The organism is Nocardioides zeae, from assembly GCF_010686755.1.
Taxonomy (GTDB): Bacteria; Actinomycetota; Actinomycetes; order Propionibacteriales; family Nocardioidaceae; genus Nocardioides; species Nocardioides zeae.
In genome coordinates, this window is sequence record NZ_JAAGXA010000012.1 from 46,485 (window position 1) to 159,388 (window position 112,904).

The 112,904-nt window shown below is 74.3% G+C and carries 108 protein-coding genes (1 of these 108 only partly in view); 47 read left to right on the plus strand and 61 right to left on the minus strand.

Annotated elements, in window-relative coordinates:
- Positions 1-100 precede the first annotated feature (100 nt).
- From G3T38_RS16195 to G3T38_RS16265, 15 genes are all read right to left on the minus strand, one after another.
- Positions 101-1,597: a VWA domain-containing protein gene (locus tag G3T38_RS16195; protein ID WP_163773362.1), complete on the minus strand. Its 1,497-nt coding sequence runs from the start codon at positions 1,595-1,597 to the stop codon at positions 101-103.
- 3 nt (positions 1,598-1,600) lie between these two features.
- On the minus strand, positions 1,601-2,476 hold the full coding sequence (locus G3T38_RS16200) for an AAA family ATPase (protein ID WP_163773363.1): 876 nt from the start codon (positions 2,474-2,476) through the stop codon (positions 1,601-1,603).
- 69 nt (positions 2,477-2,545) lie between these two features.
- Complete coding sequence (locus tag G3T38_RS16205; RefSeq protein ID WP_163773364.1) at positions 2,546-2,806, minus strand: GlsB/YeaQ/YmgE family stress response membrane protein; 261 nt, start codon at positions 2,804-2,806, stop codon at positions 2,546-2,548.
- Positions 2,807-2,846: 40 nt separating this feature from the next.
- Positions 2,847-3,770 carry a cation diffusion facilitator family transporter gene (locus G3T38_RS16210; RefSeq protein WP_163773365.1) on the minus strand — a complete coding sequence of 308 codons (924 nt, stop codon included), beginning with the start codon at positions 3,768-3,770 and terminating at the stop codon, positions 2,847-2,849.
- Positions 3,771-3,861: 91 nt separating this feature from the next.
- Positions 3,862-4,878, minus strand: a complete 1,017-nt coding sequence (locus tag G3T38_RS16215) for a glutathione S-transferase family protein (RefSeq protein WP_163773366.1) — start codon at positions 4,876-4,878, stop codon at positions 3,862-3,864.
- Positions 4,879-4,992: 114 nt separating this feature from the next.
- Positions 4,993-5,511, minus strand: coding sequence for a hypothetical protein (locus tag G3T38_RS16220; RefSeq protein ID WP_163773367.1), 519 nt, complete (start codon positions 5,509-5,511; stop codon positions 4,993-4,995).
- Between the two features lie 141 nt (positions 5,512-5,652).
- Positions 5,653-6,540 (minus strand): hypothetical protein, encoded by an 888-nt coding sequence (locus tag G3T38_RS16225; protein ID WP_163773368.1) that lies wholly within the window; start codon positions 6,538-6,540, stop codon positions 5,653-5,655.
- Positions 6,537-7,517: a zinc-binding metallopeptidase family protein gene (locus G3T38_RS16230; protein WP_338037709.1), complete on the minus strand. Its 981-nt coding sequence runs from the start codon at positions 7,515-7,517 to the stop codon at positions 6,537-6,539. The genes G3T38_RS16225 and G3T38_RS16230 overlap by 4 nt, the downstream gene beginning before the upstream one ends.
- 60 nt (positions 7,518-7,577) lie before the next feature.
- Positions 7,578-8,513: a DUF2510 domain-containing protein gene (locus G3T38_RS16235; protein WP_163773370.1), complete on the minus strand. Its 936-nt coding sequence runs from the start codon at positions 8,511-8,513 to the stop codon at positions 7,578-7,580.
- Between the two features lie 38 nt (positions 8,514-8,551).
- A complete protein-coding gene (locus tag G3T38_RS21070) occupies positions 8,552-9,814 on the minus strand; it encodes a DUF2510 domain-containing protein (protein WP_194247585.1) in 1,263 nt (420 codons plus the stop codon).
- Positions 9,815-9,932: 118 nt separating this feature from the next.
- Entirely contained in the window at positions 9,933-10,835 is a 903-nt protein-coding gene (locus G3T38_RS22780; RefSeq protein WP_163773371.1) for a transglutaminase N-terminal domain-containing protein, read from the minus strand.
- The gene (locus tag G3T38_RS16250; protein WP_163773372.1) at positions 10,832-13,423 is read right to left on the minus strand and encodes a circularly permuted type 2 ATP-grasp protein; all 2,592 of its coding nucleotides are present in this window, start codon (positions 13,421-13,423) and stop codon (positions 10,832-10,834) included. Before G3T38_RS16250 ends, G3T38_RS22780 begins: the two co-directional genes overlap by 4 nt.
- A 37-nt stretch (positions 13,424-13,460) precedes the next feature.
- Positions 13,461-13,967 carry a hypothetical protein gene (locus tag G3T38_RS16255; protein WP_163773373.1) on the minus strand — a complete coding sequence of 169 codons (507 nt, stop codon included), beginning with the start codon at positions 13,965-13,967 and terminating at the stop codon, positions 13,461-13,463.
- A gap of 83 nt (positions 13,968-14,050) precedes the next feature.
- Positions 14,051-14,635, minus strand: coding sequence for a hypothetical protein (locus G3T38_RS16260; RefSeq protein WP_163773374.1), 585 nt, complete (start codon positions 14,633-14,635; stop codon positions 14,051-14,053).
- 429 nt (positions 14,636-15,064) lie between these two features.
- Positions 15,065-16,801: a PEP-utilizing enzyme gene (locus G3T38_RS16265; protein ID WP_163773375.1), complete on the minus strand. Its 1,737-nt coding sequence runs from the start codon at positions 16,799-16,801 to the stop codon at positions 15,065-15,067.
- A gap of 208 nt (positions 16,802-17,009) precedes the next feature.
- Between G3T38_RS16265 and surE the strand changes: the two genes are divergently transcribed.
- The gene (surE, locus tag G3T38_RS16270) at positions 17,010-17,816 is read left to right on the plus strand and encodes a 5'/3'-nucleotidase SurE (RefSeq protein WP_163773376.1); all 807 of its coding nucleotides are present in this window, start codon (positions 17,010-17,012) and stop codon (positions 17,814-17,816) included.
- A 114-nt stretch (positions 17,817-17,930) separates the two neighbouring features.
- Here surE and G3T38_RS16275 read toward each other — a convergent pair whose 3' ends face one another.
- From G3T38_RS16275 to G3T38_RS16300, 6 genes are read right to left on the minus strand one after another with little or no spacing between them, the layout of a single operon-like run.
- A complete protein-coding gene (locus tag G3T38_RS16275; RefSeq protein ID WP_163773377.1) occupies positions 17,931-18,977 on the minus strand; it encodes a ferredoxin--NADP reductase in 1,047 nt (348 codons plus the stop codon).
- On the minus strand, positions 18,974-19,678 hold the full coding sequence (locus G3T38_RS16280) for a TetR family transcriptional regulator (protein ID WP_206675901.1): 705 nt from the start codon (positions 19,676-19,678) through the stop codon (positions 18,974-18,976). The genes G3T38_RS16275 and G3T38_RS16280 overlap by 4 nt, the downstream gene beginning before the upstream one ends.
- The gene (locus G3T38_RS16285; RefSeq protein WP_206675902.1) at positions 19,675-21,141 is read right to left on the minus strand and encodes a pyruvate, phosphate dikinase; all 1,467 of its coding nucleotides are present in this window, start codon (positions 21,139-21,141) and stop codon (positions 19,675-19,677) included. The genes G3T38_RS16280 and G3T38_RS16285 overlap by 4 nt, the downstream gene beginning before the upstream one ends.
- Entirely contained in the window at positions 21,138-21,974 is an 837-nt protein-coding gene (locus G3T38_RS16290) for an SDR family oxidoreductase (RefSeq protein ID WP_163773378.1), read from the minus strand. Before G3T38_RS16290 ends, G3T38_RS16285 begins: the two co-directional genes overlap by 4 nt.
- Positions 21,971-23,425, minus strand: coding sequence for an aldehyde dehydrogenase family protein (locus G3T38_RS16295; protein WP_206675903.1), 1,455 nt, complete (start codon positions 23,423-23,425; stop codon positions 21,971-21,973). Before G3T38_RS16295 ends, G3T38_RS16290 begins: the two co-directional genes overlap by 4 nt.
- Positions 23,422-24,618, minus strand: coding sequence for a cytochrome P450 (locus G3T38_RS16300; RefSeq protein ID WP_163773379.1), 1,197 nt, complete (start codon positions 24,616-24,618; stop codon positions 23,422-23,424). Before G3T38_RS16300 ends, G3T38_RS16295 begins: the two co-directional genes overlap by 4 nt.
- A gap of 158 nt (positions 24,619-24,776) precedes the next feature.
- Here G3T38_RS16300 and G3T38_RS16305 point away from each other — a divergent pair, with 158 nt between their 5' ends.
- The 3 genes from G3T38_RS16305 to G3T38_RS16315 are packed head-to-tail and all read left to right on the plus strand — an operon-like array spanning position 24,777 to position 27,639.
- A complete protein-coding gene (locus G3T38_RS16305) occupies positions 24,777-26,306 on the plus strand; it encodes an AMP-binding protein (protein WP_163773380.1) in 1,530 nt (509 codons plus the stop codon).
- Complete coding sequence (locus G3T38_RS16310) at positions 26,303-26,929, plus strand: MarR family transcriptional regulator (protein WP_163773381.1); 627 nt, start codon at positions 26,303-26,305, stop codon at positions 26,927-26,929. The genes G3T38_RS16305 and G3T38_RS16310 overlap by 4 nt, the downstream gene beginning before the upstream one ends.
- Entirely contained in the window at positions 26,926-27,639 is a 714-nt protein-coding gene (locus G3T38_RS16315; protein WP_163773382.1) for a tyrosine-protein phosphatase, read from the plus strand. The genes G3T38_RS16310 and G3T38_RS16315 overlap by 4 nt, the downstream gene beginning before the upstream one ends.
- Before the next feature lie 80 nt (positions 27,640-27,719).
- Here the strand turns inward: G3T38_RS16315 and G3T38_RS16320 are convergent, their stop codons facing one another.
- The 6 genes from G3T38_RS16320 to G3T38_RS16345 form a co-directional block, all read right to left on the minus strand.
- Positions 27,720-28,838 (minus strand): phosphotransferase, encoded by a 1,119-nt coding sequence (locus G3T38_RS16320; RefSeq protein ID WP_206675904.1) that lies wholly within the window; start codon positions 28,836-28,838, stop codon positions 27,720-27,722.
- Positions 28,835-29,197 carry a nuclear transport factor 2 family protein gene (locus tag G3T38_RS16325; protein WP_163773384.1) on the minus strand — a complete coding sequence of 121 codons (363 nt, stop codon included), beginning with the start codon at positions 29,195-29,197 and terminating at the stop codon, positions 28,835-28,837. Before G3T38_RS16325 ends, G3T38_RS16320 begins: the two co-directional genes overlap by 4 nt.
- Positions 29,194-30,267: a TIGR03857 family LLM class F420-dependent oxidoreductase gene (locus tag G3T38_RS16330; protein WP_163773385.1), complete on the minus strand. Its 1,074-nt coding sequence runs from the start codon at positions 30,265-30,267 to the stop codon at positions 29,194-29,196. The genes G3T38_RS16325 and G3T38_RS16330 overlap by 4 nt, the downstream gene beginning before the upstream one ends.
- Positions 30,268-30,521: 254 nt before the next feature.
- Entirely contained in the window at positions 30,522-31,616 is a 1,095-nt protein-coding gene (locus G3T38_RS16335) for a histidinol-phosphate transaminase (RefSeq protein ID WP_163773386.1), read from the minus strand.
- Between the two features lie 10 nt (positions 31,617-31,626).
- A complete protein-coding gene (locus G3T38_RS16340) occupies positions 31,627-32,187 on the minus strand; it encodes a VanZ family protein (RefSeq protein WP_163773387.1) in 561 nt (186 codons plus the stop codon).
- 21 nt (positions 32,188-32,208) lie between these two features.
- Positions 32,209-33,159, minus strand: a complete 951-nt coding sequence (locus G3T38_RS16345; protein WP_241728981.1) for a dimethylarginine dimethylaminohydrolase family protein — start codon at positions 33,157-33,159, stop codon at positions 32,209-32,211.
- A gap of 80 nt (positions 33,160-33,239) precedes the next feature.
- Between G3T38_RS16345 and G3T38_RS16350 the strand changes: the two genes are divergently transcribed.
- From G3T38_RS16350 to G3T38_RS16385, 8 genes are all read left to right on the plus strand, one after another.
- Entirely contained in the window at positions 33,240-33,911 is a 672-nt protein-coding gene (locus G3T38_RS16350; RefSeq protein ID WP_163773388.1) for a GntR family transcriptional regulator, read from the plus strand.
- 54 nt (positions 33,912-33,965) lie between these two features.
- The gene (locus G3T38_RS16355) at positions 33,966-34,361 is read left to right on the plus strand and encodes a phage holin family protein (RefSeq protein WP_338037710.1); all 396 of its coding nucleotides are present in this window, start codon (positions 33,966-33,968) and stop codon (positions 34,359-34,361) included.
- Entirely contained in the window at positions 34,358-34,879 is a 522-nt protein-coding gene (locus G3T38_RS16360; RefSeq protein WP_338037711.1) for a low molecular weight protein-tyrosine-phosphatase, read from the plus strand. Before G3T38_RS16355 ends, G3T38_RS16360 begins: the two co-directional genes overlap by 4 nt.
- Positions 34,876-35,754 (plus strand): fructosamine kinase family protein, encoded by an 879-nt coding sequence (locus G3T38_RS16365; protein WP_163773389.1) that lies wholly within the window; start codon positions 34,876-34,878, stop codon positions 35,752-35,754. Before G3T38_RS16360 ends, G3T38_RS16365 begins: the two co-directional genes overlap by 4 nt.
- Before the next feature lie 165 nt (positions 35,755-35,919).
- Positions 35,920-36,615, plus strand: coding sequence for a response regulator transcription factor (locus G3T38_RS16370; RefSeq protein WP_338037712.1), 696 nt, complete (start codon positions 35,920-35,922; stop codon positions 36,613-36,615).
- Positions 36,612-38,180 carry a sensor histidine kinase gene (locus tag G3T38_RS16375; protein ID WP_163773390.1) on the plus strand — a complete coding sequence of 523 codons (1,569 nt, stop codon included), beginning with the start codon at positions 36,612-36,614 and terminating at the stop codon, positions 38,178-38,180. The genes G3T38_RS16370 and G3T38_RS16375 overlap by 4 nt, the downstream gene beginning before the upstream one ends.
- A 10-nt stretch (positions 38,181-38,190) precedes the next feature.
- The gene (locus G3T38_RS16380) at positions 38,191-39,555 is read left to right on the plus strand and encodes a S1C family serine protease (RefSeq protein WP_163773391.1); all 1,365 of its coding nucleotides are present in this window, start codon (positions 38,191-38,193) and stop codon (positions 39,553-39,555) included.
- Positions 39,548-40,138, plus strand: coding sequence for a DUF3558 family protein (locus G3T38_RS16385; protein ID WP_163773392.1), 591 nt, complete (start codon positions 39,548-39,550; stop codon positions 40,136-40,138). Before G3T38_RS16380 ends, G3T38_RS16385 begins: the two co-directional genes overlap by 8 nt.
- Here the strand turns inward: G3T38_RS16385 and G3T38_RS16390 are convergent.
- Genes G3T38_RS16390 through G3T38_RS22785 form a run of 4 tightly spaced genes read right to left on the minus strand, consistent with a single transcriptional unit; the run spans position 40,089 to position 45,033 of the window.
- Positions 40,089-41,498 carry an anthranilate synthase component I family protein gene (locus tag G3T38_RS16390; RefSeq protein WP_338037713.1) on the minus strand — a complete coding sequence of 470 codons (1,410 nt, stop codon included), beginning with the start codon at positions 41,496-41,498 and terminating at the stop codon, positions 40,089-40,091. The two genes, G3T38_RS16385 and G3T38_RS16390, sit on opposite strands and share 50 nt — an antisense overlap.
- Positions 41,495-42,076, minus strand: a complete 582-nt coding sequence (locus tag G3T38_RS16395) for an anthranilate synthase component II (protein WP_163773393.1) — start codon at positions 42,074-42,076, stop codon at positions 41,495-41,497. The genes G3T38_RS16390 and G3T38_RS16395 overlap by 4 nt, the downstream gene beginning before the upstream one ends.
- Positions 42,076-44,019 carry an anthranilate synthase family protein gene (locus G3T38_RS16400; protein ID WP_163773394.1) on the minus strand — a complete coding sequence of 648 codons (1,944 nt, stop codon included), beginning with the start codon at positions 44,017-44,019 and terminating at the stop codon, positions 42,076-42,078. The genes G3T38_RS16395 and G3T38_RS16400 overlap by 1 nt, the downstream gene beginning before the upstream one ends.
- 39 nt (positions 44,020-44,058) lie before the next feature.
- Positions 44,059-45,033 (minus strand): GNAT family N-acetyltransferase, encoded by a 975-nt coding sequence (locus tag G3T38_RS22785; protein WP_163773395.1) that lies wholly within the window; start codon positions 45,031-45,033, stop codon positions 44,059-44,061.
- 107 nt (positions 45,034-45,140) lie between these two features.
- Here G3T38_RS22785 and G3T38_RS16410 point away from each other — a divergent pair, with 107 nt between their 5' ends.
- Positions 45,141-45,401, plus strand: a complete 261-nt coding sequence (locus G3T38_RS16410; protein WP_163773396.1) for a hypothetical protein — start codon at positions 45,141-45,143, stop codon at positions 45,399-45,401.
- Between the two features lie 115 nt (positions 45,402-45,516).
- Here the strand turns inward: G3T38_RS16410 and G3T38_RS16415 are convergent, their stop codons facing one another.
- Both G3T38_RS16415 and G3T38_RS16420 read right to left on the minus strand, forming a co-directional pair.
- Entirely contained in the window at positions 45,517-46,650 is a 1,134-nt protein-coding gene (locus G3T38_RS16415; RefSeq protein WP_163773397.1) for a glycosyltransferase family protein, read from the minus strand.
- 3 nt (positions 46,651-46,653) lie between these two features.
- Positions 46,654-48,915 (minus strand): HelD family protein, encoded by a 2,262-nt coding sequence (locus G3T38_RS16420; protein ID WP_338037714.1) that lies wholly within the window; start codon positions 48,913-48,915, stop codon positions 46,654-46,656.
- A gap of 184 nt (positions 48,916-49,099) precedes the next feature.
- On the opposite strand from G3T38_RS16420, the gene G3T38_RS16425 reads away from it, so the two are divergent.
- Positions 49,100-49,921, plus strand: a complete 822-nt coding sequence (locus tag G3T38_RS16425; protein ID WP_163773399.1) for a transglutaminase domain-containing protein — start codon at positions 49,100-49,102, stop codon at positions 49,919-49,921.
- Positions 49,922-49,954: 33 nt separating this feature from the next.
- Here G3T38_RS16425 and G3T38_RS16430 read toward each other — a convergent pair whose 3' ends face one another.
- Entirely contained in the window at positions 49,955-50,716 is a 762-nt protein-coding gene (locus G3T38_RS16430) for an enoyl-CoA hydratase-related protein (protein ID WP_163773400.1), read from the minus strand.
- A gap of 176 nt (positions 50,717-50,892) precedes the next feature.
- Here G3T38_RS16430 and G3T38_RS16435 point away from each other — a divergent pair, with 176 nt between their 5' ends.
- Genes G3T38_RS16435 through G3T38_RS16445 form a run of 3 tightly spaced genes read left to right on the plus strand, consistent with a single transcriptional unit; the run spans position 50,893 to position 54,393 of the window.
- Positions 50,893-53,076, plus strand: coding sequence for a molybdopterin-containing oxidoreductase family protein (locus G3T38_RS16435; RefSeq protein WP_163773401.1), 2,184 nt, complete (start codon positions 50,893-50,895; stop codon positions 53,074-53,076).
- 1 nt (position 53,077) lies between these two features.
- Complete coding sequence (fdxA, locus tag G3T38_RS16440; RefSeq protein ID WP_163773402.1) at positions 53,078-53,404, plus strand: ferredoxin; 327 nt, start codon at positions 53,078-53,080, stop codon at positions 53,402-53,404.
- Complete coding sequence (locus G3T38_RS16445) at positions 53,401-54,393, plus strand: NAD(P)/FAD-dependent oxidoreductase (RefSeq protein WP_338037715.1); 993 nt, start codon at positions 53,401-53,403, stop codon at positions 54,391-54,393. The genes fdxA and G3T38_RS16445 overlap by 4 nt, the downstream gene beginning before the upstream one ends.
- Before the next feature lie 93 nt (positions 54,394-54,486).
- Here the strand turns inward: G3T38_RS16445 and G3T38_RS16450 are convergent, their stop codons facing one another.
- Entirely contained in the window at positions 54,487-55,479 is a 993-nt protein-coding gene (locus tag G3T38_RS16450) for an AraC-like ligand-binding domain-containing protein (RefSeq protein WP_163773403.1), read from the minus strand.
- Between the two features lie 216 nt (positions 55,480-55,695).
- Between G3T38_RS16450 and G3T38_RS16455 the strand changes: the two genes are divergently transcribed.
- The 4 genes from G3T38_RS16455 (at position 55,696) to G3T38_RS16470 (ending at position 58,895) form a co-directional block, all read left to right on the plus strand.
- Complete coding sequence (locus G3T38_RS16455; protein ID WP_163773404.1) at positions 55,696-56,259, plus strand: molybdenum cofactor biosynthesis protein MoaE; 564 nt, start codon at positions 55,696-55,698, stop codon at positions 56,257-56,259.
- Entirely contained in the window at positions 56,256-57,326 is a 1,071-nt protein-coding gene (gene moaA, locus G3T38_RS16460) for a GTP 3',8-cyclase MoaA (protein WP_206675905.1), read from the plus strand. Before G3T38_RS16455 ends, moaA begins: the two co-directional genes overlap by 4 nt.
- A gap of 65 nt (positions 57,327-57,391) precedes the next feature.
- Positions 57,392-57,631 (plus strand): MoaD/ThiS family protein, encoded by a 240-nt coding sequence (locus G3T38_RS16465; RefSeq protein ID WP_163773405.1) that lies wholly within the window; start codon positions 57,392-57,394, stop codon positions 57,629-57,631.
- Positions 57,624-58,895, plus strand: a complete 1,272-nt coding sequence (locus G3T38_RS16470; RefSeq protein ID WP_163773406.1) for a molybdopterin-binding protein — start codon at positions 57,624-57,626, stop codon at positions 58,893-58,895. Before G3T38_RS16465 ends, G3T38_RS16470 begins: the two co-directional genes overlap by 8 nt.
- On the opposite strand, the gene G3T38_RS16475 is transcribed toward G3T38_RS16470, so the two are convergent.
- On the minus strand, positions 58,892-60,244 hold the full coding sequence (locus G3T38_RS16475) for an aspartate aminotransferase family protein (RefSeq protein WP_338037716.1): 1,353 nt from the start codon (positions 60,242-60,244) through the stop codon (positions 58,892-58,894). The two genes, G3T38_RS16470 and G3T38_RS16475, sit on opposite strands and share 4 nt — an antisense overlap.
- 163 nt (positions 60,245-60,407) lie before the next feature.
- Here G3T38_RS16475 and G3T38_RS16480 point away from each other — a divergent pair, with 163 nt between their 5' ends.
- From G3T38_RS16480 to mobA, 4 genes are read left to right on the plus strand one after another with little or no spacing between them, the layout of a single operon-like run.
- The gene (locus tag G3T38_RS16480) at positions 60,408-61,418 is read left to right on the plus strand and encodes a phosphotransferase enzyme family protein (RefSeq protein WP_163773408.1); all 1,011 of its coding nucleotides are present in this window, start codon (positions 60,408-60,410) and stop codon (positions 61,416-61,418) included.
- A gap of 4 nt (positions 61,419-61,422) precedes the next feature.
- The gene (fabG, locus tag G3T38_RS16485; RefSeq protein WP_163773409.1) at positions 61,423-62,196 is read left to right on the plus strand and encodes a 3-oxoacyl-ACP reductase FabG; all 774 of its coding nucleotides are present in this window, start codon (positions 61,423-61,425) and stop codon (positions 62,194-62,196) included.
- A 56-nt stretch (positions 62,197-62,252) separates the two neighbouring features.
- On the plus strand, positions 62,253-63,044 hold the full coding sequence (locus G3T38_RS16490) for a UTRA domain-containing protein (protein ID WP_163773410.1): 792 nt from the start codon (positions 62,253-62,255) through the stop codon (positions 63,042-63,044).
- Entirely contained in the window at positions 63,041-63,676 is a 636-nt protein-coding gene (mobA, locus tag G3T38_RS16495; protein WP_163773411.1) for an NTP transferase domain-containing protein, read from the plus strand. Before G3T38_RS16490 ends, mobA begins: the two co-directional genes overlap by 4 nt.
- Positions 63,677-63,701: 25 nt before the next feature.
- On the opposite strand, the gene G3T38_RS16500 is transcribed toward mobA, so the two are convergent.
- From G3T38_RS16500 to G3T38_RS16510, 3 genes are read right to left on the minus strand one after another with little or no spacing between them, the layout of a single operon-like run.
- Complete coding sequence (locus G3T38_RS16500; protein WP_163773412.1) at positions 63,702-64,337, minus strand: 3-oxoacid CoA-transferase subunit B; 636 nt, start codon at positions 64,335-64,337, stop codon at positions 63,702-63,704.
- The gene (locus G3T38_RS16505; RefSeq protein ID WP_163773413.1) at positions 64,334-64,990 is read right to left on the minus strand and encodes a 3-oxoacid CoA-transferase subunit A; all 657 of its coding nucleotides are present in this window, start codon (positions 64,988-64,990) and stop codon (positions 64,334-64,336) included. Before G3T38_RS16505 ends, G3T38_RS16500 begins: the two co-directional genes overlap by 4 nt.
- Positions 64,987-66,168 carry an acetyl-CoA C-acyltransferase gene (locus G3T38_RS16510; protein ID WP_163773414.1) on the minus strand — a complete coding sequence of 394 codons (1,182 nt, stop codon included), beginning with the start codon at positions 66,166-66,168 and terminating at the stop codon, positions 64,987-64,989. The genes G3T38_RS16505 and G3T38_RS16510 overlap by 4 nt, the downstream gene beginning before the upstream one ends.
- A gap of 70 nt (positions 66,169-66,238) precedes the next feature.
- Here G3T38_RS16510 and G3T38_RS16515 point away from each other — a divergent pair, with 70 nt between their 5' ends.
- On the plus strand, positions 66,239-67,129 hold the full coding sequence (locus G3T38_RS16515) for a LysR family transcriptional regulator (protein ID WP_163773415.1): 891 nt from the start codon (positions 66,239-66,241) through the stop codon (positions 67,127-67,129).
- Here G3T38_RS16515 and pcaC read toward each other — a convergent pair.
- Genes pcaC through pcaH form a run of 4 tightly spaced genes read right to left on the minus strand, consistent with a single transcriptional unit; the run spans position 67,099 to position 69,642 of the window.
- Positions 67,099-67,470, minus strand: a complete 372-nt coding sequence (gene pcaC, locus G3T38_RS16520) for a 4-carboxymuconolactone decarboxylase (protein ID WP_163773416.1) — start codon at positions 67,468-67,470, stop codon at positions 67,099-67,101. The two genes, G3T38_RS16515 and pcaC, sit on opposite strands and share 31 nt — an antisense overlap.
- A complete protein-coding gene (locus G3T38_RS16525; protein ID WP_163773417.1) occupies positions 67,467-68,372 on the minus strand; it encodes a lyase family protein in 906 nt (301 codons plus the stop codon). The genes pcaC and G3T38_RS16525 overlap by 4 nt, the downstream gene beginning before the upstream one ends.
- Positions 68,369-68,887: a protocatechuate 3,4-dioxygenase subunit alpha gene (gene pcaG / locus G3T38_RS16530; protein WP_163773418.1), complete on the minus strand. Its 519-nt coding sequence runs from the start codon at positions 68,885-68,887 to the stop codon at positions 68,369-68,371. The genes G3T38_RS16525 and pcaG overlap by 4 nt, the downstream gene beginning before the upstream one ends.
- Entirely contained in the window at positions 68,884-69,642 is a 759-nt protein-coding gene (gene pcaH, locus G3T38_RS16535; protein ID WP_163773419.1) for a protocatechuate 3,4-dioxygenase subunit beta, read from the minus strand. The genes pcaG and pcaH overlap by 4 nt, the downstream gene beginning before the upstream one ends.
- A 68-nt stretch (positions 69,643-69,710) precedes the next feature.
- Here pcaH and G3T38_RS22790 point away from each other — a divergent pair, with 68 nt between their 5' ends.
- Positions 69,711-70,439 (plus strand): IclR family transcriptional regulator, encoded by a 729-nt coding sequence (locus G3T38_RS22790; RefSeq protein WP_338037717.1) that lies wholly within the window; start codon positions 69,711-69,713, stop codon positions 70,437-70,439.
- 21 nt (positions 70,440-70,460) lie between these two features.
- Here G3T38_RS22790 and G3T38_RS16545 read toward each other — a convergent pair whose 3' ends face one another.
- Genes G3T38_RS16545 through G3T38_RS16555 form a run of 3 tightly spaced genes read right to left on the minus strand, consistent with a single transcriptional unit; the run spans position 70,461 to position 74,403 of the window.
- Positions 70,461-72,194, minus strand: coding sequence for a sugar phosphate isomerase/epimerase and 4-hydroxyphenylpyruvate domain-containing protein (locus G3T38_RS16545; protein ID WP_163773421.1), 1,734 nt, complete (start codon positions 72,192-72,194; stop codon positions 70,461-70,463).
- Complete coding sequence (locus tag G3T38_RS16550) at positions 72,194-73,048, minus strand: shikimate dehydrogenase (protein ID WP_163773422.1); 855 nt, start codon at positions 73,046-73,048, stop codon at positions 72,194-72,196. Before G3T38_RS16550 ends, G3T38_RS16545 begins: the two co-directional genes overlap by 1 nt.
- Positions 73,045-74,403: an MFS transporter gene (locus tag G3T38_RS16555; RefSeq protein WP_163773423.1), complete on the minus strand. Its 1,359-nt coding sequence runs from the start codon at positions 74,401-74,403 to the stop codon at positions 73,045-73,047. Before G3T38_RS16555 ends, G3T38_RS16550 begins: the two co-directional genes overlap by 4 nt.
- Before the next feature lie 110 nt (positions 74,404-74,513).
- Between G3T38_RS16555 and G3T38_RS16560 the strand changes: the two genes are divergently transcribed.
- Positions 74,514-75,518 carry a LacI family DNA-binding transcriptional regulator gene (locus G3T38_RS16560; RefSeq protein ID WP_338037718.1) on the plus strand — a complete coding sequence of 335 codons (1,005 nt, stop codon included), beginning with the start codon at positions 74,514-74,516 and terminating at the stop codon, positions 75,516-75,518.
- A gap of 34 nt (positions 75,519-75,552) precedes the next feature.
- On the opposite strand, the gene G3T38_RS16565 is transcribed toward G3T38_RS16560, so the two are convergent.
- The gene (locus G3T38_RS16565) at positions 75,553-76,473 is read right to left on the minus strand and encodes an AEC family transporter (protein WP_338037719.1); all 921 of its coding nucleotides are present in this window, start codon (positions 76,471-76,473) and stop codon (positions 75,553-75,555) included.
- A 61-nt stretch (positions 76,474-76,534) separates the two neighbouring features.
- On the opposite strand from G3T38_RS16565, the gene G3T38_RS16570 reads away from it, so the two are divergent.
- The 10 genes from G3T38_RS16570 to G3T38_RS16615 all read left to right on the plus strand — a co-directional run bounded on the left by G3T38_RS16570 (position 76,535) and on the right by G3T38_RS16615 (position 89,195).
- A complete protein-coding gene (locus G3T38_RS16570) occupies positions 76,535-78,112 on the plus strand; it encodes a molybdopterin-dependent oxidoreductase (protein ID WP_163773426.1) in 1,578 nt (525 codons plus the stop codon).
- A gap of 507 nt (positions 78,113-78,619) precedes the next feature.
- On the plus strand, positions 78,620-79,324 hold the full coding sequence (locus G3T38_RS16575) for a fasciclin domain-containing protein (protein WP_163773427.1): 705 nt from the start codon (positions 78,620-78,622) through the stop codon (positions 79,322-79,324).
- Positions 79,325-79,359: 35 nt separating this feature from the next.
- Complete coding sequence (gene sigK / locus G3T38_RS16580) at positions 79,360-79,992, plus strand: ECF RNA polymerase sigma factor SigK (RefSeq protein ID WP_163773428.1); 633 nt, start codon at positions 79,360-79,362, stop codon at positions 79,990-79,992.
- Complete coding sequence (locus G3T38_RS16585; protein WP_163773429.1) at positions 79,989-80,786, plus strand: anti-sigma factor; 798 nt, start codon at positions 79,989-79,991, stop codon at positions 80,784-80,786. Before sigK ends, G3T38_RS16585 begins: the two co-directional genes overlap by 4 nt.
- Positions 80,783-82,906, plus strand: coding sequence for an FAD-dependent oxidoreductase (locus tag G3T38_RS16590; RefSeq protein WP_163773430.1), 2,124 nt, complete (start codon positions 80,783-80,785; stop codon positions 82,904-82,906). Before G3T38_RS16585 ends, G3T38_RS16590 begins: the two co-directional genes overlap by 4 nt.
- Positions 82,903-84,318, plus strand: a complete 1,416-nt coding sequence (locus G3T38_RS16595) for an SAM-dependent methyltransferase (RefSeq protein ID WP_163773431.1) — start codon at positions 82,903-82,905, stop codon at positions 84,316-84,318. Before G3T38_RS16590 ends, G3T38_RS16595 begins: the two co-directional genes overlap by 4 nt.
- The gene (locus G3T38_RS16600) at positions 84,315-85,682 is read left to right on the plus strand and encodes an SAM-dependent methyltransferase (RefSeq protein WP_163773432.1); all 1,368 of its coding nucleotides are present in this window, start codon (positions 84,315-84,317) and stop codon (positions 85,680-85,682) included. The genes G3T38_RS16595 and G3T38_RS16600 overlap by 4 nt, the downstream gene beginning before the upstream one ends.
- Complete coding sequence (locus G3T38_RS16605) at positions 85,679-86,518, plus strand: DUF1295 domain-containing protein (RefSeq protein WP_338037720.1); 840 nt, start codon at positions 85,679-85,681, stop codon at positions 86,516-86,518. The genes G3T38_RS16600 and G3T38_RS16605 overlap by 4 nt, the downstream gene beginning before the upstream one ends.
- Positions 86,519-86,546: 28 nt before the next feature.
- Positions 86,547-87,395 carry an NYN domain-containing protein gene (locus tag G3T38_RS16610; protein ID WP_163773433.1) on the plus strand — a complete coding sequence of 283 codons (849 nt, stop codon included), beginning with the start codon at positions 86,547-86,549 and terminating at the stop codon, positions 87,393-87,395.
- Between the two features lie 180 nt (positions 87,396-87,575).
- The gene (locus G3T38_RS16615) at positions 87,576-89,195 is read left to right on the plus strand and encodes an HNH endonuclease signature motif containing protein (RefSeq protein WP_163773434.1); all 1,620 of its coding nucleotides are present in this window, start codon (positions 87,576-87,578) and stop codon (positions 89,193-89,195) included.
- A gap of 33 nt (positions 89,196-89,228) precedes the next feature.
- On the opposite strand, the gene G3T38_RS16620 is transcribed toward G3T38_RS16615, so the two are convergent.
- Complete coding sequence (locus G3T38_RS16620) at positions 89,229-89,630, minus strand: hypothetical protein (RefSeq protein ID WP_163773435.1); 402 nt, start codon at positions 89,628-89,630, stop codon at positions 89,229-89,231.
- Positions 89,631-89,952: 322 nt separating this feature from the next.
- Here G3T38_RS16620 and G3T38_RS16625 point away from each other — a divergent pair, with 322 nt between their 5' ends.
- From G3T38_RS16625 to G3T38_RS16640, 4 genes are read left to right on the plus strand one after another with little or no spacing between them, the layout of a single operon-like run.
- Positions 89,953-92,232, plus strand: a complete 2,280-nt coding sequence (locus tag G3T38_RS16625) for an acyltransferase family protein (RefSeq protein WP_163773436.1) — start codon at positions 89,953-89,955, stop codon at positions 92,230-92,232.
- Positions 92,233-92,264: 32 nt separating this feature from the next.
- Entirely contained in the window at positions 92,265-93,563 is a 1,299-nt protein-coding gene (locus G3T38_RS16630; protein ID WP_163773437.1) for an NADH:flavin oxidoreductase/NADH oxidase family protein, read from the plus strand.
- Entirely contained in the window at positions 93,564-94,394 is an 831-nt protein-coding gene (locus G3T38_RS22795; protein ID WP_163773438.1) for a DNA-formamidopyrimidine glycosylase family protein, read from the plus strand.
- 41 nt (positions 94,395-94,435) lie between these two features.
- Positions 94,436-94,669 (plus strand): hypothetical protein, encoded by a 234-nt coding sequence (locus G3T38_RS16640; RefSeq protein ID WP_163773439.1) that lies wholly within the window; start codon positions 94,436-94,438, stop codon positions 94,667-94,669.
- A gap of 32 nt (positions 94,670-94,701) precedes the next feature.
- On the opposite strand, the gene G3T38_RS16645 is transcribed toward G3T38_RS16640, so the two are convergent.
- Together G3T38_RS16645 and G3T38_RS16650 are read right to left on the minus strand one after the other, a co-directional pair.
- Positions 94,702-95,121 carry an SRPBCC family protein gene (locus G3T38_RS16645; RefSeq protein ID WP_163773440.1) on the minus strand — a complete coding sequence of 140 codons (420 nt, stop codon included), beginning with the start codon at positions 95,119-95,121 and terminating at the stop codon, positions 94,702-94,704.
- Positions 95,122-95,165: 44 nt separating this feature from the next.
- Positions 95,166-96,125, minus strand: coding sequence for an ABC transporter substrate-binding protein (locus tag G3T38_RS16650; protein ID WP_163773441.1), 960 nt, complete (start codon positions 96,123-96,125; stop codon positions 95,166-95,168).
- 80 nt (positions 96,126-96,205) lie between these two features.
- On the opposite strand from G3T38_RS16650, the gene G3T38_RS16655 reads away from it, so the two are divergent.
- Positions 96,206-97,708 (plus strand): AraC family transcriptional regulator, encoded by a 1,503-nt coding sequence (locus G3T38_RS16655; protein WP_163773442.1) that lies wholly within the window; start codon positions 96,206-96,208, stop codon positions 97,706-97,708.
- Here G3T38_RS16655 and G3T38_RS16660 read toward each other — a convergent pair.
- Together G3T38_RS16660 and G3T38_RS16665 are read right to left on the minus strand one after the other, a co-directional pair.
- Positions 97,666-98,319, minus strand: a complete 654-nt coding sequence (locus G3T38_RS16660) for a hypothetical protein (RefSeq protein WP_163773443.1) — start codon at positions 98,317-98,319, stop codon at positions 97,666-97,668. The genes G3T38_RS16655 and G3T38_RS16660 overlap by 43 nt on opposite strands.
- On the minus strand, positions 98,316-99,812 hold the full coding sequence (locus G3T38_RS16665) for a cryptochrome/photolyase family protein (RefSeq protein ID WP_163773444.1): 1,497 nt from the start codon (positions 99,810-99,812) through the stop codon (positions 98,316-98,318). The genes G3T38_RS16660 and G3T38_RS16665 overlap by 4 nt, the downstream gene beginning before the upstream one ends.
- Positions 99,813-100,123: 311 nt before the next feature.
- Between G3T38_RS16665 and G3T38_RS16670 the strand changes: the two genes are divergently transcribed.
- Both G3T38_RS16670 and G3T38_RS16675 read left to right on the plus strand, forming a co-directional pair.
- Positions 100,124-100,909, plus strand: coding sequence for an SDR family oxidoreductase (locus G3T38_RS16670; RefSeq protein WP_163773445.1), 786 nt, complete (start codon positions 100,124-100,126; stop codon positions 100,907-100,909).
- A gap of 84 nt (positions 100,910-100,993) precedes the next feature.
- A complete protein-coding gene (locus G3T38_RS16675) occupies positions 100,994-101,215 on the plus strand; it encodes a GNAT family N-acetyltransferase (RefSeq protein ID WP_206675907.1) in 222 nt (73 codons plus the stop codon).
- A 12-nt stretch (positions 101,216-101,227) separates the two neighbouring features.
- On the opposite strand, the gene G3T38_RS16680 is transcribed toward G3T38_RS16675, so the two are convergent.
- The gene (locus G3T38_RS16680) at positions 101,228-101,983 is read right to left on the minus strand and encodes an SDR family oxidoreductase (RefSeq protein WP_163773446.1); all 756 of its coding nucleotides are present in this window, start codon (positions 101,981-101,983) and stop codon (positions 101,228-101,230) included.
- A gap of 107 nt (positions 101,984-102,090) precedes the next feature.
- Between G3T38_RS16680 and G3T38_RS16685 the strand changes: the two genes are divergently transcribed.
- Positions 102,091-102,423, plus strand: coding sequence for a DUF3140 domain-containing protein (locus G3T38_RS16685; protein WP_163773447.1), 333 nt, complete (start codon positions 102,091-102,093; stop codon positions 102,421-102,423).
- Between the two features lie 162 nt (positions 102,424-102,585).
- On the opposite strand, the gene G3T38_RS16690 is transcribed toward G3T38_RS16685, so the two are convergent.
- The 8 genes from G3T38_RS16690 to G3T38_RS16725 are packed head-to-tail and all read right to left on the minus strand — an operon-like array spanning position 102,586 to position 112,519.
- Entirely contained in the window at positions 102,586-103,761 is a 1,176-nt protein-coding gene (locus G3T38_RS16690) for an acyl-CoA dehydrogenase family protein (RefSeq protein ID WP_163773448.1), read from the minus strand.
- Positions 103,758-105,740 carry an ATP-binding protein gene (locus G3T38_RS16695; protein WP_163773449.1) on the minus strand — a complete coding sequence of 661 codons (1,983 nt, stop codon included), beginning with the start codon at positions 105,738-105,740 and terminating at the stop codon, positions 103,758-103,760. The genes G3T38_RS16690 and G3T38_RS16695 overlap by 4 nt, the downstream gene beginning before the upstream one ends.
- Before the next feature lie 7 nt (positions 105,741-105,747).
- Entirely contained in the window at positions 105,748-107,316 is a 1,569-nt protein-coding gene (locus tag G3T38_RS16700) for an acyl-CoA carboxylase subunit beta (RefSeq protein WP_163773466.1), read from the minus strand.
- Between the two features lie 50 nt (positions 107,317-107,366).
- Positions 107,367-107,852, minus strand: a complete 486-nt coding sequence (locus G3T38_RS16705; RefSeq protein WP_338037721.1) for an SRPBCC family protein — start codon at positions 107,850-107,852, stop codon at positions 107,367-107,369.
- Complete coding sequence (locus G3T38_RS16710; RefSeq protein WP_338037722.1) at positions 107,849-109,063, minus strand: acyl-CoA dehydrogenase family protein; 1,215 nt, start codon at positions 109,061-109,063, stop codon at positions 107,849-107,851. Before G3T38_RS16710 ends, G3T38_RS16705 begins: the two co-directional genes overlap by 4 nt.
- A complete protein-coding gene (locus tag G3T38_RS16715; RefSeq protein WP_338037723.1) occupies positions 109,060-110,904 on the minus strand; it encodes an acyclic terpene utilization AtuA family protein in 1,845 nt (614 codons plus the stop codon). The genes G3T38_RS16710 and G3T38_RS16715 overlap by 4 nt, the downstream gene beginning before the upstream one ends.
- On the minus strand, positions 110,901-111,767 hold the full coding sequence (locus G3T38_RS16720; RefSeq protein ID WP_163773450.1) for a TIGR03084 family metal-binding protein: 867 nt from the start codon (positions 111,765-111,767) through the stop codon (positions 110,901-110,903). The genes G3T38_RS16715 and G3T38_RS16720 overlap by 4 nt, the downstream gene beginning before the upstream one ends.
- Positions 111,764-112,519, minus strand: a complete 756-nt coding sequence (locus G3T38_RS16725; RefSeq protein ID WP_241728982.1) for a TetR/AcrR family transcriptional regulator — start codon at positions 112,517-112,519, stop codon at positions 111,764-111,766. Before G3T38_RS16725 ends, G3T38_RS16720 begins: the two co-directional genes overlap by 4 nt.
- 292 nt (positions 112,520-112,811) lie before the next feature.
- On the opposite strand from G3T38_RS16725, the gene G3T38_RS16730 reads away from it, so the two are divergent.
- Positions 112,812-112,904, plus strand: partial view of a hypothetical protein gene (locus G3T38_RS16730; RefSeq protein WP_163773451.1) — the 5' end (the start) only. 387 nt of this gene lie beyond the right edge of the window; only the first 93 of its 480 coding nucleotides appear in the window; its start codon is at positions 112,812-112,814; its stop codon lies off the right edge, out of view.

Genomic DNA, 112,904 nt, shown 5'->3' on the forward strand with positions numbered 1-112,904 from the left:
GTTGCTGCTGGGGGGTGGGGTGGTGGTGGCCGGGTTGTGTCCCTGGCGGCGCCCCCCCCCACGACCGGCACGACCGAGGGGCTCGGAGCACTCAGAGCGCTCAGAGCACCTTCTGCACGAACTCCGCCAGCTGCGCCAGGTTGCGGCACTCCACCATCGGCACGACCGCGCCGTACCGGGAGGCCGCCGAGTCGCCCGTGTCCCAGTTGCGCGGGTGCTCGGGGTTGAGCCACCACGCAGCGCGGATCCCGTGCGCCATGGCGCGCAGGTCGTCGAGCGCGAGGTCGGAGTAGTTGCTGCGCGCATCGCCCAGCACGAGCAGGGAGGACGCCGGGCCGAGGGCATCGCCGTACTCCTGGCGGAAGGTCCGCAGCGCCGAGCCGTAGCTCGTGCGCCCGACCAGCGCCGCGTGCTGGATGCTCGCCGCCAGCTCCTGCATCACCTCGACGGGGTCGCGGCCGGGCCGCAGCACGCTCGTGACCTCGGTCGTGCGGTCGACGAAGGTGAAGGCGCGCATGCGACCGAAGTGCTCGCGCAGCGCGTAGGTGAGCAGCAGCGTGAACTGCGCGAAGTGCGCCACCGAGCCGCTGACGTCGCACAGCACGACGAGGTCGGTGCGGTGGGGGCGCTTCGGGCGGTGGCGCGTCGTGATCGGCACCCCGCCCGTCGACATCGACGCTCGCACCGTGCGGCGGAAGTCGAGCGGACCCCGGCCCTGGGCGCTGCGCTGCTTGGCGAGGCGGGTCGCGAGCCGGCGGGCCAGCGGGCCGATCTGGCGCCGCATCTCCTCGAGGTCGTCGCGGCGGGCCGCCGTGAACGCGACCCGGTCGATGCTGGGGCGCACGGCCACCTCGGCGACGTACTCCGGTGACTTGCGCTCGGCGATCCGACGCCGGGCGTCGTCCTCGACCATCCGCGTGAAGCGTCCGATGCCGCGGGCCGCCCGTCGCTCGGCGACGAGCCGGGCCGCGGGATCCATGGCCGCGGAGTCCGCAGCGCCGAGCAGGCCCGCCGCCAGGCGGTCGGCGAGCTCACCGGGGGCGAGGCGGCGGAGGGTCTGGTAGGCGGAGTACGCCGTCTGGCCCGGCTGCCGTCCCGGCATCGCGCCGAACCGACCGACGGCCTCCGCCGCGAGGCGCTCCAGGGCGGCGGTCCCCGGCTCCCCCGGATCCCCTGGCTCACCCGGCTCGCCCGACGGCGACGCGCCGTCGGTCCGCAGCTCCGCCTCGAGGCTCGCGGCGAGCCGGTCGCGGAACGCGGCGATCGCCGCGGCGTTGTCGCGGGCGGCGTTCGTCGCCCGCCCGGCGGCCGGGTCCTCGGCGTCGGGGTCGAGGCTGGGGAGCCCCTCGCCGACGAGGTGCGGGAAGTAGAGGTCGAACAGCGTGTCGAACGTCGGGCGCTGGGCGGGCCTCTTGAGGAGGGTCGCGGCGTACCCCGCCCGGATGGCCGAGCGGTCCGCCCAGTCGAGGGCGCGCCACGCCTCGACCGCGTCGAGGCCCTCCGACAGCGACACGGGCAGCCCGGCGCCCCGCAACGCCTCGACGAAGGCGATGTGGCGGTCGACGAGACCGCTGGTGGGTGCGACGCCCTCGGCCACCGCTCAGCCCCTCAGCTTGAGCTCGCGCACCGCCCGGTCGTGGTCGGTCGCGTGCTTGAGCACCGCGCCGAGGGTCGCCGTGATCGCCGCCTGGTCGAGCTCACGCACCTCGAGCGCCACGAGGGTGCGCGCCCAGTCGATGGACTCCGCGATCGACGGGGCCTTCTTCAGCTCCAGCTCGCGGAGCCGCACCACGGTCTCCACGAGGCGGCGTGCCACCGCGTCGTCGAGCTCGGGCACCTGCGCGGTGACGATCTCCCGCTCCCGGTCGGCATCGGGGTAGTCGAGGTGGAGGTAGAGGCAGCGGCGCTTGAGGGCCTCGGACAGCTCCCGCGCCGCGTTGGAGGTGAGCACGACGAAGGGACGACGGGTCGCCGCGACCGTGCCCAGCTCGGGGATCGTCACCTGGAAGTCGCTGAGCACCTCGAGCAGCAGGCCCTCCACCTCGACGTCGGTCTTGTCGACCTCGTCGATGAGCAGCACCGTCGGCTCCTCGCGGCGGATGGCCGTGAGGAGCGGCCGCGTCAGCAGGAACTCCTCGGTGAAGATGTCGTCGTGGGTGGCGTCCCACCCCTGGGTGGGGCCGTTCTCGCCGCGGGCGGCCTGGATGCGGAGCAGCTGCTTGGAGTAGTTCCACTCGTAGAGCGCCCGGGTCTCGTCGAGGCCCTCGTAGCACTGCAGGCGCACGAGGTCGGCGCCCGTCGAGCGCGCCACCGCCTTGGCCAGCTCGGTCTTGCCCACGCCCGCCGGGCCCTCGATGAGCAGCGGCTTCTCGAGCCGCCCGGCCAGGAACGCGGTCGTCGCCGTCGCGACGTCCGCCAGGTAGCCCGCGCCGGCGAGCCGGTCCGTCACGTCGTCGGGCGAGAAGAACCAGGTCATGCGCCCATAGTGGCACCGACCCTGACAGCGGGGCTGTCAGGGTCGGTGTGGGGGAAGGGTGGAGCAGGGTCAGGCGACGCGCTTCCGGCCGGTGACCATGTTGAACACGATGAGCGCGATGATCGCGCCGATGATCGAGCCGATCAGGCCGGAGGCGCTGAAGTTCATGGGGCCGTCACCGATGAGCGACGCCAGCGTGCCTCCCACGAAGGAACCGATGAGTCCCAGGACGAGCGTTCCGATGATGCCCATGCTGTCGTCGCCGGGGACGACAGCGCGTGCGATGAACCCGGCGACGAGGCCGATGACGAGGAAGATGATGAGACCCATAAATTCAACGTAGCGCGGTGGTCCAGTCCACCCAAATGTGTTAGTGCGCCTCGCCGAGGTCCTCGTGCTCGCGGTGCGACTCGGGCTCGATCTGGAAGGTCGCGTGCCGCACGTCGAAGTGCTCCGCGATGCAGCTGCTGACCCGGTCGAGCATGCCGCCGACACCGTGCTCCGCCAGCGCCTCCTCCGTCACCGTCACGTGCGCGGACATCGACGGCAACCCCGACGTGATCGTCCAGGCGTGCAGGTCGTGGACGTCGACCACGCCCTCCATCCGCCGGAGGTGCGTGGTCACCTCCGTGAGGTCGAGGCCGTCGGGCGCGACCTCGAACAACACCCGGAGCGCGTCGCGGGCGAGCGTGAACGCCCGCGGCAGGATCATCACCGCGATGAGCAGCGAGGCGATCGGGTCGGCCCGCTGGAACCCGGTCAGCAGGATCACGAGCCCGGCGACGATCGCGAAGACCGAGCCCAGGAGGTCGGCCATGACCTCCATGAGCGCGCCGCGCAGGTTGAGCGACCCGGTGTCCGAGCGGCTCAGCACTGCCATCGAGACACCGTTGGCGACGAGGCCGGTGAGGGCGAACAGCACCATCGGCCCCGCGTCCACCTCCCCGGGGTCCGCGAGGCGCGAGACGCCGGCGACCAGGAGCACCGCGCCCAGCACGAGCAGCACCACGGCGTTCGCCAGCGCGGCGAGCACCTCCGCGCGGTGGTAGCCGAACGTGGTGCGCTCCCCCGCGGGCCGCGCCGCGACGTACGACGCTCCCAGCGCCAGCAGCACGCCTCCGGCGTCCATGGCCATGTGGGCGGAGTCGGCGAGCAGCGCGAGCGAGCCCGTGACGATGCCGCCCACCGCCTGGAGCACGAGGATCGACCCGGTGACACCGAGGACGATCTTCAGCCGCCGACGATCGGCCGCCCTGCCGGCTCCGTGGCCGCCGTGACCGTGACCGTGTCCCATCACTGCTCCTGAGGTCGGGTGCGGATCAGGACGCGACCATACCCCCCAGGGGTATCTTGCGGCTGGTTCTCATTCGCCCGTCGGCGCGGGATCAGCGCGCGAAGGCCGGGGTGGGGCCCAGCGCCTCGCGGCCGTGCGGCTCGAACCAGGCGCCCAGGTCGGGGCCCTTCGGCACGACCTGCGTGGGGTTGATGTCGCTGTGCACCACGTAGTAGTGCTGCTTGATCTGCTCGAAGTCGGTGTTCTCGCCGAAGCCCGGCATCGCGAAGAGGTCCCGCGCGTAGGCCCAGAGCGCCGGCATCTCGCTCAGCTTCTGGCGGTTGCACTTGAAGTGGCCGTGGTAGACGGGGTCGAAGCGCGACAACGTCGTGAACAGCCGCACGTCGGCCTCGGTGAGCCGGTCGCCCATGAGGAAGCGGCGGTCGGTCAGCCGCTCCTCGAGCCAGTCGAGCGCGGTCCAGAGGCGGTCGTACGCCGCGTCGTACGTCTCCTGCGAGCCCGCGAAGCCACAGCGGTAGACGCCGTTGTTGACCTCGGTGAAGACCCGCTTGTTGACCTCGTCCATCTCTGCACGGAGGTCGTCGGGCCACAGGTCGGGAGCGTCCTCGCGGTGGTGGTCGCGCCACTCGAAGAAGAAGTCGTGGGTGATCCAGGGGAAGTCGTTGGTGACGACCTTGCCCGTCTCCACCTCGACGACGGCGGGAACGGTGATGCCGCGCGGGTAGTCGGGGATGCGGGCGAAGTACGCCTCCTGCAGCCGCTCGATGCCCAGCACCGGGTCGCGACCGCCCTCGTCGAGGTCGAAGGTCCACGAGCGCTGGTCGTGGGTGGGCCCGGGCGTGCCCAGCGAGATGACGTCCTCGAGACCGAGCAGCTGGCGCACGACGATCGCGCGGGTCGCCCACGGGCAGGCCTTCGCCGCCACCAGGCGGTAGCGGCCCGGCTCCGCCGGCCACAGCGGCACGTCCGTCGGGCCGTGCTCCGGCTGGCGCGGCTCCCCCGTGGCGGGGTCGGCGGCGGTGATGCGGTCCGGGATGTAGTTCATGTCCCGGTCGAAGCCCTTGCCCTTGGCCACGTAGCCGGGCTTCTCATCGGTCTCGGCGCTCATGCCTCCAGCCTAGAGAGGGCGCCCAGGGAGGGTCCCCTGGACCAGGAGGACAGGTCGAGCGGGTCGTCGTGGTGGACGTGGTGCTGAGCACGATCCGGAGGCTCCCGCCGGGCGTCAACCCAGCATCGTCGGCGGACCCGCCGTGACGAGCGGCGTGCCGTCCGCGCCGAAGAGCGTCGCGGTCACACCCCGCAGGCCTCCGTCCACGCCCCACCCGCCCGACCGACCGACGATGAAGTCGAGGCTTCCAGCCTCCGACGGGACCGAGGCGGTGTAAGCGAAGTGGAACGTCTCGTCGGTCGGCCATCCACCGACCCACCCGATCGGGGCGGTGACCCCTGACAACCTCCACCGCGCGCCGGTCGCGAGGTCCCTGACGACCAGGGAGGCGCCCGCGTCGAGCGGCGTCGGGAGAACGAGGGTGACGTAGATCGACCAGCTCTCGTCGCGCCGGAACGTCATCAGCAGCTGTGGCGAGGGCGCGACCGGCACGCTCGCCGCGTACGCCGGCACAGCGGCCACCACCGTCACGGCCGGCACCGCCCAGGCGCCCGCACGCAGCACGGCGCGGCGGCGTAGGCCCCCGGCCACCTCGTCACCCGGCGCACGCGCGGGTCCCTCTCGTCGACTCATGGCGGCAGACTACGGGTCGATACCCCCCTGGGGTGATCAATACGGTGACATCCGTGTCGAATCTTGAGGTCGACCGGTCCGCACGCCGCGCGGACACCTGCAGAGAAGCGGATCACCTCACCGGTGATCGGATCGGTCCACCTAGACGGCGGGCGGCGGCAGCTGCTGCGGCCGGCGACGCGCGGCGCGGCCCGTCACGACGAGCCCGACGATCGAGCCCACGAAGGCGAGCAGCGCCACGACGATGACGATCCAGGCCCGTCCCTCCAGGCTGTCGAGCAACGCGTCGATGACGGCGGTCGCGAGCGCGCGGTCCTGGCTGCGCACCTGGAGCCCGGCGATCTCGGAGCCCGCCGCGACGGCCACGAGCAGCAGACCGGTGGTGATGACGGTGCCGAGGGCACCGACGAGGAGCGCCGTGAGGCGGGAGCGGCCGGCCGGGATCGCGATCGCACCGACCAGCAGCACGAGGGCCAGCACCGGCAGCCACGTGCCCGCGGCGACGAGCCCCTGGTAGGCCCCCTGCGCGTCCTCGAGCCGCTGGGGCGGCGCGGTGCGGAACGTGAGCGAGCCCTCGGGCCGGTCGGCGACGGGCAGCCCCTCCGCGCGCATGCGCTCCGCGGCCAGGTTGTAGAGGTCGGCGAGGGAGATCTCGACGTCGCCGTCCGCAGCGGTGGCGTCGCCACGCAGGATCGCGACGACCTGCTGGTGGGCGACGCGGTTCGCCTCCTCCCACACGGTGGGGAAGTCGTCGCTGTCGAGGACCTCGTCGACGACCGCGCCGATCACGTCGGACGCGCCCGGCACGTCGCTCACCTGCAGCTGGGTCGTCAGGACCCGGGTGAGCTGGGCGCCGACCTCGCGACGCACGACGGGGTCGTCGGCCAGCTCGCTGACGCTCGCGACGTACGCATCCGTGTCGTCCACCTGCGTCTTCGCCCAGGAGGCGGCGACCGCCAGCGGCGCGGTCACGGCGAACGCGAGCGCCAGCAGCACCCCGATCGCGGTCCGGAACCCTCGCACCGTCACACCCCGCTTCCTGCGCCCTGCGTGGCCAGGGAGGCCACGAAGTCCAGCTTGTCGAGCACCGGTTCCGGGATGACGAACGGGTAGAGGTCGTCCTTGCCCATGGACCGGTTGATCTGGTTGAGCGCCACGCTCAGCGGCACCCACACCCCCAGCACGAGGTCCCGGAACGACGAGAACGCGGAGGGGTCGATGGTGACCAGCCCCTGCGCCGCCGCCGTGTCGACGGTGTCGGAGATGTGCAGGTAGTGCGCGAAGGTCTCGGCGAAGTCCTCGAACGGGTGCATGGTGGCGTACGTCGTGATGTAGCGGTCCTCCCAGTCCTCCGGGGGCCCCTCGCTGTAGTGCCGGTCGATCTCCGCCTGGTAGTCGGCGGTCTCGTCGCCGAAGAGCTCCCGGCAGCGCTCGAGGCGCTCGCCCTCGGTGACCAGCCGGTACTGCAGGTAGTGGCCCACCTCGTGCCGCAGGTGGCCCAGCATCGTGCGGTAGGGCTCGCCCAGCTCGACGCGCACCCGCTCGCGGCGGGCGTCGTCGCTCTCGGCGAGGTCGATCGTGATGACCCCGTCGGCGTGGCCGATGACGACGTTCTCCTCGACGCTGCTCAACATGTCGAAGCACAGGCCGCCGACCGGGTCCTCGTCACGTCCGACCACCGGCAGGCCGAGGGAGTCGAGCTCCACCACGAGGTGGCGCTTCGCCGACTCGGCCGCCGGCAGCTGGGCCATGCCCACGCCGTCGCCGTCGGCCGGACGGGTGCGGGTCAACGCGCACGCCTCGCAGGTGCCGCCCTGGGTGGTCGTCACCCAGGTGCACCCCGAGAGGCGGACGTTCGCGCACACCCACCACCGCCCACCGTGGTGGTCGACGTAGCGCCCGTCGTCGTCGACGGGCACGATCGCCCGCTCCGCCCGCGAGAAGCCCAGACGGGTGCCGCACGCGACGCAACGCGAGTTGCCGAAGAAGAGCTCGTTCTCACACACACGGCAACGGAAGGACCTCACGACGAGAGATCCTCACACGGTGGACCCAACCGGCGACGCTCAGGAGCCCCGCAGCGGGATGACGTCGGAGTCGACGCGCCACTCGCCGTCCTCGTCCACGAGGTCCCACGTCGTCGAGGAGTCACCGAACTCGCCCGTGTAGTCGACGTCCGCCGTGCCCGAGTCGCCGGACACGTCGACGTTCGTGACCGTCACGCCGTCCCAGCCCTTGGAGGCGGTCGCGGCCGTGCCCAGCTCGGCGCAGCCGGCCACGTCGTAGTAGTTGAAGTTGAGCTCCTGCACGTCCGCGGAGTTCAGGTCGCAGACCGTCTCCCAGTCGTCCGTGTCGACGGCGGCGGCGAAGGACTCGGCCACGGACTCCGCGTCGGACGTGTCGGCGTCGCCGCCGGTCGACCCGCTCTCGTCGTCGGTGGGGTCGTCGGTGCCCTGCGACTCGTCGTCGGTCGGGTCGTCCGAGCCCTGCGACCCGTCGTCGGTCGGGTCGTCGGACTGCGAGCTCCCGTCCGCGGTGTCGCGGTCGTTGTCGTTGTCGTTGTCGTCGTCACCGGTGAACACGAAGACCAGCACCAGCGCCGCGATCACCACCACCACCGCGGCGACACCGCCGATGATCGCGAAGAGCTTCCCCTTCCCGCCACCGCCGCCACCCCCGGGCGTGCCGGAGTCCCAGCCGCCCTGCTGGCCGAAACCCTGCTGGTACGGCGCGGTGCCGCCGTAGCCCGGCTGCTGGCCGAAGCCACCCGGCTGCGCGCCGTACCCGCCCTGCTGGCCGTAGCCCTGCTGGCCGTACCCACCCTGCTGGCCGTAGCCCTGCTGCGGGTCGGACCCGGGGGCGCCCTGGCCGAACGGCATGCCGACGGCCGTGGCGCCGTCGTCCGGCAGCGTCTGCTCCGTCCACCGCTGGCCGTCCCACCACCGCATCGTGCCCGAACCGTCGTCGTACCAGCCGGGCTCCGTCACACCGTCGTCGGTCATGCGCTCATCCTCTCTCCTGCAGGGCGTTCTGTCGCGGATCAGCTGGGGATCAGGTCCGTGTCCAGGCGCCACTCGCCGGACTCGACGACGAGGGTGACGTCCTGCTGCCCCGGCGCGCCGGCGCTCGAGGTGTGCGCGAGCGTCGCGGTCGCGGTGTCACCCTCGCCGGCCCCCTCCGGGACGTCGACCGAGCGCACCTCGACCTCCGCCCAGTTGCGGTCGCCCGCCGCGGCCGCGACACCGGCGCAGTCCTCGACGTCGAAGAACGAGAAGTTGTAGATCTGGATGCCCTGCGAGCTGTTGTCGCAGACGGTCTCCCAGTCGTTGCCCTGCGCCGCGACCGCGATCTCCTGCAGCAGCGCCGAGGCCGCCTCCTCCGTCGCCGCAGGCGCGCCGGCGGCGTCGGGGGTCGCGGCGGTCGGCTGCTCGCTCGGCTCGGCGACGCCCTCGTCGGAGCTGCCGCCGGAGTCGCTCGACCCGTCGGTGCTGTCGTCGCTCGACCCGCCGTCGCTGTCGTAGGTCAGGTCGACGCCCTCGACCAGCCACTCGTCGTCTTCGCGGACCATGTCGAGCACGATCTCGTCGTCGTTCTCGGCGTCGATGTCGGGGTTGTCGCCGTCGTACTCGTAGGTGCCCGGCACCCGCACCTTGACCTCGTCGTCGGCCTCGGGGTCACCCTCGACCACCTCGACGTCGCCCGGCACGAACCGCCCGTTGTCGCTGAGGTCGGCGCGCAGCTCGTCGATGTCGGCGTAGTCGCCGAACACGTCGCTCTCGCCGTCGCCGAGCAGCTCGTCGTAGGCGCTCGAGGCGGCGTCGTCGAACTCGTCGCAGTCGGCCGCGTCGGCGGCGTCGAAGTCGCTGTAGAGGTCGTCGCGCCCGTCGGTCGACGTCAGCTCGCACATGGTGCGGAAGTCGAGGGTCGCGTACGCCTCGGTGTACGCGATCGCCGCGTCCTCCGGGCCGCCCACGGCCGACGTCTCGTCGTCACGCCTCGGGTCGTCGTCGGTGTCGCGGAAGAAGGCGAAGTACGACGCGACACCGCCCCCGACGAGCACGAGCACCACCAGCACCGCCACCAGCGCGATGAGCCCGCCGCGCTTCTTCTTCGGCGCCTGGCCGGGCTGACCGTACTCGCCGTACCGGCCCGGCTGGCCGTACTGACCGGGCGTCCCGAACTGGCCCGGCTGGCCCGGCGGCGCCTGCGGCGGGCGCGACTGGTCCGTCCACTGCTGGCCGTCCCACCAGCGCTCGCCGCCCGCACCGTCGGGGTACCACCCCGGTCCCGCCTGCCCGCTCATCAGGTCCCTTCCCGGTCACGGAACCCCCCGTGACGCCCGGGCAGGTCTTCCACGCTGAGCGGCGTCCGAAACGGTCGTGGCCCCAGCGCCACGGAAAACGCCCCGCGGGGGCCACGACTCAGGGGATCGGCGCCACGTCCACCGCGACCGTCAACCGCGACGACGACGCCTCCGTGTAGATGACGCCCTTGAGCGGGGTGACGTCCGCGTAGTCCCGTCCCCACGCCACGGTCACGTAGCGGTCGTCCGCCCACGTGTCGTTGGTCGGGTCCACGGCCAACCACGTGCCCGGGCCGCGACCGCCCGCGCCGTCGGGCAGGCCCGGCACCCAGACGGCGCTCCACGCGTGGCTGGCGTCCGCGCCCACGAGCCGGTCCCGGCCCGGCGGCGGCGTGGTCGCCAGGTAGCCCGACACGTAGCGCACCGCCAGCCCGTGGGAGCGCAGGCCGGCGAGCGTCAGGTGCGCGAAGTCCTGGCAGACCCCGGCGCGCTCCGTCATCAGGTCCGCCACCGTGCTGCTCACCGTCGTCGCGCCCTGGTCGTAGGCGAAGTCGGCGTGGATGCGCCGCACGAGGTCGGTGACCGCCTCCCCCACCGGGCGGCCGGGCGTGAGCGAGGCCGCGACGTACTCCCGCACCTCCGGCCCCTGGTCGGCCATCGGGGAGGGCAGCGCGTGCTCCCACGCCTCCCACGCGTCGGGGCTGTCGGGTCGGGCCTCCGGCCGCGCGTCCTCCCAGGGCTGCGCGAGGACGGCCTCGTCGTAGGTCGGCGTGGCGACGTCGACGACGCTCTCGGCGTACACCTCCAGCTCGCGGTGCCGCGTGACGACCTGGAAGTACGACGCCGTGTTGCCGTGCACGTCGACGTCGTCGCGCACCTCGGTCGCGGGCGTCACCCGCAGCGAGCGCTCGCGCACCTGCTGGAAGGGCAGCTCCCGCGGCGTCAGGTACGCGATGCCGAGGCTGTTGGTGACGTCGTCGTCGTAGGTGTAGGTGGTGCGGTGCCAGACGCGGTACCTCACGGGGCGTCCTCCCCGAGCGAGCGCTGGTGGCGCGGGAGCCGCTCGACCAGCTGCCCGAACGACCGGGGGCCGGGACCGGCGGCGAGGTGCAGCGCCGCGACGGCGTCGGAGAGCTGGGCGACGTCGGCGACGAGCTGGGCGAGGAACCCCCGCAGGTAGGGCCGGTGCGCGCCGCCGATCGCGACGAGGGCCCGCACGTCGACGGTGGTGACGCGCTCGACCAGCTCCTCGAGGAGGCGCTCCGGACGGGTCGAGCCCGTCGACCCGGGCATGGCGGCGAGGTGGCCGCGGAGCTCGTCGAGGCAGAACGCGACCGAGCGCGGGTTGTGGGGGTCGAGCAGCAGCAGCTCGAGCACGCTGTCGACCTTGACGTAGCCGCGGTGGCGCCGCCGGTGGGTCACCACCGACTCCGTCGCGCCCAGCACGACGTTGAGCACCCGCCGGTCGGTGTCGAGCCCGCGCCGCTCGACGGTCGCCGCGGCGAGGAGCCGCGCGACCTGCTGCGCCCGCTCGAGGGTGCGGCCGGCGCCGGCCATGTGCCAGCCCGGGTCCCGCACCATGTTGGCGGTGACACCGGTGAGGGCGAGCATCCCGTCGAGCATGCGGCCGCTCGCCTCCTCCACGCGGTGGCTGTGCGGCGAGGCCCGCAACGCCGCGGCCGCCCGGTCCAGCGCCGCGAACGCGCGCCAGGTGTCGGCCGACAGCTGGTCGCGCACACCGCCCGCGCACGACCGCAGCGCCGCGAGCGACTGCGCCACGCTGCCCTCGCGCGTCGGGTCCAGCAGCACGGCGTGGAACTCGACGTCGAGCGGCGCCCCGAACGCCGTGGCCCGCGCGGCCTCCGGGCCGGCGAGGTCGGCGAAGGCCGCGGCGTACGGCGCGGTGTCGGGCAACGGGCAGAGCCGGTGGATCGCCGTCCAGGCGACGGCCAGGCTCGCGCCGCCCGACGACCAGGGCCGGGCGCGGTAGTCCTCCGCCAGCGCGTGCGCGGTGAGCACGAGGCGCAGCAGGTCCTCGGCCCGCTCGCGGTAGCGCCCGAACCAGAAGAGGTCGTCGAGCACGCGCGGTCCGCTGGCCGCGCCCGGCACCGCGTAGGACAGCTGCAGCTGGTGCGCCAGGTGCTGGTCGGGCTCGGACGCGTCCTTCTTGAGGACCCACACGTCCTTCGACACCCACGGCGACGTCCGCCCCCCGTCGCGCCGCTCGCGCACCGTGGCGAGCCCGCCCACGAGCGGGCGGTAGGACGAGCCGTACCAGAGCGAGAACGTCCGCAACGACATCGGACCGGGGGCGATCCGGCCCGTCGGCGGCCCGTACGACGCGCGCTCGCGCCCGAAGGTCGGCACCTGCGAGAGGGCGATGGGCTGCTGGCCCACGTGGGCGTGCGGCTCCGCGAGGATCCGGGCCCGCAGGGTGTCGCGGTCACCCTCGACCCGGCTCCCGTCGATGCGCCGCACCTCGAGCTCGTCGAGCCGGTCGAGGACCGTGCGCCGCTGCTCCGCGTCCCCGCACCACCAGGTCGGCACCGCGTCGAGGCGCAGGTCCTCGCCCAGGAGGTGCGCGGCCACCGCCGGGAGGTAGGGCAGCAGGCCCGGGTTCTCCAGCACCCCCGAGCCGAGGCCGTTGACGACGCGGACCGTGCCGCGGCGTACCGCCTCGGAGAGGCCCGCCACGCCCAGGCGCGAGCCACCGCGGAGCTCGAGCGGGTCGCTGAACGCGGCGTCGACGCGCCGGAGGATCACGTGCACCGGCTCGAGGTGCTCGAAGACGCGCATCCAGACGGCGCCGTCGCGGACCGTCAGGTCGCTGCCCTGCACCAGCGGCACGCCGAGGGTGCTCGCGAGGAACGCCTGGTCGTAGGCCGTCTCCGAGTGCGGCCCCGGCGACAGCACGACGACCCGCGGGTCGGCGGGGTCGCCGGGCGCCGCCTGCAGCAGCGACGTGCGCAGCGCGTGGAAGAACGGCGCCATCCGGTGCAGCGTCGCCTGGCGGTAGAGCTCCGGCAGCACGCGCGAGACGACCCGCCGGTTCTCCATCGCGTAGCCCATGCCGGACGGCGCCTGCGCCCGGTCCGCCAGCACGCGCCAGTCGCCCGCGGCGGTGCGGCCCAGGTCCGTCGCCGAGAGCAGCAGCGGCCGCGGATCGGCGTTCGAGGCGCGCGCGACGACGCGGGTGTACCCCGGGTGGCCCAGCACGAGCGGAGCCGGGAGCACGCCGTCGCGGAGGAGCGTCCGGGGGCCGTAGAGGTCGGCCAGCACCGCGTTGAGCAGCTCGGCGCGCTGGGTCAGCCCCACCTCGAGGGTCGACCACTCGTCGGGCTCGATGACGAGCGGCACCGGGTCGAGCCGCCACGGCTCGGGCGACGACCCCGGCGACGCGTAGGTGACACCGTCGTCCGCGAGCGTCCGCTGGATCTCGTCGTCGACACGGGCGAGGTCACCGGCCGTGAGCCGGAACGCCGCCTCCGCCAGCGGACGCCAGGCGGGGCGCAGGGTGCCGTCGGGGGCGACGAGCTCGTCGTACCGGTCGGGGGCCTCCCCCAGCCGCGGTTGCGCCAGCGCCGCGGTGTAGTCGTCGAGGACGGTCACCGGGACACCCTGACACGCGGCGGACCGCCCCGGTGGGTCAGGAGGCCTCGGTCACGGAGTACGAGACGACCGACCCGCCGCCGACCGGGTCGTCGATGACCGAGACGGCGACCTCCCACTCGTCACCCGTGAAGCTGCCGATGAGCACCTCGCCGAGGTCCTGCGACGTCGACTCCTCGTAGCCGTCGGCCTCGAGCAGGCCCGCGGCCTCGTCGTACGCCTCCTGCGGGGTGGCGTCGCTCTGCAGCGCCGCGGTGTAGACGCCCGTCTGCTCGGCACCCACCTGCACCTCGCCGTCGACGAGCGGCACGTCGTCGGGGAAGCCGTCGGGCAGCTCGTCGTCGAAGCCGAGCTCCTCGAGGTCGTCGAGGTCGCCGGTGGGCACCTCGGAGGGGTCGGCGTCGCCGGCGTTCGCGTCGCCGGACTCGCTGGAGCCGGCGTCGCCCGAGTCGCCGTCGTCGTCGCTGCACCCGGCGAGCAGCGCGACGCCGAGGACGGCGGTGACGGGGAGGAGCACGAGGCGACGGACGTGGAGGGTCTTCATGGCCGGGTTCCTATCGGGCAGCGGTGAACGGGTCGCGAACGACGGGGGCCCAGTCCACCACGGAGCGCCCCGCGGGCGCTCCCTCAGGTGAGCGCCGGCGCGACGACGAAGGCGGCGCGGGTCGGGAACTCCTGGTCGTCCGCCGACTGCCCCGTCACGTCGGCCACCGACAGCCCCACGACCGCGTCGTCCGCCGCGCGGGTGAAGACACGCATCTCCGTCATGCCCTCCGGGTCGACCGGGGCGGCCTCGGTGAAGCCCGCGCCGACGAGCCGGTCCTCGATCGCCGTCGCGTTGTCGTCGGCCGGTCCGGGCAGGCGCTGGAGCACGTACCACCCGAACTCGTCGCTGCCGAACGACGCCACGTCGGGCAGCGCCACGTCGTCCGCGAGCACGCCGTCGGGGAGCTCGGGGAGCTGCCCCACGCGGTCGAGGGCGGTCTCGTCGAGCTCCGGCAGCGCGTCGACGACGGCCTGGATCCGCTCGCCCGAGGTGGCCCCGGGCTCCGGGAGCGTGGGCTCCGCGGTGGGCTCGGCCGCCACGTCCTGGCTGGCCTCGGCCGCCGGGTCGGGCTCGTCGCTGCTGCAGCCCACGACCAGGCCCGCGCCGAGCACCGCCCCGACGAGGGCGGCGGTCACGCGGGCGGTCGGACGCGGCGTACGGCGCATGCCCGCGATCGTCGCAGCCGATGCTGAGGGGTTGCTGGGAGGGCCGGGGCGGGGGCCGGGGGCCGGGGGCCGGGGGCCGGGGGCCGGGGGCCGGGGGAAGAAAACGCGGAGCGCGGGGGGAAGGGGGCGAGGAAAGTGCGCGGGCCTCGGCGCAGGGGCGCGAAGAGTGCGGGATCCGACCCCGCGACACGCCGAGGAGGCCGGGGTTCCGTCCGCGTTTTCATTCTCGGGTTCGGGAGCCCGTCCGGGCCGGTCCGCGTTTTCCTTCTCCGGTCCGGGAGCCCCTCTGGGCCCGTCCGCGTTTTCTTCTCCCGCGGCGGAGCGCCGCGACGACCACCAGCCCGGTCCGCGCGGTCCGCCCGCCCTCGTGACGGGGGCGAGGGGGAGCGGCCGTGCGGGCCGGGCTGGTGGGGTCGGGAGCACCGCGGGTCAGCCGAGGACGGTGATCGTCCCCGTCGTGCCGTCGACCTCGATCTCGGCGCCGTCGGGGATCCGGGTCGTGGCGCTCGTGGCGGAGACCACGCAGGGGATGCCCAGCTCGCGGGACACGATCGCGGCGTGGCTGAACGGTGCCCCGACGTCGACGACGACCGCGCCGGCCGCCATGAACAGCGGCGTCCAGGACGGGTCCGTGATGGGGGCGACGAGGATCTCGCCGGGCTCGAGCGCCGACGGGTCGTCGGGCGTCAGGAGCACGCGGGCGCGACCCCGGGCGACACCGGTGCAGCCCGAGACGCCCGTGATGGTGCCGCCCGCGGCCAGCACGTCGCCCGCGGCGGCGTCGCGCCGCTCCCACGTCTCGACCGGCGGCGGGTCGCCGGCCACCACGAAGGGCGGCACCAGGTCGAAGAGCGCCAGGTAGGACGTCTCCCGCTCGCGCACCGTCTCCGTGAAGGACGACGGGTCGGCCAGGTAGGCGTCGAGCTCACCCTCGAACAACATGAAGACCTGCTGCGCGTTGTCGAGGGCACCGGTGGCCACGCCCCGGCGGCCGAGCTCGAGGGCCGCGAGGCGCTGCTCGTGCATGAGCATCGCGGCGGTGGTGCGGCCCCGCTCGCGGCCCCGCAGCCACAGGGCGGCCGCGCCGTACGCCGCCTCGAACTGCGCGAGACCCTCCTCGGAGCCCGCGAGGGCGGCGCGCAGCTCCGTGGCGGCGGCCTCGCGCTCGGCGGCGCGGGTCTCGGCCTTGACGGCCGGGTCCTCCCCCTCGCCGACGCGGCGCATGCGGTCGATGGTCGACAGCACCATGTCAGGCTTGACGCCCCACGTGAGCGCGCGGATCTCCCACTCGGCCGGACCGCGGAAGTCCCAGTCGGAGAGGAACTGGCGGAGGTCGGCGACGAACGCCTGCACCGCGGGGTCGTCGCTGGCGACGAGGCGGTCGTGGAGGCCCTCGGTGCCGGCGTCGAACAGCGCGGCGACGGGACCGGTCGAGGCCGCCCGGCCCAGGCGCCAGATGCCCTTCGACGGGCCGGTCGAGTCGACGTCGCCGATGCCGCTCACGAGGGTGAGCGCCAGCTCGGGACGACCGACCGCGGCGGCCACCTGCGCCATGGCCCCCAGGCCGACGCCCGACTTGAGGCTGGCCTCGATGTGGTGCTTGAAGAGCCGGCGGGCGAGCACGTCGAAGGACGTCAGACGACGACGGACCTCCTCGTCGCTCGCCGCGGAGAGGTCGGGCCGCCGGGCGCGGATGGCGTCGACCTCGGCCCGGTCCGCGTCGTACGCCGCGAGGTCGGTGGCACCCAGCACCTCGCCCATCAGCCAGGCACCGGCCTTGGCCTCGAAGGAGGGGTCCTCGTCGAAGTCGCGGCGCTCGCTCTCGTACGACGGGATGCCCGGCATGTCGCCGAAGTACTGCAGGTCGACGGCCTCCGCGGACATGCCCGGGACGCGCACGCCGAAGAGGCGCATGAGCGACATGTTGATGTAGAGGTAGCTGCCGAACGCCGGGAGGATCGCCTTCTCCACCGACGCGTCGTAGAGGTCGTGGTCCCACACCCCGCACGCCACGAAGGCGTCACGCCACCCGGGCTCGAGGTTGTGCTGGAAGCCGGCCGACGCGTTCAGGGGGCTGATCGGGTCGGGGAAGATCTCGCCGACGTTGGCGCGCGAGTAGAGCGGGAAGAGCTTCGACGTGGCGTCGTCGATCGGCCAGTCAGTCATGCGAGATCTCCTCGGTCGGGAACGTCCGTGGCGTCGATTGCGACGCTGCAGTCACATCATGTTGTGAGGCCGGTCACCTGTCAATAGGCCGTCACCGACGCAAAAATCCGGCTCGCGGCGCTCCGGCGCGGATCGACCCGGCGAACGACTGGACGGATGTGCGACGGTTCCGTCACAATCGTGGTTCCACTGCGAGAGGCGGTCACGCGTGCGCATCCTGGTCACCAACGACGACGGCATCGAGGCACCCGGCCTCGTCGCCGCCGCCAGCGCCCTGGTCGACGCCGGTCACGACGTCGTCGTGGGCGCCCCGACCCGTGACTTCTCCGGTTCCGGCTCCGGCCTCGGTCCGATCGACGACGGCTCCGTCGTCGCGTGGCGCGAGCACCGCCTGCCGGGGGTCGACTGCGCGGCGTACGCGCTCGACGCCCCACCGTCCTTCGTCGTGCTCGCGTTCTGCTCCCGGCTCTTCGGGCCGCCGCCCGACCTCGTGGTCGCCGGCATCAACGACGGCTACAACACCGGGCGCCTCGTGCTCGCCTCGAGCACCGTCGGCGCGGCCCTCACCGCCACGACCATCGGGGTCGGGAGCATCGCGATCAGCACCGCCGAGGCGCCCCACCACCGCTACGACACCGCCGCCGCCGTGCTCGTCGCCGTCGTGCGCCAGGTCGTGCAGCAGGGCCGGCGCGGCACCTGCCTCAACGTCAACGTGCCCCCGCTGGACGTCGCCGAGCTGGCGGGCGTCGAGGTCGGGGGGCTGGCGCGCCGGGGCCTCATGGGGCTCGGGCTCGAGCGGGGCGACGACGTGATCACGCTGCGCCGCTACGCGAACGACCGCGGGATCGACGGGGGCACCGACGCGGCTCTCGTCGGGGCGGGGTACGTCGCGGTCACGGCCCTCACCGGCGTCACGCAGGCCGACCACGGGCCGGCGGGCGACGCGGGCCTCGCCGCCGTCGTCGACGCGGCCCGGGCGCACCTGCGCGACCACGCGGGCGCCACGCCCGTCTGAGCCGCCGCACCCCTCCGGACGTCATGCGGCCCGGCCGCCGGAGGCGCCGGGCCGCATGACGTCCCGGAGGGCGGGGGGACGGGTGAGCGGGCGGAACGGGCGGGGCAGCAGTGCTCAGTCGAACTCGACGACGACCCGCGCGCCCAGGGGCCGCGACTGGCAGCCGAGCACGTAGCCGTCCTCGATGTCCTCCTCGGCCAGCGCCTCGGTGGAGGCCTGCACGACCTCGCCGTCGACGACGGTGCACATGCAGGACCCGCACGTGCCCTCGCGGCAGGAGTAGGGCGCCTCGACGCCGTTGGCCAGCATCACGTCGACGAGCGTCTCGGAGCGGCCCCAGCGCAGCAGGTGGGTGCGGCCGTCGAGCGTGACCTCGAGCTCGGCGGCGTCGTCCCCGTCGGCAGCGGGCTCCGCCACGGCCAGCGTGAAGGGATCGCCGACGAGGGAGTGGAAGTCCTCCTGGTGCACGGCCCGCGGCGCGGCCCCGCAGGCCACGGCGGCCTGCTGCGCGACGGCCATGAAGGGCGCCGGACCGCAGAGGTACCAGGGCTGCTCGCCCGTCGGGCCTGCCAGGTCGGCCAGCCCGTCGGCGGTCGGCAGGCCCCGCTCGCTCTCCAGCCAGTGCCGCACCTCGAGCCGGTCCGGGTGGGCCGCGGCCAGCTCGTCCAGCACGTCGGCGAAGATCACCGACGCCGCGTCGCGGTTGGCGTAGAGCAGCGTCAGGCGGCCGCCGGGCACGGCGAGCGTCGCCCGGACGATGGAGAGCATCGGGGTGATCCCGCTCCCGGCGGCGGCGAGCACCATCGACGCGCCGAGGTCGTGCGGCACGAAGGTGCCGGCCGGGGGCAGCACGCGCAGCGTCGCGCCGGGGCGGAGGTGCGCGCAGAGCCAGCCGCTGGCGTAGCCGTCGGGCGTCCGCTTCACCGTCACCATCGGCGCGTCGCCGGGCGCGCTGCTCAGGGAGTAGCAGCGCGCGACCCGTCCGGTGCGCTCGCTCGGCACCGCGAGGGTGAGGAACTGACCCGGACGGTGGACGAAGCGCTCCGCCAGCTCGGCCGGCACGTCGAAGATGATCGACACCGCGTCGGCGGTCTCCCGCACGACGTCGCGGACGGCGAGCTCGTGCCCGAGCAGCACCGGGTCGACCGAGGTGGCGGTCATCGGGCCTCCTCCGCCCGCGGCAGCAGCCGGTACCACGACTCGCCGAGGCTGCGCCCCAGCTCGTCGATGCGCTCACGCCGGGGCGTCGAGGCGGGCAGGCCCACGTGCACGTAGGCGAGCTGCTCGGTGAGGCAGCCCAGGGCCTCGGCGAGCAGGTCGAGGTCCTCGCCGGCGCGCAGGTGACCGCTGTCGGTCAGGCGCTGCAGCCACCGCCGGGTGCGCGCCACGAAGTCGCCGCGCAGCCGCAGCCACAGCTGCAGGAACCCGTCGTTGGCGCTGGCGGCCGCGGCCTCGCGCAGGAGGCGCAGGGTGTGCCGGTAGCGGGCGTAGCTGTGCAGGTAGCTCGTGTTGCTCTCCACGAGGCTCTCCAGCTCGAAGCTGTGGCCCGTACGGCGCGTGGGCACCACCGCGAGGGCCTCCAGCCCCGGACGGAGCGCGGCCAGGAACACGTCGTCGAGGGAGGCGAAGTGGCGGTAGAAGTTGCCCTGCGCCGTACCGGCCCGGTGGACGATGTCGGAGACGCGGGTGCGGGTGTAGCCGTACTCCGTGAAGCACTCGATGGCCGCCGTGACGATCCGCTCGCGGGTCTGCTCGCCGCGCTTGTTGGGGCGCTTCGCGGACGGTTCGCCGTCGCGCAGGCCCACGTCGTCGTAGAGCCCGCCGATCATGTCGCTGACGTCGATCACCTCGGGATCCCTCACAGCTCCTCCGCCCAACGCTCCAGGATGGCGACGTGGGGGTTGCCCGTCGCCGGTCCGGTCCCACCGGCGGGCGCGTCCGCGCCCGTCACGTCGCCCCGGTGCACGGTGCCGGCGGCGCCGTCGACCGTCACGAGGGTGCCGGGCGTCGCGGTGAGCGCCGCGACCACGCCGACGCCGGCCCCGACGACGCAGGGCAGCCCGATCTCCCGGCAGACCAGCGCCGCGTGGGAGGTGCTGCCGCCGAGCTCGGTGACGACGGCGACCGCCTCGAACATCAGGGGCACGTCCTCCGGCACCGTCGCCGGCCGCACCAGCACGAAGGGCGTGCCGGCGGCCGACAGCTCGAGGGCCTGCGCCTCGTCGCTGACCGCGACGCCGACGGCCACGCCTGGTCCGGCGGACAGCCCGGTGGCGAGCACCTCGGTGCCCGCCCCCACCGAGCCCTGCGCCGCCGCGGCGGCACGCTGCTCCGCACTCACGCGGCCCACGGCCTCGGCCCGCGTGAGGAGGCCCTCCTCCGCCAGGTCGACGGCGATGCGGGCCGCCGCCACGGCGGAGCGCTTGCCCGCCCGGCTCTGCAGCACGTAGAGCCGCCCGCTCTCGATGGTGAACTCGATGTCGACGAGGTCGCGGTGCTCGCGCTCGAGGAGGGCGGCCACCTCGGCCAGCTCGGCGTGGAGCTCCGGGGAGCGGGTGGCGAGGGTCGCCAGGGGCTGCGGCGTGGCCGCCCCCGAGACCACGTCCTCGCCCTGGGCGCGGGGCAGCCACTCGCCGTACGTGGTCGGCTCCCCGGTGCCGGGGTCGCGGCTGAAGAGCACGCCCGTCGCCGAGTCGTCGTCGCGGTTGCCGAACACCATCGCCTGCACGGTGACGGCCGTACCGCCGCCCTCGCCGAGGCCGTGGCGCTGCCGGTAGGCGCGCACGCGGTCGTTGGTCCACGAGTCGAAGACGGCGCCGATCGCGGCACGGAGCTGCTCCCAGGGGTCCTCGGGCGGCAGGGCCTCGGCATCGTCGAGGACGATCTCGCCGAAGGACGTGCGGAACCGGCGCCACGTGTCGTCGGCCCACTCGGCGTCGCCCGTGCTCGCGGCGAGCGCGTCGGCGAGGTCGCGGGTGAGGCCGAGGTTGAGCACGGTGTCCATCATGCCCGGCATGCTCTGCGCCGCGCCGGAGCGCACCGACACGAGCAGGGGCTCGGGTCCGGCGCCGAAGGTGCGGCCCGTCGCCTCCTCCAGCTCGCGGATGCCGGCGACGACCTGCGGCCAGACGCGGTCGGGGAGCCGACCGCCGGCGGCGTGGTACTCCTGGCAGACGCGGGTCGTGACCGCGAAGGCGGGCGGCACGCGCAGGCCCAGCGCGCGCATGGCGTTGACGCTGCAGGCCTTGCCGCCGAGCAGCTCGCGGTCGCCGGGCTGCGCACCGTCGAGGGTGACGATGTCGGCCGCGGTCATCAGGTCGGTCATGACGGGTCCTTCCGGTCGGACGAGGTGGGGGCGGCGGGGCCGGCGGTCCCGGGCGGATCGGCCCGGTGGGCGGCGGCGACCCGCGCCGCGAGCAGGCCGCCCTCGACGGGGACGTCGATGCCGTTGAGCCACGTCGCGGAGCGACCCAGGGCGAAGACGACCACCGCGGCGATCTCCTCGGGACGTCCGTGCCGGCCGACGACACCGGCCGCCCGGGCGATCGCGTCGACGCCCATGGAGGCGCGGAAGTCGTCGAGGATGGGCGTCTCGATCGGGCCGGGGCTCACCGTGAGCGCGCGGCGCCCGGCGGGGAGCAGGTCGGCGGCGAGCAGCTGGGTCGCGAGGTTGAGCGCGGCCTTCGACGTGTCGTAGGCGGCCGGGCCCTCCAGCCCGTGCACCGCCAGCCACGCCGCGACGCCGTCGGCGTCGGTGACGTCGAGCAGGTCGCGGAGCGCCTCGGGGGGCACGGCGCTGCGGTGCGCCGCCACGGACGACACGTTGACGACCGCCCCGCCGGGCTCGATCCGGTCGACGAGCCCGGCGGCCAGGCGCCGCGGGCCGAGCAGGTTGACGGCCAGGACCGTGGCGGGCGGACAGGTGCCGGGGACGCCCGCCACGTTGGCGAGGCCCGCGACCTCGGTCGGCAGCGCCGCCAGCGCGGCGTCCACCGAGGCCGGGTCGGCGAGGTCGACGGCCACGGGGGTGACGCCGGCGAGCGACACCGGACCCCGGTCGAGGGCGACGACCCCGTGGCCGGCGGCCAGCAGCTGGGCCGCGACCTCGCGGCCGATGCCGGAGGCCGCCCCCGTCACGACGTACGGCGCGGCGCTCATGCCATCACCGCCGTCAGCTCGGTCATCTCGAGCAGGCCGTGGGTGCCGAGCTCCCGACCCCAGCCCGAGTCGCCGGAGCCGCCGAACGGGACGGCGGGCCGCTCACGGGTGCGCACGCCGTCGACCTTCACCTGGCCGGCGCGGATCTCGGCCGCGACGGCGAGGGCCGTGGCGCGCGAGCCGTCGGTGCCGGCCGACCAGACCTCGGCCGAGAGCCCGTAGCGCGTGTCGTTGGCCAGGGCGACGGCGTGGTCCAGGTCGGCGTAGCCCTGGAGCACGAGGACCGGCCCGAAGATCTCCTGCTGCACGGCCGGGGCGTCCGCGGGCAGGTCGGCGATCACCACCGGGTCGACGAACCAGCCGGTGCCGCTCGCCTCGCTGGGCCGACCGCTGCCGACGACGAGCCGGCCACCGCCGGCCACGGCACCCGCGACGTGGCCGAGCACCCGGTCGCGGTGGGCGCGGGTGACGAGCGGGCCCTGGCGGGTGGCGGGGTCGGCCGGGTCGCCGAGCACGAAACGGTCGACCTCGGCGCGCACGACCTCCTCCACCTCCGGCAGCACCGCGGCCGGGAAGAGCAGTCGTGTCGTGGCGTTGCACGCCTGGCCGGAGTTGACGAGGCCGCTGGCCAGCACGGCCGGGACGACCTGCGCGAGGTCGGCGTCCGGCAGCACGACGGCCGGCGACTTGCCGCCGAGCTCGAGCGTGGCCGGGGTGAGGGTGGCGGCACCCGCGGCGGCGACCAGGCGGCCGGCCGCGACGCTGCCGGTGAAGGTGAGCCGGTCGAGACCGGGGTGCTGCGTCAGCGCCGCCCCCGTGACCGGGCCCGTGCCCTGCACGACCGTCAGCAGGTCGGCCGGGGCACCGTGCACCGCGGCGGCCTCGGCGACCAGCAGGGCGAGCCGCGCGGCGTCGTACGGCGTCTGCTCCGACGGCTTGAGCACGACGGCGCAGCCGGCGCCGAGCGCGGCGGCCACCTTGGCGACGATCTGGTGCACCGGCATGTTCCACGGCGTGATCGCGCCGACGACGCCCGCGCCGCGGCGGTGCAGCACGGCACCCTCGGCGGTCTGCACCCACGCCAGCGTGCGGGTGAGCGCGGCCGTCGAGCGCAGCACGCGGGTCGGCAGGTCGACCTGGGTGGCCGCGGCCAGCCAGAGCGGCATGCCCATCTCGGTGCTGACCGTGGTCGCGACGGCGTCACCGTCGCGCTCCAGCAGGTCGGCGAGCGTCTCGAGCAGGGCAGCGCGTCCGGCCGGGTCCACCCGGGTCCACTGCTCGTGGGCGGCGCGGGCGCGGCGTACCGCCTCGTCGACGAGGCCGGCACCGGCCTCCCGGCTCGCCCCGACGACCTCCTCGGTGAACGGGGAGACGACGTCGTGCCGGTCGCCGCCCTCGGCCCGCTCCTCGCCGCCGAGCACGTGGCCCGCGAGCACGGGCAGCGGGCTCACGCCTGCTCCAGGCGGACCGGCAGCGTCTTGATGCCCCGGAAGAAGTTGCTGCGCAGGCGGCGGGCGTCGCCGGTCACCTCGAGGCGCAGGCCGCGCTCCACGAGCCGGGTGAAGAAGAGGCGCGCCTCGAGCCGGGCCAGGTTGGCGCCGAGGCAGGCGTGCTCGCCCCACCCGAAGCCCAGGTGCTCGTTGGGGTGCCGGTCGATGCGGAACTCCTCGGGGCGCTCGAACGCGCGCGGGTCGCGGTTGGCCGAGCAGAACCACATGACGACCTTCTCGCCGGCGCGCACGGTGCGGTCGTGCAGCTCGACGTCACGCGTGGCCGTGCGCCGCATCGAGAGCACCGGGCTGACCCAGCGCACCATCTCCTCGACGCCGACGCGGACGGCCGCGGGGTTGGCGCGCAGGTGGTCCCAGGCGGCGGGGTTCTCGTGGAGGGCCAGGACACCGCCGGACAGGAGGTTCCGGGTGGTCTCGTTGCCGGCCACCATGAGGATCAGGTAGTAGGCGTCGAGGTAGCCGCGGCTCAGCGGCACCCCGTCGAGCTCCGCGGCGGTGAGGGCGCTGACGAGGTCGTCGGCGGGGCAGGCCCGCCGCTGCTCCTCGAGGGCCCGGAAGTAGGTGAAGACCTCGTCGCGCGCCCGCACGGCCGTCTCGGGGCCTTCCGAGTAGTCCGGGTCCTCCGACGCCATCTGGTTGGTCCAGCGCAGGAGGTGCGGGCAGTCCTCGAGCGGGGCGCCCAGGAGCCGCCCGATCATGACGAGGGGCAGCTGGGCGGAGATCTTCTGGACGAGGTCGAACTCGCCGGTGCCGACGTGCTCGTCGAGCAGGTCGTCGATGACCTGGGTGATGTCGGGCTCGAGCTTCTTGACCTTGGCCGCCCGCACCTCGGAGGCCGCGAGCTTGCGCAGCGGGCCGTGGTCGGGCGGGTCCACGTGGTGGATGCTGCGGGCGCCTGATCCCTCGGCGCGGCGGTCGGCGATCTGGGTGCCCTCGGTGACCGTGAAGGTCGCGTGGTCGGCGGCGACGCGCTTGACGTCGTCGTACCGCGTGACCGACCAGAAGCCGCGACCGCCCGGCTCGTCGTTCCAGTGCACGGGGCGCTCGTCGCGCAGCCGGGCGAAGACCTCCTCGTCGCGCCCGAGCTCGAACGGGTGGAGACTCATGAGGTCGAGGTCGTCGACGGAGGTCATGCGAGGGCTCCTCAGCGCGTCGTTTGTGACTAGAGAGTCGCATCATAACGCAGGTCACACCCCGCGGGAAGTCCCGACCGGGGTGGCGCTCGCCCGGGTCCGCGCGCTAGCGTCTCCCTGTTAGTGACGCCAATGTCGCATTTCAGGAGGAGCGGTCGATGTACCCGCCCACGGTCGCAGCCCGCACCCCGGACCTGCCCGCCTACGTGATGGCCGCGACCGGCGAGCAGCTCACCTTCGCCGAGCTCGACGCCGACTCCAACCGGCTCGCCCACCTGCTCCGCGGGCACGGGGTGGTCCCCGGCGACACGCTCGTCCTGCTCCTGCCCAACGGTCTCGCGTGGCCCGTCGCGGTCGCGGCCGGGATGCGCACCGGGCTGCGGGTCACGCCCGTCAACTGGCACCTGGGGACGCCCGAGCTCGCCGCGCTGCTCGTCGAGGCCGCTCCCCGGGCCGTCGTCACGACCGTCGCGCTGAGCGCGACCCTCCACGCCGCGCTCGCCGACGTGCCCGCGGGACCCGCCGTCGTGCTGACGGTCGACGGGACGGCGCCCGACGGACGCTCCCAGGACCTCGGGGCCGCGCTGCGCGACCAGCCGACCCACCCGGTCGACGACGAGCTCCTGGGCGCGCGGGTCCTCTTCAGCGGCGGCACCACCGGTCGCCCCAAGGCCTTCCGCCAGCCGCTCCTCGGCGTCCACCCGCTCGACGCCCCGGCCCGCCACCCCGCGCTCGCCGAGCGGCTCGGCATCGGCCCCGGGATCCGCTTCCTCTCCCCCGCCCCCAGCTACCACGCCGCGCCGTTCACCTTCCAGCTGATGACGCTCGCCGCCGGCGGCACCGTCGTGTGCATGGAGGCCTTCGACCCGGAGCAGGCGCTGCACGCGCTGGTCGACCACGAGGTCACCCACTCGCAGTGGGTCCCGACCATGCTGTCGCGGCTCCTCGCCGTACCCGGGCGGGAGGACCTGCCGCTGGCGCCCTCGCACCGCGTCGCCGTCACCTCGGGGGCCCCGTGCCCCGTGCGCCTCAAGGACGCCGTCAACGACTGGTGGGGCGACATCCTCCACGAGTACTACGGCGCGTCCGAGGGCTACGGCCACACCTACGTCTCGCCCGCGGAGTCGCGCGCCCGGCCGGGCACCGTCGGCCGGCCCCTCGGCGAGGCCCGGGTGGCCGTCGTCGACGACGCGGGCAGCCCCCTGCCGCCGGGCGAGATCGGTCGCGTGGCCTTCGCGCAGCCCGGCACCGGCGAGCTCCGCGGCATGGGCGACCTCGGGCGGCTCGACGCCGACGGCTTCCTGCACCTCACGGGGCGCAGCACGTTCATGATCATCTCGGGCGGCGTGAACATCTACCCCGAGGAGATCGAGGAGGCGCTGCTCGACGACGAGGAGGTGGCCGACGTCGCCGTCTTCGGCGTGCCCCACCCCGACCTCGGCGAGCAGGTCATGGCCGTCGTCGAGCTGGCGGACGGGCACGCGCCCGACGACGCGACCGCCGACCGCCTCGCCGCGCACTGCCGGGCGCACCTCGCCCGGTTCAAGACCCCGCGGGTGTTCGAGTTCGTGCCCCGGCTGCCCCGGCTGCCGACCGGCAAGCTCGACAAGACCGCGCTGCGGTCGACCTACGCGTCCCGCACCACCACGCCGACCCCGGACCCGATCCCGACGGAAGAGAGCCGATGACCGAGCAGGCCACCCACGACCGATCCTTCGAGGTGCTCCACGCCGTGCGCGTCAAGGGCCTCACCACCGACGCGGTGCTCGCGGACTTCCTCGGCGTCGCCGAGGACGGGCTCGCGCCCCACACCGGTCCGCTCCTCGAGGCCGGGCTCCTGCTGCGGCGCGAGGGCCGGTTCGCCGGCCACACCCTGACGCCCGCCGGCAAGGAGGCCGCCGCGGAGCAGCTGGCCACCGACGCGGAGACGAGCGCCGCGGCGCCCGCGCTCACGGCCCTGTACGACGCGTTCCTGCCCGTCAACGGGGACTTCAAGCGGCTCTGCGAACGGTGGCAGGTGCGCGACGGGCAGCCCAACGACCACACCGACGCCGCCCACGACCAGGCCGTCTTCGCCGACCTGCACACGCTCCACGACGGGTTCGCGCCCGTGCTCCGGGGCGAGGACCTGCCGGCGCGGATCCGTCGCTACGCCGACCGCCTCGACGGCGCCCTGGCGCGCATCGACAGCGGTGAGACCGGTGCCTTCGCGCGGCCGATGAACAACAGCTACCACGACATCTGGATGGAGCTCCACGAGGACCTCATCGTCTCGGGCGGCCGGGTGCGCGACGCGCACGACGAGGGATGAACGCCCCGACCGGCCCCCTCGCGCCGCTCCGGGACGCGGGGGCGGTGAACCTGCGCGACCTCGGCGGGGTGCGGACCGGCGACGGCCGCCGGGTGCGCACCGGGCGGCTGCTGCGGTGCGACTACCCCGCGTTCGCCGAGGGACCGGCCGGCGCCGACGTCGTGGCCCGCTCCGGGCTGCGCACCGTCGTCGACCTCCGGCTCGAGGAGGAGATCGGGGTGGAGTGCCCGCCCTGGACGGCGCTGGGCATCGACCACCGCCAGGTCTCCCTGGTCTCGGGCCGCGGGGACTCCTGGCACGCCGGGTACGCGCGCTACCTCGTGCACCGGCCGCAGCACGTCGTCGAGGCGGTCCGGCTGCTCATGGAGCTGCCCGGACCGGCGCTCTTCCACTGCGCGGCCGGCAAGGACCGCACCGGCGTCGTCGCCGCCCTCCTGCTCAAGGCGCTGGACGTGCCCGACGAGGAGGTGACGGCCGACTACGTGCGCACCGCCGAGGTGCTGCCGACGATCATGACGCGCCTGCTGGGGCACGAGTACTACCAGCGGATCCTGGCCCGGACGACGCTCGAGGACCAGACGCCGACGGCCCGGAACATCGGCGAGCTGCTCGCCCACCTCGCCGAGGCGGGGGGCGCCGAGCGCTGGCTCCTCGACCACGGCCTGCCCGAGGAGACGCTCGCCGCGTTCCGCGCAGCGATGCTGGAGTGAGGCTGCTGGAGTGAGACCCGGCCCCGGGACCGTTCGGCGACGGTCCCGGAGCCGGGGATCGGGGGGCCCGCTCGGACCCGTCAGGCCGGGGCGAGCACGCCGGACACGTTGCGCATGGCCTCGATGCTGTGCCAGTCGCGCGCGGCGGCGCAGTTGCGCTCCAGCAGCGCCAGGATGAGGCGGTTGACGACCTCGTTGTCGGGGAGCACCGCGACCGCGGCGAGCGTGATGAAGAGGCCGCTCAGCAGCTGCAGCTGGTAGTCCGCCGTCGCCTCCTCCAGGTCGTAGGACCCGCCCCGCTCGGCGAACACGTCGACGTAGTGGCGCAGCAGACGGTGCTCGTCGGCCCGACGCTGGGCCACGTCGACGCTGCCGGAGAGGAAGTAGCCGACGTCGTACATGGGGTTGCGCAGGCCCGTGACCTGCCAGTCGATGAGCACCGCGCCGGGCCTGCCGTCGGGCAGCGTCTCGAAGAGCACGTTGTCGACGCGCGGGTCGCCGTGGGTCAGCGTGAGCCGCGACTGGCTCTTGAGGTGCCAGGGGCGTACGACGCCGGGCGCCGCCGCCACGATCGCGAGGTCCTCGGCGGGGAGGCTGTCGGCGAAGCGCGCGAGGGAGAGCTCGGCGCCGCGGGTGGTGGCGTCCGACCAGTAGTCGCAGACCGCGGGCAGCCGGATCAGCCAGTCGGGGGCGGTCGCGTCGTCGAGCGGGAACGCCGAGTGCAGCCGCGCGAACTGGGTGACGACGGCCTCCGCCTCGACCGAGGAGCAACCCGCCACCTGGTTGCCGGGCACGGCGGCCGTGGTCAGGTCCTCCATGACGAGGTTGATGGTCGTCTCGTCGCCCCCCACGAAGTAGGTCCGCGGGATCCGGCAGGCGCCGCTGGCGCCGACGGCACGGTAGCCACCGATCTCCCGGTGGTACGCGCCACTGCCCAGCGCGTGGGCGTGCGCACCGGGGGCGCTCGGGCGGAACTTCACGACGAGGGCGTCGGGTCCGCCGTCGGCGTGGCCCGCGGCGTACGAGATCGCGACCCGGACCGTGTCGCTGACGTTGCCGGCGCCGACGGGCTCGTGGGTGATCGCGGCGACCTGCGCGTCGGGGTGCCCGCCCGCGCGCAGGACGGTCTCGACCCAGGCGGCGTCGAGGTCGGCGACGGAGTCGAGGACCGGCGGGACCTCGGTGGGGTGCGTGCTCATGACCATGCTCCTTCGGCGTAGGGGGCGTTCCAGACGTCGGTGACCCGACCGTCGCGGACGCGGAAGATCTCGATGCCGCAGAGGCGGTCACCGGTGGTGCGTCGGGTCGCCTCCCAGGTGAGGGAGGCGATCTCGTCGTCCCCCACGAGATGGACGATCGTGAACTGCGGGTCGTGCGTCGCCAGGTCGCGCGTGATGCGGTCGACCTGCTCGTCGTGGCTCATCGCGGTGCGGCGCGCGGGAGCGCCCGGGTCGTGGCGGACGACGGGGTCGGCGCAGATCTCGCGCACGAGGTCGACCCGGCCGGCGTTGTAGATCTCCAGCACGTAGCGCTCGACGGCGCGGACCGCGGCGCTCACGCCGGGACCCGGTCGGCGGCGCGGTAGGCCTCCACGACGGAGACCAGCTCACTCGGCGTCGCGCCGTGCATGATGACGCCGTCGACGCCCAGGTCGAACTGCGCGGCCACCCGGTCGGCACACCGCTCCGGGCTGCCCGTCGCGGCACAGTCGAGCCACTCCTCCGGCAGCACGGCCCGCAGCCGGTCGAGCTGCTCCGGGGTCGCGACCGCGTCGGCCCACCCCTCGAGCTCGCCCACCACGTCGCTGCGGCGGAACTCCTCGAGCAGCGCCGGGTCCCACCGGTTCGTGGAGACGAGGAGGTCGCCGTAGACCTGCAGGTACGTCGCCAGCCGGCCCACCGTCTTCTTCACGAAGGTCTCCTCGTCGATCTCGTCGGTCACCGTCGCGTAGCAGGACCAGACCTTCACGGCCGCCGGGTCGCGACCCGCCTGCTCCGCGGCGTCCCGCACCTCCTGCACCACCCGCGCCGTCGTCTCGTCCGAGAAGAAGGTGTGGAGCACGACCAGGTCGAACGCCCGGCCCGCGAGGGCGAGCGTCGCGGGACCGAAGGCGGTCGTGCCGAGCCGGATGTCCTCGTCGAACGTCGGGTCGAGCTTGAGCGCCGGGAACTGCCCGAGCGGACCGTCGTAGTCGCGCACCGTCTCGCCGCGCCACAGGCGGCGCATCAGGTGGGCGAACTCCTCCATCTGCACCGTCGTCGTCTGCTTCAGGCCGAGGGCGGCGATCTGCGGCCGGAGGCCCCGCCCGATCCCGAGCACGAAGCGCCCACCCGTCAGGCGGTGCATCGTCGAGGCGAAGGCCGCCGTGATGGCGGGGTGCCGGGTGTTGATGTTGGTGGCCGCGGTCGTGATGTCGATGCGCTCGCTCACCGCCCCGGCGGCGCCCGACAGGCTGCACGCCTCCTTGACGTTGAGGCGCTCGGAGAGGAAGGCGTTGCCCAGGCCGAGCTCCTCGGCGAGACGGATCTCCGCGATCAGGTCGCGCGGCGACTCGACGTGGCCACCCAGCGCGTAGAAGCCGAGGCGATCGACGCCGGGGCGTCCGGTGGGGGGAGGTCCTGGTCGCATGCGCACTCCTTGATAGCGACTGCCGTGTCACAAATCATGTGATGGGCGTCACCGTAGTGCGCCGCGATGCAGCGGTCAATAGGCGCTCTGGACCGGCACGGCGTCGTGCGATTTGTGATCGGCGAGCCGCGAAGGGTGGCTCGAGGAAAACGCGGACCGGGGGTCGCGCAGGGTCCGCGTTTTCCTCGCTCAGCCCGGCCCCGGTCCGCGTTTTCCTTCCCCGGGCGTTCCCCGGGCGTTCCCCGGGTCGAGCCTCAGCCGCGGAACGCCGCAGCCACGGCGAGCACGCGCTCGCAGGCCTCGGCCTCGCCCACGCTGATGCGCACGCCGTCGCCGGGGAACGGGCGCACGACGATGCCGGCCTCGTCGGCCGCGGCGGCGAACGCGAGGGTCGCGGCGGGCTCACCCGGGAACGGCAGCCAGACGAAGTTGCCCTGCGCGTCGGGCACGGGCCAACCCTGGGCTCGCAGCCCGGCGAGGAGGTGGCCGCGGCGCGCGACGAGCTCGTCCACCCGCGCGACCATCGCCTCCTGCTCGGCGAGCGACGCGATCGCGGCGGCCTGGGCGACCGCGGAGACGCCGAACGGCAGGGACACGACGCGCAGGGTCGCGGCCACCTCGGGGTGCGCGACCGCGTAGCCGACCCGCAGCCCGGCGAGCCCGTAGGCCTTCGAGAACGTGCGGGTCAGCACCACGTTGGCGTGGGCGCGCATCGTGGCGACGCCGTCGATCGGGTCGTCGGAGCGGACGAACTCGACGTACGCCTCGTCCACCACCACGAGCACCCGCGTCGGCACGCGGGCGAGGAACGCGTCGAGCTCCGCCTGCGTCACGGCCGGGCCGGTGGGGTTGTTGGGCGTGCAGACGACGACGACCCGCGTGCGCTCGCCGATCGCGTCCGCCATGGCGCCGAGGTCGTGGCGGCCGTCGGCCAGGAGGGGTACGGCGCGGCCGACGGCCCCCGAGGTCGCGAGCGCGATCGGGTACGCCTCGAAGGAGCGCCAGGCGTGCACGACCTCGTCGCCGGGGTCGCAGTAGGCGCCGACGAGCTGGTAGAGCAGGCCCACGGAGCCCGTCGCCACCGCCAGGTGGTCGGTCGGCACGTCGAGGTGGGCGCCGAGCGCGGCATACAGGTCCGTGCTCCCCATGTCGGGGTAGCGGTTCAGGTGCGCGACCGCCGCGGTCGCCGCCTCGAGCACGCCGGGCAGCGGGGGGAACGGGTTCTCGTTGCTGGACAGCTTGTAGGACGTGAGGCCAGGGCGGGCGGTGGGCGGCTTGCCGGGAACGTACGCCGGGATCGCCAGCACGTTGCTCCGCGGGGTGGGCAGGTCTGCCGGGGTGTCGGACATGGGGCGCACGTTAGGGCTCGCGGGAGGCCGCCCGCCAGGGGCGCAGCAGCAGCGCCGCCACGAGCCCGAGCCCGGCGCCGATCACCGCGCCCGTCGTGTTGTCGACGACGTCGGTGATGTCGCAGGCGCGGTCGAGCCGCGCCAGCTCGAGCTGGGTGAGCTCGATCGCGCCGGAGTACGCCGCGAGCCCGAGCACGAGGAGCGGCACGAGCACCCAGCCGGCCCGCCACCGGCAGGCCGCGACGGTGCCGAGCAGCCCGGCCGGCACGAAGAGCGCCGTGTTGAGGAGGCGTTGGCCGCCGTCGAAGATCCAGAACCCGTCGGGCGCCGGACCCCCGTAGTCCATCGAGCAGAACTCCGCCCGCGTCTCCGCGGCCACCCAGCCCGGCGCGCCCGTGGCCGGCACCAGCGTGACGAGGGCGATGACGACCACCGACCACACGCACCCCGCGGCGGCGACGGCGAAGACCGGGCCGGTGCGACGCGCGAGCACGAGCGCCGCCCCCGCCAGCACCAGGCCGGAGAGGAGGGCACCGAGCACCATCACCCCGGGTCCGCCGAACGTCACCATGGCGCCCGACGGTAGCGGGCCTCAGGGCAGGACGACCTCCCCGCCGGGCACCACGTCGAGGTCGCGGCCCACGACCAGGTCGGTGGGGTTGGTCAGGCAGCGCACGGAGCCGCCGCCCTTGTGCAGCTCGGACAGGTCGAGGAGCACGACCCGGAACCCCCACGACTCCAGCTGGTCGCGCACCCGCGGCGGGCAGGCGGGCATGAGCACGGTGCGGCCGACCACGACGGCGTTGGCGCAGAAGGTCAGCGCCTCCTCCTCCGTGAGCACGAGCGGCTCCGGCACGAGGTCGAGCAGCGCCGCCGCGGAGGCGTCGTCGAACGCGGCCGGGCACACCATCGCCCGCCGGTCGTCGAGGGGGCAGAAGGCGAGGTCGAGGTGGTACATCGCCGGGTGGACGATCCGCAGCCCCCGCACCCGTACGTCGAGGGCCGCGGCCACCGGTGCCAGGGCGGCCTCCTCGGTGCGCGGCCCGAAGCCGGCCACGAGGTCGCCGCGCCACGCGAAGAGGTCGCCCGCCTCGAGGTGGGGGCCGACCCCGTCGCGCCCGACGCCCAGCAGGACCCGCCCGCGGCTCGTCGCCCAGGAGGCGGCGCTCGTCGTCTCGGACCGACGCTCGGCGTACCGCATGTGGGACGCGAGGAACGCCTCCCGGCCGTCGGCCAGCGTCAGCGCGATGCCGAGGTTCATCGCGTAGACCATGTCGGGGCTGTCGGGCCGCTGGCGCAGCACGTCGACGCGCGCGCCGGCGTCGCGGAGCGCGGCGAGCATCGCGTGCCACTGCTCGCGGGTGCGCTCCGGCTCGGGCTGGTCGGCGGGGTCCATGAACGGGTTGATGACGTAGTCGACGCGGAAGTGGTCCGGGCTGACCACGGCGTAGGACCGGCCCCAGGCGAGCTCGCCCTCCAGCACGCCCGCCGTGTCCCGCACCTGCTCGATCGCCCGCTGCGGCGGCTCCTGCACCAGGGTCATGACCCACCCTCCTCGATTGTCCGACAATCCGACGAGGGGGAGTGTGGCACAGCCCAGCGGCGTTCCGCGAGAATGCGCGGGTGCCCGATCCCTACGCCGGCCTCCACGTCGAGGTCACCTCGACCACGCAGCGCGTCGCCGACGAGCTGCGCCGGGCCGTCTTCGACGGCGAGCTCGAGGCGGGCACGCCGCTGCGCGAGGTCACGCTCGCCGCGTCCCTGGGCGTCGCCCGCTCGACCGTCCGGGAGGCGCTGACCCAGCTCGTGGCCGAGTCGATCGCGACGCGGGAGCCCCACCGCGGGGTGAGCGTCGCCGTACCCGACGCCGACGCCGTGCGCGACGTCTGCCGGGCGCGCACGGTGCTGGAGTCGGCGGGGGTACGCCGCTGGACCGACGCCACCGAGGCCGAGCGCCAAGAGGTGCGGGACCGGCTGGCGGCCTACACGGGCGCGGTGGCGCGGGGGGCGGGGTACGCGGAGCTCAACGAGACGCACCTCGAGTTCCACGTGGCCCTCGTGGGGCTCGCCGGCTCGCCGCGGCTGGTGCACACCGCCCGCGCCCTCGTGGCCGAGCTCAAGGTCGTGCTCGCGCAGATCGACCGCGCCGAGCGCAACGCCCACGACCAGGCCGACAGCCACGAGGCGATCGTGGCGCTGCTCGAGGCGGGGCGGGTCGACGAGGGCCTCGTCGCCATCGACGCGCACCTCCGCGACGCCGAGCGGGACATCCTCCACGCGCTCGGGGCCACCTGAGGATCACCTGAAGCGGGATGCAGGGACTGGCCCGGTCTGCCTACGATCGGCCTCGTGAAGTTCGTCGCCTGGGTCCTCGTCAACGCGCTCGGCATCGCCGTGGCCGCCTGGCTCTTCGACGGCATCTCCTTCGACGGCGCGACCAGCGGCCAGGCGGAGATCGAGGACAAGATCCTCCCGCTGCTCGGCGTCGCGCTCATCTTCTCCCTGGTCACCGCCTGGGTCGCGCCGGTCGTGAAGCTGCTGTCGCTGCCCCTCGTGATCCTGACGCTCGGCCTCTTCCTCTTCGTGGTCAACGCCGCGATGTTCCTGCTCACCGGCTGGCTGGCCGACAAGTTCGACATCCCGTTCCACGTCGAGGGCTTCTGGACGGCGCTGGGCGCCTCCATCGTCATCACGATCGTCACCTGGCTCGTCGAGGCCGTCACCGACACCGAGGTGCGCGGGTGACGGTCCCGCTCCCCGCCCCGCGCGACCCCGCGGCGTACCGCGTCGCCGTGGTCTGCCTGGGCAACATCTGCCGCTCGCCGATCGCCGACGTGGTGATCGAGCAGCGGCTGGCCGAGGCCGGCCTGTCCGGCAGCGTCACCGTGGAGTCGTTCGGCACGGGGCCGTGGCACGTGGGCGAGCCGATGGACGAGCGGTCGGCGCGGGTGCTGCGGGAGGCGGGGTACGACGCGACCCGCCACCGCGGACGCCAGGTCACCGCCGAGCACGCGGGCCGGTTCGACCTCGTGCTGGGCATGGACCACGCCAACGTGACCGACCTCGTCGCGCTCCTGCCGGGCGACGCGGAGCGGATCCTGCGCTTCCGCGACCTCGACCCCGAGGGGCCGGGCGACGTGCCGGACCCCTACGCCGGCGGGCCCGAGGGCTTCACCAGCACGCTCGCCGTCGTCGAGCGCACCGCCGACGCCCTCGTCGACCGGCTCGGCGACACGCTGCCCGTGCGGGAGCCGACCGCATGACCCGACAGCCGCTCCTGGCACGCCGGGCCGAGGCCCTGCTGGGCACGGCTGTCTCCGCCACCTCCCCCGTCGCCGGCGGCGACACCTCCACGTCGACCCGCCTCCGCCTGGCCGACGGCCGCAACGCGCTCATGAAGACGCACCCCGGAGCGCCGCCCGGGTTCTTCGAGGCCGAGGCCCGCGGGCTGCGGTGGCTCGCCGAGGTCGCCGACGGCGTGCCCGTGCCCGAGATCCTGGCTGCCGCCGAGGACTGCTTGCTGCTGCGCTGGATCGACCCCGGCCGCCCCACCGCCGACGCCGCGGCCGAGCTCGGCACGCGACTGGCCCGCACGCACCTCGCGGGAGCCGCGCTCGGCGCGGACGAGGACGGCTTCATCGGCCGCCTGCCGCTGCCGTGCCGCGCGCCGGAGGGTGTGTCGTGGGCGGAGTTCTACGCCGTGCGGCGCGTGCTGCCCTACCTGAAGCTGGCCCGCGACCGCGGCGCCGTGCTCCCCGAGGACGCCGCCCGCGTCGAGGCGCTGCTGCCCCGCCTGGCGGGGCTCGTGCCCGACGAGCCCCCCGCCCGCCTCCACGGCGACCTGTGGAACGGCAACGTCCTGTGGGGCGTCGGCGGCACCGTGCACGTGCTCGACCCCGCGGCGTACGGCGGCCACCGCGAGGTCGACCTCGCCATGCTGTCGCTCTTCGGGCTCCCCCACCTGCGCGAGCTCACCGACGCCTACGAGGACGCCAGCGCGGCCCTCGGGCGCCCCCTCGACGAGGAGTGGCGCGACCGGCTCGGGGTGCACCAGATCTTCCCGCTGCTGGTGCACGCGGCGTTGTTCGGCGGTGGGTACGGCGCGCGTGCCGGCGCGCTCGCCGCGTCGTACTGCTGAGGCGGACCGCCGCCGTGTAACGCGGTGTCCGAGCTACTCCCCACGTGTTCTACCACCGCACAGGTGGCACGGACACCGCGTTACACGTCGAGGGAGTGGCGTTGTTACACGCCGAGGGAGTGGCGTTCTCAGGCGCGACTCAGCCCTGATCGGCATACTGCTGGGGTGCCAGACAGCAAGGGGTCCCGCGTGCTCGTCGTCGACGACGACCGCGCGGTGCGCGATTCGCTGCGGCGGTCGCTGGAGTTCAACGGGTACGTCGTGGCGACGGCCTCCGACGGGGCCGAGGCGCTCGCGCAGATCGCGTCGGTGGCGCCGGAGCTCGTCGTGATGGACGTGATGATGCCGCGCCTGGACGGGCTCGAGGCCACCCGGGCGCTGCGGGCGGCGGGCAACGACGTCCCGGTGATCGTGCTGACGGCCCGCGACGCCGTCGGCGAGCGGGTCGAGGGCCTGGACGCGGGGGCGGACGACTACCTGACGAAGCCCTTCGCGCTCGAGGAGCTGCTGGCGCGGATCCGTGCGCTGCTGCGCCGCGCCGTACCCACGGAGCAGGCCGACGAGCGCCTCGTGTTCGCCGACCTCGCCATGGACCTCGCCTCCCGCGAGGTGTTCCGCGGCGAGCGGGCCATCGAGCTCACGCGCACCGAGTTCACCCTGCTCGAGATGTTCCTCCGCCGGCCGCGCCGCGTGCTCGAGCGGTCGTTCATCCTCGAGGAGGTCTGGGGCTACGACTTCCCCACGACGGCGAACTCGTTGGAGGTCTACGTCGGCTACCTGCGCCGCAAGACCGAGGCCGAGGGCGAGCCGCGGCTGATCCACACGGTGCGGGGTGTCGGCTACGTGCTGAAGGAAGCATGAGGCCCCTGCCGCCCCGACCCGAGGCCGCGCCGAGCGACGCGGAGCCCCCGGCCGAGACGGAACCGCAGGACCCCGGGCACGACGCCGGGCACGACCCCGGGCACGACGCCGAGCTGCCCGAGCGGCGCTGGCACTACCGCCGCTCGCTGGCCAGCCGCGTCACGCTGCTCACGACGATCGCGGTGGGCGTGGCGGTGGCGTTCCTGTCGCTGAGCGTCTACTTCGTCGTGCGCATCCAGCTCGAGGACACGATGGACGAGCAGCTGCTCGACCGGGCGACGTCGATGGCGGCCGGCCTCACGTCGGCCGCGGCGGACAAGGACCGCGACCAGCTCCTCACCCAGCTCCGGTTCCTGCCGCGCGACTCGCGGGTGCAGATCCTCTTCGCCGACGGGAGCATCCTCCTCACCAACGGCACCACGACGCTCCCCCTGGGCGAGGAGGAGTGGGACGTCGCCACGAGCGACGCCGACCACGCCGTGCTCCGCTCCGTGACGATCGCCGGCGACCACGTGCGCATGGCGACGGTGCCGATGGACCTCTCCAACGGCCGGATCGGTGCGCTCGTGATGACGCAGAACACCGACTCGCAGCAGAAGTTCCTCGGCAAGCTCGGGCTGGTCATGCTCGGCTTCGGCGGCACCGGCGTCATCATCGCCGCCGTCGCGGGCACCGTGGTGGCCCGCAACGGCCTGCGGCCGGTACGGCGCCTCACCGAGTCCGTCGAGACCATCGCCCGCACGGAGGAGCTCACGCCCCTGCGGGTCGAGGGCGACGACGAGATCGCGCGCCTCGCGACGGCGTTCAACCAGATGCTGACGGCGCTGAGCGCGTCCCGGGAACGGCAGAAGCAGCTGGTGGCCGACGCCGGCCACGAGCTGAAGACCCCGCTCACGTCGCTGCGCACCAACCTCGACCTCCTCGCCCAGGCCGAGGACACCGGCGCCGCGCTCTCCCCGGAGACCCGCCGCGAGCTCATCGACGACGTGCGGGCCCAGATCGTCGAGCTGAGCACCCTCATCGGCGACCTCGTCGAGCTCGCCCGCGACGAGCAGGTGCGCCACGTCGTCGAGCCGGTGTCCCTCGTCGAGGTGCTCGACAAGGCCGTCTCGCGGGTGCGGCTGCGGGCGCCGTCGGTGACGTTCGAGGTGCGCGCGGCCCCGTGGTGGCTCGTCGGCGAGTCCCACTCCCTCGAGCGCGCGATCACCAACCTCCTCGACAACGCCGCGAAGTGGAGCCCCACCGACGGCCGGGTCGTCGCGACCCTGGCCAACGGCATCCTCACCGTGGACGACGAGGGCCCCGGCATCCCGGAGGCCGACCGTGAGTACGTCTTCGAGCGCTTCTTCCGCTCCACCGAGTCGCGTGCCATGCCGGGCTCCGGCCTCGGCCTGGCGATCGTGCGGCAGGTCGCGGAGCGGCACGCCGGGTCCGTGCGCGCCGGCGTCTCGCCGTCCGGCGGGGCACGCCTCACCATGACGCTGCCGGGCGGCCCGCTGCACCCCGATGCGACCCGTCCGATCCCGCGCGAGCCGCGAGGTGCGACGACGGCTCCGACGGGGTAAGGACCCCGCCATGAGCGACCAGCGCCCGCCCCTTCCCGGCCAGCCCGGCCAGCCCGGCCAGCCCGGCTCCTACCCCTCGGGCCAGCCCGGACAGCGACCCGGACCACCACCGGGACAGCCGGGGCAGCCGGGACAGCCCGGGCAGCACCGGCCGGGCGGGCCGCCTCCGGGCGCGCCGTACGGCGGGGGGCCGCGACCGCCGCAGCAGCAGCCACCCGCGTCGTACCCCCAGCAGCCCCGCCGCGGGAGCGGCGCCCTCGGTGCCGGGGTGGTCGTCGGTGCGCTCGTGCTGGGCGTGGTCGGCGGCATCGGCGGCGCGGCGGGGTACTCGGCGCTCGTCGACGACGACGGGATCTTCTCGACGAGCGGCGACGACGGCGGCTCGGACGGCGACACCCGCATCCAGGCCGACGACCTCGACACCGGCAGCATCGACCCGCTCGACCTGGTGTCGGTCAACGACATCTCCAACGCCGTGCTGCCCGCGGTCGTGCAGATCAACGTGCCGGTCACGGGCGGGTACTCGCAGGGCTCCGGCTTCGTCGTGTCCGACGACGGCGAGATCCTCACCAACCACCACGTGATCGAGGGCGGGTCGTCGGGGCAGGCCATCGTCATCACCTTCGACGACGGCACGCTCGCGGAGGCGGAGGTCGTCGGCAGCGACCCGCTGCTCGACGTGGCGCTGCTCCAGCTCACCGACGCGCCCGACGACCTGACGGTGGCCTCGCTCGGGTCGTCCGACGACACCGAGGTGGGGCAGGCGGTGGTGGCGATCGGCGCGCCGTACGGCCTCCAGTCCACCGTCACCGCCGGCATCGTCAGCGCGCTCAACCGGCCGTTCGTGCTCGACCTGCCCGAGGGGCTGGTCGCCTACCCGGCGATCCAGACCGACGCGGCCGTCAACTCCGGCAACTCCGGGGGCCCGCTCGTGAACCTGCGCGGCGAGGTCATCGGGATCAACGGGGCGATCGAGCTGGCGCAGAGCGAGGAGGGGTACGACGCGGGGTTCATCGGCATCAGCTACGCCATCCCCATCGACGACGTGCGCCACGTCGTCGACCAGCTGCGCGAGGGCGAGGAGCCCGAGCACGCGAGCCTGGGCGCCAACGCGGAGACCGCCGTCGTGGAGAACATCGTCGACGGGGCCGCCGTGCTCACCGAGCTCGCCCCCGACGGCGCCGCGGCCCAGGCCGGGCTCGCCGAGGGTGACATGATCACGCAGATCGGCGAGCTGCACGTCAACAGCGCACGGGCGCTCGTGACGTCCGTGCTCACGTTCGAACCGGGTGAGGAGGTCGAGGTGACCTACCTCGACGGACGAGGCGACGAGGAGACCACCACCGTGACCCTGGGCAGCGACCTGGATGACTGACCGCACCCCCCGCCCGCTCCGCGCCTCCGCCGGGATCGCCGGCGTCCTCGTCGCCGTCGTCGCCCTGGCCGGGTGCGGCGGCGACGAGGGCGACGACGCCGACCGTTCGGTGCCGACGTCGTCGGCCAACAGCTTCCCGACGGACGACGTCGTCGAGGTCGGCGACCCCTGCGAGGCCGTCTCCGGTCCGGAGATGGGCGAGCTGCTGGGCCTCGACAAGCCGCTGACGGCCGCGAGCGCGGGGGCCGGCAACTACCGCGGGTGCAGCTACACCGACGCCGACGACGTCGTCGTCATCAACACGACGCGCTACGCCTCCGCGGCGCCCTTCGACGAGGTGTGGGACTCCCTCGACCTCGGCGACCTCGCCGTGCAGGGCGTGACGGTCCCGGGTGCCGACGCGGCGGGCCTCATCGTGGCCGCCGAGGAGGGCAGCCTCGCCATGACGGCCGCGGTCGCGCACGACGGCCTCGTGGACCTGGCGAACTTCTACGTCGTAGCGCCGTACGACGAGGCGGCCACCACCGCGGGCATCACGACCCTGCTGGAGCGGCTGGCGGCGCAGCCGGCGCCGGCCTCGTAGGGCTCCCGGCGGGCGTGGAGGCCGCGACGGCCGCCAGCACCCGCTCCAGCTTCCAGCCCGCCTCCGCCCACTCGTCCTCGACGGTCGAGCGGACGGTGATGCCCCCGCCGGTGCCCGCTCGCCAGGCGCGCCCGTCGCTGCTGGCGAGGCTGCGGATGACGACACCCAGGTCGGCGCCGCTGCCGTCGAGCCAGCCGAACGCGCCGGCGTACACGCCCCGGGCGCTCGACTCGACGGCCTCGATGACCTGCATGGTGCGGTGCTTCGGGGCTCCCGTCATCGAGCCCGCGGGGAAGAGCGCCCGGACGGCCTCGACCGTGGTGACCTCGGGACGGAGCTCGCCGACGACGGTGGACACGAGCTGGTGGACCGCGGCGTACGTCTCCGTGACCATCAGCTCCGGCACCACGACGCTGCCGGGGCGGCTCACCGTGCTGACGTCGTTGCGGAGCAGGTCGACGATCATGAGGTTCTCGGCCCGGATCTTCTCGTCGGTGGTGAGGGCGTCGCGCAGCGCCGCGTCCTCGGCCGGGGTCGCACCCCGCGGGGCGGTTCCCTTCATCGGCTTGGTCTCGATGCGCCGGGCGCGGCCGTCGGCCGTCGGCGCGATGCGGGCGTAGCGCTCCGGTGACGCGGCGAGCAGCCAGCCCCGGGCGCTCTCCGCGTCGGCGCCGCCGGTGACGTCGTGCTGCAGGAACGCGGCGTACGGCGCGGGTGTCGCGGCTCGGAGCGCGGCGTACACGGCCGCGGGGGCGGCGGTCGTCGCCGCCTCGGCGCGGTGGGTGAGGTTGACCTCGTACGACTCCCCCGCGTGCAGCGCCTCCTGCACCTGGGTGAACGCGGTGCGGTACCAGGTCGGGGGCTGACACTTTCCCCGGTCGACCGGGGAAAGTGTCGCTTTGACCATCGAATTTGATGCGCTAAGTGACACGTTCCCCGGTCGACCGGGGAAAGTGACGCTCTGACCACCAAAGTGCCGGAGGCGCGAGGGCCGCATCCAGACGGCGTCGGGCGCGTCGGAGGCGTCGCGCCGGGCGGGCAGGTCGCGCCGCGCGCCGTACCCCAGCCACCCGAACCACCGCGCCCCCGGCGCCGCCGCGACCTCGCGCTCGAGCACGGCGAACACGTCGTCACCGACCACGACGCCGCGCCAGGCGCCGGGGCGGCCCGTCCAGCGGCGTACCTCGCCGGTCGTCGCGTCCCACGTCAGCGACACGTCGTCCTCGCCGAGGCCCGCCACCACGCTGCGGTCGCCCGACCAGGGGCGGCCGGCGGTGCCGTCGAGGACGACGCAGCGGGGGTACGCCGCGGCGAGGGCCGCGATGTCCGCGTCCGCCATGCCGGGCGCGGGGGGCGTCACCGCGCCCCCTCGAGGAAGCGCGCCACCAGGGCGGCGCCGTGCTCGCTGAGCACCGACTCGGGGTGGAACTGCACGGCCTCGAGCGGGAGCGTCCGGTGACGCACCCCGAGCACCACCTCCTGCCCGTCGGCGCCCGCGCAGGTCGCGGAGACCTCGAGCACGTCGGGCACGGCGACGGCGCCGAGGGAGTGGTAGCGCACCGCGCGGAAGTCCTGCGGGAGCCCCGCGAACACCCCGCGGCCGTCGTGCCGCACCCGGGCGACGTCGCCGTGGGCCGGGTGGAGGCGGTCGACGCGGCCGCCGTACGTCGTCACGAGACCCTGCAGCCCGAGGCAGACGCCGAGCACCGGGCGGGTGGCGGCGCGGAGCACCTCGCGGCCGACCGAGAAGTCGGCCGGCCGGTCGGGGTGGCCGGGGCCCGGCGAGAGCACCACGAAGGCGTGCGCGAGCACCTCGTCGGCCGTCGTCACATCGTGCTGCACGACCGTCGGCAGCGCACCCGTGACCGACGCGACGAGGTGGGCGAGGTTGTGGGTCGAGGAGTCGCGGTGGTCGACGATGACGACGTCGGAGCCCATCACGCCCCGACGAGCAGGTCCCGGACGAGGCGGTGGATGAGCGCGAAGCCGTTCTGGGTGAGGATCGACTCGGCGTGGAACTGGATGCCGCGGTAGTGCGGCCCCGCCACCAGGTGGACGTCACCGGTCGCCGGGTCGGCGTCGACGTGCACGCCGTCACCGAGGGCCGCCCGGCCGCGCGCGTCGACGCCGTCGACCCGCCCGACGAACGTGTTGTAGAAGCCCACCCGCTCGACGTGCCCGTCGATCCGCACCGGCGACTGCGTGCCCTGGAAGACGATGTCCTTGAACGCGAGCGGCACGCCCAGGTGGTGGCAGAGCGCCTGGTGGCCGAGGCAGACCGCGAGGAACGGTCGCTCGGCGGCCATCAGCTCGGCGACGGCCGCCCGCAGCTGGGCCATCTTCGGGTCGGCGTCGTCACGGGGGTCGCCCGGCCCGGGACCGACGATCACGAGGTCGTGGCCGTCGAGCACGCCGGGGGCGTAGGCCTCGTGCCGCACGACCGTGCTCGTCATGCCGAGCACGCCGAGCACGTGGCGCAGCATGTTCACGAAGTCGTCCTCGCCGTCGAGGATGACGACGCTCCTGCCGGCCAGGTCGGGGTCGGGTTCCTCGTCTCCCTGGTCGGTCAGCCAGAAGCCGGACAGGCGCCGGTTGCGCGACGCCAGCGCGAGCAGCACGTCCTCGTCGTTGACGAGCTCCGCCACGTCGGCGTCGCTCGCCTCGCGCGCCGGCACGAGCCCGAAGGCCGACAGGATGCCGCCGGCCTTGGCGTGGGTCTCGGCGACCTCGTACGCCGGGTCCGAGTCCCGCACGAGCGTCGCGCCCGCCGTGACCGTCAGCCGCCCGTCGGGCTTCACGTCGGCCGTCCGGATGACGATGGGGCTGTCGAGCACGGGGGTGCCGTCGGGGTCGCGCCCGAAGATGGCCAGGGCGCCCGCGTAGTACTCCCGACCACCGGGCTCGTACTCCGCGATCAACCGGGCGGCGTTCTCGACGGGGCTGCCGGTGACGGTCGCGGCGTACATCGTGTCCCGCAGCACCTCCCGGACGTCGCGGTCCGTGCGGCCGGCCAGGAGGTACTCCGTGTGCACGAGGTGGGACATCGGCTTGAGGAACGGACCCAGCACCTGCCCGCCCTCGTGGCAGACGTCGCACATCATCTTCAGCTCCTCGTCGACGACCATGAAGAGCTCGTAGATCTCCTTCTCGTCGGCGAGGAAGGTCAGGAGGTCGCGCTTGAGCGTCGTCTCGTCGACGCCGCGGGGCAGCCGGAACGTGCCGGAGATCGGGTTCATCCGCACGTCGCCGCCGTGGACGCTCACGTGGCGCTCGGGGCTGGCACCGACGAGGTAGCGGTCGCCGGTGAAGAACAGGAAGGTCCAGTACGCCCCACGCTCGCGGGCCAGCAGCCGGCGGTAGACCTGCAGCGCACGCTCGGCGCTCCAGTCGGCGACGACCGCCCGGTACTGCCGCGCCACCACGAGGTTCGCCCCCTCGCCGCGGCCGATCTCCTCGTCGATGATCGTCCGGACGACCTTCGCGTAGTCCTCGTCCTCGACGTCGAACCCGCCGCGGTCGACGAAGTCGACCTCGCCGTCGGGCAGCGCCTCGAGCATCTCGGCGACGCTGAACTCCCACTCGGTGTCGACGTCGACCACGACGAGCGGGGTGCCGTCGTCGTGGGCGGCGAAGCCACGCTCCGCGAGCTGCCGGAAGGGGACGGCGACCAGCCGGTCGCACTGCCGGCCGGGCGCGGGCTCGCCGGTCTCCAGCGGGATGTCGAGGATCGAGTCGACCTCGGAGCGCGTGCCGCCGACCAGGCCGACCGTGTCGCGGTCGCCCGCCCGGGTCGAGCGCCGGATGATCGCCCACGCCTCGTGCCCCTGGAGCGCGGCGAGGGCGTCCTCGGCGTTCGGGCGGGCGGCGGGAGCGGTCGTCATGGGCGGGAGCCTACGTTCCCCCGAGGGTCGCGCGTCTCCTCAGTCCACAGGGGGATCCGTGCGCACGTAGGTCGTCCAGTGCTTCTCCAGCGAGAGCCCCGCCCGCTCGTAGACCCCGAGCGCGCCCGTCGGGTTCGCCGAGTCGACGTCGAGCGCCGCGCGGTCGAACCCGTCCTGCCGGCACGCCTCCAACGTGTGGCGCAGCAGGACGGAGGCGAGCCCGCGACCACGGTGCTCGCGGATCGTGCCCACGCGCGCGATCCAGGCCTCCCGCAGGCCCGTGACCTGGCGGACCGCGTCGTACTCGTCCACCTGGACGTAGCCCACCACCCGGTCCTGCTCGTCGACGGCCAGCAGGCTCACGTCGCCGCGGAAGCTGCGGCTGCCCGTCACCCAGTGCCGCCACTCGTCCGGGGTCCAGGCGGTCGAGCCGGGATGGTCGCGGAAGACCTCGTTGTGGACGAGCCGCAGGGCCTCGGCGTCGCGGGCGGCGTCGTAGCGCCGTACCCGCAGGCCCTCCGGCAGCACCCCAGGCTCCTGCTCGGGGACGGGAGCGACCCCCAGCGTGAGCGTGTAGCGGTCGGGGCGCAGGCCGATCGCGGCCAGGAGGTCCCGCTGGACCGTGTCCTCGGTCAGCCCGTTCACCTTGAGGTGCGCGGGCAGGTGGGGCGCGAGCTCCCGGTGCCGCTCCTGCGCCCGCGCGAGCATCGCCGCCGCGAGCCGGGTGCCGATCCCCTCGCCGCGGCGGTCGGGGTGCACGCAGCCGGAGCCGTACGTCGTCAGCGCCGCCCCACCCGGGTCCCGGGGCGTCAGGCGGGCGCAGCCCACGAGCGCGTCGCCGTCCACGGCCACGAGCCAGTCACGGGCCGGGTCGAGCAGCGGATCGGCCAGCTCCTCCTCGAGGTCGGCCAGGTCGTAGTGCTCGTCGGTCTCGTCGACGGCCTCGACCTCCCGCAGCAGCACGTCGAGGGCGGGCAGGTCGTCGGGCTGGATCCCACGGAGGTCGAGTGGCACGCCCGGCACGGTAGGCGCGGGCACGGCGCGGGGTCGACGGGTTTTCGGGGCGTGCACGATCGGCGCAAGCCGCCACGCTCGCCGGGCGGGGGTGGGAGCATGGTCGCGTGCTCAAGCTCGTCGCCCACCTCGCTGCCGTCGTCGCGACGGTCCTGCTCTCCTTCGCCACCGTCATGGCGCTGGCGGCCGTCTGTGCCGCTCTCTTCGGAGGGATGTTCGGCGGCTGGGAGCTCTCCATCACCCTTGGCATCGCGCTCGTGGCCTGGTGGCGCTTCCTGTCGCGGCGCGCCGACCGCCTCCTCGCCCGGTGGGACCGGTTCCGCGCGTTCGAGCGGGCCGAGCAGCAGCGCGAGGGCGTTCGGGCCTGAGGCCTGCCTGGTCCCGCCCCGGCCAGCGCGCGAACTGGGACGCTGGGACAGCCCCGACCGCCTCCGACCGGCACCAACCGCACAGCTTCCGGCCCCCGCCGGGGCCAGCCGCCCCTCAGCCCCGCGCCGACCGCCCCGCGCGCGCCCAGCGTGCGACGTGGTCGACGAACGTGCGGCGGTCGAGGGTCCAGTTGTGGTGGGTCGCGACGTACGCGTGTCCCTGCTCGGCCAACCGGCGCGCACGGTCGCGGTCGTCGGCGAGCGCCAGCACCTCGTCGACCGGGGCGTGACCGAACGGCACGACGACACCCCCGCCGGACGCGGCGAGGAACGACTCCACCTCGGGCAGCGGGGTGGCGACGACGGGCACGCCGTGGGCGAGGTACTCCATGTTCTTCGTCGGCAGCGACACCCGGTGGTTGAGCTCGTCGTGGAGCAGGGCGAGGCCCGCCACGGCGCCGTGGATGAGCGGGAGCGCCTGGTCGTTGGGGACGAAGCCGTGCCACACGAGGGCACCCGCGTCGTGCGCGGCTTGGAGGGCGGCGCCGGTCTCGCCGTGCGCCGTACCGACGACCTCGACGCGCACGTCGTCGCGGCCGCGGGCGCGCAGGCCCTCGGCGAGCGCGACGAGCTCGCCGGCGCCGCGGTCGCGGGTCAGCGAGCCGAGGTAGACGACGCGGGCGGGTCCGTCGGGGTCGGGACCGGGTACGTCGTCGGGCACGGCCGTCGAGTTGGGGACGACGGGGTGCTCGCCGTGGAACAGCCCGCGGTAGCCGTGCTCGGCCAGCAGCAGGTGGTGGCGCTTCTCGGCGCGGCCGAGCAGCCAGGTCAGGAACCCGGCGAGCGGCACCCGCAGCCACGTCGGGATCCACGTGCGGATCTGCACGGTCGCCGGCACGTTCTCGTGCACGTCCCACACCACCGGCGTCCGACCCGCCGCGCCGGCGACGAGCAGGAGCTCCGGGTCGTGGAGCAGCACGAGGTCGTGCGCGGGGGCGAGGGCACGGATCTTGCGCCGGGCGTCGAGCAGCGCGCCGATGCGGCGTCGCCCGTAGGACCGGCGGACGTCCACGCAGTCCACCCCGGGGCGGGGGTCCACGCCGAAGCCGCCGAACGGCGCCAGGTAGGTCACCGCGAACCCCGCGTCGAGCAGGGCACCCATCTCGCGGTGGGCGATGCGGGCGTCGCCCGGGTGGTGCACCACGGTGCAGACGAGCACGCGGAGGCCGGCGCCGGGCGACTCGGGCAACGCTCAGCCCACCGTGCTGAGCAGCTGCGTCGCGCGCGTCAGCACGACGTAGAGCGTCGCGCGGCCCGTCTGCGACTCGTCCTCGATCTCCTGCGGACGCACGACCACGATGCCGTCGAACTCGAGGCCCTTGGTGTCGAGACCCGTGAGCACGACGACCCGGTCGGTGCCGCTCGGCGTCACCGACGAGTCGACCGAGCGGGCCGCGGACGGCGCGTCCTCGGCGCGCTCCGGCCACCCGGCCAGCCAACCGTTGACCTCGGAGCGTCGGGCGACGGGGACGACGATCCCGACGGTGCCGGCGACCGCGTCCGCGAGGCGCGCCACCTCGGCCCGCACGGCCTCCTCCAGCTCCGCCTCCGCGACGGGCGCCACCTCGACGGGCGCGGCACCGGTACGTCGTACGGCGTCGGGCAGGTCGGCGTCGAGGCCGACGCGCTCGGCGTACGCCGCGGCGTACGCGTAGATCTCTGCCGAGTTGCGGTAGTTCGTCGACAGGTGGAAGCGGAACTGCTTCTTGCCCTCGAGGGCGGCGGCGCGCGCGGCGTCGGACTCCGCGGGCACCGGCCAGGAGGACTGGGCCGGGTCGCCGACGATCGTCCAGGAGGCGGTGCGGCCGCGGCGGCCGACCATCCGCCACTGCATGGGGGTGAGGTCCTGCGCCTCGTCCACGAGCACGTGGGCGTAGGGGTCGTCCTCGATGCGGTGGGTGGGCGGGGCCCACGCGCGGCCGCGGGGGGCGTACTCCCGCTCCGAGGCCGTCGTCAGCTCCTGGATGTCGACGCCGCCCTCGAGGTGGCCGAGGACGTCGTCGAGCTGGGTGTCGGACTCCGTCGCCGCCGGCACGTCGCCGAGCGCGTAGCGCAGCTCGTCGATGAGGGGGACGTCCTCGATGGTGATGCCGGTGCCGTTGCGGGCGTCGACGGGCCCCTCCGACCACGACTTGAGCAGCAGGCGCTGCTCCTCCGGCTCGAGGATGCCGTTGGCGACACGTCCGAGCAGGTCGGGGTCGCGCAGCCACGTGAAGACGTCGACCGCGGCGAGCGGCGGCCACCACGCGGTGGCGAAGTCGAGGAAGGAGCGGGTCGACAGCAGGTCCTCGTCGAAGTACTCCCGCCCGAGGTCGCGACCCCGCTCGGAGCGCACCTGGCGCCAGAGGGCGTCGAGGAGCGCCCGCGGCACCCGCGTCAGCTGGCGGTTGCGGAGGCCCTGGCCCATGAGCTGGCGGCGGATCCGGCCCAGCGTCGTGCCGTCCAGCACGAGGCGGTTGTCGCGCCAGAACAGCGAGAACTCGCGCGGGGAGTCGGGCGCCTGCTGGCGGGCGAGCCGCCGCACGACCTCGGCCATCCGCTCGGAGCCCTTGATGTCGGCGACCCGCGGCTCGTCGTGGCGGCTCGCGCGCACGCCGTCGACGACCTCGCCGAGCGAGCGCAGCGCCACGGCGGTCTCGCCGAGGCTCGGCAGCACCCGCTCGATGTAGCGCATGAACACGCCGCTCGGCCCGATGACCAGCACGCCGCCCGACTCGAAGCGGCGGCGGTCGTTGTAGAGCAGGAAGGCCGCGCGGTGCAGCGCGACGACCGTCTTGCCGGTGCCGGGTCCGCCCGAGATCGCGACGACGCCCTTCGAGGGAGCCCGGATCGCCTCGTCCTGCTCGGCCTGGATGGTGGCGACGATCGAGTGCATGGACCGGTCGCGGGCACGGGACAGCTGGGCCATCAGCGCGCCCTCGCCGATGATCGGCAACGCGCGTCCGGAGGCCTCCTCGGCCTCCTGCGCCTCGGCGTCGAGCAGCTCGTCCTCGACGCCCTCCACCACCGTGCCGACCGAGCGCAGCACGCGCCGGCGCACGACGCCCTGGGGGTTCGCCGCCGTCGCCTGGTAGAACACCGCGGCCGCGGGCGCCCGCCAGTCGATGAGCAGCATGTCGTGGTTCTCGTCGCGCAGGCCGATGCGCCCGATGTAGCGCGGCGCAGGGTCGCGCTCGCTCGTCAGGTCGAGCCGGCCGAACACGAGGCCCTCGTGGGCGGCGTCGAGCTGGGCGATGCGCTTGGCGGCCTGGAAGACCATGGCGTCGCGCTCGACGAGCCCGCCCTCGTGGCCGAGGCTGCCGCGCTGGTGGCCCTCGTCGGCGAGCCGGCGGGCCCGCTCGGTGGAGGCCACGAGCTCGGCCTGCACGTGGTCGACGAACGCCTGCTCGGCGGCGACCTCCCGCTCCGCGACCTGCTCGTCGGTGCCCTGTCCCTGGGTCGGGTCCTGCGTCACGTCTCGTGCCCTCTTCCCACCCGTCACCGGGGCTCTGCGACTCCTCTGCCCGGCGATACGGGCAAGCAGAGAAGCGTACCCCCGCCCCGTGACGAATCGGATTCCGCGACCGCGGTCCGACACGCGCCGTACGCCACACCCGGTCCCCCTCCGCCGGGCTGGTGCGACCCCGCACAATGGGCCCGTGAAGCGCGTCATGGGGTGCCACCTCGAGATCGAGGTCATCGACCCCACCGAGGTGGAGCTGCAGGTCGCCGTCAGCGGCGCGTGGGACGACGGGCAGGTCGTCGAGTCGCTCCGCTGCACCCTCGACGGCCGCGCCGTCGACGTGCGGGAGGTGCGCGACCCCGCCGGGGCCCGCATCCACGTGCTCGACGCCGGTCCCGGCCGACTCGTCGTCGACTACGACGCCGAGGTGACGGGCCGGGCGCGCCCCGCCACGGGCACGGCCCACGAGCGCTCGCTCTACCTCCGGCCGAGCCGCTACGCCGAGGCGGACAAGTTCTTCGGCTTCGCCGCCACCGAGTTCGCCGACGTCGTCGAGGAGCACGGGGACGACGCCGCGGTGCTGCTGCCGTACGTCGCGGCGTGGGTCGGCTCGCGGCTCGACTACGTGCCCGGGGCGAGCGGCCCCACCGACTCCGCGAAGGACACGTTGCTGGCCGGCGCGGGCGTCTGCCGCGACTACAGCCACCTCACCGTCGCGCTGCTGCGGGCGCTCGGGGTGCCGGCGCGCCTGGCGGCCGTCTACGCGCCCGGCTGCGACCCCATGGACTTCCACGCCGTCGCCGAGGCGCTCGTCGGCGACACCTGGCACGTCGCCGACGCCACCTGCCTCGCGCCGCGCTCCAGCCTCGTGCGCATCGCCACCGGCCGGGACGCCGCCGACACCGCGTTCTGCGACAACCACGGCGGCGGGATCCAGCTCCACGTCTCGCAGGTGCACGCGATCGTCGACGGCCCCCTGCCCGGCGACGACCTCGCCGAGCTGGTCGCGATCACCTGAGTCGCCCGGGCCCGCCGCTCCCGCCGGACCCGCTCAGCGGGAGCGGGAGAACCACGCCGTCATCGCCTCGCGGGCCGCGTCGGACCGGAAGAGCCGCGCGCTCAGCGCGACCATGGCCTCGCCCTCGGCGTCGATCCGCGCCAGCAGCGGCGCGTTGAGCAGCGCCTTCGTCGCGGCGAGGCCCTGCGGGGCCCCCGTCAGCAAGGAGCCGACGACGCGGTCGACCTCGCCGTCGAGCTCCTCGGGGGCGACGGCCGTGGTGACCAACCCGTACGCCGCGGCCTGGGCCCCGTCGAACACCTCGCCCCCCAGCGCGGCCAGGGAGGCGGCACGGTCCGTGAGGCGCGGGAGCACCGTCAGGGAGATGACGGCCGGCGTGACACCGAGCTTCACCTCGGTGAGGGCGAACGTGGCCGCGGTGCTCGCCACGACGACGTCCGCGGCCGCGACGATGCCGATGCCGCCCGCCCGCACCGGGCCGGGGAGCACGGCGACCACGGGCTTGGAGTGCGCCACGATCCGCCGCTGCACCTCGACCATCGCCCGCGCGCCCTCCTCCATCGGCACGGTGCCCGCCTCGGACAGGTCGGCGCCCGAGCAGAAGACGCGGTGCGCCGAGCGGAGCACGACGACCGTGACGGTGTCGTCGGCGTCGGTGGTCGCGAGGTGCTCGAGCAGCTCGGTGACCAGCCGGCGCGACAGCGCGTTGCGGTTCGCCGGGGAGTCGAGGGTGAGGGTGGCGACCCGGCCGTCGGCGGTGTCGGCGTGGGACAGGTGGACGAGCTCGTCGGTCATGGCACCGCATCCTGCCGGTGGCAGGCGCGGGCGTCCACGTCCGGTCCGCCCCGTGGGTGCCATCGGGACGTGACGGCACGGATCGTCGACTTCCTGTCACCCGAGCCCGGCCGTGACGGGCCCCGCGCGGACCACGCTGGAGGCACGGACGACCGGCCCCCCGCGAGGAGCGAGCGATGACCCAACTGATCGAACCGACGGCCCCGACCCGCGAGCTGACCGTGCTCGGCGCGTGCCCCCAGGACTGTCCCGACACCTGCGCGATGGTGGTGACCGTGCGCGACGGCGTCGCGGTCGAGGTGGCGGGCAACAAGGAGCAGCCGTACACGAACGGCGGCCTCTGCGTGAAGGTCGACAACTACCTCGACAAGGTCTACCACCCCGACCGGATCCTGCACCCGATGCGCCGCGTGGGCCCCAAGGGCTCCGGCGAGTTCGAGCGCATCAGCTGGGACGACGCCATCGCCGAGGTCGCCCGCCGCTTCACCGAGGTGAAGGAGGAGCACGGCGCCGAGGCGATCATGCCCGTCAGCTACCTCGGCACCCAGGGCATCATCAACGGCCTCAACGTCGGTGACGCGTTCTTCAACCGGCTCGGGGCGACCGTCGCGGAGCGCACCTACTGCGACGCGGGCTCGTGCACGGCGTACGCCATGACGATCGGCGACACCGCCGGCGTCGACCCCGAGGCCCTCGTGCACGCGCGGTTCATCCTCATCTGGGCCGCCAACATCATGAGCACCAACCTGCACCTGTGGCCCTACATCGCGGAGGCGAAGCGTCGCGGCGCGAAGGTCGTCGTGGTCGACCCGGTGCGCACGAAGACGGCGCGGCTCGCGAGCCAGCACATCCCCATCCGGCCCGGCACCGACGGCGCGCTCGCCATGGCGATGATGCACGTCATCATCAACGAGGGCCTGACGGACGACGACTACGTCGCGAACCACACGGTGGGGTACGACGAGCTGGTCGAGCGCGTGCAGCAGTACACGCCCGAGTGGGCCTCGGCCGAGACCGGCATCCCGGTGGAGACGATCCTGACGCTGGCACGCGAGTACGCCACGGCGCAGCCCTCCGTCATCCGCATCGGCGTGGCGGTCGAGCGCCACGCCGGTGGTGGCCAGACGGTGCGGGCGCTGTCGTGCCTGCCGGCCCTCGTCGGCGCCTGGCGCAACCCCGGCGGCGGCATCCTGCAGCTGCCGCTGTGGGCGTTCCCCGTGAACTGGGGTGCCTTCATGCACCCCGAGCTCATCACCCCCGGCACGCAGGTGGTCAACCAGTACCTGCTCGGCCAGGCGCTCACCGGCGAGCTGGAGCTGAGCACGCCGCTGCACGCCCTGATGGTCTACAACTCCAACCCGCTCGTGGTCGCCCCCGACCAGGCGAAGATGGTCGAGGGCCTCTCGCGGGACGACCTCTTCACGGTCGTCAGCGAGCAGTTCATGACCGACACGGCGCGCTACGCCGACATCCTGCTGCCCGCCACGACGCAGCTCGAGCAGGAGGACATCATGTTCTCCTGGGGCCACCTCTACGTGACCTACAACAATCCCTCGATCGAGCCCCGCGGCGAGGCGGTGCCCAACACGGAGCTGTTCCGGCGGCTGTCGGCGGCGATGGGCTTCGACGACGACCCGATCTTCACGCGCACCGACGAGCAGCTCATCGCGGAGGCGTTCGACTGGTCGGCGCCGGCGATGCAGGGCATCACGGTGGAGTCGCTCAAGGAGAAGGGCTTCTCGCGCCTCAACCTGCCGCCGTCCGACGAGTACGCGCCGCACCGCGACGGCGGCTTCCACACCCCGTCGGGGAAGACGGAGTTCGTCTCCTCGGCCGCGGCCGGGGGCAACTTCGTGGTGCCGCTCTTCCGCCAGGGCTCCAACGACCACCAGCCCGGCCAGCCGGTCGACCCGCTGCCCCACTACATCCCGCCGCGCGAGGCGGCCGCGGCCGACCCGGAGCTCGCGGCGCGCTACCCGCTGAACCTGATCTCGCCGAAGTCGCACGCGTTCATCAACTCGAGCTTCGCGAACATCGAGATCCACCAAAAGGTGCAGAAGCCCGCGACGCTGCTGGTGAACCCGGAGGACGCCGCCGCGCGGGGCATCACGACGGGTGCGGTCGTCCGGGCGTACAACGACCGCGGCAGCGTCGAGCTGCTCGCCAAGGTCGACGCCTCCACCATGCCGGGCGTGACCGTCTGCCACGTCGGGCACTGGCGGAGCGACGCGCTGGGCCTCTCCACCCTGTCGCAGCTCAACCCGACGCGGTTCGCCGACCTCGGCAACGCGCCGACGTTCTCCGACACCCTCATCGAGGTGGCCCTCGCGGCCGACCCGTCGGCCGGGGAGGTCGGCTGACATGGCCTACGTCATCAACGACGCCTGCATCGACGTCGCCGACAAGGCGTGCCGCGAGGAGTGCCCCGTCGACTGCATCTACGAGGGCGACCGGATGCTCTACATCCACCCCGACGAGTGCGTCGACTGCGGCAAGTGCGTGACCGCGTGCCCCAACGGCGCCATCGCCTCGGAGCACAAGCTGAGCGGTGACGCGGAGCGCTTCCGCGACATCGCCGTGGAGTTCTTCGAGGCGTTCCCCGAGGCCGAGGGCGGCGCCGAGGACGTGGGCGCCATCGGGTCGGACCACCCGGTGGTGGCCGCCTGGCCGGCGGGGGGCGGCGCGTGAGCGGACTGACCGCCGGGGTGGAGGTCGACGTCGACCTCGTCGTCGTGGGCGCCGGGCCGGTGGGCCTGTACGCCGCGTACTACGCCGGGTTCCGCGGCATGAGCGTCGCCGTGGTGGACGCCCTCGACCACCTCGGCGGGCAGACGGCCGCGATGTATCCCGAGAAGATGATCTACGACGTCGCGGGCTACGCGGCCGTCAAGGGCCAGCACCTCGTGGACGCCCTGGCGGAGCAGGCCTCGAGCGCGAAGCCGCACTACGTGCTCGGCGAGCAGGTCGTCGACCTCGTGACGGCGCCCGACCACGCGCTGCTCACCACGGCGGCCGGCACCACGCTGCGGGGCAGGGCCGTGCTGCTCGCCGCCGGCATCGGCAGCTTCAGCCCCCGTCCGCTGCCCGCGGGCGACGGCACGCTCCCCGGGGTGGTGCACTTCGTGCCGCGCCCGGCGGACTACGCCGGGGCGGACGTGGTGGTCGTCGGCGGCGGCGACAGCGCCGTCGACTGGGCGCTGACGCTCGAGCCCGTGGCGCAGCGGGTCACGCTGGTGCACCGGCGGGAGCAGTTCCGCGCCCACGAGGCCAGCGTCACGCGACTGCTCGGCAGCACCGTCGAGGTGCTGACGCCCCACGAGGTGGACGCGGTGCTCGGCGAGGACCGGGTCACCGGGGTCCGGCTCGTCGACGGCGAGGGAGGCGTCGTCGAGCGGTCCGCCGACGTGGTCGTCGCCGCCCTCGGCTTCAAGGCCGACCTCGGCCCGCTCAAGCGGTGGGGCCTCGACCTCGACCGGCGCCAGGTGGCGGTCGACCGGGCACAGCGCACCTCGCTGCCCCGGGTGTTCGCGGCGGGCGACTGCTGCGGCCACCCCGACAAGGTGACGCTGATCAGCGTCGGGTTCGGCGAGGCGGCGACGGCGGTCAACCACGCCGCCCCGCTCGTCTCCGCCGGCGCCCCCGTCGTCCCCGGCCACTCCAGCGACGACCCGCGCTGAGGGTTCTTCCGCGTCGAGTTGTCACGTACGCCGCGTCGAGTTGTCACGTACGCCGCGTCGCGCCGCTGCGTACGTGACAACTCGGCGCCAGCGTCAGCGGCGGGGACGCACGACGGCGCGGGGGTCGCCGGAGGCGAGGCACATGACCTGGCGGTACTCCCGCGGGCTCATGCCGTAGGCCTGGCGGAACAACCGGCCGAAGACGGCGAGGTCCACGAAGCCCCAGTTGCGGCCGATCTCCCGCAGGGAGCGGTCGCGCGCGATGCTGCTGCGGATCTCGCGGCGCGCGCCCTCGAGCCGGCGGGTGCGGATCGTCTGCGCCACCGTCAGCTCGCGGGCGGCGAAGTGCCGGTGCAGCTGGCGGGTGGAGATGCTCACGGCGGCCGCGATCTTGTCGGGGTTGAGGTCGGGGTCCGCCAGGTTCGCGTCGATGAACGCGTCGATGCGGCTCAGCAGTGCCTCCGAGCCGACCTGCATGGGGAGCTCGGGCAGCGCCTCGGCCGCGATGGCGACGAGGTCGCCCACGTGGTCGGCCACGGCGGCCGCCTGTCCCGGGGCGAGGTCGGCGCCCTCGGTGACGAGGCCGCACAGCAGCTCGCTCATCACCCGGCCCATCCCCTCCGCGCCGGCGAACGCGCGGGCGGTGACCTCGCGGGAGCGGGCCTCGCCGAGCGCGAAGGCCGCCCGCCTCCAGCTGAAGACGGCGATCTCCCACTGCCGTGCCGCGCCGGGAGCGCGGAGCCGCCACTCGAACGGACGTCCCGTCTCGTAGACCACGAAGTCGCCCGGGCCGAGCCGCGCGCTGCGGCCGTCCTGCTCGACGACGGCCGATCCCGACCGCACCACGCCGACCTGCAGGAGGGCGTCGCCGTCGCGGAGCAGCTGCGGCGTGCGCACGATGTCCTGGTCGACGGACGTGACCGTCGAGACCTGGACGTGGCCGAGCATGCGGCTCTCCACGGCACCCTGGAGGTCGGGCGTGCGGCGGTCGACGTCGAGGCGCACGAAGTGCTCCCGCAACGTGGTGCGCCAGGCGCCCGCGTCGGACGCGCGCACCGCCGTCTCCGGGGCGAACTCGTGGAGCATGCGCTGGTCACCTCCTGGCGGACCGGTCGGAGCGACACCCTAGAGCTCGGTGATGCCACTCACATTCCGGCGATGTTACGGCTGCGGAACGCCCCGGTCCACGGCCGGCGCCCGGTACGGCGAGGTTGGCGCCGACGGTCGACTTCTGGGCGCTGCGCGACGACAACGGGACTCCGGTGCCGCCCATGCTGGTGGTCCCCCGACCCGGAGGTTGCCATGGCCACGACGTCCGCCCCCGCCCTCGCCGTCCCCCTCGCCGAGCACCGCACGGACACGACCTGGTGCGTGGTCGCGCCGGACCTGCCCGACGCCGCGCGTGCCCACGACTGGGCCGTCCGCGACCGCACGGGTGCGGTGGTGACGTTCCAGGGCGTCGTGCGCGACCACGGTCCCGGGCGGGAGCAGGTGCGGGCGATCGACTACGAGGCCTACGAGCCGGTGGCCCTCGACCGGCTCGTCGAGGTCGCCACCGCGGCCGGTGCCGCCTTCCCCGGCCTGGGTCCCGTCGCGCTGTGGCACCGGACCGGGCTGGTGGCGCTGGGCGAGGCCAGCGTGAACGTGACGGTCGCGGCCGGCCACCGCGGCACCGCCTTCGACGCCGCGCGCTTCTGCATCGACGTGCTCAAGGCGACCGTGCCCGTCTGGAAGGTCGAGCACGACGGCTCGGGCGCCCACCGCGCGGACGCCGGGGCCGCCGCCCCCGTGTCGGTGGCCGCCGCGGCCCGGGCCTGGCTGGCCCGCCACCACGGGAGCGACCCGGGCTGCCGGGAGTGCGCGTGACCGGGCCGCTGGGCGCCGCCGCCGGCCGAGGTGGCGACGGTGGCGGTCCGGGCGACCTGCGCGACCTGCGCGGGCGGCCCCTGCGCGACCTGCGGGTCTCGGTCACCGACCGCTGCAACTTCCGCTGCGCCTACTGCATGCCGCGGGAGCTCTTCGGCGCCGACCACGCGTTCCTCGACCGCGGCGACCTGCTCGCGTTCGACGAGGTCGAGGAGCTGGTCCGCGCCGCGGTGGACCTCGGCGTGACGACGGTGCACCTGACGGGCGGCGAGCCGCTCCTGCGCCCCGGCCTGCCCGACCTCGTGGCGCGGTTGGCGGCGATCGGCGGTCTCGACCTCGCGATGACGACGAACGGGGTGCTGCTGCCGCGGCACGCCGCCGCCCTGGCGGCCGCAGGCCTCGACCGGGTGACGGTGAGCCTCGACGCGATCGACGACGCCGTGTTCCGCCGGGCCAGCGACAGCCCGTACGGCGCCTCCGCGGTGCTCGCCGGCATCGACGCCGCCCGGGCGGCGGGCTTCGGCGACGTCAAGGTCAACGCCGTCGTGCGTCGTGGCGTCAACGAGCACCAGGTGGTGCCCCTCGTCGAGCACTTCCGCGGCACCGGCCACGTGCTGCGGTTCATCGAGTTCATGGACGTGGGCGCCACCAACGGCTGGACCGACGCCGAGGTCGTGCCCGCCGCGGAGGTCCTCGCCGCCATCGGCGCCCGCTGGCCGCTCGAGGACCTCCCGGTACGCCGCTACGGCGAGACGGCGCGCCGGCTGCGGCTCGTCGACGGCTCGGCGGAGATCGGCGTCATCAGCTCGGTCTCGACCCCGTTCTGCGGGACCTGCACGCGGGCGCGGGTGACGGCCGAGGGCCGGATCCACACGTGCCTGTTCTCCACCGGCGGCACCGACGCCCGCGCCCTGCTGCGCGGGCCGCGGCGGCCCGGCGACCTCGCGGAGCTGCTGTCCGGCCTGTGGGGCAACCGGTCGGACCGCTACTCGGAGATCCGCGCCGAGGTCCGCGCGTCCGGCACCCGGCGGGCGGCACCGGTGGAGATGTCCTACATCGGCGGCTGAGGCCGCCCGACCAGGAGCACGCCCAGGGAGACGCCCAGGGAGACGAGCAGGAGAGGGAGGGACCGATGGCCAGGCTGCTGCTGTTCGCGACGGCACGCGACGCCGCCGGGACGACGCGCGACACGTTCGAGGTCGCCACGGTGGGCGAGCTGATGACCGCCGCACGCGACCGGTACGGCGCGCCGTTCGCCCGCGTGCTGCCCGGCTGCCGGGTGTGGGTGAACGGCGAGGACGACGTGGCCGACGACCGCGCCCTCGCCGCCGCTGACGAGGTCGCGGTCATCCCGCCGGTGGCCGGTGGCTGACGGCTCGGGCGGCTGCTGCCCGGACGACCCGTCGTCGCGCGGCGTCGAGGACCTCCTCGCCGACGTGCTCGGCGACCTGGCCCCGACCCCGCCCGCGTCCGTGAGCCCGTCCGGCGTCCTGGGGCTGGTGCTCGCCGACGACGTGCGGGCGACCGCTCCCCTGCCGGGCTTCGACAACGCGGCGATGGACGGCTACGCCGTCGACCACCGGGACGTCGTCGACGCGACGCCCGACGCACCGGTCACGCTCCCCGTGGTGGGCGCGGTCGCCGCCGGCTCCGGGGGCGAGCCGCCCCACGTCGGGCGGGGCCGTGCCGTCCGGATCATGACCGGCGCCCGGATGCCCCCGGGGGCGACGGCGGTCGTGCCGTGGGAGTCGACCGACCGCGGTTCCGCCCGGGTCGCGGTGCACCACGGCGTCGGCGAGGGGCGCCACGTGCGCCGTACGGGCGAGGACGTCGCGTGCGGCGACCTCGTCGTCGCCGCCGGTACGACGCTGCGGGCGCGCCACCTCGGCGTGCTGGCCGCGCTGGACGTGGACGCGGTGCGGGTGCACCCCGCGCCACGCGTGGCGATCGTCGCCACCGGCACGGAGCTGCAGCCCGCCGGGGAGCCGCTGCGCCCCGACGGGATCCGCGACTCGGGCGCGACGCTCGTGGGTGCCTCGGTGGTCGAGGCCGGGGGCGTCGTCGTGGCCACCCGCACCGTCCCGGACGACCCCGCTGCCCTGGAGCGGGCGCTCGCGGAGGTCGCTCCGCTGGCCGACCTCGTCGTGACGACCGGTGGCGTCTCCGACGGCGACCACGACGTCGTGCGGATGACGCTGACCGGCCGGGGGTCGATGTGGTTCGGGCGCGTCGCGATGCAGCCGGGCAAGCCGCAGGGCTTCGGTCGTCTCGAGGCCGGCGGGCCGCTGACCTGCTGCCTGCCGGGCAACCCGGTCGCCGCGTTCACGGCGTTCCACCTGCTGGTGCGCCCCGCGCTCGCCCGGCTGCGCGGTGCGTCCGCCGCCTGGCCGACCGCGTCCGCCGTGCTGGCCGCCGACCTCGTCTCGCCCGCGGGTCGGCTGCAGCTGGTGCGCGCCACGCTCGAGCGCGACGGGCGGGCTGACGCCCTCCCGCGGGTGACGCCCGGCGGCACGGCCTCCCACATGGTGGGGGCGCTGGCGCGCAGCGACGTGCTCGTCGTCGTGCCCGTCGACGTCACCCGGCTCGCCGCCGGCGCGACGGTCACCGTGCTCCGGATCGACCCCGATCCGCTCTAGGCAGGCCTGGGCGGGCCCGGGTAGGCCGACAGCACCTCACCCAGCACCTCCACGAACCGCGCGGCGTCGCGCTCGGTGGCGACGAGGGGTGGGCGGACCTTGAGCGTCGAGCCCCACGGGCCGCACACCGACGTCAGGACGCCCCGGTCGCGCATCCCGTTGACGACGTCGGCGGCGAGCTCGGTGCCGGGTTCGGTCGACCCCTCGGCGGCCACCAGCTCGACCCCCACGAAGAGTCCGTCGCCGCGCACGTCGGCGACGACGGGGTGGTGCGCGGCCACCTCCCGCACACCCGTGCGGAGGGCGGCGCCGACGCGGGCGGCGTTCTCCTGAAGGCCCTCCTCCTCGATGACGTCGAGCACCGCGGCGGCGGCGGCGACGCTGACGTGGTTGCCGCCGAAGGTGTTGAAGTAGGGCACCGTCGACGCGAAGGGCTCGAGCACGGCGGCCCGCGCGGCCATCCCGGCGATCGGCAGGCCGTTGCCCATCGGCTTGCCCATCGTGACGATCTCGGGGTCGAGGCCGTGGCGCTCGAAGCCCCAGAACGCGCTGCCCGTGCGGGCGAACCCGGGCTGCACCTCGTCGGCGACGAGCACTCCGCCCGCGGCCCGGACGGCCTCGACGGCGGGCGCGAGGTAGCCCGCCGGGTGGCTGTGCACGCCGTCGGACGACAGGATCGAGTCGACGAGGAACGCGGAGGGCCGCACCCCGGCGACCGCCATGGCGTCGAGCGCCCCGTGCACCGCGGCGAGCAGCTCGGCCGCGGGGTCGGCGCCCGGGCGGCGCAGCGGGTCGGGCGCCGGGACGGTCCACACGTGCTCCCCGCGCGGCGCCCCGCGACCCAGCGACGGCGAGGCGCCGGTCACGAGCGCGGTGTTGCCGTGGTAGGCCTCCTCCGTCACGATCACGCCGGTCCCGCCCGTCGCGGCGGCGGCCACCCGCAGCGCGAGGTCGTTGGCCTCCGACCCGGTGCAGGTCAGCATCACCTGGTCGACGGCCGGGGGCAGGAGCCCGAGGAGACGCTCCGCGTAGGCGACGAGCCCCGCGTCGACGTACCGCGTGTGCGTGCTCAGCGTCGCCGCCTGCCGGGCCACGGCGGCGGCGACCCGCGGGTGGGCGTGGCCGACGCTCGCGACGTTGTTGTAGGCGTCGAGGTAGGCGCGCCCGTCGGCGTCGTAGAGGTACGCACCGCTCCCCCGCACCAGCTCGAGCGGCTCGCGGTAGAAGAGCCGGTAGGCCGGGCCCAGGGCGGCCGCGCGCCGCCGCAGGAGGTCCCCGGCACCCGTGCCGGGCCCGTCCGCGTCGGGTCGGTACGCGTTCGCGTCGAGGATGCTGGAGCGGGTCGCCACGGGTTCTCCTTTTGGTATGGGACTGCCCACCAGCATGCACGGTCGGCTTGTTACATCTCGTTTCGGCCCGGTGAAATCCGTCGACGAATTGGTCTGCTCGGGTCGTTCGCACGGTCTACTGGTCCCCGAGCGGGAGAGTCCCGCCGCACCCCGGGGAGGACCCATGCTCAGCGTCGAGGACTGCGACGAGATCCTGGCGGCCGCACTGCCCGCGTACGGCGCGGGCGACGCCCCCCGCCGGCTCCTCAGCCTGTCGGAGAACGCGACGTACCTCGTCGGGACCGGCGCCGACCGGGTCGTCGCCCGGGTGCACCGCCCGGGCTACCAGACCCCGGCCTCCATCGACGCGGAGCTGGCCTGGCTCGACCGGCTGCGGTCCTCGGGGACCGTCACCACCCACGCGGTCGTGCCGGCGCTCGACGGGCGGCGCGTCGTCAGCGTGCCGCGCCCCGACGGCGACCGGCACGTCGTCCTCTTCACCTTCGTCGTCGGCGGCACCGGGGAGGAGCGCCCCGACGCGCTGCCCACCGAGGAGCTCGGCCGCGTGACCGCGCGGATGCACCGCGACGTCACCGACTGGGAGCTCCCCGACGGCTTCACCCGCTTCCACTGGGACGCCGCCGCCTGCCTCGGTCCCGGCGCCCGCTGGGGCGACTGGGCCGCCGGCCCCGGGGTGCGTGCCACCGACCTGCCCGTGCTCGACGCGGCCGCGAGCGCCGTGCGGGCCCGGCTCGCGGCGTACGGGCAGGGGCGCGAGCGCTACGGGCTCGTGCACGCCGACCTGCGCCACGCGAACCTCATGGTCGGCGACGACGGCTCCCTGACGGTCATCGACTTCGACGACTGCGGGTTCGGGTGGTTCCTCTACGACCTGGCCACGGTGACGTCGTGGATCGAGCACGAGCCGGGGGCGCAGGCCACGGCGGCGGCGTGGCTCGCCGGCTACCTCACCGAGCGCCCCCTCACCGAGGAGGACCTCGCGATGGTGCCGACGTTCGTCATGCTCCGCCGCCTCATGCTCACCGCCTGGCTCGGCACCCACCCCGGCTCGCCGCCGGCGCTCGCCCTCGGCACGACGTACGGCGCGGGCACCGGCGACCTGGCCCGCCGCTACCTCCACGACCCCGCCTGGTTCCGGCTCCCCGTGCCGGCCGCCACCCACCGGAAGGACTGAGACCGTGTTCGACCTCTCCGACGTGAAGGTGCTCGTCACCGGCGGCTCCCGCGGCATCGGCCTCGGGATCGCGACCGTCTTCGCCCGCGCCGGGGCCGCCGTCGCGGTCACCGCCCGCGGCACCGCCGACCTCGAGGCCGCCGCCGCGACGCTCGAGGCCGCCGGCGCCCGCGCCGTCGTCACCGTGGCGGGCGACCTCGCCACGAGGGCCGGCGCCGCGGAGGTCGTCGGCACGGCGATCGCGGAGCTGGGCGGCCTCGACGTGCTCGCCGCCAACGCGGGGATCTTCCCCGAGGCCCGGCTTCGGGACATGACGGAGGAGGACCTCGCGCAGGTGCTCGCCGTCAACGTCGGCGGCACGGTGCACGCCGTGCAGGCGGCGCTCCCCGCCCTCGAGGCCTCCGGCCGCGGTCGGGTCGTGCTGACCTCGTCGATCACGGGTCCGACCACCGGCTTCCCGGGGTGGTCGCACTACGGCGCCTCGAAGGCGGCGCAGCTCGGGTTCATGCGCAGCGCCGCCCTCGAGCTCGCACCGGCGCGCATCACCGTCAACGCCGTGCTGCCCGGCAACGTGCTGACGGAGGGGCTGGCCGGTATGGGGCAGGACTACCTCGACGGCATGGCCCGCTCGATCCCGATGGGGGCGCTCGGCACGCCCGCGGACATCGGCCACGCGGTAGCGTTCCTCGCGAGCCGCGAGGCCGGCTTCGTCACGGGCCACGCCCTGGTCGTCGACGGCGGCCAGGTGCTGCCCGAGTCGCCCGACGCGGTGGCCTGACGGCCCGACCGGGCCTGACCGGGCCACGACCGGGCCACGAGCAGGGAGGACCCACGGTGGCGGAGACCGAGGGCGGCGCGGTCGCGGAGGACGTGCGCCGTCGCATCGTGCGCCTCCTCTCCTCGGGCGCGCTGCGGCCCGGCGACCGCCTCGGCACCGAGCGGGAGATGGCCGAGCGGTTCGACGTCTCCCGGTCGACCCTGCGCAGCGCCCTCGTGCCCCTGGGGCGGGCGGGGGTGCTGGAGCGCCGTACCGGCCGCGGCGGCGGCACCTTCGTGCGCGCCGGGCTCGTCGAGCGCGAGGCCGCCGAGCGGCTGGGCCTGCCCGAGCGCCTCGACGCGACGGGGCACGCGGCCGCGACCGCGCTCCTCGGGTCGGTGCTGCGTCCCGCCGGCGAGGCCGAGGCGGCCGCCCTGCGGCTCGATCCCGGGGCGACGGTCGTGGAGGTGGAGCGGGTCCGGTACGCCGACGGCCTGCCCCTCTCGCTCGACGTCGCCCGGTTCCCGTCCGCCCTGGTGCCCGACCTGCTCGCGCAGCCGTTGGAGCAGTCGCTCTACGCCCTGCTCGACGCGGTCTACGGGCTGCGGCCCGACGTGACCGAGGAGCAGGTGACCGTCGTGCGCGCCAACGAGCGGGAGGCGCGGGAGCTCGCCGTACCCACCGGCTCGCCGCTCCTCCACGTCACCCGCGTCGCGGCGACCGCGGAGGGCACCCCGTTCGAGCTGTCCGACGACCTCTTCCGGGCCGACCGGGTGCGGCTCGTCGCGCGGCGCACGTCGCGGAGCGTCGACCGCGCCGAGAGCCGGGCCGCCGACGGGGTGATCGAGATCGGGCTGGGCGCGGGGTGACCGGGCGCGGCGAGAGGCTCGGCGGCGTCGTGCTCGCCGGGGGACGCGGGTCGCGCCTCGGCGGCGTGCGGAAGGCCGACCTGCGCCACGACGGCGCGACCCTGCTCGACCGCGCCCTCGCGGCCTGCGCGGACTGCGCGGAGGTCGTGGTGGTGGGTGACCCGCCGGCCGACGGTCGCGCGGGGGTGCGGTTCGTGCGGGAGGAGCCGGCGTACGGCGGGCCCGCCAGCGCCCTGCTCGCCGGGGTCTCGGCGCTCGCGCCGGGTACGACGACGGTCCTCGCGATCGGCGTCGACATGCCCCTGCTGGACCGTGCTGCGGTGCGGCGGCTCGTGGCCGCTGCTGCGTCCGGTGCGCCGGGATCGGACGGGGCCGACGGGGCCGACGGGGCCGACGGGGCCGACGGGGCCGTGCTCGTCGACGCCGACGGACGCCGGCACCTCGCCCTCGTCGTGCGGACCGCGGCCCTGGCGCGGGTGGCGCCCCCGCCCGCGGAGCGCACCGGGATGCCGCTGCGGCGGTTGCTCGCCGGGCTCCGGCTCGGTCCGGTCGCCGCCCGCGACGGCGAGGAGGCCGACGTCGACACCTGGGACGACGCCGCGCGGCTCGGGGTGGAGCGCGGCCGGGCCTGACGACGTCAGGACCGCACGGGACGGGTCACCGGAGACGCAGCGGCAGGTCCAGGGCGTCCGCCAGCTGCTCGGGCGTCGTCGTCCCGAAGGTCTCGCGGACCACGACGCCCTCGGGCGTCAGGTCGAAGACGGCGACCTCGGTGTAGACCCGGTCGACGCACCCCACACCGGTGAGCGGGTAGGTGCACGTGGGCACCAGCTTGGGCGAGCCGTCCTTGGCGAACAGCGTCATCATGACGAACACCGACTTGGCGCCGGTGGCCAGGTCCATGGCCCCGCCGACCGCCGGGATCGCGTCGGGCGCGCCGGTGTGCCAGTTGGCCAGGTCGCCGCCCGCCGACACCTGGAAGGCCCCGAGCACGCACACGTCGAGGTGGCCGCCGCGCATCATCGCGAACGACGCCGCGCTGTCGAAGTAGGCCGCCCCGGCGAGCTCGGTGACCGGCTGCTTGCCGGCGTTGGTGAGGTCGGGGTCGACCTCGTCCGCGGCAGGCGCCGGGCCCATGTTGAGCATGCCGTTCTCGGTGTGCAGCACGACGCCGTGACCGGCGTCGAGGTGGTCGGCGACCATGGTGGGCTGGCCGATGCCGAGGTTGACGAACGACCCGGCGGGGATGTCGCGGGCCACGAGCGCGGCCATCTCGGCCTTGGAGAGCGTCATGCCGCGACCACCCTGTCCACGTAGATCGACGGCGTGACGACCGCCTCGGGGTCCAGCTCGCCGGTCTCGACGACCTGCACGACCTGGGCGACGACCGTCGTCGCGGCGGTGGCCATCACCGGTCCGAAGTTGCGCGCGGTCTTGCGGTAGACCAGGTTGCCCATCCGGTCGGCGCGGTGCGCGCCGATGAGCGCGACGTCGCCGCGCAGCGGGGCCTCGAGGACGTAGTGGCGGCCGTCGATCTCGCGGGTCTCCTTGCCGGCGGCCAGCTGCGTGCCGACGCCGGTCGGGCTGAAGAACCCGCCGATGCCGGCACCGGCCGCCCGCATCCGCTCGGCCAGCGTGCCCTGCGGCACCAGCTCGAGCTCGATCCGGCCGGCGCGGTAGAGCCCGTCGAAGACGTGGGAGTCGGCCTGGCGCGGGAAGGAGCAGATCATCTTGCGCACCCGGCCCCGCGCCAGCAGCGCGGCCAGCCCGGTGTCGCCGTTGCCGGCGTTGTTCGACACGACCGTCAGGTCGGTGGCGCCCTGGCGGATGAGGGCGTCGATGAGCTGCACCGGCATGCCCGCCATGCCGAACCCGCCGATCAGCACGACCGAGCCGTCGGCGACGTCGGCGACGGCCTCGTCGACGTCCGCGCAGATCGTGGTCATGCGACGTTCTCCACCACGACGGCCAGGCCCTGCCCGACGCCGATGCAGATCGCGGCCACGCCCCAGCGGTCACCGGACTCGCGCAGCCGCTTGGCCAGCGTGGCCACGACGCGACCGCCGGAGGCGCCGAGCGGGTGGCCGATGGCGATGGCACCGCCCTTGGCGTTGACGATCTCGGGGTCCGACATCCCCGCCTCGAGCCAGGCGTCGATGCAGGCGAGCGACTGGACGGCGAACGCCTCGTTGAGCTCGACGGCGCTGACGTCGCCCCAGCCGATGCCGGCCCGGGCCAGCGCCTGGTTCGCCGCGTCGACGGGTGCGTACCCGAACTCCTGGGGGGCCAGCGCGAACGTGCCGCGCCCGGCGATGCGGGCGAGCGGGTCGAGGCCGGGCACGGCGCCCTCGGCACCGAGGAGCAGCGCGGACGCGCCGTCGTTGAGCGGGGAGGCGTTGGCCGCGGTGATGGTGCCGTCCTCCCGGAACGACGGCCGCAGCCCGGCCAGCCCCTCCGCGGTGGAGCCGGGCCGGATCCCCTCGTCGCGCGTGTGGTCGCCGACGGGCACGACGAGGTCGTCGTAGAACCCGGCGTCCCAGGCGGCCGCCGCGAGGTTGTGCGAGCCCGCGGCGAACTCGTCCTGGCGCCGCCGGCCGATCGAGAACCGCTCGGCGAGCTGCTCGTTGGCCTCGCCGAGCGAGACGGTCCACTCGGCGGGCATGTCCTCGTTGACCAGCCGCCAGCCCAGCGTGGTCGAGACGGCGGTGACGTTGCCGGCCGGGAACGCCCGCGACGGCTTGGGGAGCACCCACGGTGCGCGGGTCATCGACTCGACGCCACCGACCAGCACGACGGAGGCGTCGCCGGACTCGATGGTGCGCGACCCCTGCATGACGGCGTCGAGCGAGGAGCCGCAGAGCCGGTTGACGGTCACGGCCGGCACCGAGACGGGCAGGCCGGCCAGCAGCACGGCCATCCGGCCGACGTTGCGGTTGTCCTCGCCCGCCTGGTTGGCGCAGCCCCAGACCACGTCGCCGACGGCGGCGGGGTCGAGACCGGGCGCGCGCTCGAGGACGGCGGTCACGGCGGCGGCGGACAGGTCGTCGGGCCGCACCTCGGCCAGGGCACCACCGAACCGTCCGAACGGTGTGCGGACGGCGGCATAGAGGAAGGCATCGGTCACACCAGCACCGTAGGTCCCGACCACCGATCACGTCCAAGAGTCAATCAGGCGTGATTGATAACCTGCAGGCATGGAACTGCGCCACCTGCGTTCGTTCACCGCCCTGGTCGAGCACCGCCACTTCGGCCGAGCCGCCGAGAGCCTCCACCTGGCCCAGCCGGCCCTGTCGCAGCAGATCAAGCAGCTGGAACGCGAGCTGGGGACGACGCTCTTCACCCGCACCACCCGTCGGGTGGAGGTCACCGAGGCCGGCGAGCGGCTGCTGCGGCACGCCCGCACCGTGCTCGCCGACGTCGACGACACCCTGGCCGACATGGCCCGGTTCGCGGCGGGCCGCGCCGGCCGGGTCTCGGTCGGCTTCGTCGGCACCGCGACGTACGACGTGCTGCCCGGCGTGGCCCGCCGGGTCCGCGAGACCCTGCCCGACGTCGAGCTCGAGCTGCGCGGCGAGGTGCTCTCCCCGGCGCTGGCCGCCGGGCTGCGCGACCGCACCTACGACCTGGCCGTGGTGCGCCCGGGTGTCGACGAGCCGTTGACGCTGCTGCCGCTGCGCACCGAGCGCCTGGTGGCCGTGCTGCCCCGCGAGCACCGGCTGGCCCACCACCGGCGCCTCGACCTGGCCCAGCTCGCGGACGAGCCGTTCGTGACCCACCCCTCGGGCCACCGTTCCTCGTTCCAGCGCACCGTGCTCGAGGCGTGCGCGGCGGCCGGGTTCACCCCCGACCCGGTGCTCGAGGTCGCCGAGACCGCGACCCTCGTGGTGTTCGTGGCCGCCGGGCTGGGCGTCGCGCTCGTGCCCGAGCCGGTGCGCAGCCTCGGCCACGAGGGCGTCGTCTACGTGCCCCTGCACCGGGCACCGACGGCCGAGCTGGCGCTCGCCCACCGACCGGGGGACCTCTCGCCCGCGGCCGGTGCCGTCGCGGCGGTGCTTCAGTCGGTGGTCTCGGCGAAGACGCCTTGAGCGATGCGGAACGCGGTGTTGGCGTCGGGCACACCGCAGTAGATCGCGGTCTGCAGCAGGCACTCCTTCACCTCGTCCTGGCTGAGCCCGTTGCGCAGCGCGGCCCGCAGGTGCATCGCGAGCTCCTCGTGGTGCCCACGGGCGACCAGCGCGGTCAGCGTGATGAGCGAGCGCTGGCGCCGGTCGAGGCCGGGACGGGTCCAGATCGAGCCCCAGGCGTACTCGGTGATGAGCTCCTGGAACTCCCGGGTCAGGTCGGTCGCGTTCGCGGTGGCCCGGTCGACGTGCTCGTCGCCGAGCACCTCGCGACGCACCGCCATGCCGTCGTCGTGCCTGCTCATGCGTGCACCCGCAATCCGTCGAGGAGGTCCGCGGTCTGGCTCACGGCCACGACGGTACGCCGCGCGAGCAGCCGCAGCGTGTCCCACTCGGCGTGCCAGGCCCCGTCGGCCCGCTCCTCCACCTGGTCGGCGGCCGCCAGGTGGAGCGTGGCCGCCAGGCCCGGCGTGGTGAGCGCGGCGCGGCGCACGAGCACCGACAGCACCGGGTTCGCCTTGTGCGGCATCGACGACGAGCCGCCGCCCCGCGCCTCGGCCAGCTCGCCCAGCCGGCTGCCCTCGAGCACGTCGCGCGCGACGTGGCCGCAGGCGTCGGTCGTGGTGACCAGCGCGTCGCCCGCCCGCGTGATCGAACGCCGCCGCGTGTGCCACGGCTCCGCGGCCGCCAGGTCGAGCGCGGCGGCGAGCCGGGCCGTGCCCGAGGTGTCGGTGCCGACCGGTCCCCCGCACTGCACGGGGAAGGTGAGGGCAGCGAGGTCCGCCCGGGCGTCGGCCAGCCCGGCGCGCCACTGCCGGAAGCGGTGGCCGAGCGTGATCTCCAGCGCGGGCTGGGTGAGGGTGCGGCCGGTCACCGTCGTCGCGCCGTGCGCCTCGACGAGCCGGTCGACGGCGTCCAGCGCACGGGCCAGGTCGGCGTCGAGCCGGGCCACGGCGTCGCGCAGCAGCAGCACGAGCGCGGTGTCGAGCACGTCCTGGCTGGTGAGGCCGCGGTGGTGCTCGGCCCCGAGCGCCGCGACGAGCGGGATGACGGCGTTGCCGCCGGACTCGACGTCCAGCGGGCCGTCGGGCACCGTCAGGTCGACGCGCGACCACGCCGACTCCACCGCGACCATCGCGGCGAGGAAGGCCCGGTCGGAGAAGACCTCGCCGGCCCGCTGGTCGCCGGGCCAGAACAGCTCGCTCATCCGCGGGGGAAGGTCAGGAAGACCGTCTCGCCGTCGCCCTGCAGGCGCACGTCGAACACGTAGCCGCCCTCGCCCTCGGTCGTCAGCAGCGTCGAGCGCCGGTCCGCGGGCAGCGCGAGCAGGAACGCGTCGTCGGCGGCGTCGGGCAGGTAGGCGCGGGTGAACAGCCGGTGCAGCAGCCCGCGGGCCAGCACCGTGATCGCGAAGAACGACGACCCCGGCCGCACGGTCGTGAACGACCACCGGCCCTCGCGGTCGGTCGACGTGCGCCCCCACCCGGTGAACCCGTAGCCCTCGCGCAGGAGCGAGCCCGGCTGCTGGACGACGCGTCCCTCCGGGTCGGTCTGCCAGAGCTCGAGGACCGCGTCGGGCACCGGGTCGCCGTCGCCGTCCAGCACGCGGCCGCCCAGGCGCACCGCGCCCGGCGCACCGAGCGGCACCAGCCGGTTGTCGTCGTCGAAGGGCAGCGCGTAGCCGAAGAACGGGCCCACGGTCTGGCCGGGCGTGGGGATCACGACTCCACCTCGTCCTCGAGCGGCGTGCGGTGGGTGCCGGTGAGCACGATGTCCCAGCGGTAGCCGGTGCTCCACTCCGGCACGGTCAGGTCGTGGTCGTACGTCGCGACCAGCCGCTCGCGCGCCGCCGGGTCGAGGATCGACTGGTAGATCGGGTCGAGCCCGAACAGGGGGTCGCCGGGGAAGTACATCTGCGTGATCAGCCGCTGCGTGAACTCGGTGCCGAACAGCGAGAAGTGGATGTGCGCCGGACGCCAGGCGTTGCGGTGGTTGCGCCACGGGTAGGGCCCGGGCTTGATCGTGGTGAAGCGGTACCAGCCGTCGGCGTCGGTCAGGCACCGGCCCATGCCGGTGAAGTTGGGGTCGAGCGGCGCCGGGTGCTGGTCGCGCTGGTGCACGTAGCGCCCGCCCGCGTTGGCCTGCCAGACCTCGACCAGCTGGCGACGCACCGGCCGCCCGTCGCCGTCGAGCACCCGCCCGGTCACGACCATCCGCTCGCCGATCGGCTCGCCGGCGTGCTGGATGGTCAGGTCGGCCTCGAGCGGGTCGACGTCGCGCTCGCCGAAGACCGGCGCCCACACCTCGAGCTCCTCGGGATCGGCCTGCACCGGCGCCTTGGTCGGGTGGCGCAGGAGGCTGGAGCGGTACGGCGCGTAGTCGAGGCGCGGCTGGGTCTCGACGACGCCGTCCGCGGCGTAGCTGTCGGCGAGGGCGGCGATCTCGTCGCTGACCTCCGCCTGGGTCAGTGCGGTCATGGCCCCGAACCTAGGCCCCCGCGCGGACCTGGGTGGCGCACGGTTTCCACTCAGCGGAAGATGGTCCCGTGGCCACCGTGACCAGTCGAGCGCTCGCCCTGCTCGCCGCCTTCGACGAGGGGCACCGTCGGCTCACCCTCACCGCGCTCGCCGCGCGCGCGGACCTCCCGATCGCCACGGCCCACCGCCTGGCCGCCGAGCTGGTCGCGTGGGGCGCGCTGGCCCGCACCTCCGACGGCGACTACGTCGTCGGTCGCCGGCTCTGGGACCTCGGCCTCCTCGCCCCGCTCAACGCCGGGCTGGTCGAGCTCGCCTCGCCCTACCTGCACGACCTCTACAGCGCGACGCTGGCCACGGCCCACCTCGCGGTGCGCGACGGTCTCGAGGTGCTCTACCTCGACCGGTTGCGCGGCACCGCCTCGGTGCCGATCGTGAGCACCGTCGGCTCGCGGCTGCCGCTGCACGCCACCGGCGTCGGCAAGGTGCTCCTCGCCCACGCGCCGACCGAGGTGCAGCAGGCGGTGCTCGGCGCGCTGACCCGCGTCACGCCGTACACGGTGACCCAGCCCGGCACCCTCCAGCGCCAGCTGGCCGCCGTGCGGCGCGACGACCACGCGACGACCGTCGAGGAGATGAGCCTGGGCGCGTGCTCGGTCGCCGTGCCGGTGCGGCGCGACGACACCGTGGTCGCCGCCCTGGGTGTCGTCGTCGCCACGCCGCGCCGCGACCGGTCGCGGTTGGTCGGCGCGCTGCAGGTCGCCGCCAACGGGATCGGCCGCGAGCTCAGCCGGACGTGAGCCCAGCCGGGGGGGCGACGTTCAGTGCTGCTGGGCCGCCAGCCGCACGTGGGTGCCGGCGCTCCCGTAGCCGTCGTAGCCGCCCTCCCGCTGGAGGAGCTCGACGTAGAAGCCGGTCGGCAGCACCTCGGTGTAGAGGTGCACGAGCTCGCCGCCGCCCGACCGGTCGTAGAACAGCCCGTGCCGGCGCAGGTCGTCGACCTCGGCGTCGGTGAGGTCGAAGCGCGCCGCGAGGTCGACGTAGTAGTTCCCGGGCACCTCGAGCAGCGGCACCCCGCGCTCGCGCAGGGCAGTGGCCGCGGCGCGCACGTCGGCGCAGGCGAACGCGACCTGGGTGACGCCGGAGCGGTCGGCGCCGGCGGCGTGCTCGACGTTGAGCACCACCCGCAGGTCGCCGGCCGACGGACGCACGGCGCGGCTGCGGAGCCGGCCCCGGGGCTCGATGAACTCCTCGACCGCGGCGGGCACCATGCCGAGCACCGTGCGCAGGAAGCCGATCTCCTCGTTCAGCCGGTCCTCGGGCACGGCGACGCCGAGGTGGTCGAGGCCGCCCCAGTCGCCGGCGGGCGGCGTGCCGGTCGGTGCGAAGTCGCCGATCCAGTCGTCGGCGCCGTCGGGGGCGCTGACGAACACGTGCAGGCCGGACGGCGAGGTGATGCCGGGCAGCTGGGCCTCGCCGGCGCCGCGGCTGCGGTCGACCTCGGGCCACAGCAACGCCCGGGCCCGGGCCGCGACGGCCGGCACGCTCGGCACGACCACGCCGAGGGCGGTGTCGGTGGGTGCCCGGTTGACCACGACCTCGGCGGCGCCGTTGCGCCACCGGGTGACCGGCTTGCTGCGGTGGCGGCCGACCTCGACGAAGCCGAGCGCGGTCAGCAGGTCCTCGTGGCCGGCCGGCACCTCGACGAACGCCGCGTCGACACGGTCGGGCAGCGGTGCGGCGCTCTCGCCGAGCTCGGACTCCAGGAAGATGAGCGAGCGGCGAGCGTCGCGTGCGGTCACCTCGGGCGGGGCCTCGCGGACGACGTCGCTGAACACCTCGAGCGACAGCGGGCCGTCGTAGCCGGCGGCCACGGTCGCCGCGACCACACCGGTGACGTCGAGACCGCCCTGGCCGGGGAAGCAGCGGAAGTGCCGGCTCCACTCGAGAAGGTCGGTGCGCAGCAGCGGGGCGTCGGCGACCTGCAGGAAGCCGATCCGGTCGCCCGGCACGCCGGCGAGCACCTCGGGGCCGTCGCCGCGGGCCAGCAGGTGGAAGGTGTCGACGGCCACGGTGACGCTCGGGTGGTCGGCACGCCGCACGACGTCCCACGACTGCGCGAACCGCGAGACGTGCCGGCCCCAGGCCAGCGCCTCGTAGGCGATCGTGACGCCGCGCTCGGCGGCCAGGTCGCCCAGCGCGGCGAGCTGCTCGGCCGACAGGTCGGGATCGTCGAGGGCGTCGGGCGAGGCGTTGGAGCAGCAGAGCACCACCGACGTGCCGAGCTGCTCCATCACGTCGAGCTTCGCCGCGAACCGCCGACGCACGGCGCCGAACCCGTCGGGCGCGACGCCCTCGACGTCGCGCACCGGTTGGAACAGCTCGACGGCCAGGCCGAGGTCGGCGCACCGCGCTGCGACCTCCCGCGGCGAGAGCGTGCTCGCGACCAGGTCGTTGTCGAACAGCTCGATGCCGTCGAAGCCGGCACCGGCCGCCGCGGCCAGCTTGTGCTCGAGCCGACCGCTGAGCGAGACCGTGGCGATGCTGTGCCGCATCAGGCGGCGCCGGTGAGCTCGGCGAAGTGGCGGGCCATCCGGGCCGCGTCGGCGGGGCGTCCGGTGAAGTGCTCGAACGCCGCGACGGCCTGACCGACCGCCATCCCGCCGCCCGGCACGACCCGGCAACCGCGGTCGCGGGCCAGGCGGACCAGCTCGGTCTCGAGCGGGAAGTAGACGACGTCGGCGACCCAGAGGTCCTCGCGCACGAGCGCCTCGTCGACCGGCAGGCCGGGGTGGCCGAGCATGCCGACCGGGGTGGCGTTGACCAGGCCGGCCGCGCCGGCGAGCGCCTGCTCGACGTCGTCGGCGCGCGAGACCCGCGCCTCGCCGTACCGCTCGGCCAGACGGACCGCGCAGGCGTCCGCACGCCCGGCGTCGGTGTCGACGATGCTCACGTGGGCGGCGCCCTGGTCGAGCAGGGCGTAGCCGACGGCGGCACCCGCTCCCCCGGCCCCGACCACCACGGCGGGGTCGCCGACGGAGGCCGGGAGCACGTCGCGGAAGGCCCGCGACCAGCCGGTCCAGTCGGTGTTGCGGCCCAGGGCGCGCCCGTCGCGGAAGACCACGGTGTTGACCGCGCCCAGGTCGGCGGCGTCGTCGGAGACCTCGTCGAGCAGCGGCAGCACCGCCTGCTTGAACGGGTGGGTGACGTTGAGCCCGTCGTAGCCCAGCCGGCGGGCCCAGGCGAGCAGCTCGGGCAGGTCGCCGGTGTCGTAGCCCAGGACGTCGGCGTCGAGGATGCGGTACGACAGGTCGAGCCCGGCGGCCGCGCCCTCGTGCTCCTGCAGGGCGGGGGTGAGGGTGGCCGAGATGCCGCGGCCGAGCAGGCCCAGGAGGTAGCGCTCGCTCATCGGGCGGCCCCCACGAGCGGACGCCGGGCGGCGCGGGTGGCGTGCTGGCCGAGGTCGCGGGTCGGCACCCGGTGGGTGTCCTTGGGGCCCGTGAGGACGGCGATCGCGGAGATCAGGCAGGCGATCGAGGCGAACGCCGCGACCCGGGGCCAGTTGTCGGCGTCGCCGGCCATCAGCGCACCGGAGATGGTCGGGGTGAAGCCGGCCAGCGCGAAGCCGAACTGCGTGCCGATGGCCATGCCGGACAGCCGCACCGACGTCGGGAAGTACTCGGCGTACGTCGCGGGCCACACGGCGTTCGTCATCGAGTAGACGACCCCGGCCAGGGCCACGCCCAGGATGAAGACCAGGACGATGTTGCCGTTCGCGATGGCGCCGAGGAACGCGGTGACCAGCACGGCGCTGCCGACCAGACCGGTGACGAAGACCGGCTTGCGGCCGATGCGGTCGGACAGCCGTGCCCACAGCGGGATCGTGCAGATCGCGACCAGGTTGGCCACGATCGCCAGCCACAGCATGGCGGTCGAGCTCAGCTCGATGCCGTAGTCCTCGCTGGTGGCGAAGTTGAGGGCGAAGACCTGGAACGTGGTGTTGACCATCGCGATGAAGGCCGCCAGGAAGACCCGGACCACGGAGGCCCAGTGGTCGCGGAACAGCTCGTTCAGCGGGGGCCGGGGTGCCTTCGGCTGGTCGTCGAACTCCGGGGTCTCGTCGAGCGAGCGGCGGATGACGTAGCCCGCGACCAGGAGGAGCGCGCTCAGCCAGAACGGGATGCGCCACCCCCAGGAGAGCAGCTGGTCCTCCGGCAGGATCGCGGCGAGCGGCAGGAACACCGCCGGGGCGAGCACCTGTCCGCCCTGGGTCCCGCTGAGGGTGAAGCTGGTGAAGAAGCCGCGGCGGTCGTCGGGCGCGTGCTCGAAGCTCATCGCGTTGGCGCCGGCCTGCTCGCCGGCGGCCGAGAGGCCCTGGAGCAGCCGCAGCAGCACCAGCAGGGCCGGCGCGAGCAGCCCGGCCTGTCCGTAGGTCGGCAGGCAGCCGATGAGGAACGTCGAGACGCCCATCAGGAGCAGCGTGCCGACCATGATCACCTTGCGGCCCACCCGGTCGCCGATGTGGCCCATGAGGAACGAGCCGAACGGCCGGGCGACGTAGGCGACGCCGAAGGTGGCCAACGAGCCGATGGTCGCGGCGTGGGTGTTGCCCTCGGGGAAGAAGACCTTGGGGAAGACCAGCGCGGCGGCCGTGCCGTAGATCGCGAGGTCGTAGTACTCCAGCGCGCTGCCGCTCCACGCGGCGACGGCGGCCTTGCCGGGGGTGCGTCGACGCTCCACCACGGTGGCGGTCGGTGCGGACATCGGGGTCCTCCTCGTGCGGTGTGACGCCCGTCATGGCGCCGGTACGCGAGGACGCTAGGAGTGGCCCTCGTCACGTGGCAAGCGTTTGCCATTTTTGCCATGATGCTGCGGTGCCACCGCCTCGTCGCCGCGCGACCATCACCGACGTCGCCGCCGCGGCCGGGGTCGCCGCGTCCACGGTGTCGCGGGCCTTCACCCGGCCCGGGCGGGTCAACCACGCCACCCAGGCCCGGATCATGGAGGTCGCGGCCGAGCTCGGCTACGCCCCCAACCCGGCCGCCCGGGCCCTCGAGTCCGGCCGCACCAACACCCTCGCGCTCGTCGTGCCCGACGTGACCAACCCCTACTTCGCCGGCGTCATCAAGGGCGCCGAGCGGGCCACCGCCACCGCCGGCCTGACCCTCGTCATCGCCGACGCCCAGGAGAACCCGGCCACCGAGGAGCAGATCGTCACCCGGCTCGGCCCGGCGGTCGACGGCTTCGTGCTGACCGCCTCCCGCCTGCCCGACGACGCGTTGCGCCGGGCCGCCGAGCTCAACGCCGTCGTGCTCGTCAACCGGGCCGCACCCGGGCTGGCGTGCATCGTCTCCGACTTCGACACCGGCGCCCGCCAGATCGTCGACCACCTCGCCTCGCTCGGCCACCGCGCGCTGGTCTACCTCGGCGGCCCGGCGGAGTCGTGGTCCGGCGCACGGCGCTGGGCGGGCCTCCGAGCGGCGGCGCAGCAGGCCGGGATGGGCGCCACCCGCTTCGGGCCCTACACGCCGACCTTCGCCAGCGGTCCTGCGGCCGCCGACGCCGTCCTCGCCGCCGGAGCCACCGCGGTCGTCGCCCACAACGACATCCTGGCCATCGGCGTGATGACCCGCCTGGCCGACCGCGGCGTCGTGGTCCCCGACCAGGTGAGCGTCGTCGGCTTCGACGACATCTTCGGCTCCGACTTCTGCCACCCGCCGCTCACGACCCTCGCCGAGCGCACCGAGGACGCCGGCGCGCGGGCCGTCGAGACCCTGGTGGCGCTCGGCCCGGCCGGTCGCGCCGACCGGGACGTGGCCCCCCGGGTGCTGCCGACCCAGCTCGTGGTGCGCCGCTCGAGCGGTCTCGCGGTGTCCTGAGGCCTCGGGCGTCGCCTCCCCCGACGGGCCGCCGCTACGCGACCAGCGCCGCGGCGATCGTCACGGCGGGGACGGACAGCACGGTCGTGGCGAAGACGACGTCGCGGGCGAGCACGATCCCGCGGTCGTACCGCGTGGCGTGCACGAAGACGTTCTGCGCCGTCGGCAGCGCCGAGAGCACGGTGACGGCCAGCAGGGGCGTGCCCTCGAGGCCCAGCAGGTAGGCGCCGACCGCCCAGGCGACGACGGGCTGCACGACGAGCTTGAGCCCCACGATGAGGCCCAGCTCGGGGGCGTCGCCGAGGCCGGGGCGGGGGCCGAGGCGGAGGAACACGCCGTACGCGATGAGCATCGACGGCACCGCCATCCCGGCGACGAGCTCGAGCGGGTCGTGGATGGGGCGGGGCAGGGTGAGGTCGGTGCCGGCGAGCACGAGCCCGATCACGGAGCCGACGGTCAGGGGCGTGCGCAGGGGCCGGCTGACGATCCGCCACACCGAGAGCCGCTCCTCGGCGACGGCGACGTCCATCACCGTGAGGGCGAGCGGCTGCAGCACGAGCAGCTGCATGAGCAGGACCGGCGCCACGAGCGCCGCGTCCCCCAGCACGTAGGCGGCGATCGGGATGCCGAGGTTGCCGGCGTTGACGTAGGCGGCGCACAGGGAGCCCACCACGGTGTGCGCGAGGTCCCGCTTGAACACGAACCGGGCGAGCAGCACGTAGACGACGACGTTCACCACGACGGCCGCTGCCGACGCCACGAGCGCCCCGGTGAAGAGGGACCCGATGTCGGAGTCCTCGAGCACGGTGATGAGCAGGGCGGGGCTGGCGACGTAGAACGCCAGCAGCGACAGGGCCCGCTGGCCCGGCAGGTCGATGATCCCGAGGTGGGCGAGCAGCAGCCCGAGGCACACGAGCAGGGTGATCGTGGTGAACCCCTCGAGCACCGCCGTCACCGGGCGAACGCTATCCGCCGATCGGACCCATCCCTCCGGCGACCCGTGACGAACCACCCCCATGGACACCAGTGCACCCGACCGCCGCCGCGGCCAGATCCTGCTGGCCGCGGCCGGCGGAGTGCTCGCCACCGTCGTCGGCATGGCCGTCGGCCACCTCGTGGCCGCCCTCGTCGACCCCGCCGCCTCACCGGTGCTGGCGGTCGGCTCGACCGTCATCGACCTGACGCCCACGCCCGTCAAGGAGTGGGCGGTCGCCCAGTTCGGCACGGCCGACAAGCCCATCCTCATCGGCTCGGTGCTGGTGGTGACGCTCCTCCTCGCAGCCGTCGCCGGCGTCCTCGCCCGGCGGCGCTTCGCCGTGGGACTCGTGCTGCTCCTCGTGCTCGTCGGCGTCGCCGGCCTCCTGGCGCTGCTGCGCCCGACCGCCGGTCCTCTCGACGTGGTCCCCGCCCTCGCCACCGCCCTGGCCGGCGGCGGTGCCCTGTGGTGGTTCCACCGCGCGTCCGTCGGCGCCCCCGCCCCGGCGGACGGCACGACGGGCATCGACCCCGACGGCGACCCCGACGCGCGCCGTACGACGGGACCCACCCGCCGCGGGGTGCTCATCGCCTCCGGCGTGCTCGCCGGCACGGCGGTCGTCGCCGGCTCCGTCGGCCAGTGGATCTCGACGGTCCGCACCCGGATCGGCAACATCGTGCTCCCGAAGCCCGCCGAGGCGGCCCCGGCGCTGCCCGACGGCCTCGACATCCCCGACCTGTCGCCGTTCCGCACCCCGAACGACGAGTTCTACCGCGTCGACATCAACCTCACCGTGCCGGTCGTGGACCACGAGTCGTGGACGCTGACCGTCGACGGCGACGTCGAGAACGAGCTCACCATCACGTGGGACGAGCTCCTCGACATGGACATGGTCGAGCGCGACATCACCATGACGTGCGTCTCCAACGACGTGGGCGGCCAGTACGTCGGCGCCGCCCGCTGGCTCGGCGTCCCCCTGAAGACGATCCTCGACCGCGCGGGGGTCGGCGACCGCGCCGACCAGATCCTCTCGACCGCGGTCGACGGCTTCACCATCTCGACCCCGCTCGACGTCGCCACCGACGGCCGCGACGCCCTCGTCGTGGTCGGCATGAACGGCGAGCCCCTGCCGCGCGAGCACGGCTTCCCGGTGCGGCTCGTCATCCCGGGCATCTACGGGTACGTCGGCTCCACCAAGTGGCTGACGAAGCTGACGCTGACGACGTACGACGACGACGTCGCCTACTGGACCGAGCGCGACTGGGCGACCGATGCCCCCGTGAAGATCGCCTCGCGCATCGACGTGCCGAAGGCCGCGACGACGGTCGACCCCGGCACGGTCGTGATCGCCGGCGTCGCGTGGGCGCAGACCCGCGGCATCGCCAAGGTCGAGGTGCAGATCGACGGCGGCGCGTGGGAGGAGGCGACGCTCGGGCCCGATGCGGGGGTCGACTACTGGCGCCAGTGGTACTACGAGTGGGACGCCAGCGACTCCGGCAACCACGCCTTCACCGTGCGCGCGACCGACGAGACCGGCGAGGTGCAGACCGACGTGCGCATGTCGCCGTTCCCGGAGGGCTCGAGTGGGTACCACACCCGTGCGGTGATGGTCTCCTGACCGCTCGCGCTCCCCGGGCCCGACCGGCCCGCCCCTGCCGCCCGTGGCGGGGACACCTCAAGCCGAGGGGTGTCCCCGCCACGGGTCTGTTGCGGGACGTCATGCGCCGCGGTGGCCCGGGGCGCCGCACCGCATGACGTCCCGGGGGTACGGCGCGGGCCCGGCCCGGCGCCGTACCGAACAGCCCGCAGCCCGCAACCCGCAGCCCGCGAAAAGTGCGGATGAGCCAAGCCCAGCTCGATCCCACACGCCCCAACTGCACACTTCGCGCCCCCCACAGCCCCCACGCCCCGCGGGACGTCATGCGGCGCGGTGGCCCGGGGCGCCGCACCGCATGACGTCCCGAGGTACGGCGCGGGACAGGCGTCGGGGAAACCGCGAAAAAAACTTCCGCCACCACCAATCCACCCCACCCGGGGCGGCGAACAACGTGTGTAAGCCCGCCGCGACCGGCACATCCCCCAGGTGCCGGACGGGGAGCGGGACCACGACAGGAAGGTCAGCACGATGAAGACTCTCAACCGCCGCTCCACGGTCCGCCGCGCGAGCGGGATCGCTGCTCTCGCCCTGACCATGTCGGTCGGCCTCGCCGCGTGCGGCGACGACAGCAGCGACGACTCCAACGACGGCACCTCGAGCCCCAGCGCCGACGAGTCGTCGGACACGGGCATGTCGGACGACCCCAGCATGGGTGAGTCGTCGGACGGCGCCATGGAGGACACCACCTTCGGCGAGGCCTGTGACCAGATCCCCGCCTCGGGTGCCGGCTCGCTCGACGGCATGACGGTCGACCCGGTCGCCACCGCCGCCAGCAACAACCCGCTGCTCACCCAGCTCGTCGGCGCGGTCGGCCTCGTGCCGGGTCTCGCGGACACGCTGAACAGCGCCGAGGCCCTCACGGTCTTCGCGCCGTACGACCCGGCCTTCGAGGCGATCGACCCCGCCACGATGGAGTCGCTGACGGCCGACCCGGAGGCGCTCGGCGCGATCCTCGGCTACCACGTGCTCCCCGAGCGTCTCGAGCCCGACGAGATCGCGGGCACGTACGCCTCGTTCGCCGGCCCCGAGGTCACGGTCGAGGGCGACTCGTCCGGCATGACGGTCGGCGCCGAGGGCACCGAGGCGACCGTGCTCTGCGGTGGCATCCAGACGGCGAACGCGACGGTCTACGTCATCGACTCCGTGCTGATGCCGCCGGCCACCACCGAGTGACCACGCAGCACTGAGGAACCAGGGACACTTCTCCCATGACGACCCTCCGTTCCGTGCCCTCCGGCGACCCGCCGGAGGGCACGGGCGGCCGTGGCCCGGCCGCCGACCTGCCCGACGAGGTGGGACCGCGTCTCGCGGAGCTCCTGCACCGCTCCTCCTTGGGGGACGAGCAGGCCTTCGTCGAGCTGTACGACGCGACCTCGGCGCGCCTGCACGGCCTCGTCCTCCGCGTGGTGCGCAACCCCGCGCAGGCCGAGGAGGTCACGCAGGAGGTGTTCCTCGAGGTGTGGCGCATGGCGAGCCGGTTCGACCCGGCACGCGGCTCCGCCCTCTCCTGGCTCATGACGATCGGCCACCGCAAGGCGGTCGACCGGGTGCGCTCCGCGGAGGCCTCGACCCGCCGCGACACGTCGTACCACCAGCAGACCCAGCCGGTCGACCACGACGCCACGGCGGACGCCGCCCACACGTCGTTGGAGGCCCAGCGGGTCCGCACCGCACTGCAGGCGTTGACCCCCGTGCAGCACGAGGCCGTGAAGCTGGCCTACTTCGGGGGTTACACGCACGCCGAGGTGGCCACCATGCTCGACTTGCCGGTGGGCACCGCGAAGACAAGGATTCGGGACGGCCTGATCAGGCTGCGCGACGCGATGGGAGTGGGACAGTGAACGACATCCACGCCCTGTCGGGCGCCTACGCGGTGGATGCGCTCTCCGACGAGGAGCGCGCCGGCTTCGAGGAGCACCTCGAGGCCTGCCCCACCTGCCGCGAGGAGGTCGACTCGCTCCGCGAGGCAGCCGCCCTGCTGCCCACCACCACCGAGACCGCGCCCTCACCGGCGGTCCGTGCCGCCGTGCTCGCGAGCATCGCGCAGGTGCGCCCGCTCCCGCCCCTCGTGGCCCACGGTCCGGAGAACGACGCGGAGGCGTCGCGCTCGACCGGGACGGTGGTGCCGCTGCGGCGGCATCGGTTTCGCACGGCGCTGGTCGCAGCTGCTGCGGCAGTGATCGTGGCCGGTGGCGTCGGGGTCGGGATCAGCCAGCTTGACGACACCGACGGCACCTCCCAGCAGGCCGACCCAGAGCCGACGCAGGACGAGACCGAGGACGAGGTGCAGCAGGTGCTCACCGCGTCCGACGTGCAGATCGTCGACGCCTCGACGACCCTGCCCGAGGGTACGGAGGCGTCCGTGCACTGGTCGCCCTCCCTCGGCAAGGCCGTGCTCGTCACCGACGGCATGCCCGCCGCGCCGCACGGTCACCTCTACGAGCTCTGGTACCAGAACAGCGCAGGCGACATGGTCCGCGCCGGACTCATGCCGGAGGGCGAGAGCAACACCGTCCTGCTCGAGGGCGACGGCTCCGGGGCCAAGGCCGTCGGCATCACCGTCGAGCCCGCGCCCCACGGGTCCGAGGAGCCGTCGATGCCCCCCGTCGCCTTCTTCGCCCTCGAGGACGCATGACCGCCGCCCCCCGGCGGCTCGCCGTGGTGGGTTCCGGCGTCGCCGGCCTGACCGCGGCGTACGTCGCCTCCAAGCACGCCCACGTCACCCTCTACGAGGCCGACGCGCGGCTCGGCGGGCACGCCGACACCCACCTCGTCACCGTGCCCGACGGGCGCGGAGGCGAGCAGCAGGTGCCGATCGACACCGGGTTCATCGTGCACAACGAGCGCACCTACCCGGTGCTGCTGCGGATCTTCGCCGAGCTCGGCGTCGCGACGCAGGACTCGGAGATGTCGATGTCCATCCGCGACGACGCAGCGGGCCCCCACGGCCTCGAGTGGGCGGGCGCCCTCAAGCTCGCCGGCCTGTTCCCGACCTGGCGCAACGCCACGCGACCCGCGTTCCTCCGCATGCTCACCGAGGTCCCCCGCTTCCACCGGCGGGCCCAGCAGCTGCTCGAGTCGGAGGCCAGCGACGCCGACGCCCGCGTCACGTTCGGCGAGTTCCTCGACGCCGGCCGCTTCTCGCCCACGTTCCGCACCCACTTCGCCGAGCCGCTCGTCGCGTGCGTGTGGTCGACCGACCCGGCGCAGGCGCTCGACTACCCCGCGCGCTACCTGTTCCGGTTCCTCGACCACCACGGCATGCTCGGGATCTTCGGCTCCCCGCAGTGGCGCACGGTCACGGGAGGCTCGCGCGAGTACGTCGCGCGCATCGCCGCCCGCCTGCCCGACGTGCGCGTGGGGACGAAGGTGACGAGCATCGAGGAGACCCCCGACGAGGTGCGGGTGACCGACGGCAACGGCGAGGTCGCGGCGTACGACGCGGTCGTCGTGGCCACGCACCCCCACCAGGCCCTGGCGATGCTGGCGGCCCCGACCCCGGCGCAGCGCGAGCTGCTCGGGGCGATCACCTACACGCCGAACACCGCGCAGCTGCACACCGACACCTCCCTCCTGCCCCGGCAGGAGAAGGCGCGCGCGTCGTGGAACTACCTGCGCCGCGACCCGGCCGCCCTCGCCGACCTGCCGTCGGTCGAGGAGCGCGGGGGGCCGGTCACCCTGACCTACGACCTCAGCCGGCTCATGCGCGTCCCGCACCTCCCCGGTGCGCCCGACACGCGCTTCCTCGTCACGCTCGGCGGGCTCGACCTCGTCGACCCCGCCCAGGTCGTCGACACCATGGAGTACGAGCACCCGCTCTACACCCCCGCGTCCGTCGCCGCGCAGGCCCGGCTCGGCGAGTGCGAGACGCCGCGTCTGGCGTTCGCCGGTGCGTACCACGGGTGGGGCTTCCACGAGGACGGCGCCCGCTCCGGGCTCCGGGCCGTCACGCGGCTCGGCCTCGGCTGGGCCGAGGACGACGTCACCGCCCGTGTCGGTGGGGGCACCGACCCCGCCGGGACGGTCTACCGCACGACGGTCCGCCACACCCGGCGGCGGCCCTGGAAGCGGAGCTTCGCCCACACGTCGTCGACCTGGGTGGTCGACCTCGACGACCTGCCCGACCACGGCCGCACGGCCTGGACCCGCGGCAGCTTCGAGGCGCGCGACCACCTCGGCGACCCGGAGCGCTCGCTGCGCGCCAACGTCGAGGCGTTCCTCGACCTGCACGGCATCGAGCTCGCCCGCGGCGGCGACCGGGGTCGCATCCTCATGGCGGCGCAGCCGCGCGCCTACGGCTACTGCTTCAACCCGATCAGCGTCTTCTGGTGCTTCGCCGGCGACCAGACGCTCGCCGACGTGCCGACGGCCGTCGTCGTCGAGGTGCACAACACCTACGGCGACCGCCACGCCTACATGGTGCGCCCGGACGCGTCCGGGCGGGCCGAGACCGCGAAGGCGATGTACGTCTCGCCCTTCCACGGCACCGACGGCACCTATGCGATCGCGGTACCGACCCCGAGCGGCGGCCCGGACGGGAGGCTGCACGTCGCCGTCACGCTCCGCACCGACGACGGCGCGACGTTCAGCGCCTCGCTCTCCGGTCGTCCCGACCCCCGCGCCGGCGCCTCCTGGCGCGCGGCACCCGCGACGCTGCGGGCGTCGTTCCTCATCCGCCTGCACGGCATCACGTTGTGGGCGCGACGGCTGCGCATCCAGCCGCGCCCCGAGCACCACCAGGAAGGTGTCCGATGACCACGGAGATCCCCGAGTCGGCCCACGGCTCCGCGTCCGCACCCACGCCCACCGTGCCCCCGGCCCCCGCACGGGTCGACGGCTCGCGCTGGCCCGGGCTCGACGTCGTGCCCTCGGGGCCGCGCGCCGCGGCGTACGCCCGGGTCGCGCGCGTGCTGTTCCACGGCGTCGTCAGCCGGCTCGACCTCACCGTCCGCGTCGGCAGCGGCGCCGACGCACCCGTCTGGGGCCGCGGCGGCCCGGAGATGGTGCTGCGCCGACCCGACGAGTTCTTCGCCCGGGTGGGGCGCCAGGGCCTCATCGGCTTCGGCGAGGCCTACCTGACGGGGGCCTGGGACGTGCCGTCGCCGGCCGAGGGCGGCACGACCGGTGCGCTCGGCGAGGTGCTCACGGTGCTCGCGGCGCAGATGCCCGCGCTGGTGCCGCAGTGGATGCAGCGGCTGCGGGCGGCCTACGTCTCCCGCCCGCCGTCGGACCAGGTCAGCTCGCAGGAGAACAGCCGCGCCAACATCGCGCACCACTACGACCTGAGCAACGACCTCTTCGAGGCCTTCCTCGACCCGACGATGAGCTACTCCTCGGCGCTCTTCGAGCACCAGGCGATCCCGCGGGTCGACGCGGTCGGGGCCCACCACGTGGCCACGTCGCCCGACCCCCGCGACCCCGCGTCGCTCGAGGAGGCGCAGGGACGGAAGATCGAGCGGCTCCTCGACGCCGTGGGTGTCGGCGAGGGCACGCGCGTGCTGGAGATCGGCACCGGCTGGGGCGAGCTGTCCCTGCGCGCCGCCCGTCGCGGCGCCCGCGTCCACTCGGTGACGCTGTCGACGGAGCAGCAGGCGCTGGCCCGCGAGCGCGTCGCGGCGGCCGGGTTCGCCGACCGGGTCGACGTCGAGCTGTGCGACTACCGCGACGTCGTCGCGCCCGAGGGCGGCTACGACGCCGTCGTGTCGGTCGAGATGATCGAGGCGGTCGGCTACGACTACTGGGGCACGTACTTCGCGAAGATCGACGAGGTGCTCGCCCCGGGCGGCCGCGCCGGCATCCAGGCGATCCTCATGCCGCACGACCGCATGCTCGCGACCCGGCAGACCTACACCTGGATCCACAAGTACATCTTCCCGGGCGGCTTCCTGCCCTCCGTGCAGGTCATCGACGAGATCACCCGCGACGAGACGGCCCTGCGCCTGCTCGGCGGCGCCGACCGGCTCTCGTTCGGTGGGCACTACGCGGAGACGCTGCGCCGCTGGGGCGAGCAGTTCCTCACCGCCTGGAGCGAGCACGTGTCGGGCCTCGGCTTCGACGCGACGTTCGCGCGGATGTTCCACTTCTACCTGGAGTACTCCCGCGCGGGCTTCGCCTCCGGCTACATCGACGTCCAGCAGCTGGTGCTGGAGAAGGAGGCCGGTCGATGACCGCCACCACCCCCTCGTCCTCGTCCGCCCCCTCCTCGAGCCAGGTGGCCGGCCGCCTCGCCGAGGCCCTGCGGCCCTTCGTGGGCGGTGACCTCCCCGTGCGCCTCCGCGCCTGGGACGGCTCCGAGGCCGGTCCGGTCGACGCGCCCCTGGTCGAGCTGCGCAGTCCCGCCGCCGTACGCCGCCTCGTGCGGCACCCCGGGGAGCTGGGTGCCGCGCAGGCGTACGTCACGGGCGAGCTCGAGGTGCACCACGACCTCGACGACGCCCTCACCCACGCCTGGTCGGTCGTCGCCGAGCGCAACCTGTCGGGCGTGCGCCCGGGACCGCAGGCGTACGTCGCGGCCCTCCGCGCCGCCGTCGACACCGGCACCGTCGGCCCCGGGATGGTGCTGAGGCCGCCGCGCGCTCCGCGCAGCCAGGCGCAGGTGGGTGGTCCGCTCAACGCGCTCCTCGGCCGCCGCCTGCACTCGAAGCTGCGGGACCGGCTGGCGATCAGCCACCACTACGACCTGTCGAACGAGTTCTACTCGCTGATCCTCGACGACCACATGGCCTACTCGTCGGCGTACTACACGCAGCCGCCGAGCACGCCCGGCTACACGCTGGAGGACGCGCAGGCCGACAAGCTCGACCTCGTCTGCCGCAAGGTGGGACTGACGGAGGGCGCGACGTTCCTCGACGTCGGCTGCGGCTGGGGCTCGCTGTCCCTGTACGCCGCGGAGCACTTCGGCGCGAAGGTCACCGGTGTGACGATCGCCGCCGAGCAGAAGAAGTTCATCGACGCCCGCATCGCCGAGCGCGGTCTGGGCGACCGGGTGGAGATCCGGCTGCAGGACTACCGCGACGTGCCGGAGGCCGCCTCGGGTGCCGGGCACTTCGACGCGGTGGCGAGCCTGGAGATGGGCGAGCACGTCGGCCAGCAGAACTACCCGACCTACGCGAAGGTGCTCCACGACGCCGTGAAGCCCGGCGGGCGGGTGCTGGTGCAGCAGATGTCGCGCTCCGGCGGCCGCAAGGGCCACCCCGGTGGCGGTCCGTTCATCGAGTCGTTCATCGCGCCCGACATGCACATGCGGCCCGTCGGCGAGACGGCCGACCTGCTCGAGGCCGGCGGCCTCGAGGTGCGCGACGTGCACGCGCTGCGGGAGCACTACGTGTGGACCGTGGACGCCTGGATGGAGCGGTTCTCCAAGGCGGAGCAGCGCCTGACCGAGCTCGTCGGCGAGGAGGTCGTGCGCGTCTGGCGGCTCTACCTCGTGGGGGGCCGCATGGCGTTCCGCGACGGTCGCATGGGTGTCGACCAGATCCTCATGGTGCGTCCGGGAGCCGCGCACAGCCTCCCGCCGCGCCGCGAGTGGTGAACGCGCTCGTCGCGGCCCTCGTGGCCGCGGCGGTCACGGTGACGGTGCTCATGACCGCCACCGCGCTGGTCGCGCGCCGGGTCGGCCGGCTGGCCGTCGTCGACGTCGTGTGGGGCGCGGGGTTCGTGCTCGTCGCGGTGGTGGCGGCCGTGGTCGCCAGCGTCGTCGACGCCGGTGGGGGCGGCACGGTCGCGCAGCGCTGGCTCGTGGTGCTGCTCGTCGCCGTCTGGGGTGGTCGCCTCGCCTGGCACATCCGCTCGCGGGCGCACGGGCTCCTCGGTCCCGGCGAGACGCCGCCGGAGGACCCCCGCTACGCGGCGCTGATGGAGGGCAAGCCGTTCTCCTACGCCGTGACGCGCGTCTTCGTGACGCAGGGCGTGGCGATGTTCGTCGTCGCCCTGCCCGTGGTGGTCGGGGTGGCCGTCGCCGTGCCGGCGTCGTCGTGGCACCGGTGGCCGATCGTGGTGGGCCTCGTCGTGTTCGCGGTCGGGCTGGCGTTCGAGGCCGTGGGCGACGCGCAGCTCGCGGCGTACAAGGAGGTCCCGAAGGCCGAGCGCCCGCCGGTGCTCGCCACCGGCCTGTGGGCGTGGACGCGGCACCCGAACTACTTCGGCGACGCGACGGTCTGGTGGGGGCTGTGGCTCGTCGGCGGTCTCGGGTCCGGCTGGGTCGCGGGGCTGGCGACGCTCGTGGCGCCCGTCGCGATGACCTACTCCCTGGCGTTCGCCACGGGGGCGCGCCTGCTCGAGCGCGAGATGATGCAGCGCCCGGGCTATCCGGAGTACGCCGCGCGGACGTCCATGTTCGTCCCGCGGCCGCCGCGTCGGGCGGCCTGACGTTCGGCGGATCCGGCAGGATCGGGGCATGACCGAACCGCGCGTCGCCCTCTACGTCGACTTCGAGAACCTCGTCGCGTCCCAGTACGACGCGGTGCACGGCCGCCACGCCTGGCAGCGCGACAAGGTGGTGCACGCGGCGGCGGACGACCCGGTCGTGGGGCCCCGGCTGGAGGCCTCGCGGCTCGACGTCGACGCGATCGTCGACTACGCGGCGTCGCTCGGGGTCGTGGCGATCAGCCGGGCGTACGCGAACTGGGCCTCGCCCGCGTTCTCGTCCTACGCGCGGGACCTGACGTCCCGCGCGATCGACCTCACGCAGCTGTTCCCGCTGTCCGGGACCAAGAACGGCGCCGACATCCGGCTCGCGACCGACGTGGTGGACGATCTGACGCGCTACGCCGACCTCACCCACGTGCTCGTCGCCGCCGGGGACTCCGACTACGTCGCCGTCGCGCAGAAGGCGAAGCGCCTCGGCCGGTCGGTCGTCGGCGTGGGCGTCGCGGGGTCGATCGGCCGCTACTGGGAGGCCGCGTGCGACGAGTTCAAGCGGTACGACGCGCTGCCCGGCGTCGAGCCGGCCGTCGCGTCCCCGCCCGCGGTCGAGGGCGAGGACGCCTCCGACGCCGATCCCGACACGGACGACCGCGCCCGCCCCGTCCCGTACTCCAAGCTGTTCCGACGCGCCGTCAACCTCGTGCAGAAGCAGCGCAGCGACGAGAAGGTCCCGTTGTCGGTGCTCAAGCAGGTGCTCGTGCGGATGAGCCCCGGCTTCGACGAGACGACGCTCGGCTTCGACTCGTTCTCCGCCTACGTCCGCGCCCAGGAGGGCGTCGCGACCGACGAGCGGAACCAGCACGTGTGGTTCGTGCGGTAGGTCGCTCCCGCGTCGAGTTGGCTTGTACGGCGCGGCGTTCGCGCCGAGTTGGCTTGTACGGCGCGGCGTACGCGTCGAGCTTGGTCGAACGGCGACCGTTCTCAGGGTTGTCCACAGGCCGTACGGCGGTCTGCCTGGTGTCGTTCAGGACTGTCGGTGGGTTCGGGTTGAGTGGTGGCCATGACGGGGGTCAGCTCTTCTGGTGACGCCGATGGCTTTGGGCCACCGGTGCCGGAGCCCCCTGCCGAGTTCCTGGTCGACGAACCGGTCCCGGACTGGCTAGAGCACGCCTTCGCCACCGGGGAGTGGCCTGAGGAGGCGACGCGCGGGTGCCGGATCGTGGACCGGGAGGGTCGGTACGACGCGGCTGAGCCTGCCGCGGAGCCCGAGCCCGAGCCGGAGCCTGGGTGGGTGGTGCCCGGGGTCGCCTCGGGTGCGGGTGGGGTCGACGTGGGTCATCCGATGTTGGAGGCCCTGCGGACAGCGACGGCGGTGCTCGACGCCGACGGGCGTACCGGACTGGGGTGGTTGAGTGCCCCGCAGGCCGGTGTCGCGCTGGTCGACGCGCACGGGCTCGTGGCACGGGCTTCCGCGCTGGTCGCGGTGTTGGTGCAGCACGCCGAGGAGGTTGAGCTCTACCGGGAGAACGGTGCCTCTACGGCGGCGGTGTGGCTGGCGAACGCCGCGACCATCACCCGCCGCGATGCCTACCGCCTCGCTCGGATCGGGGACGCCATCGGTGGCGCCGAGCCCCACGCTGATCCCGAAGCCGGCGCCCCGGCGGGAAGCGAGTCAGGTCAGGGTCCCGCGCTCGACACCCGTGTCGGGGCCGCCGTCGGCGAGGAGACGGGGCGCTACCGGACCCACCTCGGCCCCGGCTGCCTCACCGGCACCGTCAACACCGAGCAGGCCGACGTCATCGTCAAGGCCCTCGACGCCCTACCCGACGAGCTACCGGACCAGCTGCGGCTGCAGGCGGAGGAGACGCTGGTCGGGTTCGCCGCCGACCACGACGCGAAGGCCCTGCGGACGCTGGGGAAGAAGATCCTCACCGTCATCGCACCCGAGGTGGGCGAAGCACACGAGGCCGCACTGCTGGAGAAGGAAGAACGGGAGGCTCGGGCCGCCTCACGGCTCAGCATGGTCTCCGACGGCCTGGGACGTGTGTGGGGCCGCTTCGTCCTGCCCGAGCTGCACGGCGCGATGCTCCGCAAAGCCCTCGACGCCTACGCCGCACCACGACACCTCAACACCAACGACGACCCCGACCAGCGGCTCGTCACCGGACGGCCCACACCGGAGCGCTACGGACAGGCCTTCCAACAGCTGCTGGAGATGCTCGACCACAAGGACCTCCCCGCCACCGGTGGCATGGGCGCGACCGTCGTCGTCACGATGACGCTGGAGTCACTCCGGGGCGGCCTCGCCTCAGCGTCCCTCGACACCGGCGGCACCCTCAGTGCATCCGAGGCCCGCCGGCTGGCGTGCGAGGCGGGGATCATCCCCGCGGTCCTCGGCACGAAGAGCGAGGTCCTCGACCTCGGCCGCGCCACCCGTTTCCACACCCGAGCGATGCGCCTCGCGATGGCCATCAGGGACGGCGGCTGCGTCGCCGAGGGCTGCAACCGGCCACCCCACCAGACCCACGCCCACCACCTCACCGCATGGGCCAACGGCGGCCACACCACCGTGAACGACGGCTGCCTCCTCTGCGACCAGCACCACCACCAGATCCACGACCCGCTCTACCTCGTCGAACGACTCGGCACCGGCAAGCTCCGCTTCACGAGGCGGACGTGAGACGACCGCGTGACGAGGTCCGGACGAGGCCCGTCAACCCGCCGGATCAGCCGGTCGCCCCATCACCTGCACGAAGTACGGGATGTTCTCCGTGGAGCCGAGCTCGACGCGCTTGATTGCCTTGCCGATCGGGTTCACGACCTCCTCCTGGCCCCGGATCAGCACGGGCAGGTTGCCGAACAGCTCGTTGGTGCCCCACGTCAGGCCAGGTTCGAGCCGAATCATCACCTCACCCACGTAGCACCCGGCCATCACGATCGACTCGATCCACACGTCGCTCCCCTGGGGCATGAACGAGTCGAGCAGACGGTCCACGGTCTCCAGGCTCTCGCGCGAGTAGTCGAGGTGCCCGCCCAGCACGTGGGCGACGGCACCGACGACGCGCTCGGCGAGGTCGGCGCACCGGTCCGGCGCAAGGGTGACGGGCAGCTGCACCGGCCGTTGTGTGTCGCGCCAGTTGCGCACGCCCTGGGGCGGAAAGCTGTTCGGCGGTGCCGGCGGGAGGGTGCCGTGGCGGCTCTGCGGCGGAGGTTCGGGGGAGACGCGTTCCCCCTTCTTCCAGAAGGGCATGGGTCTCGCGTTCCCGGGAGGCCGTGCGACAAACGGTTGTCCACAGACGCATCCCCTGGTGACCGGAAGCTCCGATCCACCCGGTGGGCCGGATCTTCCGCTGCCCCCGACTCCCTCCCGATTGGCCCGGCGGGCCCGGGCTCACGCACTATCGTCGCCGCAGTCCGCACGAAGGGGGGAACGTCGGTTGAGCCAGGCCACCACGCAGCGACGCGACATCCAGGGGTTGCGCGCGTTCGCCGTGATCGCCGTGGTCCTCGACCACCTGCTGGGCTGGCCGCACGGCGGGTTCGTCGGCGTCGACGTCTTCTTCGTCATCTCCGGCTTCCTCATCACCGGCATCCTGCTGCGCGAGCACGAGCGCACCGGGACGATCTCGTTCATCGGCTTCTACCGTCGGCGCGCCAAGCGCATCCTGCCGGCGTCGATCCTCGTGCTGGCCGTGACGGTCGCGCTGTCCTACGCGCTGGTCGGACGGCTCCGCGCCGACAGCATCGCCACCGACGGCCTGTGGGCCCTCTTCTTCGGCGCGAACTGGCGGTTCACGACGCAGGCGACGGACTACTTCGCGGCGAACGGTCCGGTCTCGCCGCTCCAGCACTACTGGTCGCTCGCCGTCGAGGAGCAGTTCTACTTCGTCTGGCCGTGGCTGATGCTGGGCGTCCTCGCCCTCCTCGCGGCCCGCACCCGCCGCCGCACCGGCAGCACCACCACCGGCAGCACCCGCACCGGCAGCACCACCACCAGCAGCACGACCGCGAGGCCCGACCACCACCGCCTCGTCGTCGGCGTCGTGCTGGCCGGCGTGGTCCTCGCCTCCTTCGCCTGGGCGCTCCACCAGACCTCGGCGTCGCCGTCGTCGGCGTACTTCTCCACCTTCACCCGCGTCTGGGAGCTCGGTCTCGGCGCCCTCGTCGCCGTGGCCGCGCCGCTGTGCGCCCGCATCCCCGACGCCCTCCGTCCCGTGCTGGCCTGGGTCGGGCTCCTCGGCATGACGGCCTCGCTCTGGCTCGTCACGGAGGACGCCGGGTTCCCCGCGCCCGCCGCCGCCCTCCCCGTCGCTGCGACGGCGCTCGTGATCGCGGCCGGCACCTTCGCCGAGCGCGGGCGCCAGCAGCGCTTCCTGCTCCCCCTGACGAACCCGGTGGCGGGCTACGTGGGCGACATCTCCTACTCGCTCTACCTCTGGCACTTCCCCGTCGCGATCCTCGGCGTGGTGGTGCTGGGCGACGCTCCGGTCGTGCTGGCGGGCCTCGGTGTCGTGATGCTCCTGCTCGCGGTGCACTCCTACCACCTCGTCGAGGAGCCCCTGCGGTCCGCGACGTGGCGGCTCCCCCGCCGTACGCCGCGGGACGAGCCCACCCGAGACCAGACCAACCCGGACGAGCCCAACCCGGACGAGCCCACCCGCGACGAGCCCGGCCGGGGGCAGCGGCCCCGCGCCCCACGCGTGCGGGCGGCGTACACGGGCGTGTTCCTGCTCGCCCTGGCGGCGGCTCCGGTGATGCCCTCGCTGCTGCTCTCCGACAACGGCGTCCGCACGCTGAGCGACGCGGACGTGGCGGCGATCGACGCGGAGACGCACGCGGCGTACACGCCCGCCGTCGCCGACCTCCAGACCGAGATCAGGGTGGCGCTGGCCGCCGGCGCGTGGCCGGAGCTCGACCCGCCCATCGAGGAGGCGATGGCGGGCCGCGAGGTGCCCAGCAGCGTGATGCCGTGCGGTGACATCGACACGGTCGACGTGGCGGGCTGCACCTTCGGCGAGCTCGACCGGGCCGCGGGCGGCCAGAGCATCGCGGTGGTCGGGGACTCGATCGCGGTCAACTACGTGCCACTCCTGGCCGGCGCCCTCCCGGAGGGCTGGAGCCTGACGTCCCTGGGGGCCTACGGGTGCCCGTTCACCGACCTGCTCTCCGAGCACCCCGACGCCGCGATCGTGGACGGCTGCGAGCAGCGCAAGGCCGACGTCGTCGACGCGGTGACGGAGCTCCGGCCGGACGTCCTCGTGGTGGCGGACATGTACGCCCCCCGCACCGAGGTCGGCGAGGACGGCACCATCACCCCCGAGCGCTGGGCGGAGAGCACCCGCACCCAGCTGGCCGAGGTCGCCGACGCCGTGGGCCGCACGGTCGTGGTCGCGCCGCCGCCGTCCGACGTCAACATCGACGAGTGCTACAACCTGCTCTCCTCGCCCGTCGACTGCGTGAGCAAGGTCCGCGGCCAGTGGAGCGGCATGCGCGACGCGGAGGCCGCCATGGCCGAGGACATGGGCGCGACCTACGTCGACAGCCGCGACTGGTTCTGCGCGGACGACCGCTGCCCCGCCTTCGTCGGCGACACCCTCGTGAAGGTCGACCTCGTGCACTTCTCGCAGCCCTACCAGCGCCTCATGCAGCCCGCCTTCACCGAGCGGCTCACGACGCTGGGCGTGCTCCCCTCCCCGGAGACCCCCGCCGCCTCTTGAACGCGGTTCAACAGCGTGTCACGATGCGGTCCATGACCGACCTCGGCACCCCGCTCGACCTGCCCTGCGGGCAGCGCCTGCCCAACCGCCTCATGAAGTCGGCGCTCTCGGAGGCCCTCGGCACCTCGACGGGCGCGCCGACGCGACGGCTCGAGCGGCTGTACGACGCGTGGGCCGGCGGCGGCTGGGGCCTCGTCGTCACCGGCAACGTCATGGTCGACCTGCGCCACCGCGGCGAGCCCGGCAACGTCGTCGTCGAGGACGACCGCCACCTCGACGCGCTGCGTCGCTGGGCCGCCGGGTTCCGCGCCTCGGGCACCCCGCTGTGGATGCAGGTCAACCACCCGGGCCGCCAGGCCAACGTGCTCGTCGGCCGCACGCGCCCGGTCGCGCCGAGCGCGGTCGCCGCCGACGTAGCGGTCGCCACCCGGCCCCGCGCCCTGTCCGAGACGGAGATCCGGGAGACGATCGAGCGGTACGCCGCGACCGCGGCCGTCGCCGAGGCCGCCGGCTTCGACGGGGTGCAGGTGCACGGCGCCCACGGCTACCTCGTCACCCAGTTCCTCTCCCCCCGCTCCAACCAGCGCACCGACGGCTGGGGCGGCGACCCGGAGCGGCGGCGTCGCTTCGTGCTGGAGGTCGTGCGCGCGATCCGTGAACGGGTCTCCCCCGGCTTCGCCGTCGGCATCAAGCTCAACTCCGCCGACTTCCAGCGCGGCGGCTTCACCGAGTCGGAGTCGCGCGAGGTGGTCGCCGCACTCGCCGAGGAGGGGATCGACCTCCTCGAGGTCTCGGGCGGCACCTACGAGTCGCCCGTCATGTTCGGCCCCGACACCCGTCGGGCCTCGACCCGGGAGCGCGAGGCCTACTTCCTGGAGTACGCCGCGTCCGTCCGCGACGCGGCCGGCGCCGTGCCCGTCGCGGTCACGGGCGGCTTCCGCACCCGCGCGGCGATGACCGCGGCCCTCGGGAGCAGCACCCCGGGCAGCACCCCGGGCAGCACCGAGACCAGCACCGGCACACCGGGCGAGTGCGACGTCATCGGCCTCGGGCGTCCGGCCTCGGCGTACCCCCACGTCGCCCGCGACCTCCTCGACGGCCGCCTCGAGCGCATCGAGCTGCCCGCCGTGCGGGTGGGGGCACGTCGGCTCGTCGGCCGCCTCGCGCCGCTCCACACCGTCGACAGCGCGCTCGACCTGTCGTGGCACACCGACCAGCTGCACCGCCTCGGCGCCGGCCGCGCCCCCGACCTCGCGCGGCCGTGGTGGCGCACCGCCGTGACCGCGACGCTCCGCAACGGGCCCGGCGCCTTCGTCCCGAAGCGGGGCTGAGTGCCCGAGGGCGACAGCGTCCACCTGCTGGCGCGGCGGCTCGACCGCTCGCTGCGCGGCCGCACCCTCGCGCGCAGCGACCTGCGCGTGCCCCGGCTGGCGACCAGGGACCTCGCGGGACGCGAGGTCCTCGAGCACGCGACGCACGGCAAGCACCTCCTCACCCGCTTCTCGGGGGGCGTCACCCTGCACTCCCACCTGCGGATGGACGGCAGCTGGACCGTCACCGGCGCCGGCAAGCGCCTCCCGCGCCGCCTGCTCCCGGACGTCCGCGTCGTGCTCGAGACGACCGAGGGACCGACCGCCTGGGGCCAGAAGCTGCACGACCTCGCCCTCGTGGCGACCGCCGACGAGTCGTCCCTGGTGGGTCACCTCGGGCCGGACCCGTTGCGGGCGGACTGGGACCCGCAGGAGGCGGTACGGCGGCTGCTCACCCACCCGACGACACCCCTCGTCTCCGCCCTGCTCGACCAGACGAACCTCGCCGGGCTCGGCAACCTCTGGGTCAACGAGCTCGCCTTCCTCGTGGGCCGCAGCCCGTGGACGCCGGTGGGCGAGGTGGACGTGCCCGTCCTCGTCGACCGTGCCGCCACCGCGCTGCGCCACTCGGCGACCGTGCCGGGCGCCTACCAGGTGACGACCGGGATCGCGCGACGCGGCGAGAGCCACTGGGTCGCCGGTCGGGCACGCCGTCCGTGCCTGCGCTGCGGCACCACGGTGCAGGTGGTGGCCGAGCTGCCGAACGACGCGGCCCATCGCCGTACGTGGTGGTGCCCGCGCTGCCAGCCCGGCCCAGGTCCGGAGGTCCGGGTGCCGTCGGTGCCGCGCTGACGCGTGTTTCCACGACGGCCGGGGCGGGCACCCGGAGGCGCATGACCTCTCGGAACGACGCCGCTCGGACGATCTCCGACCTCACGAGGCTCGGGCTGCTCGTGGTCGCCGTGGGCCTCGGCGTCGTGGCCACCGGCCAGCGCGAGGACCAGCCGGGCGGTCCGGTGATCGCGGGAGCCGGGTGGGTCGTGCTCGCCCTCGGCGCGATCGCGCTCTTCGTCGCGCTCGTCGCCCGCGCGGTCCGGTTGGGCATCGAGGCGGCCCGCGAGGCGTGACGGGACGGGACGGGACGGGACGGGACGGGACGCTACGCCTCGCGAGGCTCGGCCAGGTGCTCCGGCAGCCGGTCGAGGCAGCTCTCCCAGCCCTCGCGGTGGGCGTCGAGGTCCTCGTGCCGCAGACCGGAGTGGACGACGCGGAGCCGCGTGCCGGCGTACGTCGGCTCGAGGCCCACCGAGACGGTGCTCTCCTGCTCCTCGCCGTCCCAGCGCCACGTCCACCGCGCCCAGCCGGGCGCGCACGCGCCCTCGTAGCGTCCGCTGACGCCCATCCCGACCACGTCGGAGACCACCCGCCACACGCCGTCCTCGACCGGGTCACTGACGGCCACCGCTGCGAAGCGCTCCGGCCAGAACCACGCGCTCAGCTCGTCGGCCTCCGTCAGCGCGCGCCAGACCCGGTCGGGCGGAGCGGACAGGTCACGCTCGATCTCCACGGTCGCCTGCATCCTGCGACCCTAAGCCGTGCAGCGGGACGAGCGGGACCGCTTTCTCAGTCCCTGCCCCCGTCCGACGCGAGCACCGGCTGCACCTGCTCGATGACGTAGGCGAACGACAGCGGCCCCGGACTGTTGGTGGCGTTGGCCAGCGCTGCATCGAGCCAGAGCACCGCTCCGCCGTTGCTCGACGGCAGGCCGGTGAAGCGAGCGTCGTCCTCGAGGGCCGACCGCACGCCGAGACGGTCGAAGATCGCGAGGACGTCCGCGTCCAGGTCGGTGAGGTTCTCCTCGGCGACGCCCGCCTCTCCCACCTGGGTGTTGTCCTGGTCGGCCGCAGGCACGAGCCCGAAGCACTCGAGCCACGCGCCGTTGCCGAAGCGGTACCGGCCTTGCTCGGCCGCGACGTACTGGTAGGTGTCCCCCGCGAGGTGGGGCAGCTCCGCCGCGGCCGCCTCGCAGGCGTCCCCCACCCCGGCGACCACGCCGGCACCGTCGGTGCCGGTGAGCTCGGCGAGGGCGAGGGCGAGGTCGTCCCAGTCGTCGTTGCCCTCGGTGAGCCCGGCGAAGGTCGGCGCCACGTCCTCGAGCTGCCGGTGCACGTCCTCGGGCACCGCCCAGGCGGCGCCGACGATCAGGTCCGGGTCGTGGGCGGCGACTGCCTCGGGACTCGCGACGAAGCCGGCGAGGAGGTGGGGGTCGATCTCCCCCGTGAGCGCGCCGTCGAGCCAGGGGTAGGTGGGTTCCTCCTCGGCGGTCATCGCGACAGCCACGGGCTGGACACCGAGGCTCAGCAGGATGTCGGCGGCCTGCGGCGTCAGCGCGACGACCCGCTGCGGGACCCCCTCCACCTCGACGCGGCCGTACACGCCGTCGACGGAGCGGGTGCCGGCGTGGGCCCCCTCCCCCGCGCTCCCCTCGTCGGCAGCGTCGCTGCCGCAGGCGGTCAGTCCGGAAAGGGTGGCGGCCGCAGCGAGCACGGCGGTGGTACGGCGCGTGGTGACGGATCGGAGCATGGGTGCGTCCTCGGGGGTCGGCGGTCGGAGATCGCCCGGCCCCACGGGCGAGCGCGGCGGTAAGGCTAGCCTTCCCTTCCATGGTGTCGACGACGCAGACCGTCAGCTTCTTAGCACCGGGACCCGACCTGTCCGGCGTCGTGCCGCGGGACGCCACGTCCACCCTCGAGCACGACCTGCGGGAGTGGCACCTGCTGGTCTGGCTGTGGTCGGGCGCGGCCGAGGTCGAGGCGGGCCGACGCACCCTGACCGTCGACGCCGGCCAGGCCATGTGGATCCCCGCCGGCACTCCGGTGAGGGCCGTCGTTCCCCCGGGCAGCGTGTGCATCCCGCTGGCCGTGCCCCGCCACGAGGCCGTGGTCGGGGCACGGGACGCCTACGTCGTCGACGTCCCCGAGGGGTGGCGACCCTGGCTGCTGGCGCAGTTCTCGATGCGCATCTCGCCCCTCCGGCCCGTGGATCCCCTCGACCAGGACCTGACCGGACTGCTCGCCGCGAACGCACGCGACGGACGAGGTGCGCCGGACGTCGTGCTCCCCATGCCCCGCACCCAGCTGCGGCAGCCCGACGACCCGGCCCTGCTCGCCATGGCGTTGGCGCTCGGCGACAACGTCGCGGAGGCGACCACCGTCGGCGAGTGGGCCCGGCGGACGGGGTTCAGCGAGCGGAGCCTGCAGCGCGCCTTCCGCGACCAGACGGCGTTGACCTTCCGGGAGTGGCGCGCGGTCCTGCGCCTGCACCGGGCGGCAGCCCACCTCGCCGCCGGCCTCCCTGTGGGCGTGGCGGCGCACCGGGTCGGCTACAGCAGCACGAGCGGGTTCGCCCGCGCGTTCCGCACCGAGTTCGGCGTCATGCCGTCGGCGTACGCCGCGTGCGTGCCCACCGAGGGCGCGGGTCGGAGCCCGGGGACGGCGCCCGGCTCCCGGGCCGGCGGTCCGCTCGTCGACCTGCGGACCGATGCCGCTGCGTCACCCCCCGTGCTCGGCGCGAGCGCGACCCCACCGCTGGTGAACAACTTCCACGTCGTCATCTGGATGGCGCACGGCGGGGCCCGCGTCGAGGTGGGCGACGCCGTGCTCCGCCTGGAGGAGGGCGACGCGGTGTGGCTGCCCGCGTGGCGGCACAACCGCGTCGAGGTCGACGCCGGCGGGGTGATGCTCCCGCTCTTCCACGCACCGCCCCCGACCCTGCTCGACCTGGACGCGGTCGTGGCGTTCTCCCTCGCCGGGGAGGACCCCGAGGCCCTGCTGCGGGCGGTGGTCGGCCAGTACACCAGCCTGCGACCCGACGGGTGGGACGAGCGCTCCGGCTGGTGGGCCTTCGAGCGGTGGCGGGCAGCGTCGACGCCGCGCACCGGGCACCCCGGCCCGAGCGACCCGAGCGGTCCCAGCGACCCGAGCGGCAGGGGGCTCCTCGACGCCGCGCCGCGCCTGCTCGCCGCCGGGATGTCAGCGGGCCACGTGGCCGCGCGCCTCGGCTACCGCCACCCCAGCAGCTTCACGAGGGCCTTCCGGCGCGTCCACGGCAGGCCGCCGCGCGACTACGTCGCCCGACGACGGCCGGGTGCGACGCCCGGCGGGTGAGCGCCGGGCAGGTCGATGGTCGTCACCACCGACGTCAGGCTCGGGCGGGGCGGCGTCGAGCTGAACCCGAAGCGGCACGGCGGGTCGACGGGCCGCAGCTCCCCGAGCGGCACCCCGTCGAACGACCCGTCGAGGGTGGTGACCGCGCGGACTCCGGTCGCGCCGTACCACTCCCGGCGGCCGCCGCCCGCCGTCCCGCGGGTGCGCACCCCGCGCAGCACGACGCGGGCGATCGGGTCGGTGACCGCGCACCACGCCGGCGCGGTCGCGAGACGGCGCGGCACCAGGCCGACGAGCCGGCCGAGCGCCGTGGGGTGGCCGACGCCGATCGCGAGGCGGAGGGAGCGGCTGGAGAAGACGCGCTCGCCGGGCGCGGCGGTCAGGGTGGTGGGCTCGACGCGGATCTCGTCGAAGGCGTACGTCGCGGCGATGAAGTCCGCGAGCTCCCGGGTGGGCGCGACGAGGACCCGGTGGCCCGCCGCCGTCTCGACCATCGCGTCGGCGACCTCGCCGCCCTCCCCGAAGGGCGAGCGGACCCAGCGGCCGAGCACGACCCGGGTGCCGCTCGCGGAGCCGACGCCGGCGATCTCGCCCTCGAAGCGGACCCTCATTCCGGCGCCACCCCCGGTACGTCGCCGCCCAGCCACGTCCCGGCGATCTCGGCCAGCTCGCGGCGGCGCGCGTCCTTCATCTTCTCGAGCGTGCGGACGGCCATCGACGTGCGCGGGTTGGCGGCGAACCCGTCGCGGAGGTCGTCGACGAACTGCCAGTAGAGGGCGTCCCAGGCGTCCGCCCAGCCCGCCTCCCCGTCCTTCTTGGAGAAGTCGCTCATCTTCAGCACGTAGTTCGAGCCCGACACGTACGGCTTCGTCGTGATCGCCTCGGCGGCGGCGAACTGGCTCATCGCGTAGACGTTCGGCACCATCACCCAGTCGTAGGCGTCGACGAAGAGCGCCATGAACCACTCGTAGACGTCGTCGGGGTCGGTGCGCAGCAGCAGCATCGCGTTGCCGAGCACCATGAGGCGCTCGATGTGGTGGGCGTAGCCGTGCTCGAGGACGCGCCGCACGACGACGTCGACCGGGTGGAGCCCCGTCGTCCCGTCCCACCAGCCCGGGCCGAGCGCGCGGGTGAGGTGCAGCCGGTTGGTGGTGCGCAGGCGGCGGCCCTGCGTGACGTAGATGCCGCGCATGTACTCCCGCCAGCCGATCACCTGCCGCACGAACCCCTCGAGGCTGGGCAGCGGCACGTCCTCGGCCGCGAGCACGGCGTCGAGCACCTCCCGCGGCGAGAGGAGTCCGATGTTGATGACGGGGCTCAGCGTGCTGTGGAGGAGGAACGGCTCGTCGGCGGCGATGGCATCCTCGTGGGGACCGAAGCGGCGCAACCGGTCCTCGACGAAGCGCTCCAGCCAGCGCTTCGCCTGCGCCCGCGTCGTCGGCCACCGGAACTCGTCGGGGTCGCCCGGGTTGTCGGGGAACTCGGCGGCCACCCACGCGATCGCGTCGCGCACGTGCTCGTCGCGCTGCAGGCGCGGCAGCGGCGGCACGTCGAGGCCGCCCTTCGGGTAGGGCTCGCGGTTGTCCTCGTCGAACGACCACTTCCCGCCGACCGGCCCGTCGCCGTCCATGAGCACGTCGAGGCGTCGACGCTGCCACGCGTAGAACGTCGACATCCGCGGCCGGCTCCCCCGCCGCCGGCCGAGCTGCTCGCGCACGTCGGCGTCCGAGGTGAGGAACGCGGGCGTCTCCTCGACGGTCGGCTCCACGCCGAGCCCGTCGGCGACCGCGCGCAGGTCCCGGTCGAGCCAGTCGTCGACGACGTCGAACCAGCTGATCTCGGTGACGTCGCGCTCCCGCAGCAGCTCGACCAGCTGGGCCTCGGTGTCGCGGTCGCCCCGGCTCTCGACGTACGCCGTCGCGCGGCCCGCCTGCCGCACCTCGGCCTCGAAGCGCTTCATCGAGGCGCGGTGGAGGACGAGCTTGTGGGTGTGGAAGGCGTACTGGCGGAGGAAGAGGTCGGGCTCGACGAGCACGAGCAGGTCGGCCTCGGCCGTGCGCTGCTCGTCGAACAGCTGGTGGGGGAGGACGAGCCGCGCGTGCATGGCGCCAGCGTGCTCCGGCGGGCCAAGCGGGGGCGGTCGCGGGGGGCGCGGGGGCCGCGACCCGGGGAAGGAAAACGCGGACCGGCGGCCGAGCCGGAGAAAGAAAACGCGGATTCCTGGACCGATACGCCCGAGGTCCGACCCTGCTTGGTCCGCGTTTTCCTTCCCCGGGTCGCGGCCCCCGCGCACTTTCCTCGAACCGGGCCGGCGCCGTCCGCGTTTTCCTCCGACCCGCCCGGCACCACCGCACCGGCGTGGTCCACCTCACGAGGTGCTGACCCGGCTGGTTACCCAGTGGTAGCAATACGCCCATGACCTCCCGCACCGTGTTCATCACCGGCGCCGCCGCCGGTATCGGCCGTGCCACCGCGCTCACCTTCGCCCGCGAGGGGTGGACGGTGGGCGGCTACGACCTGGACGAGGCCGGCCTCGCCACCCTCGCCGCCGAGGTCGAGGCCGTCGGCGCGACCGCCGTCGTCGGTCGCCTCGACGTCAGCGACCCCGAGGCCTTCCGCACCGCCGTCGACGGCTTCGTCGAGCAGACCGGGCGGCTCGACGTGCTCGTCAACAACGCGGGCATCCTGCTCGCCGGCAAGTTCGAGGACATCGACGTCGCGCGCCACCAGAAGGAGATCGACGTCAACGTCCGTGGCGTCGTCAACGGCGCCCACGCGGCGCACCCGCACCTCGGGCCCGGCTCCACGCTGGTCAACCTGTGCTCGGCCTCCGCGATCTACGGCCAGGCGGAGCTGGCGAACTACAGCGCCACCAAGTTCTTCGTCCGCGGCCTCACCGAGGCGCTCGACATCGAGTGGGGTCCGCAGGGCATCCGCGTCGTCGCGCTGTGGCCGCTCTTCGTGCAGACGTCGATGCTCGACGGCGTGCGCACCGGCACGACCGACACCCTCGGCGTCCGCCTCGGCGCCCAGGACGTCGCCGACGAGATCCTCGCCGCGGTCCAGCCGGGCCGCACCGCGCGGGCGCTCCACCAGGTGCACTTCCCCGTCGGTCGCCAGAGCGAGGTGCTGTCCGTGGCCGCGCGCTTCTCCCCGGCGTGGCTCACCCGCATCGTCAACAAACGGTTCGCCTCGCACTGAGCCGGACCCCAGGGTCGCGGGGGTGACCGCACGACCTGCCTCGCCCCCGACGTACCCGACCCGGCACCGGCGGCGCAGGAGCGGGTGGCCGCGCTCCACGGCGACCGGCTCGCCGCGCTGGCCGGGGTGTCGCTGCCGCCGGCTCCCGACGGCGCCTGGTCGCTCGCGACCCTCGGCGTGCACCCCGACCACCGCGGCGCGGGGCTCGGCACGGCGCTCGCTCTGCCGGCCTCGACGCCGCCGCCGGGCGGGGCGCGACCACCGTCGCCCTCGAGACGTCGGACGAGCGCAACGTGCGGCTCTTGACCCGCGCCTGAGTCACCGCGCCTGCAGCCACTCCGCGAACGACTGCCGCCCCACGAGGTCCGGCGCCGCCGGCACGAGCGCCCCGGCCCGCACCCCGCGGCCGAACGCGCCGGGCACCCGCACCGGTACGACGAAGCGCGGCCCCCCGTCGCGACGGGCCGTCCGGCGGGCCATCGACGCGAGGTCCTCGCGGTGCGGCCCGGCGAGGTCGAGGGTGGCCCGGCGGGGCGGCTCGACCGCGAGCCGGGCCAGGTGCGCGGCGACCTCGACCGCGGCCACGGGTCGCACCGGCATGCGGGGCACCAGGCCGATCGGGCCGAACGTGAGCCCGCCCAGCAGCTGGCCCGCGAACTCGTGGAACTGCGCCGCGCGGAGGATCGTCCACGGCACCGGGCCGGCCTCCACCAGCTCCTCCTGGCGGAGCTTGCCGACGTAGTAGTCGAACGGCACCTCGTCGATGCCCACGATCGACAGCGCGAGGTGGTGGCCCACGCCGGCGCTCTCCTCCGCGGCGAGCAGGGCCGCCGTCGTGCGGCCGAAGAACTCCGCCGACTCTGCCGCGTCCCTCGTCATCACGTTGAGCACGTCGACCACGACGTCGACCCCGACGAGGCGCTTCGCCAGGTCCTCCGCCAGTGCGCCGCCGTCCTGGGCGAGGTCGACGCCCGTCGAGCGTGCCAGCACGACGGGCTCGTGCCCCGCCCGCTCGAGCTCCGCCACCGTGAGCGCACCGACCAGCCCCGTACCGCCCGCGACCGCCACCCGCATGTCCGTCTCCTCCTGCTCGCGACGGCCCCGTGCGGGCCGTCGGAGGTGTGACGACGTAGCCGTGCGATGTGTGAGGTCGGGTTGTCCCCCGCTCGTAGCGTCGACTCATGAGCGAGACCAACGACGCCGTCGCCGAGGTGTGGGACGACTGGCAGGACGCGGTGAACATGGCCCCCGCCGAGCTGGAGAAGTGGCTCGAGACGGACGAGTCGACGTCCGTCGGGCAGGGGTCGGGCGAGTCGACCGGGCACAAGTCGGGGCGCCGGATCGTCGAGATCAAGCGGACCAACAAGACCGACCTGACCGACGACGACGCGGCCCACATGACGAAGGTCGTGGGTTACGTGCACCGGCACCTGGAGCAGCGCCCGGAGGGCGACGTGTCGGAGACGAACTGGCGCTACTCGTTGATGAACTGGGGGCACGACCCGCTGAAGTAGCAGGCCTTCCCCCTCGCGGACGTCATGCGGACCGGCGCCCCCGACGACCACCGCGCATGACGTCTGGCACGGCGCCTCGCGGACGTCATGCGGACCGTCGCCCCCGACCACCGTTCCGCATGACGTCCGGCGGTCGAGGGCGACGCCCGGGCGAGCCGGTCGTCAGTACGACTTCGGCAGCCCCAGGGTGTGCATCGCGACGAAGTTGAGGATCATCTCGCGGCTCACGGGCGCGATCCGGCCGAGCCGTGCAGCGACGAGCATGTTCGCGAGCCCGTACTCCACCGTCAGGCCGTTGCCGCCGTGGGTGTGCACCGCGACGTCGGTGGCGTTGCAGGCGATCTCGCCGCCGGCGTACTTCGCCATGTTGGCGTACTCACCCGCGCCGAAGTCGTCACCCGCGTCGTACAGGGCCGCCGCCTTCTGCCACAGCAGCCGCGCCTGCTCGAGCTCGATCTTCACCTTCGCCAGCGGGTGCGCGATGCCCTGGTGGGCGCCGATGGGCGCCTCGCGCCACACGGAGCGCTCCTTGGCGTAGGCCACCGCCTTCTCGAGCGCGTAGCGCGCCATGCCGCAGGAGAACGCGGCGCCCATGATGCGCTCGGGGTTGAGGCCGGCGAAGAGCTGCCACATGCCGCCGTCCTCGGAGTGCGGGTCGCCGACGAGCGACGTCGCGGGGACGCGCACGTCGTCGAGGAACAGCGTGAACTGCTTCTCCGGCGCCTGCCACGCCATCGGGATGACCTGCTTGCTGAACCCCGGCGCGTCCGTCGGCACGACGAACAGCGCGGGGCGCAGCTTGCCGGTGCTCGCGTCCTTCATCCGCGACACGATGAGCACGCTCTGCGCCTCGTCGACGCCGGAGATGTAGGTCTTCTGGCCCTTGAGGACGTAGTGGTCGCCGTCCTGCGTGGCGGTCGTCGTGATGTTGTGCGAGTTGGAGCCCGCGTCGGCCTCGGTGATGCCGAAGGCCATGAGGTGGCTGCCGTCGGCGATGCCGGGCAGCCAGCGCTCCTTCTGCTCGGGCGTGCCGCAGCGGTTGATGATCGAGCCGCAGATCGCGGGGCTGACGACCATCATGAGCAGCGGCGCGCCGGCCGCGGCCGACTCCTCGAGCACCGCGGCCAGGTCGGCCATGCCGCCGCCCCCGCCGCCGTGCTCCTCGGGGATGTTGACGCCCAGGAAGCCGGCGCGGCCCATCTCGAGCCACATCTCGGTCATCTTGCCGCCGTCGCGGGCCTGCTTCGCGACGTACTCGTGGCCGTACTTCCCGGCCAGCTTCGCGACCGCCTCCCGCAGCGCCACGCGCTCGTCGGGCTCCGTGAACATCGTGCTCATGCCTGCTCCTCGTCGGACTCCACGACCGCGAGCACGTCGCCCGCCGCCACCTGCTGACCTGCTGCCACACCCACCTCGGCGACCACGCCGTCGTGGGGCGCGGCGACCGCGTGCTGCATCTTCATCGCCTCGAGCACGAGCACGGTGTCGCCGGCGGCCACGCGCGCACCCGCCTCGACGGCGACGCGCACGACCGTGCCCGGCATCGGCGCGAGCAGCGAGCCGCTCGCCACGGCGTCGGCGGGGTCGACGAACCGGGGCACGATGCGCGCCTGGAGGTGACCCCAGGGCGCGTCGACCTCGGCGACGGTGTCGTCGGCGTCGAGCGCGATCTCGATCGGGTGGCGGACGCCCGCCTGCTCGACCACGACGCGCCAGCGCCGCTCGCCGAGCGCGGCGGCGTCGACGGCCCGCACGCCGCCCTCGACCGCGACGTACCCGTCCCGCCCCGACCACCAGCCGACCTCCACCTCCGTGCCGGCGACCTCGAGGCGCGTCACGTGCGGTTGCGAGGCGACGTTGCGCCAGCCCACGGGGATCCGCGTCTGCACCGTACGGCGCGTGCGCGCCTCCTCCGCGCGGGCGACGGCCGCCGCGACGAGGGCGAGGTGCTGCTGGTCGCGGTCGGCGGCGTGCCCGCCGGTCCAGTCCCGCTGGCCGAGGAACGCCGTGGACAGGTCACCGGCCAGGAAGGCGTCGTCCTCGAGCAGCGCGACGAGCTGGTCGCGGTTGGTGCGGACGCCGTGGATCCGCGCCCGCCGCAGGGCGCCCGCGAGGGACCGCGCCGCCTGCCGCCGGGTCGGCGCCCAGGCGATGACCTTGGCGAGCATCGCGTCGTAGTGCGTCCCCACCTCCGTACCGGCTGCGAACCCCGCGTCGAGCCGCAGGCCGGACGGCCCGGGGTCGACCGTGAAGGCGACGTCGGCGCCGGGCACGTCGAAGGCCGTCAGCAGGCCCGACTGCGGCTGGTAGTCGGCGGCCGGGTCCTCCGCGTAGAGGCGCACCTCGATCGCGTGCCCCTGCGGCTCGCGACGCGGGTCCGGCAGCGGCAGCCCCTCGGCGACGGCGATCTGCGCCTCGACGAGGTCGATGCCGAAGACCTGCTCGGTGACGGGGTGCTCCACCTGGAGGCGGGTGTTCATCTCGAGGAAGAAGAACTCCTGGGACTCCGCGTCCATGAGGAACTCGACCGTCCCGGCGCCGCGGTAGTCGATCGCGTCCGCCGCGCGCCGTGCCGCCTCGTGGAGCGCCCGCCAGGTCTCCTCGCGCAGGCCCGGGGCCGGCGCCTCCTCGACGACCTTCTGGTGGCGGCGCTGCAGCGAGCAGTCACGCTCACCGAGCACGACGACGCCCTCGGGGGTGCCGACGACCTGCACCTCGACGTGCCGGCCGCGCTCGAAGAAGTGCTCGACGAAGACGGTCGGGTCGCCGAAGGCCGAGGCCGCCTCGTCGGCGGCCAGCTTCACGGCCGCCTCCAGGTCGTCGAGCTCCCGCACGACGCGCATGCCGCGTCCACCGCCGCCGGCGGACGCCTTGACGATCACCGGCAGGTCCGCGGCGGTGACCGCGGCCGGCTCGAGCCGGCCGAGCTGCGGCACGCCTGCGTCCAGCATGAGCTCCTTGGCCCGGATCTTGTCGCCCATGGCCTCGATCGACGCGGGCGACGGCCCGATCCAGGTCAGGCCGGCCTCGACGACGGCACGGGCGAAGTCGGCGTTCTCCGAGAGGAAGCCGTAGCCCGGGTGCACGGCGTCCGCGCCCGACGCCCGCGCGGCCTCGAGCACGAGGTCGGCCCGCAGGTAGGTCTCGGCGGGTGTGCTCCCCGGCAGGCGTACGGCGCGGTCCGCCTCCGCGACGAACGGCAGGTCCGCGTCGGCGTCGGAGTGCACGGCGACGGTCTCGATGCCGAGACGGCGGCACGTGGCCATGACGCGGCGGGCGATCTCGCCGCGGTTCGCCACCAGAACAGAACGGATCATCGGGTCGTCACATCCTGAAGACGCCGAAGCGCTCGGCGCCACGGGTCGGGTTGTTGTCGATCACGGACAGGCAGATGCCGAGCACGGTCCGGGTGTCGCGCGGGTCGATGACGCCGTCGTCGTAGAGCATCCCGGACAGGAAGTACGGCAGCGACTGCTCCTCGATCTGCTGCTCCACGTAGGCCTTGATGCCGGCGAACCCCTCGGCGTCGAACTCCTGGCCCTTCGACTCGGCCGAGGCCTTGGCCACGATCTCCATGACACCGGCCAGCTGCGCCGGCCCCATGACGGCGGACTTCGCCGAGGGCCAGGTGAAGAGGAACCGCGGGTCGAACGCCCGGCCGTTCATGCCGTAGTTGCCGGCGCCGTAGGAGGCGCCCATGACCACCGACAGGTGCGGCACGGTCGAGTTGGAGACCGCGTTGATCATCTGCGCGCCGTGCTTGATGATCCCGCCCTGCTCGTACTCCGCGCCGACCATGTAGCCCGTCGTGTTGTGGAGGAACAGCAGCGGGGTGTCGACCTGGTTGGCGAGCTGGATGAACTGCGTCGCCTTCTGCGCCTCCTCGCTGAACAGCACGCCCTGCGCGTTGGCCAGGATGCCGACCCGACGACCGTGGATGCGGGCCCAGCCGGTCACGAGCGACGGGCCGTAGAGCGGCTTGAACTCGTCGAAGGGCACGTTGGCGTCCGGCCCGACGCCGGGCCGGGTGCCGTCGACCAGCCGGAGGACCACCTCGCGCGGGTCGAACGGCTCCTTGAGGTCGGTCGGCACGAGGTCGAGCAGGCCCTCGGGGTCGAGGTCGGGCTCGGCGTACGCCGGGAGGTCGCGGTCCTCGCGCGCCTTGCGGTGCCCGAGGCGGGCGACGATCCGCCGGCCGATCCGGATCGCGTCGCGCTCGTCGGCCGCCAGGTAGTCGGCGAGCCCCGAGACGCGGGCGTGCATCTCGGCGCCGCCCAGCGACTCGTCGTCGGACTCCTCGCCGGTCGCCATCTTCACGAGCGGCGGGCCGCCGAGGAAGACCTTCGCGCCCTCCTTGACCATGACCGTGTAGTCGCTCATGCCGGGGATGTAGGCGCCGCCCGCGGTCGAGTTGCCGAAGACCAGGGCGATGGTGGGTCGTCGGTCGGCCGAGGCCCGCGTGATGTCGCGGAACATCTTGCCGCCGGGGATGAAGATCTCCTTCTGCGTCGGCAGGTCGGCGCCGCCCGACTCGACGAGCGCGATCGTCGGCAGGTTGTTCTCCGCCGCGACCTGCGCCGCCCGGAACGCCTTCTTCAGCGTCCACGGGTTCGACGCGCCGCCCTTCACGGTCGGGTCGTTGGCCGTGATGAGGCACTCGACGCCCTCGACGACGCCGATGCCGGTGACGAGGGACGCGCCGACGGTGAAGTCGGAGCCCCAGCCGGCCAGCGGCGACAGCTCGAGGAACGCCGTGCCCTCGTCCACGAGGAGCTCGATGCGCTCCCGCGCCAGCAGCTTGCCGCGGCGCCGGTGACGCTCGACGTACTTCTCCCCGCCCCCGGCGACGGCCTTGGCGTGCTCCGCGTCGAGCGCGTCGAGCTTCGCGAGCATCGCCGCGCGCCGCTCCTGCTCGACCGTGACGGTGTCCGTGCTGGTCACGCTCACTGCTCCTCCTCCAGGACGGCCTTCATGCGCTCGAGGGTCGTGCGCATCCCGCGCTCGTTGGTGCGTCCCCGCAGCGGTCCGAGCACCAGCCAGTAGAGGCGCACGGGCAGGGTCGGCTCGAGGCGGTAGTACTCGGTGACGCGCGTCCCCGCGCCGTCCGGCTCCAGCCGGTAGCCCCAGTTGTTGATCGGCACGGCCTCCGTCCCGACGGCGAACTCGAAGACCCGCTCCGGCTCGCAGCGGGTCACGCGGCAGCCGGACCAGTACGTCGGGCCGACCCCGTTGCGCTTCACGTGCCCCTTGAAGGTGGCCCCGACCGCGGGCCCGGTGGACCCGCGGGTCCAGCGGGCCTCGAACGTCTCGGGCGAGAACTCCCCGATCCGGGTCACGTCGCTGACGAGCGCCCACACGCGGTCGACGGGGGCGTCGACGTGCACGGAGACCTCGCCGCCGAGGGCCCGGCCCAGCCGGAGGCGGCTCACGCGGCGTACCCCAGCAGGCGGGCCGAGAGGTCCGCCAGCACCTCGTTGGCGCCACCGCCGATGCCGAGCAGCCGGACGTCGCGGTAGTGCCGCTCGACCTCCGAGCCCCGCATGTAGCCGGTGCCGCCGAACAGCTGCACCGCCTCGTGGCAGACCGCCTCGGCGGTCTTGACCGCCGTCTCCTTGGCGAGGCACGCCTCCGCGATCACCTGCTCGCCCGCGACGTGGCGCGCCGCCACGGCGTGCGTGTAGGTGCGGGCGACCTCGACCTGGCGGCGCATCTCGACGAGCTTGTGCCGCACCACCTGCCGCGACGCCAGGGGCTTGCCGAAGGTCTCCCGCTCGTGCGCGTACGCGGCGGCGAGCGCCAACGAGCGGGCGGCCGCGGCGTACCCCTGCACGGCCAGGCCGATCCGCTCCACCACGAACTGCTGCGCGATCTGGAGGAAGCCGGACCCCTCCGCGCCGACGAGGTTGGCGACCGGGACCCGGCAGTCGACGAACGACAGCTGCGCGGTGTCGGAGCAGTGCCAGCCCATCTTCTCGAGCCCGCGGTCGACGGTGAAGCCGGGCGTGCCGGCCTCGATGACGAGCAGCGAGACGCCGCCGTGGCCCTGGCCGGGCGTGAAGTCGCCGCCCGTCCGCACCGCGGTCGTCACGAAGTCGGCGCGCGTGCCCGAGGTGATGAAGGTCTTGGCGCCGTTGACGACGAAGTGGTCGCCGTCGCGCACCGCGCGGGTGCGGATCGACGCCACGTCGGAGCCGCCCTCGGGCTCGGTGATGCCGAGCGAGCCGATCGTCTCGCCGGCCAGCGTGGGCCGCACGAACCGGTCGACCAGGTCGGGGTCGCCCGCGGTGGCGATGTGGGGCAGGGCGATGCCGTGGGTGAAGAGGCTGGCGATCAGCCCGCCCGAGCCGCCGCCCTCGAAGATGCCCTCGGTGACCGTCACGGAGTCGAGCAGGTCGCCCCCGTCGCCGCCGACGGCCTCGTCGAAGCCGACGCCCAGCAGGCCCGCCTTCGCGGTCGTCGCGTGGAGCTCGCGGGGCAGGGCCCCGGCGTCCTCCCACTCCTGGAGGTGGGGCGCGACCTCGCGACGCGTGAACGCGGCGGCGGCCTCCCGCAGGGCCCGGCGCTCCGGCGTCGCCGTGAAGGCGACGTCGCCGGTGAGCGAGGTCGTCACGTCGGTGCCCGTGGTGGCCCGGCGGCTCACAGGAGCGCGTCCTCGACGCTCACCATGCGGCTGCGGACCCACTCGCCCAGGCCCTTGGCCTGGGGGTCGAACCGCGTCGACGCGGCCACCCCCTCGCCGAGCAGTCCCTTCACGACCACGTTGACGCCACCGAGGTTCGGCAACGGGTACACCTCCACATCGAGTTCGGCGGCCTCCGGCACGAGCTCGCGGATGCGGCTCGGGGAGATGAGCTTGGTGAGCCAGGTGACGCGCGCGGCGTGCCGCTCGGGGTCGTGGCGACGTCCGCTGGTGGCGACCCAGAGCCCGATGTTGGCGTCCCCGCCCTTGTCGCCCGACCGGGCGTGGACGAAGGAGCCGAGCGGCACCCGGCGGGTCAGCGTGTCGACGGGCGCGGGGTACGGCGAGGGGCGACGCGCGAGACCGCCGTCCTCCGGCTCGGCGGTGCGGACCGGGTGCGGCACCAGCAGGCGCTCCTTCTCCGAGCCGTCCGCGTCGAGCACCACGACGGTGTGCTCGACGGCCGACCGGTCGACGTACGCCGGGTGGTAGACGCCGTAGGGCACGGGCTTCGCGGGCGGCGCGGTGATCGCGAAGCCCGGGTAGGAGGCGAGCGCCAGCTCGACGGCCACCGAGGTGAAGGCGCGTCCGACGGGCTCGGGCGCCGGGTCGAGGGCGGTCACGCGGAGCAGCACCGAGGCGGACTGCTCGGTGGGCGCGTCGGGGGTCGCGGGGCCGGTGTCGGACCAGGCGAGGGTGGCGGGGCGTCCGGCAGGCGACGCGTCGAGCGCCGACTCGACCTGGGCCCGCACCCAGGCGGCCTTGTCGTCGATGTCGAGCCCGGTGAGCACCAGCTCCATGCTGTTGCGCCACCCGCCGAGCACGTTGACCGCGACCTTGAGGCGCGGCGGCGGCGCGCTGCCGGTGACGCCGTCGACGCGGACGCGGTCGGGCCCCTCCTGCGTGAGCCGCACCGACTCCAGGTGGGCGGTGACGTCGGGACCGAGGTAGCGGTGGGTCTGGATCTCGTACATCAGCTGCGCCGTCACCGTGTCGGTCGTGACCGCGCCGCCGGTGCCGTCGTGCTTGGTGACGACGAACGAGCCGTCGCGGCGCACCTCCGCGACCGGGAAGCCGAGCGGGGTCGTCAACGCGTCGGGCGGCAGGTCGCCGAACCCGGAGAAGTTGCCGCCCGTGGCCTGGCAGCCGCACTCGATGACGTGACCCGCGACGACCGCGCCGGCGAGCTGGTCGTGGTCGTCGGGGGTCCACCCGAAGTGGGCAGCGGCAGGACCGACGACCACGGAGGCGTCCGTGACACGGCCGGTGACGACGACGTCCGCGCCCGCCGTGAGGGCCTCGGCGATGCCGAACGCGCCCAGGTAGGCGTTGGCCGTGAGGGCGTCGGAGAAGTCGCGGTCCTCGCCGGCCAGGGGCTGGAGGCGGACTGTGCCGGCCTTGAGGCCGGGGACGAGGTCGTCGCCCGCGACGTACGCGATCCGGGGGCTCAGCCCGAGCCCGCGCGCCACCTCGGCGAGCCTGCGGGCCAGGCCGGCCGGGTGGAGGCCGCCGGCGTTGCTGACGATCCGCACGTTCTTCTCGAGCGCGAGACCGAGGCAGTCCTCGGCCTGGCGCAGGAACGTCTTCGCGTAGCCCGCCTCCGGGTCGCGCATGCGGTCCTTGCCGAGGATGAGCATGGTGAGCTCGGCGAGGTAGTCGCCCGTGATGACGTCGACGCCGTGGGGGCGGCCGTCGGGTCCGGTGGTCGTGCCCTCGAGCATCTCCCGCATGGCGGAGAGCCGGTCGCCGTAGAAGCCCGAGCAGTTGCCGATGCGCAGCAGGTCGCTGCTCGTACCCGTCACGGGTGTGCTCCTTCGGTCGTGGTGATGGTGGTGGTCGCCGCGGGCGCACGGCCCTGCCCCGGCGGGCCGGCGAAGGCCTGGGCGATGTCGAGCCAGCGGTCGGCACCGGCGCCGGTCGCCGTGACGGCGAGGTCGTCGCGGTGCGCGCGCTGGGTGACGAGCCGCGCGAAGTCGACCGCCGGACCCTCGACACGCTCGTCGGCGTCCTCCGGACCGTCGCTCCAGGTGGCGCCGGACGGCAGCGTGAGACGCACGCGGACCGGGGCCGTCGGGGCCTCGAGCCCGCGCGTCGCGAACGAGAAGCCCCGGGTGCGCGCGCCGATGTGGCAGACGTGGCGCAGGCCGTCGTCGTCCTGCGCGTCCAGCCCGAGGGCGTCGGTGACGTCGAGGCCGTGGGCCCAGGTCTCCATGTAGCGCGCCGTCGCCATCGACACCGGGCTCATCGGCGGGCCGAACCACGGCAGCCGCTCCCCCGGCCGCTCCGCCGCCAGCGCGCGGAGCGCGGCCGCGAGGTCGGCGCGGCTGGTCCGCCAGTGCGCCAGCAGGTCGGCGGCCGGCACGGCGGACCCCTCCGCCGCCGCGGCGTCCACGAAACCGGCCGGGTCGTCGATGGCGACCATCACGATCGCGTCCCACGCGGCCTTCTCCTGCTCCCCCCGTACGGCGCGGGCCGCCGTGGCCGCGGCGACGTCCGTCCACGCCAGGTGGGCGACCTGGGCCGCGACGTCCCAGCCCGCGGCGGGCGTCGCGCGGCGCCAGCCGGTCGGGTCGTCCGGGAGGTCCGCGACCCGGTCGTCGAGGCGCCCGGTGAGCGCCGCCAGGTCGGTCAGCACGCCCTCGAGCACGGGGTTCGGGTCGGTCATCGGGTCTCCTGGCTGTCGGTCCAGTGGATGTCGGGGCGTGCAGGCGCGGCGCCGTCGGTGCCGGTGCGGGTGCCGGTGCGGGTGCGGGTGTCGGTGCGGGCGAGCGCCGCGTCGAGGGTGAGCGCCCACTGGTCGAGGATCCGGGCACGACGGGCCGAGTCGTCGCCGAGCGTCTGCGCGAGACCGAGGCCGCGCACCAGGTCGAGCGTGGCCTGCACCAGCTCGCGCACGCCCGGCTGCTCCTCGTCGGCGCCGAGCAGCTCGACCGTGAAGCGGTGCGTCTCCCGGCCGAGGTGCCGCTCGAACGGGGTCACCACCTCGAGCAGGGCCGCGTCGCTCCGCGCGGCGACCCACAGCTCGAGGGCGGCCGCGAAGACCGGACCGGTGAACAGCTCGGCGAGCAGCCCCAGCACCGCGCGGGTGCTCCGCGCCTCGGCCGGCAGGGCTGCGACGGCGCTGGTGAGCTCCTCGCGGCGTACCGCCGTCAGGTGCTCCACCGCCGCCACCACCAGGTCGGTCTTGGAGGGGAAGTGGTGGAGCTGCGCACCGCGGCTGACGCCCGCGCGCTGCGAGACGACGGTCGTCGACGTGCCCGCCCAGCCGCGCTCGACCAGCACGTCGACGCAGGCCTCGAGCAGCCGCGCCCGCATGGCCCGCGTGCGCTCGCCCTGGGGGACGCGACCCGTGGCCGGGTCGGCGGCGGGCTCGGTGGCCGGCTCGGTGACCGGCTCGGCGACCTGGGGGGCGGGCATGGGGGGATCGTGGCGCAGGTGGGAACAAACAGTCAAGACTGTCTTTTTGTGGACCGTTGTGCTGAGGGAGTCGGGCGCGCCCACCCCTCGCGCCCACCCCTCGCGCGCCCACCCCTCGCGGACGTCATGCGCGGCGGCGGCGCGGGGGGCCGCATCGCATGACGTCCCGGGTACGGCGCGCTGCGACGGCCGCGGCCATCGCGAGCCCGGTGTTTGCCCACCCGGACCGCGGGTAGCGACGGGGCAGGCCATCGGGGGCCCGGTATCGACATCGACGAGCAGGAGACCCGCCGTGAGCGACCCCGGTGAGCGCACGACCGTCCTCACTCCCGGGAGGATGCTGGTGAACGGCGTGATCTGCCTGGTGGCGGCGGCCGTCATGACC

Coding starts and splice junctions, on each gene's coding strand:
- G3T38_RS16200 (WP_163773363.1), bottom strand. CDS start 2,476: ATGACCTGGTTCTTCTCGCCCGACGACGTGACGGACCGGCTCGCCGGC.
- G3T38_RS16205 (WP_163773364.1), bottom strand. CDS start 2,806: ATGGGTCTCATCATCTTCCTCGTCATCGGCCTCGTCGCCGGGTTCATC.
- G3T38_RS16210 (WP_163773365.1), bottom strand. CDS start 3,770: ATGGGACACGGTCACGGTCACGGCGGCCACGGAGCCGGCAGGGCGGCC.
- G3T38_RS16215 (WP_163773366.1), bottom strand. CDS start 4,878: ATGAGCGCCGAGACCGATGAGAAGCCCGGCTACGTGGCCAAGGGCAAG.
- G3T38_RS16220 (WP_163773367.1), bottom strand. CDS start 5,511: ATGAGTCGACGAGAGGGACCCGCGCGTGCGCCGGGTGACGAGGTGGCC.
- G3T38_RS16235 (WP_163773370.1), bottom strand. CDS start 8,513: ATGACCGACGACGGTGTGACGGAGCCCGGCTGGTACGACGACGGTTCG.
- G3T38_RS21070 (WP_194247585.1), bottom strand. CDS start 9,814: ATGAGCGGGCAGGCGGGACCGGGGTGGTACCCCGACGGTGCGGGCGGC.
- G3T38_RS16255 (WP_163773373.1), bottom strand. CDS start 13,967: ATGAAGACCCTCCACGTCCGTCGCCTCGTGCTCCTCCCCGTCACCGCC.
- G3T38_RS16260 (WP_163773374.1), bottom strand. CDS start 14,635: ATGCGCCGTACGCCGCGTCCGACCGCCCGCGTGACCGCCGCCCTCGTC.
- G3T38_RS16265 (WP_163773375.1), bottom strand. CDS start 16,801: ATGACTGACTGGCCGATCGACGACGCCACGTCGAAGCTCTTCCCGCTC.
- G3T38_RS16275 (WP_163773377.1), bottom strand. CDS start 18,977: ATGACCGCCACCTCGGTCGACCCGGTGCTGCTCGGGCACGAGCTCGCC.
- G3T38_RS16285 (WP_206675902.1), bottom strand. CDS start 21,141: ATGACCGACCTGATGACCGCGGCCGACATCGTCACCCTCGACGGTGCG.
- G3T38_RS16290 (WP_163773378.1), bottom strand. CDS start 21,974: ATGAGCGCCGCGCCGTACGTCGTGACGGGGGCGGCCTCCGGCATCGGC.
- G3T38_RS16300 (WP_163773379.1), bottom strand. CDS start 24,618: ATGACCTCCGTCGACGACCTCGACCTCATGAGTCTCCACCCGTTCGAG.
- G3T38_RS16305 (WP_163773380.1), top strand. CDS start 24,777: ATGTACCCGCCCACGGTCGCAGCCCGCACCCCGGACCTGCCCGCCTAC.
- G3T38_RS16310 (WP_163773381.1), top strand. CDS start 26,303: ATGACCGAGCAGGCCACCCACGACCGATCCTTCGAGGTGCTCCACGCC.
- G3T38_RS16315 (WP_163773382.1), top strand. CDS start 26,926: ATGAACGCCCCGACCGGCCCCCTCGCGCCGCTCCGGGACGCGGGGGCG.
- G3T38_RS16320 (WP_206675904.1), bottom strand. CDS start 28,838: ATGAGCACGCACCCCACCGAGGTCCCGCCGGTCCTCGACTCCGTCGCC.
- G3T38_RS16330 (WP_163773385.1), bottom strand. CDS start 30,267: ATGCGACCAGGACCTCCCCCCACCGGACGCCCCGGCGTCGATCGCCTC.
- G3T38_RS16335 (WP_163773386.1), bottom strand. CDS start 31,616: ATGTCCGACACCCCGGCAGACCTGCCCACCCCGCGGAGCAACGTGCTG.
- G3T38_RS16340 (WP_163773387.1), bottom strand. CDS start 32,187: ATGGTGACGTTCGGCGGACCCGGGGTGATGGTGCTCGGTGCCCTCCTC.
- G3T38_RS16345 (WP_241728981.1), bottom strand. CDS start 33,159: ATGACCCTGGTGCAGGAGCCGCCGCAGCGGGCGATCGAGCAGGTGCGG.
- G3T38_RS16365 (WP_163773389.1), top strand. CDS start 34,876: ATGACCCGACAGCCGCTCCTGGCACGCCGGGCCGAGGCCCTGCTGGGC.
- G3T38_RS16375 (WP_163773390.1), top strand. CDS start 36,612: ATGAGGCCCCTGCCGCCCCGACCCGAGGCCGCGCCGAGCGACGCGGAG.
- G3T38_RS16380 (WP_163773391.1), top strand. CDS start 38,191: ATGAGCGACCAGCGCCCGCCCCTTCCCGGCCAGCCCGGCCAGCCCGGC.
- G3T38_RS16385 (WP_163773392.1), top strand. CDS start 39,548: ATGACTGACCGCACCCCCCGCCCGCTCCGCGCCTCCGCCGGGATCGCC.
- G3T38_RS16395 (WP_163773393.1), bottom strand. CDS start 42,076: ATGGGCTCCGACGTCGTCATCGTCGACCACCGCGACTCCTCGACCCAC.
- G3T38_RS16400 (WP_163773394.1), bottom strand. CDS start 44,019: ATGACGACCGCTCCCGCCGCCCGCCCGAACGCCGAGGACGCCCTCGCC.
- G3T38_RS16430 (WP_163773400.1), bottom strand. CDS start 50,716: ATGACCGACGAGCTCGTCCACCTGTCCCACGCCGACACCGCCGACGGC.
- G3T38_RS16435 (WP_163773401.1), top strand. CDS start 50,893: ATGACCCAACTGATCGAACCGACGGCCCCGACCCGCGAGCTGACCGTG.
- fdxA (WP_163773402.1), top strand. CDS start 53,078: ATGGCCTACGTCATCAACGACGCCTGCATCGACGTCGCCGACAAGGCG.
- G3T38_RS16450 (WP_163773403.1), bottom strand. CDS start 55,479: ATGCTCCACGAGTTCGCCCCGGAGACGGCGGTGCGCGCGTCCGACGCG.
- G3T38_RS16455 (WP_163773404.1), top strand. CDS start 55,696: ATGGCCACGACGTCCGCCCCCGCCCTCGCCGTCCCCCTCGCCGAGCAC.
- G3T38_RS16465 (WP_163773405.1), top strand. CDS start 57,392: ATGGCCAGGCTGCTGCTGTTCGCGACGGCACGCGACGCCGCCGGGACG.
- G3T38_RS16480 (WP_163773408.1), top strand. CDS start 60,408: ATGCTCAGCGTCGAGGACTGCGACGAGATCCTGGCGGCCGCACTGCCC.
- G3T38_RS16500 (WP_163773412.1), bottom strand. CDS start 64,337: ATGACGCTCTCCAAGGCCGAGATGGCCGCGCTCGTGGCCCGCGACATC.
- G3T38_RS16505 (WP_163773413.1), bottom strand. CDS start 64,990: ATGACCACGATCTGCGCGGACGTCGACGAGGCCGTCGCCGACGTCGCC.
- G3T38_RS16515 (WP_163773415.1), top strand. CDS start 66,239: ATGGAACTGCGCCACCTGCGTTCGTTCACCGCCCTGGTCGAGCACCGC.
- pcaC (WP_163773416.1), bottom strand. CDS start 67,470: ATGAGCAGGCACGACGACGGCATGGCGGTGCGTCGCGAGGTGCTCGGC.
- G3T38_RS16525 (WP_163773417.1), bottom strand. CDS start 68,372: ATGAGCGAGCTGTTCTGGCCCGGCGACCAGCGGGCCGGCGAGGTCTTC.
- pcaH (WP_163773419.1), bottom strand. CDS start 69,642: ATGACCGCACTGACCCAGGCGGAGGTCAGCGACGAGATCGCCGCCCTC.
- G3T38_RS16545 (WP_163773421.1), bottom strand. CDS start 72,194: ATGCGGCACAGCATCGCCACGGTCTCGCTCAGCGGTCGGCTCGAGCAC.
- G3T38_RS16550 (WP_163773422.1), bottom strand. CDS start 73,048: ATGAGCGAGCGCTACCTCCTGGGCCTGCTCGGCCGCGGCATCTCGGCC.
- G3T38_RS16555 (WP_163773423.1), bottom strand. CDS start 74,403: ATGTCCGCACCGACCGCCACCGTGGTGGAGCGTCGACGCACCCCCGGC.
- G3T38_RS16570 (WP_163773426.1), top strand. CDS start 76,535: ATGGACACCAGTGCACCCGACCGCCGCCGCGGCCAGATCCTGCTGGCC.
- G3T38_RS16575 (WP_163773427.1), top strand. CDS start 78,620: ATGAAGACTCTCAACCGCCGCTCCACGGTCCGCCGCGCGAGCGGGATC.
- sigK (WP_163773428.1), top strand. CDS start 79,360: ATGACGACCCTCCGTTCCGTGCCCTCCGGCGACCCGCCGGAGGGCACG.
- G3T38_RS16590 (WP_163773430.1), top strand. CDS start 80,783: ATGACCGCCGCCCCCCGGCGGCTCGCCGTGGTGGGTTCCGGCGTCGCC.
- G3T38_RS16595 (WP_163773431.1), top strand. CDS start 82,903: ATGACCACGGAGATCCCCGAGTCGGCCCACGGCTCCGCGTCCGCACCC.
- G3T38_RS16600 (WP_163773432.1), top strand. CDS start 84,315: ATGACCGCCACCACCCCCTCGTCCTCGTCCGCCCCCTCCTCGAGCCAG.
- G3T38_RS16610 (WP_163773433.1), top strand. CDS start 86,547: ATGACCGAACCGCGCGTCGCCCTCTACGTCGACTTCGAGAACCTCGTC.
- G3T38_RS16615 (WP_163773434.1), top strand. CDS start 87,576: ATGACGGGGGTCAGCTCTTCTGGTGACGCCGATGGCTTTGGGCCACCG.
- G3T38_RS16630 (WP_163773437.1), top strand. CDS start 92,265: ATGACCGACCTCGGCACCCCGCTCGACCTGCCCTGCGGGCAGCGCCTG.
- G3T38_RS16640 (WP_163773439.1), top strand. CDS start 94,436: ATGACCTCTCGGAACGACGCCGCTCGGACGATCTCCGACCTCACGAGG.
- G3T38_RS16645 (WP_163773440.1), bottom strand. CDS start 95,121: ATGCAGGCGACCGTGGAGATCGAGCGTGACCTGTCCGCTCCGCCCGAC.
- G3T38_RS16650 (WP_163773441.1), bottom strand. CDS start 96,125: ATGCTCCGATCCGTCACCACGCGCCGTACCACCGCCGTGCTCGCTGCG.
- G3T38_RS16655 (WP_163773442.1), top strand. CDS start 96,206: ATGGTGTCGACGACGCAGACCGTCAGCTTCTTAGCACCGGGACCCGAC.
- G3T38_RS16660 (WP_163773443.1), bottom strand. CDS start 98,319: ATGAGGGTCCGCTTCGAGGGCGAGATCGCCGGCGTCGGCTCCGCGAGC.
- G3T38_RS16665 (WP_163773444.1), bottom strand. CDS start 99,812: ATGCACGCGCGGCTCGTCCTCCCCCACCAGCTGTTCGACGAGCAGCGC.
- G3T38_RS16670 (WP_163773445.1), top strand. CDS start 100,124: ATGACCTCCCGCACCGTGTTCATCACCGGCGCCGCCGCCGGTATCGGC.
- G3T38_RS16680 (WP_163773446.1), bottom strand. CDS start 101,983: ATGCGGGTGGCGGTCGCGGGCGGTACGGGGCTGGTCGGTGCGCTCACG.
- G3T38_RS16685 (WP_163773447.1), top strand. CDS start 102,091: ATGAGCGAGACCAACGACGCCGTCGCCGAGGTGTGGGACGACTGGCAG.
- G3T38_RS16690 (WP_163773448.1), bottom strand. CDS start 103,761: ATGAGCACGATGTTCACGGAGCCCGACGAGCGCGTGGCGCTGCGGGAG.
- G3T38_RS16695 (WP_163773449.1), bottom strand. CDS start 105,740: ATGATCCGTTCTGTTCTGGTGGCGAACCGCGGCGAGATCGCCCGCCGC.
- G3T38_RS16700 (WP_163773466.1), bottom strand. CDS start 107,316: ATGCTCGCGAAGCTCGACGCGCTCGACGCGGAGCACGCCAAGGCCGTC.
- G3T38_RS16720 (WP_163773450.1), bottom strand. CDS start 111,767: ATGACCGACCCGAACCCCGTGCTCGAGGGCGTGCTGACCGACCTGGCG.
- G3T38_RS16725 (WP_241728982.1), bottom strand. CDS start 112,519: ATGCCCGCCCCCCAGGTCGCCGAGCCGGTCACCGAGCCGGCCACCGAG.